Below are 115,343 nucleotides of genomic sequence, written 5' to 3'. Positions count from 1 at the left end.
AGCCTGGTGCCGGCGCTCCCCCGGGCCGCGTTCAGCTGGGGCTGGGTCAGGAAGAAGGCACCGGTCAGATCGGCGTCCGTGAGGTCGGTGTCGCGCAGGTCGGCGCCGATCAGGTCCGCGCCGCGCAGATCGGCGCCGGTCAGATCGGCGGCGATGAGGTAGGCGCCGCGCAGGTCGGCGCCGCGCAGGTCGGCGCCCTTGAGACGGGCACCCATGAGGTCGGCGCCGCGACGGTCCTTGGGACGGCCCTTCTTTCCGCGGCCGGCTCCCGCGCGCACGAGTTCACTGGTGCGCAGCAGCAGCACATTGACCTCCTGCCGGTGCGCGGCCACGTCCAACTCCGCGAGCCCTTCGGGGGTTTGGCGGGTGAGCCGCTCCGTCGTGCCGAGGGCGCGGCGGACGTCGTCGTGTACCGGGCGGGCGGCGGGAAGCGTCAGCGCCTCGTTCAGGTACCAGAGCAGTTCATGGAGCCGGCGTACGACCGCAAACACGTCGAACATCTGCCGGGCGTGCTCCCGTGAGCCCGACCGCCAGTCCGCACCTCCGAAGGTGACCTGGGAGACCTTCTGCCCGGCGCCGAAGCAGTCGTACACCGTGCAGCCCGTGAAGCCCTTCTGCCGCAGCCGCGTGTGGATGCCGCACCGGAAGTCGGTCTCCAGGTTCGGGCAGGGCTTCCCGGCGTCCTTGTCGATGGCGAAGTCCGCCGAGCGTGCGAAGGGCAGAGCGACACAGCACAGCCCGAAGCACGATCCGCAGTCGGCCCGCAGATCGAGGAGCCGACCCTGGACTGTTCCGCTGTCTTCTTGCATGACCCCAGCGTACTGAGCCGGGAGGGGCGGCCTGAACTGGGCCGACGCATTGGTCCCTACCATTGTCGGGGTGATCCTTGCCCGCTCCGGCATCCGCTGGAAGGAGCGATCCGAAGGTGGCACGGCGGGACGACTGTGGACCGAGCAGGGCGTCACCACGGCGGCAAAAATCGGGTGCCCCGCAGGGCTGCCGCCGCTACGGTGAACCCTGTTCAGGTGCGCAGGTTGCGGCTACTTCTCCTCTCAAGAGAGCAACGCGGGTTCGAATCCCGCCGCCGGCCCAGGCCGGTGTCGTCCAGTGGCCCAGGACGCTTACGTTGCCGCCGCCGATCCCGATCTCTGAACACCCGGTCGCGAGCCGCTCACCACGGGGGATCCAGGTGGGCGGCTTCGTCCGTCTTACCGGCCGGCTCAGCCCGCCGCACCCGAGCACGCCGTACGGCCCGACCGGCGGCCACTGTAGCCGCCGGCGGCACTGGACGATGCCTTGTGCCGTTGACTCCCGCGCTAGTGCCGCGGCAGGCAACGTTTGCGCGTCAAGGAGCGGCGTCCAGTGCGTGCTCTGGGGGTCCCCCCGGGCCGAAGGCTGGGGGAGTGCCTGCCGGAAGCCCTCGTACTGGACGTACTTGGGCTTTCGGCCAACACCCTGGTGGTGGACGGTGCGAACTGGCAGCGCAGGGGGGCGTCAGCCCGCCGGTTCTACCGGTGCGGGACCAGCTCGAGCGAGGGCCCTTCACCGGCTGAAGGTCAGACGCCCAGCTCCCCGAGGTCGAGCCGCGCGAGCCGCTCCGGGTCGGCCAGGATGTGCAGGGCGACGATCTTCCCGTCGGCGACGGTGACACCCATGACCGACATGGGCTGTCCGTCGATGGTGGCGACGACGCCCACCTCGCCGTTGACCAGCACGAGCCGCGAGGACGCCGCGAACCGCGCGAAGGTGAGCGCCTGTCGAGCGACGGCCGCCGCGCCACGGACCACCTTGGAGGCGGCCGCTCCGCCGACGAGCGGGCCGGAGTCGGCGCGCAGCACGACGTCGGGGTCGAGGACGGAGACGAGGGCCTCGAAGTCCCCGCCGCGCGAGGCCGCGAGGAACGCGTCGAGGACCTGCTTCTGCCGGGTGACGTCGCGCTCGGGCTCCGGCGCGGCTCCCTGCACCCGGCGGCGGGCCCGGCTGGCGAGCTGGCGGGTCGCGGCGGAGGAACGGCCGACGACGGGCGCGATGTCGTCGAAGGGCACCGCGAACATGTCGTGCAGCACGAACGCGAGCCGCTCGGCGGGTTCCAGAGTCTCCAGGACCACGAGGAGGGCGAGCCCGACCGAATCGGCCAGCAGCACCTCCTGCTCGGGGTCGATCCGCGCCAGGGGACTGACGACCGGGTCCGGGACGAAGGAGTCCATGGGCTCCTCACGGCGTGACGTGCGCGAGCGCAGCATGTCCAGGCACACCCGGCCGACCACGGTGGTCAGCCAGCCTCCGAGGTTCCTGACCTCGTCGGCGTCGGTGCGGCTGAGCTTCAGCCAGGCCTCCTGGACAGCGTCGTCCGCCTCGCCGAGCGAACCGAGCATCCGGTAGGCCACCGCTCTCAACTGGCCGCGGTGTGCTTCGAACCGGTCCGCGAGGAGTTCACTGTCGTGCATCGGTCCCCCATCCTCCGTCGTGCAGAACAGTGACCGATCAAAACATGCCGGTCACTTCCCCTGGAAGCGAGGCACGCGGCGGGCGCCTTTCGCCCCGTATCCCTCGCGCGATTCGTCCGAGGTCAGGGTCTAGCGGGGGCTCGGAGATCTCAGACCTCGTCGCGCGTCAACGCCAGCAACCGGTCCAGTACACGCGGCCCCCCGGCCCGTACACCGTCGTGCTCGAACTCGTCCGTCACCCAGGTGCGCAGCCCCCGGATGGCGCGCGCGGTGCGCAGGGAGTGCTCGGCGTCGACGTACATGTCGTCGTGGTAGACCGCCGCGGCGACCGGCACCTCGTTGGCGGCGAGGCGGGCGGGGTCGTACAGCGGCCGCCAGTCGGACCGGGCGGCCAGTTCCTCGGCCGTCTCGCGCAGGGGGCGCAGCGCCGGGTCGGTCTCGAACGTCCAGGGGTGCACGGACTCGCCGGTGAACAGCAGCGGTCCGTCGTCCGTGAGGGCTTTGGCCGCGTCGAACTGCGGGAACTCGGCGCGTACCCGTTCGGCGGACCAGGCGGTGGGACGGTCGCCCTGGGCGTAGCAGGCCTCGTGGACGAGCGCGTACAGGGGGTGGCCCGCGTACGAGAGGAGGCCCTGGACGTCCTCCTGGAAGGCATCGGAGAGGGCCGGACCCTGCGGGGCGCGGACGAAGGCCTCCTCCAGGAGGTAGTGCAGCCGGTGGCTGCCCTCGCTGCCGCCGAGGACGATGCCGAGCGACTGAAAGGCCTCGACGGTCAGGCGGTAGCCGCTATTGAGGACCGGCTCGTGCTGCAGGAGGTACTCCGCGATCTGGCGGGCCCGCTCGACGTCCTGCGGATAGCGCGCGTAGTGCGCGGCGACCTTGCGCTCGATGCGGGGATACGCCGCGCGGTAGACGTCGTCGGCGTGCCCGTCGAGCGAGGGCAGGCCGCCGGTGATGACGGCGGCGCGCAGCCCCTGCGGCGCGGTGGACAGGTAGTGCACCGTGCAGAAGCCGCCGAAGCTCTGGCCGAGTACGGTCCAGGGGGCGCCGCCGGTGAGCCGGGGCCGGATGGCCTCGCAGTCGCGGACGATGGAGTCGGCGCGGAAGTGCGCGAGGTAGTCGGCCTGTTCGCGCGGGCCGCCGCGCAGCGGAAGAGTCTGCCGGTTGGCGGGCGTGGAGTGGCCGGTGCCGCGCTGGTCGAGGAGCAGCACCCGGAACTCCGTCAGCGCGCGGCCGAGCCAGGCCTGCTTGCCGACGAAGCGGTTGGCGCCGAAGCCAGGGCCGCCTTGGAGGTAGACCAGCCAGGGGAGGTCCTGCTGTGCCTTGTCGCTCGCGACGACCTCGCGGGCGAAGAGCTCGATGCTCTCCCCCGCCGGGTCGTCGTGGTCGAGGGGCACGGTGAAGCGGTGGTCGGTGAGGACGACACCGGGCTGGTGGTAGCTGACGGTCAACAGGGCTCCCGAGACGAACGGATTCCAGGCTGCGTCCCAGTTGAGCACATGTTCCGCAGGCTGCGGCGCCCGGGATCAAGAAAATCTACTGAACAGCGGCTCAGCCCGCCCTGTCGACAGGAACTGAACAGCCGCTCAGCGCGCCCCGCCGGCAGGAACTGAACAGTCGCTCAGCGCGCCGACAGACTGGAGCGGCGCACCACCAGTTCCGGCTGAAGCACGACCCGCTGGTGTTCGTGCGGCGCGGGCGTGGTCTCCGTCCCGATCTCCTCCAGGAGCAGTTCGGCGGCGAGGGCGCCCATGGTCACGGCGGGCTGACGTACGGAGGTGAGCGGGACGGCCGCGGCGGCCGCGAACTCGATGTCGTCGTAGCCGACGATCGCGAGGTCGTCGGGCACGTCGACCCCCGCCGCGTACATGGCCTGCAGGACGCCGAGCGCGAGCAGGTCGTTGGCACAGAAGACGGCGGTCGGGCGCTCGGCGAGACCGAGGAGCCGGGCCCCGGCGTCGCGCCCCGCGGCCACGTCGAGACGCTCGGTGGGCAGCTCGCGCAGGCTGTCCGGGCCGAGCCCCGCCTCGGCCAGGGCGTTCAGGGCGCCCGTGCGGCGGTCCCTGACCTGGTTCAGCCCGGGCGGCCCGCTGACGTAGGCGATGGAACGGTGACCGGCGTCCACGAGGTGCCGTACGGCCAGCGCGCCGCCCGCCACGTCGTCGACCGAGACCGAACACTCGGTGGTGCCATCGGCTACCCGGTCGACCAGCACGAAGGGAATGCCGTTGCGGCGGAACGCCTCGATGTTGCGCCCGCTCGCGTCGGTGGGCGTCAGCAGCACTCCGCGCACTCGCTGCTCGGCGAAGAGCGACAGATAGTCGGCCTCCTCGCTCGAACTCTGCGCGCTGTTGCAGACCATCACGCCGAGCCCGGCGTCCCGCGCGGCGCGCTCGGCGCCGCGCGCCACGTCCACGAAGAACGGGTTGCCCATGTCGAGGACGAGCAGGCCCATGATCCGGCTGCGCCCCGCCCGCAGCTGACGCGCCGACTCGCTGCGCACGTAGCCGAGCCGGTCGATCGCGGACAGCACGCGGGCCCGAGTCCCGGAGGCGACTGTGTCGGGGCGGTTGATCACGTTCGACACCGTGCCGACGGAGACTCCGGCGGCACGGGCGACGTCCTTGATACCCACCGACTGGGCCATCAGGCGGGAACCTCCAGGGGAACGAGAAGCGGCAGGCAGGCCATCACATTACCCGCGCCAGGGGCGAAGCCGATGCTCATGCGGGCAGCCGGAAGTCGACGACATGGAGCGGCGAGGGCGTCGTACCGCTGGACTTCTCCTGGTACATGAACGAGAGAATTCCATCCTGCGAGACCCGGGTCTCATCGATCACGACCTCGCCGAAGGCGTTCAGAGCGCTGCCGTCGTACAGCAGCGTCCAGTCGGTGTACCCGGAGGACTTCGAGGCGCCGGCGATCCGGCCGAACGGCATGATCGCGTAGGCGTTGTCGTACGTGTCGAGGACCAGCTTGGTGCGCTGGCTGGAGTTCAGGGCGACCGGGATCTCGGTCTTGGTCCAGGTGCCCGAGGAGTTCTTGCGGACGTGGAAGGCGCGGCCGTTGGTCGTCCGGTCGGTGACGTAGTTGGTGGTGCACTGGCCGAAGCGGCCGGGCACGTAGCTGATGATCGCGTGCGGCAGGCCGGTGGAGTCGGTGGCCTGGCTCTCCTGGTTCATGAGGGAGTGGTCGGGGTTGAGGGAGTCGACGACGAGTCCCGCGTCGGTGACGGCGACCGTGTCCGAGCTTCCGGTGGTGCCGACCAGGGTGCCCGCGTCGTTGCGCCAGGTGCGGCCGCGGTCGGTGGAGTAGACGTAGCCCGTGTCGTGATTGGTGATGCCGCCGCTGTTGCACATCACGGCGCCGTTCTGCTCACGCCAGGTGAAGAAGGAGTGCAGTCGGCCGTTGATGTCGTAGTCGATGCCGTGCAGATACATGTTGCGGGCGGTGCTGGAGCCGTGCGAGCTGGCGTACGTCCCGGTGGAGCTGGACCACTCGCCGAGCGCGGTCCAGGACGAACCGTCGTACTCCGCCAGGGCGTTGCGACCGTTTCCGGAGATCCCGACGCGATAGCTGAGCTGGAGCCTGCCTTCCGGGGTCGAGACGAACTGCGGGTAGGTGAACTGCGTCGTGAGCGCGAGCCCGTCGAGGGTGGTCCGTACGGCGCCGAAGACCGCCGACGTCCACGCCGGGGCGTTGTCGAGCAGCCCGGCCATCGACTTCACGTAGAAGAAGCCGTCGCTGTGCGAGTCCATGTTGAGGTGCAGCCGGCCGTCGGTCCTCGATACGCCCATGGAGATCACGTTGTGCGAGTCGGAGCTCTTGAGCTGGTGGGCGAGAGTGACCGTGGACCAGCTGGACGCGCCGAGCGCCCGGCGGGCGACGACGGCGCTGCGGTCCGTGGTGTACCAGGCCGCGTACTGGTAGCCCTTGTAGGTCAACAGCCCGTTCTTCTGGAACGAGTTGTTGTTGACCAGGCCGTCGTAGGACACGAAGAACAGGGTCTGGGCGTCGAGTTGAGTGGTGCCGGTCAATGTGACGGACGGGCCGGGGTCGGCCGCCCGCGCCGTACCGGCTCCCAGACCGGGGCCGGCCACCGCGCCCAGCAGTGCCGTCGTGAGCAGTGTGCGTCGTCTCATCGTGCGGAGCTCCTGGTCAGGCGAGGTGGAAGACTTCGGTGAGGGGCTTCAGGGCCTCGTCGGGTCTGGCGCCGTCCAGTGACTCGAAGAACGGCGCCATCTCCGTCTGCCAACGGGCATTGATGTCGGTTGCCTCCATGCCGGCCTGTGCGGCCGCGAAGTCCTCGGTCTCCAAGTAGCCGACCAGCAGGCCGTCCTCGCGCAGGAACAGCGAGTAGTTGTGCCAGCCGGTGGCCGAGAGCGCTTGCAGCATCTCGGGCCACACGGCGGCGTGCCGCTCGCGGTACTCGTCGAGGCGATCCGCACGGACCTTCAGCAGAAAGCACACCCGCTGCATCAAAGACCCTCCGGGGTCTGGAAGCCGAACTGCCAGTGGTCGAACCGTCAGAAGTTGAACTGGTCGATGTTCTTCGCGTTGAAGACGGTCGGCTTGCCCAGGTTGATCACGCCGTCCTTGCCGATGGTGAAGGAGCCCATGTCACCGGCCTTGAAGGTCTCGCCCTCCTTGCCGGTGATCTGCCCGGAGGACAGCGCCACGGCGGTACGCGCGGCCAGCTCGCCGAGCTTCGCCGGGTCCCAGAGCTCGAAGCCCTCGACGGTGCCGTTCTTGACGTACTTGCGCATGTCGTTGGGGGTGCCGAGGCCGGTCAGCTTGACCTTGCCCTTGTACTTCGAGCCGGACAGATACTGGGCGGCCGCCTTGATGCCGACGGTGGTCGGGGAGATGATCCCCTTGAGGTTCGGGTGCTCCTGGAGCAGGCCCTGGGTCTGCTGGAAGGACTGCTGGGCGTCGTCGTTGCCGTATGCGACCTTGACCAGCTTGATGTTCTTGTACTTGGGGTCCTTCAGCTCGTCCTTCATGAAGTCGATCCAGGTGTTCTGGTTCGTCGCGGTCTGCGCGGCGGACAGGATCGCGATCTCCCCCTTGTAGCCGATCTGTTCGGCGAGCTTGTAGCCGATCTGTTCGGCGAGCAGTTGCACCTCGGTGCGGCCCAGGTCCTCGGCGCTGGCCTGCGAGACGAAGGCGTTGCGGCAGTCGGTCCTGGTGTCGGAGTCGTAGGTGACGACCTTGATCTTGTTCGTCATGGCCTGCTTGAGCGCGGTGCACAGGGCGCCCGGGTCCTGTGCGGATACCGCCATCGCGTCGACCTGCTGCTGGGTGAGCGTGTTGACGTAACTCACCTGGCCGGAGGTGTCGGTGGCACTGCTCGGGCCGACCTCCTTGTACTTGGACCCCAGCTCCGTCAGGGCCTTCTCGCCGCCCTTGTCGGCGGAGGTGAAGTACGGGTTGTTGACCTGCTTGGGCAGGAAGCCGACGGTCAGGCCCTTCTTGGTGGCGGCGTTGGGGTCGGCCTTGCCGGCGGCGGCGTTGGACCCGCCCGAGTCCTTGACGTCGTTCTTGGTGGTGCCGCCGCAGGCGGTGGCGGCCAGGGCGAGCGAGGTGACGGCGGCGAGCGCCGCGCAGGTACGGCGGATCGATGACTTGCGCATGACGGAAGGTCCTTTACGACGGGGAGCGGAGGGAGTTACAGGGCGGGCACGGGTGGGAGTCACGACGCCGGAGTCGAGGCGGCTCTGCGGCCCGCCCTCGTTACGGAGATCTGCCGCGCGACCCGGGGGCCGAGTACGGAGACGACGAGCAGCACGCCGGTGACGACGATCTGCGACTGCGCGGAGACGTTCAGCAGGCTCATCACGTTCTGCAGCGCGCCGAGCAGGAACACTCCCGCGATCGCGCCGCCGAGCGTGCCCTTGCCGCCGTCGAAGTCGATGCCGCCGAGCAGCACGGCCGCGACGACGGAGAGTTCGAGGCCGGTGGCGTTGTCGTAGCGGGCGCTGGCGTAGTGCAGCGCCCAGAACACGCCGGTCAGGGCGGCCATGAAGCCGGTGGCGACGAACAGGAACAGCTTCTGCCGCTTGACGCGGATGCCGGCGAATCGCGCGGCCTCCTCGTTCGCGCCGATCGCGAAGGCCGAGCGCCCGAACGCGGTGGCGTGCAGGACGACCACCGCGATGGCGAGCAGTACCAGGAAGGGCAGGAAGGCCTGCGGGAGGAAGGTGTTCCCGATGCGTCCGGCGGCGAAGTCCTGGTACTGGGTGGGGAAGTCGGTCACCGCGTCCGAGCCGAGCACGATCTGCGCGATGCCCCGGTAGGCGGCGAGCGTGCCGATGGTGACGGCGAGGGACGGCAGCCCCAGCCGGGTCACGAGCAGGCCGTTGACCAGCCCGCACACCACGCCCAGGAGCAGACACAGCGGAATGATCGTCTCGATCGACATGCCCTGGTTCCACAGGGCGCCCATCACCGAACCGGACAGTCCTGCGGTGGACGCGACCGAGAGGTCGATCTCGCCGGCCACCACGAGCAGCGTCATCGGCAGGGCGATCAGCGCGATCGGCAGCGTGTTGCCGATCAGGAACGAGAGGTTGAGGGCGTTGCCGAAGCCGTCTACGAAGCCGAAGGAGAACAGCAGCAGGACGATGAGGAGGGCGCCGACGACCGTGTCCCAGCGGACGGCGCGCGCGAGGGGCGAGTCAGCCATGGCGGGCGTTCCTCTTCTTCAGTGCGGAGGCCACGCGCAGCGCGACGACCCGGTCGACCGCGATGGCGAGGATGAGCAGGATGCCGTTGATGGCGAGCACCCAGACGGAGCTGACGCCGAGGGCGGGCAGCACGCTGTTGATGGAGGTGAGCAGCAGCGCGCCGAGCGCGGCGCCGTAGACGCTGCCGGAGCCGCCGGTGAAGACGACACCGCCGACCACGACCGCACTGACGACGGTCAGTTCGTAGCCGTTGCTCGTGCCGGAGTCGACGTTGCCGAAACGGGCGAGATACATGGCGCCCGCGAGCCCGGCGAGGCCCCCGCAGACCACGTACGCGGTCAGGATCCGCTTGCGGACGGGGATGCCGGCGAGCCGCGCGGCCTCCGGGTTGGAGCCGAGCGCGTACAGCTCGCGGCCGCTGCCGAAGTGCTTGAGGTAGTACGCGGTGACCAGCAGCACCGCCAGCGCGATCAGCGCGAGATACGGGACGGCCGAGATGCCGCCGGAGCCGAAGTCGACGAAGCTGCCCGGGAGGTCGGCCGCGGTGATCTGCCGGGAGCCGACCCAGATGGAGTCGATGCCGCGGATGATGTAGAGCGTGCCGAGGGTGACGACGAGCGCGGGTACCTGACCGAGGCTGACGAGCAGCCCGTTCACCAGTCCGCAGCCGATGCCGAGCAGCACCGCGAGGAAGACGGCGACGACGGGGTTTCCGCCGCCCTGCAGATAGATGCCGGCGGCGAAGGCGCTGATGCCGAGCGTCGAGCCGACCGACAGATCGACGTTCCGGGTGATCACGACCAGCGACTGACCCGTGGCGACCAGCACCAGGATGGTCGCGTTCAGCAGCAGGTCCTTGATGCCCTGTTCGGAAAGGAACTGGCTGTTGCCCATCTGGGTGGTGGCGATCATCACCAGGAAGACGACGAGGATGGCGAGTTCGCGCATCTTGAAGACGCGGTCCACCAGCCGGGTGCCGCTCGACTTGGGCACCTCGGCGGCGGGGGCGGGGTTGGGTGCGGTCACCGTCATGCGGCGGCCCTCTCAATGATCGTGGTGGTCATGCGACGGCCCTCCCGGTGGCTGCGGCCATCACGGTTTCCTCGGTCGCTTCGGAGCGTGGGATCTCGGCGGTGAGCCGCCCCTCGTGCATGACGAGCACGCGGTCCGCCATGCCGAGGATCTCGGGCAGATCGGAGGAGATCATCAGGACGGCCACCCCGTCGGCGGCCAACTCGCTGAGCAGCCGGTGCACCTCGGCCTTCGTACCGACGTCGATGCCGCGGGTCGGCTCGTCGACGATGAGTACCTTGGGGCCGGTGGCGAGCCACTTGGCGAGGACGACCTTCTGCTGGTTGCCGCCGGAGAGCGTGGAGACGGTGTCGGCGATCCGGGCGTACTTCACCTGGAGCTTGACCGCCCAGTCGAGGGAGCGGCTGCGTTCGGCGCCGCGGTCCATCAGGCCCGCCTTGACCGTCGTACGCAGCCCGGTCAGGCCGATGTTGCGCTCGATGGACATGTCCATCACGAGGCCCTGGGCGCGCCGGTCCTCCGGGACGAGGGCGAGCCCGGCGGCCATGGCCGTCGAGGGCGCGCCGTTGGTCAGTGTCCTGCCGTCGACTTCGACCTCACCGGCGTCCCAGCGGTCGACGCCGAAGACGGCCCGGGCGACCTCCGTGCGCCCGGCGCCCACCAGCCCGGCGAGACCGACGATCTCGCCGCGCCGGACGTCGAAGGAGACGTCCGTGAAGACGCCCTCGCGGGTCAGGCGGCGCACGCTCAGTGCGACCGAGCCCGCCTCGACCTCCTGCTTGGGGTACAGCTCGTCGAGGTCGCGGCCGACCATCCGGCGTACGAGGTCGTCCTCGGTCATGCCGTCCAGCGGTTCGCTGGCGATCCAGGCACCGTCGCGCAGCGTCGTGACCCGCTGGCAGATCCGGAAGATCTCCTCCAGGCGGTGCGAGATGAACAGCACCGCCGAGCCCTGCTCGCGCAGGGTGCGGACGACGCCGAAGAGGCGGGCCACCTCACTGCCGGTGAGGGCGGCGGTCGGCTCGTCCATGATCAGGACGCGGGCGTCGAAGGAGAGCGCCTTGGCGATCTCGACGATCTGCTGGTCGGCGATGGACAGGCCGCGCGCCGGACGGTCGGGGTCGAGTTCGACTCCGAGGCGCTTCATCAGGGCGGCGGTCGCGGCGTGGGTGGCCTTGTGGTCGATGCGGCCGAGGGCCCGCCGGGGCTGGCGGCCCATGAAGATGTTCTCGGCGATCGACAGGTCGGGGAAGAGTGTGGGCTCCTGGTAGATCACCGCGATGCCCGCGTCGCGGGCGTCGGCGGGACCGTGGAAGACGGTGGGTTCGCCGTCCAGCAGCACCTGACCGGCGTCCGGTCGGTGCACGCCGGCGAGCGTCTTGATGAGGGTCGACTTGCCCGCGCCGTTCTCTCCGGCGAGTGCGTGCACTTCGCCGGGAAACAGTTCCAGGGACACGTCCCGCAAGGCACGTACGGCGCCGAAGGACTTCGAGATGTCCTTGAGCGCCAGCACGGGGGCCGGACCCGTATCGGACGGGTGGGTCATGGGAGCTCCTCAACGACGCGGGCTGAAGGCCCCACGACGTCGTGAAAGGTTTCAACTAGGTTGCCGGGACGTTAGGCACGCAGCCCAGGTCACGTCAATGGGTACGGGTCGAAATTTTCGATAGCCAAAGGTCACAACCGAGTCACGGAGAGCGGTCTTCGCATGGGGGCTTGACAGCCCTACGGGCGGCTCATAGCTTCGGCCTGCTGAATCGTTTCAGACTGAACTCTTCAAGAAGTCCTTTTCAGAACCGAAGTCGTAGGAGCCCCGAAGTGACCGAGCTCGCCGCGGTGAAGACCGCGCTCAAGACCCAGGCCGTCGAGACGCCGTCATGGGCGTACGGGAATTCGGGGACCCGATTCAAGGTGTTCGCTCAGCCTGGAGTGCCGCGCACGCCTCAGGAGAAACTCGACGACGCCGCGCAGGTGAACGCCTACACGGGTGCCGCGCCGACCGTCGCGCTGCACATCCCCTGGGACAAGGCCGACGACTACGCGGCGCTCGCGAAGCACGCGCAGGAGCGCGGCCTGAAGCTGGGCACGATCAACTCCAACACCTTCCAGGACGACGACTACAAGCTGGGCTCCATCTGCCATCCGGACGCCGCGGTGCGCCGCAAGGCTCTTGATCACCTGTTCGAGTGTGTCGACATCATGGACGCGACGGGGTCCAAGGACCTGAAACTGTGGTTCGCGGACGGCACGAACTATCCCGGCCAGGACGACATCCGTGAGCGCCAGGACCGGCTCGCCGAGGGGCTGGCGCTCGTGTACGAGCGGCTCGGTGACGACCAGCGGATGCTCCTGGAGTACAAGTTCTTCGAGCCCGCCTTCTACACGACGGACGTCCCCGACTGGGGCACGGCGTACGCGCACTGCCTCAAGCTCGGCCCCAAGGCCCAGGTCGTCGTCGACACCGGGCACCACGCCCCCGGCACCAACATCGAGTTCATCGTCGCCACGCTGCTGCGCGAGCGGAAACTCGGGGGCTTCGACTTCAACTCCCGCTTCTACGCCGACGACGACCTGATGGTCGGCGCCGCCGACCCCTTCCAGCTGTTCCGGATCATGTACGAGGTGATCCGGGGCGGCGGCTTCACGCCGGGCGTGGCGTTCATGCTCGACCAGTGCCACAACATCGAGGCGAAGATCCCGGCGATCATTCGTTCGGTCATGAACGTCCAGGAGGCCACGGCCAAGGCTCTCCTCGTCGATCGCGCCGCGCTCGCCGAGGCCCAGCGGAGCGGGGACGTGCTGGCCGCGAACGCCGTGGTCATGGATGCCTACAACACCGACGTGCGGCCGTTGCTGGCCCAGGTGCGCTCCGAGCTCGGGCTGGACCCCGATCCGGTCGCCGCGTACCACCGGTCCGGCCACGCGGACAAGATCGCCTCCGAGCGGGTGGGTGGGCAGCAGGCGGGTTGGGGGGCGTGACTGCTGGGTCACGTCTGCCCGATGCGGCCGGTCGCGGGCTGCGGCCCTAGTGGGCCGGCCGCGCCCACGCGGCGGAGCCGCACAGGTCACGGCCCCGCACCCCTGAGGCGCGCTCCCTTGAGCCCCCTTTACACGTACACACTCTTCTAAAGGACCAGGACCATGGCACCCCATCCCGAAGCCGCCGCCCTCCTCGCCCGGTCGCACCGGCTCGGCGCCGATCCCCGCAACACCAATTACGCGGGCGGCAACGCCTCCGCGAAGGGCACCGACACCGATCCCGTGACCGGCGGTGATGTCGAGCTGATGTGGGTCAAGGGGTCGGGCGGCGACCTCGGCACGCTCACCGAGTCGGGACTGGCCGTGCTGCGGCTGGACCGGCTGCTGGCGCTGAGGGACGTCTACCCGGGCGTCGAGCGCGAGGACGAGATGGTCGCCACGTTCGACTACTGCCTGCACGGCAAGGGCGGCGCGGCGCCATCCATCGACACGGCGATGCACGGACTGGTGGACGCGCCGCACATCGACCACCTTCACCCCGACTCCGGGATCGCGCTCGCCTGCGCGGCCGACGGGGAGAAGCTGACCGCCGAGTGCTTCGGGGACAGCGTGGTGTGGGTGCCCTGGCGCCGGCCCGGTTTCCAGCTCGGTCTGGACATCGCGGCGGTCAAGGAGGCCAACCCGCAGGCGATCGGCTGCGTCCTCGGCGGGCACGGCATCACCGCGTGGGGTGCCACAGCCGAGGAGTGCGAGCGTAACTCGCTGCACATCATCCGCACCGCCGAGACCTTCCTCGCCGAGCGCGGCAAGACGGAGCCGTTCGGGCCCGTCGTCGAGGGGTACGAAGCGCTGCCCGAGACGGACCGCCGGGAGCGGGCCGCGGCGCTGGCGCCGTACATCCGGGCCATCGCCTCCCAGGACCGCCCGCAGGTCGGACACTTCACCGACTCCGATGTCGTCCTGGACTTCCTCGCCCGCGCCGAGCACCCGCGTCTCGCGGCGCTCGGCACCTCCTGCCCGGACCACTTCCTGCGGACGAAGGTCAGGCCGCTCGTGCTGGACCTGGCGCCGGCCACCGGCCTGGACGAGGCGATCACCCGGCTGAAGGAGCTGCACGCCGAGTACCGCGAGGAGTACGCCGCCTACTACCAGCGGCATGCCCTGCCCGACTCCCCCACGATGCGCGGCGCGGACCCGGCGATCGTGCTCGTGCCGGGTGTCGGCATGTTCTCCTTCGGCAAGGACAAGCAGACCGCACGCGTGGCGGGCGAGTTCTACGTCAACGCGATCAACGTGATGCGCGATGCCGAGGCCGTCTCGACGTACGCGCCGATCGAGGAGTCGGAGAAGTTCCGCATCGAGTACTGGGCTCTCGAGGAGGCCAAACTCCAGCGGATGCCGAGGCCCAAGCCGCTCGCGACGCGGGTGGCGCTGGTGACGGGCGCGGGCAGCGGCATCGGCAAGGCGATCGCCGAGCGGCTGGTGGCCGAGGGTGCGTGCGTGGTGGTCGCGGACCTCAACGCGGAGAACGCGGCCGACGTCGCCTCGGCGCTGGGCGGTCCCGACAAGGCCGTGGCCGTCACCGTCGACGTGACGTCCGAAGAGCAGATCACCGAGGCGTTCAAGGCGGCGGTACTCGCCTTCGGCGGAGTCGACCTGGTGGTCAACAACGCCGGCATCTCCATCTCCAAGCCCCTGCTCGAGACCTCCGTCCGCGACTGGGACCTCCAGCACGACATCATGGCCCGCGGTTCCTTCCTCGTCTCGCGCGAGGCGGCCCGGGTGATGATCGCCCAGGAGCTGGGCGGCGACGTCGTCTACATCGCGTCCAAGAACGCGGTCTTCGCCGGGCCGAACAACATCGCCTACTCCGCCACCAAGGCCGACCAGGCCCACCAAGTGCGCCTGTTGGCCGCCGAGTTGGGCGAGCACGGGATCCGGGTCAATGGCGTCAACCCCGACGGGGTGGTCCGCGGCTCGGGGATCTTCGCGGGCGGCTGGGGAGCGCAGCGGGCGGCGACGTACGGCATCGAGGAGGAGAAGCTGGGCGAGTTCTACGCCCAGCGGACGATCCTGAAGCGTGAAGTACTGCCGGAGCACGTCGCGAACGCGGTGTTCGCCCTGACGGGCGGGAACTTGACGCACACCACGGGGTTGCATGTCCCGGTCGACGCCGGCGTCGCCGCCGCGTTCCTTCGGTGACGCGGGTGACCGCTGTGAAGTCGTACGCCGCGGTCGACCTCGGCGCGTCCAGCGGACGCGTCATGGTCGGCCGTGTCGGTCCCGACACCCTGGAACTCACCGAGGCACACCGCTTCCCGAACCGGCCGGTCCGGACCCCCGAGGGACTGCGCTGGGACATTCTTTCCCTGTACGCCGGTGTCCTCGACGGTCTGCGGGCGGCCGGGCAGGTCGACTCGGCAGGCATCGACAGCTGGGCCGTGGACTACGGCCTGCTGGACGCGGACAGGGCGCTGCTCGGCAACCCGGTGCACTACCGCGACGCGCGTACGGAGGGCGTCGCCGAGAAGGTGTGGGCGACCGTGCCCGCCGCCGAACTGTATGCGGCGACCGGCCTCCAGTACGCACCCTTCAACACGCTGTACCAGCTGACAGCGGCCCGCTCGACGCAGCAACTCGCCTCCGCCGAACGGCTGTTGCTCATCCCCGATCTGCTGACGTACTGGCTCACGGGCGAGGAGGGCACCGAGCTCACCAACGCCTCGACCACCCAGTTGATCGACCCGCGTACCGGCGACTGGTCGTACGACATCGCAGAGCGGCTCGGCATCGACCTGAAGCTGTTCGCGCCGCTGCGCCGCCCCGGCGACCCGGCGGGGCTGCTCAGGCCGCATGTGCTGGCGGAGACCGGGCTGTCCGGCCCGGTCCCGGTGACCACGGTCGGTTCGCACGACACCGCCTCGGCGGTGGCAGCCGTGCCCGCCACCGGGGAGCGGTTCGCGTACATCTGCACCGGCACCTGGTCCTTGGCGGGCCTGGAGCTGGACGCGCCGGTGCTCACCGAGGCGAGCCGGGCGGCCAACTTCACCAATGAGCTGGGCCTCGACGGCACCGTCCGCTATCTGCGTAACATCATGGGGCTGTGGCTGCTGCAGGAGTGCGTACGCGCATGGGGGCACCCCGACCTGGGGGATCTACTGTCGGCCGCCGCCGAGGTGACGCCGCTGCGGTCCGTCGTGGACGCCGGCGACGCAGGGTTCCTGGCGCCGGGCCGGATGCCCGCCCGGATCGCCGACGCCTGCCGGAAGTCGGGGCAGCCGGTGCCCGAGTCGCCCGCCGAGGTGACGCGCTGCATTCTCGACTCCCTCGCGCTCGCCCATCACCGCGCGATCGGCTCGGCCCAGTCCCTCGCCGACCACCCGGTCGACGTCGTGCACATCGTCGGCGGCGGCGCCCGCAACGCCCTGCTGTGCCAGCTCACCGCCGACGCCTGCGGCCTGCCGGTCGTGGCGGGCCCCGCGGAGGCGGCCGCACTCGGCAATGTCCTCGTCCAGGCCCGGGCGCACGGCCTGGTGGGCGACCGTACGTCGATGCGGCGACTCCTCGCCGATACGCAGCCGTTGAAGCGATACGAGCCCCGAGGTGACACGGCGGCGTGGCGCGCCGCCGGGGACCGGCTCGCCCCTCCGTGAGCGGGGGCTCCGGAGGCGCGCCCGACTCACCCGTCCGTGAGCGGGGACCCCCCCCTGGCGCGCGCCCGCCGCGTACTCCCCCACTACGCTGAACGCGTGTGGGGTGCCCCAGCACTCATCCGATGATCGAGAACAAGGAGCTGCGATGCGTGTCGCCCTGTTCCTGACCTGTGTCAACGACACGCTGTATCCGGACACCGGCCGCGCCGTGGTGAAACTGCTGACCAGGCTGGGCGTGGACGTCGACTTCCCGAGGGCACAGACGTGTTGCGGGCAGGCGCACTACAACACCGGGTATCGCCACGAGGCCGAACCGCTCTCCCGACATTTCTCCGATGTATTCGGGGAGTACGAGGCAATCGTGACACCGTCCGGATCGTGCGGGGCCATGGTGCGGGAGCTGTATCCGCGCATGGGTGAACGGGCGCGCGCCGAGGGTCGCGGCGACACACTGGCCACGACGCTGGCTCCGGTCGTGCCGAAGACGTACGAGCTCACCGAGTTCCTGGTGGACGTGCTCGGCGTGACCGATGTGGGCGCGTACTACCCGCACACGGTGACCTACCACCCCACCTGTCACGGGCTGCGCAGCCTCGGCCTGGGCGACCGACCGCGCCGACTGCTCCAGGCCGTCAAGGGACTTGAGCTGCGCGAATTGCCCGGCGCCGACGAGTGCTGCGGCTTCGGCGGCACCTTCGCCGTCAAGAACTCCGATGTCTCCGCGGCGATGGGCGCCGACAAGGTGCGCAACGCCGAGTCGACGGGTGCCGATGTGCTGTGCGCGGCCGACAACTCCTGTCTGATGCACATCGGCGGCACGATGGGCCGCCTCAACACGGGCATGCGGCCCGTCCACATCGCGCAGATCCTGGCGAGCACGGAAGAGGAGCCCTTGGTATGAGCGGGACCTTCGTCGGGATGCCGGCCTTCCCCGAAGCCGCGCACGAAGCGGTGCACAACGCCACCCTGCGCGGCAATCTGCGTCACGCCACCCACACGATCCGCAGCAAGCGCGCCAAGGCGGTCGCGGAGGTCTCCGACTGGGCCGCGCTGCGCGAGGCGGGCAAGCAGATCAAGGACCACACCCTCCGTCATCTCGACCGCTACCTGGTCCAGTTGGAGGAGTCCGTCACCGCGGCCGGCGGCACCGTGCACTGGGCGGCCGACGCCGACGAGGCCAACCGGATCGTCGCCGACCTCGTGAAGGCGACGGGCGAGACGGAGGTCGTCAAGGTCAAGTCGATGGCGACACAGGAGATCGGTCTCAACGAGGCCCTTCTCGAGAAGGGCATCCACGCCTACGAGACCGATCTCGCCGAACTCATCGTCCAGTTGGGCAAGGACCGGCCGTCCCACATCCTCGTCCCGGCGATCCACCGCAACCGTGGCGAGATCCGGGACATCTTCGCCCGGGAGATGGGCGAGTGGGGCCGCCCGGCGCCCGAGGGTCTGACCGACACGCCCGCCGAGCTGGCCGAGGCCGCCCGGCTCCACCTGCGGGAGAAGTTCCTGCGGGCCAAGGTCGGCATCTCCGGCGCCAACTTCATGGTCGCCGAGACCGGCACCCTGGTCGTCGTCGAGTCGGAGGGCAACGGCCGGATGTGCCTGACGCTCCCGGAGACCCTGATCTCGGTCGTCGGCATCGAGAAGATCGTGCCGACCTGGCAGGACCTGGAGGTCTTCCTCCAGACCCTCCCGCGCTCCTCGACGGCCGAGCGCATGAACCCGTACACCTCGACCTGGACCGGCACCACGGACGAGGACGGACCCCGGACCTTCCACCTGGTCCTCCTCGACAACGGCCGCACCGACACGCTCGCCGACGAGGTCGGCCGCCAGGCGCTGCGCTGCATCCGCTGCTCGGCGTGTCTCAATGTCTGCCCGGTGTACGAGCGGGCGGGCGGCCACGCGTACGGCTCGGTCTACCCGGGCCCGATCGGCGCCATCCTCAGCCCCCAACTCCGGGGCACACAGAGCGAGATCGACGCCTCCCTCCCGTACGCCTCCTCGCTGTGCGGCGCCTGCTACGAGGTCTGCCCGGTCGCCATCGACATCCCGGAAGTCCTCGTCCACCTGCGGGAACGGGTTGCCCAGGGCGGTCGGACGACGCGGGACGGCAACAAGGTCGTCCTCAAGCCCGCGAAGGGACATGCCGCCGAGCGGGCGGCGATGCGCGCGGCCCGCTGGGCGTTCAGCCATCCCGGCGCGCTGCTGGCCGGCCAGCGGCTCGCGTCACGGACGCGCCGCTTCCATCCTCGGACGCTGCCGGGCCCCGGCCGGGCGTGGAGTGCGAGCCGTGATCTGCCGACGGTGCCCGCGGAGCCGTTCCGCGACTGGTGGCAGCGTACGCAGGGCGGAAAGAAGGCGGACTCGAAGTGAGCAGCAGGGATCTGATCCTGGGCCGGGTGCGGCGCGCGATCGCGGACGTACGACAGGACGACACTCCCCCAGTGCCTGAAAGGCCTGGGAGGTACCCCCAGTACGAGCAGGCCATTGACCGGAGTTATCTGCGCGAGCACGGTGCGCGGAGTGTCGCAGAGACGGTGGATCTGCTCGCCGAGAACCTGGCGGACTATCGGGCGGTCGTGCATCGCACCACCGACGACGAGCTGTCCGACTTGCTCATGCGGCTGCTCGCCGAGCGGGGCACGCGAACAGTCCTCGTCCCGCCGGATCTGCCGCCGCACTGGCTCAAGGCCGTGGATGCGACGCGCGTACACGACCGCGCCCAGAGCACCCCGGCCGAACTGGACCGCGTCGACAGCGTCGTCACCGCCTGCACCGTGGCCATCGCCGAGACCGGCACCATCGTCCTGGACGGCGGCCCCGACCAGGGTCGCCGCCGCATCACCCTCGTCCCCGACCACCACATCTGTGTCGTCCGCGTCCCCGACCAGGTGGTCCCCTCCGTGCCCCAGGCCCTGGAGCGCCTCGACCCGACCCGCCCGCTGACCTGGATCTCCGGGCCGTCGGCGACCAGTGACATCGAGCTGGACCGGGTCGAGGGGGTGCACGGTCCGCGCACCCTGGAGGTGGTGCTGGTGAGCGATCAGCCCAGGGCGGACGTCACGTCGTAGCCGCCGGACGGCAGCCGGTAGGGCGCCACCGTATGGTCGAAGCCCAGGAACTCGACACCGGGAACCCGGGCCAGCGGCGTTCTGCCCGCACGGACAGTGGCGGGGTCGGTGGTCGGGAGGCGCAGCGTCGCCTCGCTGTTCGCGGGGACCACTGCCCGGTAGGTCAGCGTCCGGTCCCGCACCGTCCACTCGCTGAGATCTCGCCGTAGGGGGAGACGTGTGAACCGGCCACCTGAGTGATCTTCCCGGCCGGGTCCGTGTGCGGCTTGAGCAGGAAGTGCTTGAACCCGGGATGGGCCGGGTCCTTCGCGATACCGGCCATGTCCTCGTACATCCACTCCATGATCGCGCCGTAGGAGTAGTGGTTGAACGAGTTCATCTCGACCGGTCCGAAACCGTCCTCCTTCGAGTACGAGTTCCAGCGCTCCCAGACGGTGGTGGCGCCAGATGCCGGTCGTCGGCCAGCAGGACGAGCCCGAAGTCGTCCAGGGTCGCGTCCGTCGTGGTGGTCAGCACCATCTGGTCCTGGCCGTTCTGCACGGCCCGCTTCGCCTGGGTGTTGCCGACGCCCTTCGGGTCGACGGCGGTGATGTCGATGCCGTACGTCTTCTTCAACCCGGGTTCGCAGTACGGCCGTTGCACACACTCGTCGCCCGCCGCGAGCCGCACCTTCAGACCCGACTTGCCGAGGTCGCTGAGCGTCTTGAGGTGATGCCGGCGCGCGTACGCCTCGGTCACGGCGAAGGCGTTCTGGTCGACGGCGCTGCCGGGGGCGAGGACGGTGAGGCCGCGAGGCGTGGCCGGCTTGCGCAGCCCGGCCATCGTCGCGTCCAGGTCGGGTGAGCCGGCGGGGGGGTGCGTCGGAGCCGTTGGTCTTGGCGTTCAGCCAGTCCGCGAAGGTGGCCGCGTACTCGGGGACGACGTCGATCCGGCCGGATTCCAGGGCCGGTTCGTACAGTTCGCGGTTGGCGACGGTGAGCAGGGACGTCTTGTAGCCGGCCTGGTTCAGCAGCAACGCGTACATCTGGGCGAGCAGGTCGCTCTCGGTGGAGCCGGCCGAGCCGATGGTCAGGTGCTTGCTGTCGCCGGGCGACGCGGTGACCGCGCCCCGGGTCTCCAGGGAGGGGCCGGTGGTGCAAGCGCTCACGAGGACCAAGGACACCAGTGCGATGCGTCGCCTCACCGCGAGCCCCTCGCCCAGTGCGGAGCCAGCCGCTCGGCGAGCTCGAAGATCCCCTCGACGATCAGCGCGAACACGGCGACCAGGACGGCACCGGCGACGACCTGCGGCGTACTCGCCAGATTGAAGCCCGCGGTGATGATCCGGCCGAGCCCTCCGCCGCCGGCGAGCGCGGCGATGGTGGCGGTCGCCACGAGCTGTACGGCGGCGATCCGCACCCCGTTCAGGACCATCGGGAGTGAAAGGGGCATTTCCACGTGAAACAACATCTGTCGCCCGGTCATCCCCATCCCGCGCGCCGCCCGCACCACATCGCGGTCGACCTCGCGCATCCCGACGTAGGCGTTGGTGAGCAGGGGCGGCACGGCGAACAGGACGAGCGCGACGACGGTCGGTCCCTCGCCCCACTTCCCGATCGGGGTGAGCAGCAGAAGCACCAGCACGGCGAAGGTGGGTACCGCCCGGCCGACATTGGAGATGTTGACCGCCAGCGCGCCGCCCTTGCCGAGGTAGCCCAGGACAAGCGCGACGGGCAGCGCGATCAGACAGCTGATGACCAGGCAGACCACGGTCAGCACGAGATGCTGGGCGAGGCGGTGCCAGATGCCGTCGTCACCCGACCAGTGCGCGGAGTCGGTGAGCCAGTCCCAGGCCTCGGTCAGGGTGTTCATCCGCGGGCCGCTCTGGTCCAGGGGGTGATGAGCCGCTGCACACCCAGCAGGAGGACGTCGGCGGCGACGGCGATGACGACGCACAGCACGGAGGCGGTGAGGACCTGGGCCTTGAAGTAGGTGTTCATACCCGCGTAGATGAGGTTGCCGAGCCCTCCGAAGCCGACGATCGCGCCGACCGTGACCAGCGACACGGCCGAGACCGTGGCGATCCGCAGCCCGGCCATGGCGGCCGGCACGGCGAGCGGCAGTTCCACGGTGAGCAACAGGCGGATGGGCCCGTATCCCATCCCACGCGCGGCCTGCCGGGTCTCCTCGGGGACGGCGCGCAGGCCCGCGAGGATGTTCCGTACCAGGAGGGTCAGCGAGTAGAGGACGAGGCCCACGACGACCAGCGCGGCCGACAGTCCGTAGAGGGGCAGGAGCAGCGAGAACATCGCCAGGGACGGGATGGTGTACAGGATCGTGGTGACGCCGAGGACGCATCCCGCGGCCCAGCCCCAGCGGCGGGCGAGTACCGCGAGCGGCACCGCGAGGACGAGCCCGCTGAGCACGGACACCGCGGTCAGCTCGAGGTGTTGGACCACCGCGTCGAGGAGGATCTGGCGGCGGGTGCTCAGATACTCACCGCAGATCCATTCGTTGCGCGCGAGGCAGTCGTCCGGGGGCGCGGTCACGCGTCCATTCCATCGGGGGCGGACAGGGGTCGGCGCGTTCTGGTGACCCGTACGGGGTGGTGCTGAGTACACCCCGGAATACGGGCTCTGTGCCCCATGTGGTCCCGCCTCTGTCTCCGTAGCTTCGTCGGCATGGCACAGGGCGTGCCGGACGGAGAGTGATGACGATGTTTCGCCGAGCGCGAGGTACGCACGAATCGGGACCCGCCCCGGAGGCTCTGCGGCTGGTCAAGGTGAGCAAGACGTTCGGGGTCGAGGAGAGTGCCGTGACCGCCCTGGACGGGGTGACGCTCAGCCTGGCGCGGGGCACGTTCACCGCGGTGATGGGGCCCTCCGGGTCCGGAAAGTCCACGCTGCTGCAGTGCGCGGCGGGACTGGACCGGCCCGACGGCGGCATCGTGATGGTGGACGGCGCGGAGATGACGGGCGGTGGCGAGGCCGAGCTGACGAAGTTCCGGCGCAGTCGGATCGGCTTCGTGTTCCAGCAGTACAACCTGCTGCCGACACTGACCGTCGCCCAGAACACGGTCCTGCCGCTCAGGCTCGCGCGTCGGCGCGTCGACCGTGCGCGAGCCGGGGAGATCCTGACGGCCGTCGGTCTCGGCGACCGGCTCGGCCATCTGCCCGACCAGCTCTCCGGAGGACAGCGTCAGCGCGTGGCGATCGCCCGAGCGCTGGTCACCGAGCCTCGGGTGATCTTCGCGGACGAGCCGACCGGCGCGCTGGACACGCGCAGTGCGCGGGATGTGCTGCGACTGCTCCAGGAGGCGGTACGGGTGCACGGCAGGACCGTGGTCATGGTGACGCACGACCCGGTCGCCGCCTCGTACGCCGACTCCGTCGTGTTCCTCGCGGACGGACGGCTGGCGGGCGAGTTGCACGGGCCGACGGTGGACGCCGTGGCCGAGCGCCTGGCGCACCTGGGCGACGACGCGTTGCTGGGGGTGTGAGTCATGTTCGCTCTCGCCCTGCGCTCGATTCGCAAGCGCCCCGGGCGCTTCGCAGCGACCCTGCTGTCCGCGTTCCTCGGCGCGGCGATCATCATGATGTTCAACTCGATGCACGATACGGCCGGGCAGCCGGGCGTCGACTCGGTGAGTGCGGAGTCGCTGTCCACCGCGGCGGGCGTCGTCGGCGGCTACGGCACCCTGCTGGTGTTCTTCGCGGTCGCCTCGACGCTGACGGTGAATGTCCGTCAACGGAGTGCGGAGATCGAGCTGTTGCGCTGCTCGGGGGCGACTCCTGCGCAGATCAAGCGCATGGTCGTCGGCGAGTCCGTGGCGGTCGCGCTGGTGGGCGCCATGTTGGCGATCGGTCCGGCGATGCTCGGCGGGCGGGCCCTGCTGGACGTCTTCCAGGACAGCGGCCAGGTGCGGCGGTCCGTGGACTACTCCTTCGGTCCCATCGCCCTCCTGTCGGGCATCGACATCACGGTGCTCGCCGCGGCGGGCGCGGCGTTCCTGGCGGTGCGACGGGCGACGCGGAGCCGTCGACCTCGGGGCGGCGCACGGAAGTTCCTCGCGTACGCGGCCCTGGCCGTGGGCGTCGCGGCCGTCTGCTCCACGTTCGCCTTCTCCGCGCGGGACGCCGCGCTGATGGCGCCTCCCGCGTACGGCGCGATCCTCCTCTCGGTGGGCTTCGCGCTGCTGTCCCCGAGGCTGCTGAAGGGGCTGCTCGACCGGCTCCCGCTGTCGGGGCCGAGCGGCTATCTGGCCGTACGGAACATGCGCGGGCGCGCCGACGAACTGTCCGGTGTCCTGATGCCGCTGATCCTGTTCACCTGCATGGCGACGGCGACGCTGTACATGCAGGCGGTGGAGAACGACGCGATCGATGCCTCGGGCGTGCCGAAGTCCATGGACGCCAAGAACCTGGAGACCCTCAACCTCGTGGTCGTCGGCATCATCGTGGTCTTCTCCTGCATCATGCTGATCAACTCCCTGTACGCGGCCACGACTTACCGCGGCCGGGAGTTCGGGCAGCAGCGGCTGGCCGGTGCGACGCCGGGCCAGGTGCTCTCCATGGTCGGCGCCGAAGGCGTGATCCTGACGGTGACCGGGGTCTTCTTCGGCACCCTGGCCGGGCTCGCGGGAATCCTCCCGTTCACCCTGGTCCGTACGGAGGCGACATGGCCGGGCCAGGGTCTTGGCATCTGGATCGCCATCGTCGCGGTGGCGGCGGCGGTGACACTCGGGACCAGCCTGATCACGGCCCGGCGCGCCCTGCGAACGCCCGCGGTGGCGGCGGTGACACTCGCCGAGTGACCGGATGCTCGATCCGGGGAGGGGCACCCGCCCGAGCGGGTGCCCCTCCGCCACGCGTTGGCACGCGCCCCGTCGAGTGGCGACGATGTACTCGAAGGACGCGGCCCGATCCCGGAGGGGACGATGAACCACGACGCCAACGAGCCGGACCGGATCGTCGAGCTGCGGGAAGAAATAGACCAGTTGAAGGAAGCCGTCACTTCGCACGCCGTCGTGGACCAGGCGATCGGCATGATGGTCGCCCTCGGGCGGGTGACACCCGATCAAGGGTGGGCCGTTCTGCGGGAGGTGTCCCAGCACACGAACATCAAGCTGCGCATCATCGCGGAGATGATCATTGTCTGGGGCCAGAAAGGAGATCTGGCGCCCGATATCCGCGCGGTCCTCGAGGACACGCTCGACAAATACGGGCCCGCCCAGATCCCGGATCCTCCGTCCACTCCGTGACCCGAAACGTGTTTGGATCGGGTCCGCCCCGGTAGTCCGAAGACAGGCGAGAACCTGGCCAACCATTCCCGGGAGGGTTCGGCAGTGAGCTCGCCGCCTGGCCGCCCGGCCCGAGGAGACTCGACCGGGCGGCCAGGTAGCCGCAGCCGTCCGTTTCGGGAATCATGCCGCATCGGCGAGCACCTGCTCACGCAGCGTGGCACAGCAGTTGCTGATCAGACGGGACACGTGCATCTGCGAGATGCCGAGCTCCTCAGCGATGAGGCTCTGCGTCATACCGCCGAAGAACCGCAGGTACAGGATGGTGCGCTCGCGCTCGGGCAGCGCGCTCAGCGCGGGCTTCACGGCCTCACGGTCGACGACCAGGTCGAAGCCGACGTCGAACTCGCCGAGAGCGTCCGCCAGGGCATATCCGTCCTCGCTGCCCGGCAGCTCGGCGTCCAGCGAGAGGGCGGCGAAGCTGTCCAGGGCTTCCAGGGCGATGCGTACGTCGTCCTCGCCGAGGTTCGCGCACTCGGCGATCTCGGCGACGGTGGGCTGTCGGCCCTGGATCGTCTGGGACAGGTCCTTCAGCGCGGCGCGCACCCGGGTGCGCAGGTCCTGAACGCGGCGCGGCACGTGCAGGATCCACATGTGGTCACGGAAGTGACGCTTGATCTCGCCCGTGATCGTCGGGATCGCGTAGCTCTCGAACGCGTTGCCCAGGGCCGGGTCGTACCGGTCGACCGCCTTGACCAGGCCGAGGGCCGCCACCTGGTTCAGGTCCTCGATGGATTCACCTCTGCCGCGGTACCGGCCCGCGATGCGCGTCGCCATGGGCAACCAGGACCGGACGATCTCGTCGCGCAGCGTCTGCCGCTCGGGTCCGTCGGGCAGATCGTGGAATCGGACGAAGGCGGCCGCGGTGTCCGGGGCGTCGTCGTGCGGATGTTGCTTCGTTCTGACCGTGGCGGGCATGGTGCTCACAACTCCCTCATGGGGTGTTGAGTGGACAGTCACCATGGGAGTGCGCGCACACAGACCGCTCGGAGACACCTGCAGTCGGCGTACCGACTCCCACGGAGGTGCCTGCTGTCCGAAGCACTGGAATTCAAATTCCCCGATTCAACGCACGCAAACAAATTCGTGAATTATGTGACACCCGGCAATCGACCGGCCCTGGAGTGTGACCGATTTCCTTTTCGCGCTCGAATCAGGAAAGACACTCTCAATCGAATGGTGGCGCCGACCGCAGGGCAACCGCTCTTCGTATCACCGGGATCACGCCGTTGACCAGGCGATCCGTTCAGGTGTTCAGGTTGCGTTCAGGCCTGTCGCCGCCCTTGGCAACTCCTGCGCCAGAGGCCCCCAAGCGATGGCAAAGACCCCTGAGGCAATGCCAGTTCGTCATGTCATCGTGCGGGGTATGAGCACAGAGCACCTCACCCGTCACCGCCGCGTCACCGGCCCCTCCGCAATCGCCCTGGCGAGCAAGGTTCCGGAAGTCACCGTCTATTTCTGGGTGATCAAGGTGCTGACCACCGGCATGGGTGAGACGGCCTCCGACTTCCTGGCCCAGCGGCTCGGGCCCGTCCCCGCCGTCGGTCTCGGCGGGCTGGCCCTCGCGGCCTCACTGGCGCTCCAACTCACCGTCCGCCGCTACGTCGCCTGGATCTACTGGACGGCGATCGTCATGGTCAGCGTGTTCGGCACGATGGCCGCCGACGTCCTGCACGTGGGTCTCGGTGTCCCGTACACGATCTCGACCCCGCTCTTCATGGTCGCGCTCGCCGCCGTGTTCGCCGTCTGGTACGCGAGCGAACGAACGCTGTCCATCCACAGCATCCGCACCCGCCGCCGCGAGATCTTCTACTGGGCCACCGTGCTGGCCACCTTCGCGCTCGGCACCGCCGCCGGGGACCTCTCGGCCACGATCGGCCTCGGCTACCCGGGCTCGGCCGTCCTGTACGCCGTCGCCATCGCCGTCCCGGCCGTCCTGCACCGCTGGGGCGCTCTCAACGCGGTCGCCGCCTTCTGGTCCGCGTACGTCATCACCCGCCCGCTCGGCGCCTCGGTCGCCGACTGGATGGCGCTCGGCCACTCCCGCGGCGGCCTCGCCCTGGGGCTGGGGCCCGTCACCCTGTCCTGGACCGTCGCCATCGTCGGGTTCGTCGGCTATCCGGCCGTGTCACGCGGCGATGTCCAGGACGTCCCGCAGTAGGTGCACGCTCACTTCGGCACGGACGGTCGGTGCGGACCCGCAGGCCGGCCGGTGAGGCCATGCGACCCGATCACGGCACCCCGTGCAAGATCAAAACGGCGACCGTTTAGCATATGAGCACCGCCTAGCTCGAAAGATAAACTTGTGACTGTCAACGACGACTCGTTCACCAACTGGAAGAACCGCGAGGAGATCGCGGAGTCGATGATCCCCCTCATCGGGAAGCTGCACCGGGAACGGGACGTCACGATCCTGCTTCACAGCCGCTCCCTGGTGAACAAGTCGGTGGTCAGCATCCTCAAGACGCACCGATTCGCCCGGCAGATCGCCGGTGAGGAGCTCTCGGTCACCGAGACGCTGCCGTTCCTGCAAGCTCTCACCGCGCTCGATCTCGGCCCCTCCCAGATCGACATCGGCATGCTCGCCGCGACCTACCGGACGGACGACCGCGGCCTCTCGGTCGAGGAGTTCACCGCCGGGGCCGTCGCCGGAGCCACCGGGGCCAACAAGATCGAGTGCCGGGAGCCCCGCGACGTCGTTCTCTACGGGTTCGGCCGCATCGGTCGTCTCGTCGCCCGCCTGCTCATCGAGAAGTCCGGCTCCGGCAACGGCCTGCGGCTGCGCGCCATCGTCGTCCGCCAGGGCGGCGAGCAGGACATCGTCAAGCGCGCCTCACTGCTGCGCCGCGACTCGATCCACGGCCAGTTCCAGGGCACGATCACCGTCGACGAGGCGAACAGCACGATCATCGCCAACGGCAACGAGATCAAGGTGATCTACGCGGGCGACCCGTCGGAGGTCGACTACACGGCGTACGACATCAAGAACGCCATCCTCATCGACAACACCGGCAAGTGGCGCGACCGCGAGGGCCTGTCCCAGCACCTGCGTCCCGGCATCGACAAGGTCGTCCTGACCGCGCCGGGCAAGGGCGACGTCCCGAACATCGTGCACGGCGTCAACCACGACACGATCAAGCCGGACGAGCAGATCCTCTCCTGCGCCTCCTGCACCACGAACGCGATCGTCCCGCCGCTGAAGGCGATGGCGGACGAGTACGGCGTCCTGCGTGGCCACGTGGAGACCGTCCACTCGTTCACCAACGACCAGAACCTGCTGGACAATTACCACAAGGCCGACCGCCGCGGCCGCTCGGCGCCGCTCAACATGGTCATCACCGAGACCGGTGCCGCCTCCGCCGTCGCCAAGGCGCTGCCGGACCTCAAGGCACCGATCACCGGCAGCTCGATCCGCGTCCCGGTGCCGGACGTCTCGATCGCGATCCTCAGCCTGCGGCTCGGGCGCGAGACCACCCGCGAGGAGGTCCTGGACTACCTCCGCGACGTGTCGCTGACCTCGCCGCTCAAGCGCCAGATCGACTTCACCACCGCCCCCGACGCGGTCTCCAGCGACTTCATCGGCTCGCGCCACGCCTCGATCGTCGACGCCGGCGCCACCAAGGTCGACGGCGACAACGCGATTCTGTACCTGTGGTACGACAACGAGTTCGGCTACTCCTGCCAGGTCATCCGCGTCGTCCAGCACGTCTCCGGGGTGGAGTACCCGACGTACCCGAGCCCGGCGGTCTGAACCGGCGGTCTGAACCCGGTACACCGACCGGTCCCGTGTCCGGTCGGGCGGGGCGGGCGAGGCGGGCGATGAGAGGGCGACCGATCCCGATCGGCATCCGGTTGCCCTCCCTCCGGACGCCCTCCCCGTCGGCCAACGGCTGTCGCCCCGAACGGCGGGCGCGGATGCGGTGGTTGACCCCAGGCGCATGATCATGGCTGGCCACGGCATCCGTCATGCTGCCACAGCGTCCGTCATACGGTCCGTGCCCTCCGCGAGGCACACGGCGAGGAAGCCGGTCGCTCGTCCTGCCGCCGATTCGAAAGCCGGGCGGGCACGCTCTCATGGTGCGGCAAGGGGACACGCCATTGCGCACGATTTCGAACACTGGCCCGTGGGAAGCCGGTTGAAGGGGCGTCAGCTCGTCGGCACGACGCGCAAACAACCGAACGCGCCCCCTCCCCCACCCAGTTCGATCCTCTCGACGTCGCGCGAAACGCGGACGACGCCGAGATCCCACGGACCGAGGGCGTCCAGGCCGGCCCGTGCGGGCCGGCCTGGACGTCGTGATCAGACGAGGTCGAACCGGTCCAGGTTCATGACCTTGTCCCACGCAGCGACGAAGTCCTTCACGAACTTCTCCTTCGCGTCGTCGCTCGCGTAGACCTCCGCGAGTGCGCGCAGCTCGGAGTTCGAGCCGAAGACGAGGTCGGCACGAGTGCCGGTCCACTTGACTTCGCCGGTGGCGTCGTCGCGGCCCTCGAAAGTGTTCTGGTCCTCCGAGGTCGCCTTCCACGTCGTGCCCAGGTCGAGCAAATTGACGAAGAAGTCGTTCGTCAGCTTGCCCGGAGTGCCGGTGAGGACACCGAGCGACGTCTGCTGGTGGTTGGCACCCAGGGCGCGCAGGCCACCGACCAGGACGGTCAGCTCGGGGGCGCTCAGACTCAGCAGGTTCGCCTTGTCGAGCAGCAGGTACTCGGCCGGGAGGCGGTTGCCCTTGCCCTGGTAGTTGCGGAAGCCGTCGGCGGTGGGCTCCAGCGCGGCGAAGGACTCCGCGTCGGTGTGCTCCTCCGTGGCGTCCACGCGGCCCGGCGCGAACGGCACCTCGACGTCGTAACCGGCGTCCTTGGCGGCCTTCTGCACGGCGGCGGCGCCACCGAGGACGATCAGGTCGGCGAGGGAGACCTTCTTGGCGCCGGAGTTGAACTCCGCCTGGATGCCCTCGAGGACACGCAGCACCTGCGCCAGCTCGTCGGGCTCGTTGACCTCCCAGCCGGCCTGCGGCTGCAGTCGGATGCGGGCGCCGTTGGCACCCCCGCGCTTGTCGCTGGTGCGGAACGTGGAGGCCGAGGCCCACGCAGTGGACACCAGCTGCGAGACGGTCAGGCCCGAGTCGAGCAGCTTGACCTTGAGGGCCGCGACGTCGGTGGCGTCGACGGGCTCACCCTCGGCCTCCGGCAGCGGGTCCTGCCACAGCAGCGTCTCCCCCGGGACCTCAGCGCCGAGGTACAGCGACTTCGGGCCCATGTCACGGTGGGTCAGCTTGTACCAGGCGCGGGCGAAGGCGTCCGCGAACTCCTCGGGGTTCTCGTAGAAGCGACGCGAGATCTGCTCGTAGACCGGGTCGAACTTCAGCGAGAGGTCCGTGGTGAGCATCGTCGGGAGCTTCTTCTTCGACGGGTCGTGCGCGTCGGGGATGATCGCCTCGGCGTTCTTCGCCACCCACTGGTGGGCACCGGCCGGGCTCGCCGACAGCTCGTACTCGTACTCGAAGAGGTTCTTGAAGAACCCGTTGCTCCACTGGGTCGGGGTGGCCGTCCAGGTGACCTCGAGGCCACTGGTGATCGCGTCGCCGCCCTTGCCGGTGCCGTAGGTGCTCTTCCAGCCGAGGCCCTGGGCCTCGATCGGGGCGGCCTCGGGGTCGGCGCCGACGTGGTCCGCCGGACCCGCGCCGTGGGTCTTGCCGAAGGTGTGACCGCCCGCGATCAGGGCGACCGTCTCCTCGTCGTTCATCGCCATGCGGCGGAAGGTCTCGCGGATGTCGCGGGCCGCGGCGATCGGGTCCGGGTTGCCGTTCGGGCCCTCCGGGTTGACGTAGATGAGGCCCATCTGGACTGCGCCGAGCGGGTTCTCCAGCTCACGGTCGCCGGTGTAGCGCTGGTCGTCGAGCCAGGTGGTCTCGGGACCCCAGTAGACGTCCTCCTCCGACTCCCAGACGTCCTCACGGCCACCGCCGAAGCCGAAGGTCTTGAAGCCCATCGACTCCAGGGCGACGTTGCCGGCGAGAATCATGAGGTCGGCCCACGACAGGCTCTTGCCGTACTTCTTCTTGACCGGCCACAGCAGACGGCGGGCCTTGTCGAGGTTGCCGTTGTCCGGCCAGCTGTTGAGCGGGGCGAAGCGCTGCTGACCGGCACCGGCGCCGCCACGGCCGTCGCTGATGCGGTAGGTGCCCGCGCTGTGCCAGGCCATGCGGATCATGAACGGGCCGTAGTGACCGAAGTCGGCCGGCCACCAGTCCTTCGAATCCGTCAGGACATCACCGATGTCCCGTTTCACGGCCGCGAGGTCGAGGCCCTTGAACGCCTCGGCGTAGTCGAACTCCTCACCGAGCGGGTTGGCCACGGCGGGATTCTTGGCAAGGATCTTCAGGTTCAGCCGCTCCGGCCACCACTGGCGGTTTCCGCCGCCCTGGGTGGGGTGCGCGGCGCGCCCGTGCGCGACGGGGCAGCCACCCGCCTCCTCCGGCTTGGGGTCTGTCACGATCGCGTCGTGGTTCTCAGTCATGGGAATCCTTCCGGACGGGGCGGATCTCGGTGCTCAGGAACTGCGGGCAGTGGAACAGTCGGGGCGCAGGCCCCCGAGTGCGTGGAGGGGCCTCACTCACGACTTGAACGGGGGTGTGGCCCGCGCGATCGCGCACCCCGGAGGCAATCGCCTCGACGCCGAGGTGGTCCCTCACGTCTCTGTCTCCTGCCGTACTGGATTCTTCTTGTCCCTTGGCTATCGCCGGAACCGATCCTACGATGGACAGAATCCAAGTCAAGAAGCGTGCCAAGCCCACATCCAATCGGAACCCGGACGTCCACCGATAAATCTTGCGTATCCAACTGAGCCCGAATAGGTGAACAGATATGAGTGACCTGCTGGAGCGACTGCGAGAGCGCGGCTGGCGGATGACCTCCCAGCGGCGTGTCGTTGCGGAGGTCCTCGACGGCGACCATGTGCATCTCACGGCCGACGAGGTGCATGCCCGTGCGGCACTGCGGCTGCCCGAGATCTCCCGGGCGACCGTCTACAACGCCCTGGGCGAGCTGGTCTCTTTCGGCGAGGTCACCGAGGTCTCCACCGACGGCCGCGCCAAGCGCTACGACCCCAACGCGCACCACCCGCACCAGCACCTGGTTTGCTCCCACTGCGGCACCATCCGCGATGTCCACCCGGCCGGCAATCCACTGGCCGACCTCCCGGCGGAGGAACGCTTCGGCTTCACGGTGTCCGAGGTCGAGGTCACCTATCGGGGCCTGTGCCCGTCCTGCGCCTAGACATCCGCAGCGGTGAGAGCCACTGACCGGCTCGACCGTGCCGCCCACCGCCACCGCAACGCCTGAGAGCAGCCGGCCAACACCGCCCTGACCCGACTCCGGGCTCCGGGCTCCGGGCTCCGGGCTCCGGGCTCCGGGCTACGGGCTACGGGCTCCGGTCGAGCGACCCTTCACCGCGCTGAAGCGCCGGCTCGTCGTCACGGGATCGGCGTACGCCTTCGGTCACGTGCACGTACTTCGCCGAGGACGCCCGCCGCAGGAAGCACTACGAGGACGGCACCGACACCGCAGAGCAGAAGAGCGCCATCGCGAGAACGCGGCCGTCCGACGCGCCGAGGGAGGTCCGGGGACGTGCCTCCAAGACCCGCGTCCACGTCCTCGGCCACCCGGCGACCCTGCCGTCCGACAGCACCGGCTGCGGCCGCGAACTTCCCCTCACCCAGGGCGACTTCACCTACCTACGGGAGAAGGAGCGGCAACTCGACACCACGCTGGTGCTCTGCCGTACATGAAGGACGACCTCGGCCTGACCCCGTTCACCGAGGGCATGGTCACCAGCTCGCTCCTCCTCGGCGCCGCATTGGGAGCGATCACCGGCGGCAGGCTGTCGGACGCGCGCGGACGCCGCCGTACGATCCTCACCCTCGCCGTGGTGTTCTTCGTCGGCGCGCTCGGCTGCACGCTCGCGCTCAACACCGCGATCATGGTCGTGGCGCGCTTCGTCCTCGGCCTCGCCGTCGGCGGCGCCTCGGTCACCGTGCCCGTCTACCTCGCGGAGATCTCGCCCGCCGAGCGGCGCGGCGCGCCGGTCGGCGGGCAACGAACTGACGATCGTCAGCGGCCAGTTGCTGGCCTTCACCTCCAACGCCGTCATCGCCCAGGTGGGCGGCGAGTCCGGCGGCGTCTGGCGCTACATGCTCGTGCTGGCCACCCGGCGTACACCTCGCAGATGGCCGCGCAGGACACGGCCGTCCACGAGATCGACGTCCTGCGGTGGCTGCTCGACGACGAGATCGTCTCCGCCCAGGTGATCACCCCGCGCGCGACCAGCAAGCGGTTCGACCACCTCAAGGACCCGCAACTGATGTACTTCGAGACCGCGAACGGGGTCCGCATCGACCTGGAGGTCTTCGTCAACCGCCAGTACGGCTACGACATCCAGTGCGAGACCGTCGGCGAGGAGGGCCTGGTCCGGCTGTCCGACCCGGCCACCGTCGGCGTCCGTACCGCCGGCCGGCACGGCACCGCCGTCCTGCAGGACTGGAAGGGTTCGTGGACGCCTTCGACACCGAGTTCCGTGAATGGATCGCCTCCGTCGGGGCCGGTGCCGAACCCACCGGGCCGTCCGCATGGGACGGCTACGCCGCCACCGTCATCGCCGACGCCACCGTGACGTCTCTCGCATCCGGCGGCGCCGTCGTCGCCGCCGACGTGAAGCCCCGCCCCGCCTTCTACGTAGGTGCCGCATGAAGATCGCCCTCGACCCGTACATGTTCCGCGCCCTGCCGATCGACGACATGGTGCGCACGGTCGCCGAACTCGGCTACCAGTACATCGAGTTGTCGCCGCGAGACGAGTTCATGCCGTTCTTCCTGCACCCGCGGGCCGACGACGAGCGCATCGCACAGCTCAAGAACGCCCTCCGCACTCGTGGAATCGCACTGTCCTCCGTCCTCCCCCTCTACAAGTGGTCCTCGCCGGACGAAACCGAGCGGCAGGCCGCCGTGCGCTACTGGAAGCGGATGATCGAGATCACGGCGGACCTCGAATGCCCGCTGATGAACTCGGAGTTCAACGGCCGGCCCGAGCGCGCCGCCGAGAGCGAGGCCGCCTTCCGGCGCTCCATGGAGGAACTGCTGCCGCTGTTCGAGCGGGAAGGCATCGCCCTCAACCTGGAGGCCCACCCGGACGACTTCTGCGAGGAGAACACGCCCGCGGTCGACCTCGTCCGCGCGATCAACAAGCCCTGGGTGAACTACCTCTACTGCGCCCCGCACTCCTTCCACCTCTCCGGTGCCTCGGAGGTCGGTGCGGACATCGCGGCGATGATGCGCTACGCCGGCGACAAGCTCCGGCACGTGCACATCGCGGACTCCTTCAACCACAAGGGATCGTCCGGCCTCCGCTACATCCTCAACCCGCCCGGCACCACCGCCCGGATCCACCAGCACCTGGACATCGACCAGGGCGAGGTCGACTGGGACGCCTTCTTCGCCGGCCTGCGCGAGCTGAACTTCGACGGCGTCGCCACCGCCTGCGTCTTCGCCTGGGAGGAACGGGCCCGGGAGTCCTCGGCGTTCATGCTGAACCGCATCGCCAAAGGAACTCCCCGCGCAGTGCGAGTACTGGCCGGCGGGTCTGCGGTGACCTCCATCCGACCCGCCGGCATGCAGCGGTCGACGTAATCCTTGCCGAGCCCTTCTGTCGGCAGGATCGACTGGGCCGGCTGGGTGCTGCGTCGCTACTTCACGACGCCGACCGCGAAGCCCTACGGCAATCGGGGCACGGTTGCGGAGCGTCGCGTACGGCCGCGGTCTGCAGGCCCACCGACATCGCTCGTCCTTCACCTCCGGATCCCGGCGCCCCACCCCATGGAGCGGGCCGCGACGAAGGAGCCCGCCGCCCTCCGGGGTGGCCGGGCTGCGGTGCGTACAGGGTCGACCGACAATGGGGTGGCGGGGTGCGTGTCCGGCCCGCCCACGACGCCTCGGCGGCGTCGGCCCGAGAGGAACGTGCTCATGCGCGCTGAGCCTTCGCCGGCCGCGTGGACCGGGGCCCTCATCGCGGTCGCCCTGGCCCTGTTCTGCATCCGGCTCGACTTCTTCGCCCTGAACCTGGCCGTCCCGGGGATCGCCGAGGAGTTCGGTGTAACCGCCTCGGCCGCCCAGTGGACGCTGTCCGCGTACATGCTCGCCATCGGCTGCTGTTTCATCGTGGGCGGCAGAGTGGGCGACGTCTTCGGACGCGGGCGCTCCCGGCTTGCCGGGACGGCGCTGTTCGCGGCCGGGTCGGCCGGCTGCACGCTCGCGCCGGAGCTGTGGCCGCTGCTGGGGGCACGGATCGTGCAGGGCATCGGTGCGGGCTTCGTTTTCCCGGTGTCGGTGTCCGTGATCACCAACGTCTTCCCGGACACGACTCGGGTGCGTGCGCTGGGGGCGGCCTTCGGGATCGCCAACGTGGGGACCGCCCTCGGACCCTTCGTCGGCGGCGGATTCACCGAAGGGCCCGGCTGGCGCTGGATCTTCTGGCTGCTTGCCCCCTTGAGTGTGCTGGCGCTGACCGTGGCGTACGTGTGCGTCCCCGACTCCCGAGGCCCCTCGGCTCCCCGCCAGATCGATCTGGCGGGCTGTCTGACCCTCGTGTGCACCTCGGCGGCGCTCACCCTGGCCGTGGAGCGGGGCAGCGCCTGGGGCTGGGACCATGCCCGCACGCTCACTCTGCCGGCCATCGCGGTGGTGGCGGGCGGGCTGTTCGTGCTGCGGGAGCGCAAGGCCCGGCATCCGCTCATCGATGCCCGGCTCTTCCGCAACATCCCCTATGTCCTGGTGACGGGCACGGGCTCCGTCACCAACATGGGCTACGCCGTCACCGTCTTCGTCTCGACGCTGTATCTGCAGCAGGTGCGGGGGGTGTCACCGCTTCAGGCGGGTGTGGTGTTCCTGGCGCCCGCCGTGCTCGTGGCCCTGAGCGGGCCGCTCGGCGCCAGGCTGTCCGCGCACCTGCGGCCGACGGTGGTGATGGCACTCGCCGGGACCATCGCCGGTACGGGCATGATCATGCTCAGTCACGCGGCGGCCTCGTGGCTGTACGTTGTGGTGTTCGCCTGGTGCGGGCTCGGCCTGGGGCTGGGCTGGACCTTTGCCGGCGTCGCCACACAACAGGTGGTGGCACCCGAACGGGCCGGCGAGGCGTCGGGCGTCCTGCTGACGTTCTTGGTCACGGTGGGCGGCGTCGCGCTGGCGGCGGCCGCGGTCGCGATCACGGCGATGACGCCGGAACGAACGCCGGAGGCGACGTACGACGCGATCCTGCGCTCGGGCGGGGCAGTGATCCTGGCGGCTTCCGTCGTCGTCACGGCCGTACGACACCGGCTCGTGGTCCTGGGCCAGGTCCCGCCGCTCGGCTCGCGCGCGACTCACGACGGGGGCCCACCGTGAAGGGCGGGGCCGAGCGGGCCGAGATCCTGCACCGCTCGGTGCGGGTGACACTGGCGGCGTCCGCGGGGTTCTACACCTTCCTGTACGGGCTTGGCGAGCCCGTGCTGGCGCTGTACGCGCTGTTCTCGCCCATCGCTCTGGGGCTCCTGTCCTCGCTCCCGGGATCCGGGCGGCAACGGGCCGCGATGATGCTGAAGGTGCTGCCGGTGGGCCTGGTGCTGGTGGCACTGGGGACCGTGCTGGCGGTGCAGACCTGGGCGGCAGTGCTCGGGATGCTCGTCGTCGGCTTCCTCCTGGCCTTCGCGGCCATCGCGGGGCCTCGGCCGGCCGGGGCGGCGCCGGGACTCCAGCTCTTCTACATCCTGGCCTGCTTCCCGCCCTACGCACCGCAGACCCTGGGGGCGCGGCTGGCCGGGCTCACCGTGGGCGTGGTGCTGCTGGCGCTGTGCGAGCTGTTTCTCCTGCCGCAGCCCGCGGGCGAGACGTACCGATGGAGCCTCGCACAGGCCGTGGCGACCGCGGGCGACACCCTCGCCGGCCGCACCAGCCTCTCGCCCGAGGCCCTGCGCGCCGCGGGCGCGCAGCTACGGCTGTCCAAGATCCCACCCGCGGAACGCCCCGCGGGCCCTGGCCGTGCGACCCGCGGTCTCTCCCAGGCGGGTTCCGGGGCCCGCCGGCTGCTCGAGCAACTGGCCCATCTGACCGAGACGGAGCAACTGCGCGACCTCCTCCGCAACGGCGGCCGGGCCGACATACGGGACGGCTGCCGGGCGGACATAAGGGGTGGCGCCGCTACCGACCCGGCATCCCAGTGGCTGCTGCCGCAGGTGACGTCCCTGTGCGACGACAGTGCCGCGGCCCTGCGGGCGGGACGAGCCGCCACGGGCCCGCAGCACATGGATGAGGCGATCGGCGCCTTCCAGGAAATGCGCGTGCGGGAGGCGGCGGAGCCGGCCGGCGAGGTACCGGCGTCGGTGACAGTGCTGCGCCGGCAAGCCGCGCTGCTGGCCGTCGCCGAATCGGTGCGCATCCTGGAGATCTCCGTACGGGTCGGCCTCGATGGGCGACGCACCCCGCCGATCGAGCCACGCGAACTGTTCTGGTACACGGAGGCGAGCACGTCCCAGCTGTGGCTGCGCCGGATCGTCGGCAACATGACGCTCCACTCGGTGCAGTTCCACAACGCCGTCCGGATCGCACTGGCCCTCGGCGCGGCACGGCTGGTCGCCGGTTCGCTCGACCTCACCCACGGGTTCTGGGTGTTGCTGGCGGTGCTCACGCTGTGCAGGACCACCGTCGGGGAGACCTGGGCGGCCATTCGCGAGGCGGTGGCCGGCAATCTCGTGGGCGCCGTCGCGGCGGGCGCCCTGCTCATCGGCGTAGGACAGCACACCGACGCCTACGCCGCGATCCTCGCACCGGGCATGCTGGTTGCCTTCGCGCTCGGGCCGCTGCTCGGCATCGCCTGGGCGCAGGGGCTGTTCACGCTCGTGGTGGCCACCGCGTTCGCCCAGATCGCGCCGGCCACCTGGCGGCTGGCCGAGGCGCGGATCGTGGATGTGGTGACCGGCAGCGCCATCGGTCTGCTGTGCGCGATGCTCGCCTGGCCTACCGGTGCCCGCCGGGAGGTGCGCAGAACCATGGCGGGGCTGCTGCGCGAGTGCGGGCCGCTGATAAAGGGCACCGCCGCAGTGCTGACGGCGGTGCCACCGGGCTCGGCACCTGCCCCGCCGACGTTCCCCGCTCTGCACCGGCTGCGCCTGGCCGAGTCCGCCTATGACCAGTTCCGCAGTGAACCGGCCGCCGGCGCAGCCGTGAGCGCCGACTGGCACGGCCTGCTCATCGCGGTCCACCACGTCCTGCTCGGGGCCCAGTGGCTGCCCCGCTTCGACATGCCCGCGAGTGCCCCGCCTCCGGACGCCGCGGAACGTGCCCGGGCCGATGCCCGGGCGGTGGCCGGAACCACCGATCGGCTGGCCGCCCTGTGCACCGGGGAGCGGCCGCCGCCGGACGGAACGCGGCCAGAACCCTCGCGGCCGCCGACACCGCCGCTGCCGGCGCTGATCGACCTCGAGATGTGGCTGATGAGCCTGACCGCCCAGCTCTCCCGCATCGAGGCCGGCCTGCCCGGCGCGCGCGATCGCGCGGCAACCGGGGCGACGGGCGGCGGCACCGCCCGCTCTGTGACCGGTCCCGGCGGGCACTAGGTGTTCTGCCCACGGAGGTTGGTGACAGGGTTCACGGCTGATTGATCTTGAAATGGGTGAGGGCCTTCTGGCCTGGTGTGGATTGCGACATCTGCACCGGCGACCAGAAAGGCCCTCGTGCCTCACCGTAATGCACCCCTGACCGAGACCGGACGGCTGCGTCTGGCCCGTTGTGTGGTCGAGGACGACTGGCCCCTGCGCAGGGCCGCCGAACGCTTCCAGGTCTCCGTGACCACGGCCAAGCGGTGGGCCAACCACCCGCCAGCCGCGTCCCCGACCTCACGGGTCAGTACAACTAGGGCGCGCACCGTGTCCCGCGGAAGCCTTCGTGCCGGGCTGCGACCCCCGTCCCCACTCCGGGGGTGGGCGTGGTGGCTGCCGCTGATCGCCGTGGCCGTCGACCTGCTCGCCGAAGTGATCGTCAGGGGCCGCGAACCGGTGAGCTTCATGCTCATCGCCGTACCGCCGCTCGCGGCCGCGACGCGCGGCCCGCGGGGCACCGCGCTGTCGGCCGTGGTGTGCCTGGGCCTGCAGATGTGGATGGCCGCCCGCCGTCCCGGCCACTTCGACGAGCAGCACCATGCTGCCGTCTACGCCGCCACCCTCCTCATCGGTATCGCCAGCGTCGCGCTGGCCTGGCAGCGGGAGCGGACCCGGCAACACCTGATCCGGGCCAACTCGGTCGCGGAAGCCATGCAGCGGACCCTGCTGCGGCCCGTGCCGTGCAGGCTCGGCCCCGTCCATGCCGCCGGGTTCTACGAGGCGGGGGAGGGCGGAACGCTCGTCGGCGGGGATCTGCACCGCCACCCGGCGGCTGGAGGAACTGGAGCGCACGCAGGTCGCCGAACCGCCGCGCCCGCTGCGTTTCGCGGCCGGTGACCTGGCCGCGCGGGCGGAGGAGAGCCCGTGGCCCCTGGTGTCCCTGCGGGACGTACGCGTGCCGGGCCGGCTCGCGCTGGACGGCCTGGAGGTGTCGGCCACCGATCGGCTGCTGGTCACGGGCGGCAACGGGACGGGTAAGTCGACGCTGCTCGCCGGGCGTCTTCCAGCCGAGGGCGACGTGCACCGGCGGCGCAGGCTGACGGTGGGGTTGCTCACTCAGGACACCGTGTTCGAGGGATACGACCGCACGGTCCGGGACACCTATGAGCTGTCGCTGGGCCCGGAGCGGACCGAGAGGGTGCCGCCGAGCTGGGGGACCTGGACAAACCGGTCGGACAGCTGTCCGTGGGGCAGCGTCGGCGGCTGGCGCCGGCACTACTGGTGGCCCACCCGCCGAGGCTCCTCCTGCTCGATGAACCCACCAACCACCTCTCCCCGCGGCTGTGCGACGAACTGGAGCCCGCACTGGGTGCGGGCCCCGGCGCGATCGTCGTGGCCAGCCACGATCGCCGGCTGCGCCGACGGTGGCAGGGCCGCGAACTTCGTCTGGAACCGGGACACGGCCGACGAGAGGAGGCGGCGCCGGCCCGCTGCGGGTCCTGACCCCTGCTCGTACACGGTCCTGACCTGCGCGGACCGCGCGGGGTGCCGTACGATCTCGACCGCGCTGCCGCGGGGCACCGCCTGAAACGGTGACGCTTCTTGCGCCCCACAAGAGTCACCTGTCAAGATGGTGATGTGAATCTTGACCATGTATTCGTATGCGCGCACCCGGCCCTCGACTTCGCGGCCACTCTACGGGCCCGGCGCTCGACCCGGTTCGAGATGTTCGTGACGCCGGAGCGGCTGAATGCCTGGTACCTGGAGTCCGGGCTGGTGGACACAATCACTCCAGGCGAGGAGGACGACGTCCGGGAAGCGACGACCGTACGCGAGGCCATCTACCGGCTCGTCACCGACCGCCGGCTCGGTGACGAGCTCGACCGTGAGGCGCTCGCCGTGCTCAACGCCACCGCGCGCAAGACCCCCGTGACACCGCAGCTCACCCTGACGGGCCGACACACCGAGGCGACGCCCGAGCAGGCGCTGGCGACCGTCGCCCGGCAGGCCGTCGAACTGCTCAGCGGCCCGGACGTCCCCCTGATGAAGGAGTGCGGCAACCCCGAGTGCACCCGAGTCTACATCGACCGCTCCCGGGGCATGCGGCGCCAGTGGTGCGGCATGGAGTCCTGCGGCAACAAGATCAAGGCCGCCGCCTACCGCGCACGCAAGAAGGCCGCGCCGGCCGTGACCACGCGCTGACCTCACACTCTCCTCGCAGGCAGGCCGTGGTCGACGCCGACCACCTCTGAGATCCGCACCCGCCGCCGCCCCGGCGCCCCCTGTCGGTCACGCCCAGGAGGGGTCCTCCCCGGCCGCGCTGGTGTTCAGGCCTCGCTTCGCCTGGGCAGGCGCCAGTTCGGGCGCGGGAAATGGCAGGTGTAGCCGTCCGGGTAGCGCTGGAGGTAGTCCTGGTGCTCCGGCTCGGCCTCCCAGAACGGGCCGGCCGGCACCACCTCGGTCACCACCGGTCCCGGCCACAGCCCGGACGCCTCGACGTCGGCGATGGTGTCCTGTGCGATACGGCGCTGCTCGTCGTCGAGGTAGAAGATGGCGGAGCGGTAGCTGAGGCCGATGTCGTTGCCCTGCCGGTTCCTCGTGGTCGGGTCGTGGATCTGGAAGAAGCACTCCAGGATCGTGCGGTAGTCGGTGACCGCGGGATCGAAGGTGATCTCGATCGACTCCGCGTGTTTTCCGTGGTCGCGATAGGTGGCATCGGGCTTGTCGTCGTCGCCGCTGTAGCCCACCCGGGTGCGCACCACCCCGGGCAGCGCCCGGATCAGGTCCTCCATACCCCAGAAGCAGCCACCCGCCAGCAGCGCCTTCTCCTCGGTGTCGCTCATGGCACCTCACCTTCCTGTTCGCGTCTGCGCGCGCAAGCTCCAGGCTCGCACGTCGGCCGGAAACCCCGCACCGTTCGCCACCACCTTGACAGGTGACGTTCCGCATGAGCGTCGGCACGGCATGGCGCTCGAAGAGCCGGTCGGACTCCTCCGCTCCGACGGTGTTCGCGAAGGCGTGGTGGAACTGCTCCGGAGACAGGGACACCAACTGTTCGGCGTCCTCGGCCCCGCCATGGGTCCATAACCGGGCCGGGGAGGCGGGCAGCGGGATGTCGTTGATCGGGGCGGGTGCGATGGCCAACGCGGCCCGGCCCATGTTGGCGCCGATGAGATGCTGCGCAATGAGGCCCCCGACCGAGTGGCCGACGATCACCGGCGCGACATCAAACGAACGTACGATCTCTGTGTAGTGGTCCGTCAGCACGTCCAGGCCGATGCCCGCGAGCGTCTCGGAGGACTCGAGCATCCCCCAGGCCGCTGCCGCCTCCCCCGGCCATCCGGGCGTGAAGGCGAGGAACCCCAGGCTGGCGAAGCGCTCCGCCCACGACTCCCAGGAAAGCGCGTTCAGCCATGCGCCATGGATGAAGACGACGGGAGTGTGGTTCACGGCTGGCTCCTCCGAGCATGACGATCACCCGGCACTGGCACGCGGGCGACAGTTTCAGGATCGTTCAGGCGCAGGCCAGGGGCGGCAGTCGAATGACTTGATGTCGACGGCCTCCGGCGCCCTCAGAGCCCGAGCGTCCCGATCCACCGTCGAAGTGGGGTGATGTTGGACGGTCAAGTTACCCGTGTACGACGCTCCCGCGGGGACGAGAGTAGGTCGGGCCGGATTCCGCCACAGAGAAGGACCCGTCCGGCACGGGCGGCAACCAACCAGGTGCACAGGCCCGCCGCTGGTCGCCGCCACGGCCGTCCTGAGCTGATCCTCGACATCGAGCGCGTGCTGGACGTCTCCGCCCGGCAGACCCTCAGGGCGAAGTTCCGTTTCGCCCCGGAGGTTCCCTTGATCGTGTGCGTGGAGTTCGTCATCGAGGACGGCCCGCGTGTCCTGTGGCGGATCGGCCGCGGCCTGCTTCAGCAGAGGCGGTACTCGGTGAGTGGCCTCGGTGACGTCCGGCTGTGGCCGTCACACGCGGAGGACCGGGCCACGCAGCGCAAGCACCGTCCTCCCGCACCGGCCCGCCCGACTCGACCCCGCGCCGGGTCGGCGCTCTCCGGTCGCCACCGAGCCGTCAAAGGCCGACGCCGGCGCCAGGGCTGCGAAAAGAGCCTGCCCACCGTACCTGACGACACGTCAATAAGGTCGGCACAGGTCAGCAAAAGCTCTGCCACAGCCGCTCGCAGGCAGCCACACCGTGGAATCGCCGACTGCACAGACCCGATCCGACAACCTGCCCAGCCGCCTTCAGGCGAACGGTCGAAGAGCAGGAGGCGCCACCTGGCCGCCACCCGCCCAGGAGACACCGAAGCTCAGGCATACTCGCAGGTCAACGCACCCTTCCGCGCGGCTTCAGTGGCACCGGCGGGAGTTCGGGAGCGGGCAGCGGCGCACCGTCGTAGCCCACCACCTCGCCGAACCGCGAGCCGGTCATCCAGTCCGAACGGGCCTGCTCGATGTCCTCCTGGGTGCGGCCGATGAAGTTCCACCACATGATCAGCTCCTCCTCGAAGGGCTCGCCGCCCAGGAGCACGAGGGCCGCGTCCGACTCGGCGCGCAGGGGGAGTTCGGTGCGGCCGCAGCCGAGGTAGAGCATCGAGCCGGGAAGCACCGGTACGCCGTCGACATGGGCCTCGCCGGACATGGACAGGACGGCGTACTCGAAGTCCGGCTCCAGCGGCAGTCGTACGTCACTGCCGCTCGCCAGGGCCAGGTCGGCGCCGACGATCGGGGTGTACGTCGTACCGGGCGAGGTGGTGCCGTCGACGGTGCCCAGAATGAGCGTGCCCTTGAGGCCGGGAGCCGTGACGACGGGCAGTTCGGCGTGGTGCTCGAAGTGCGGGTCGGTGTGGCGGTGGCCGTCCGGGAGGGCGACCCACAGCTGCGCGCCATGCAGGAAGCGGGCGTGCGACTTGGGGCTCTCCTCGGAGTGGCTGATGGCCGGGCCCGAGGTCATGAGGCCCAGCTCGCGCGGACGGATCGCCTGGAGGCTGCCCGTGGAGTCGCGGTGCAGCACCTCGCCCTCGTGCAGCCAGCTGACGGTCTGCAGGCCCATGTGCGGGTGCGGCGGGACCTGCATCCCGGGCTCGTCGGCGATGTCGTCGGGCCCGTAGTGATCGACGAAGCACCAGGCGCCGACCATGCGACGGCCCAGGTTGGGCAGCAGACGGCGGACTTCGGTGGACTCGCCGAGCTTGACCCGGCGGGGGCTGAGGAGTTCGCGCACCGGCTCGGCCACCACGAACCCGCGGCCACCGCAGAGGGCGGGGACCGCCTCGCGATCAAGATTGCTCATGGCGCCAAACCTAACCCTGTCGGGGACCTTCCGTCAGGCCATCGACCCGCCCATTGAGGGGCACTTGACTCAGAACCGTCGCGGTCCTACGACCTCGGTCCCGGACGCCTACGCCGTTGGGCGGACCAGCCTTCGAAATAGTAGCCATGGATATAGTAGCCATGTACTGTTTCTTGCATGAGTTCGGTGACCTCGGTATCCGAGAACGCGACGCCCGGCTTCCTCGTCTGGCGCCTGTCGATGAAATGGCGCGTGGCCGTGGACCGCGCCCTCGCCCCGCTGGGCCTGACGCACGCGCAGTACTCGCTGGTGGCGTCGCTGTACGGCATGCACAGGGACGGTCACCGCCCCAGCCAGCGCCGGCTGGCCGACCACACCGGACTCGAAGCGCTCTACGTGTCGAAGCTGGCCCGCGCCCTGGAGGCGGCCGACATCGTCGACCGCGCCCAGGATCCCGCGGACCCCCGGGCGGTCCAGTTGGCCCTCACGGCGGAGGGGCGCGAGATCGCCCGCCGTGCGATCCGGGTGGTCCAGGGCCTCCTGGACCAGCTTCTCGAGCCCCTCGGCGGGCTCGACGGCGAGCGCACCAAGGCGTTCAGTCACGAACTGGCCACCTTGCTCGACGTACCACTCGATCCACCGTCAGAGAAGACGCATTCCACGAGCGAGCACTCCGAGAAGGAGCAGTCATGACCACCACCACTCCCCTCGTCAACGGCCAGGTCATAGGCCTGGCCCACTATGCGAGCCGTGCCGCCCTGGAGGCCGTGCTGGCCCGCACCGGGACCACCTTCAACCAGTCGGTGGCCCTCAGGGCCGTCTCGGACAACGGCGGGACGGTCGAGCGCGACTGGCTCGTCGGCCGGCTGACCGGTGCGCTGAAGATCGAGGAGGCGACGGCCCGGGAGACCGTCGACGAGATGACGGCCCTGGAGCAGTTGGCGGAGCCGACGCCCGGGCAGGTGTCGCTCACGGACAGCGGCCGCGAGCTGTTCGAGGCGATCCGCGCCGGCGGCAACGAGATCGCGGCACGGCTGTACGCGGGCATTCCCGCCGAGGATCTGGCGACCGCGGGTCGGGTGCTGACCCTCATCACGGAGCGGGCCGACGCGGAGCCGGCCGGGGCATAGCCGACCCGAGGTCGTGGAATATTCAACCAACGCATCCGGTTGTGGCCCGTCGAAGGAGGTCAGCAGTGGAAACGACGTACTACGACCACGGAACGGCCGCGGAGCGCTGGGAGCGGGCGCGGATGTTCTTCGACGCCAAGGACTACGCCGCCGCGGCGCGGATTCTGGGCGGGCTGGTCGAGGAGGTGCCGGAGCAGGTCGGACCCCGGCTGCTGCTGGCGCGCTCCTACTACCACTCGGCTCAACTGCGCCGCGCCGAGGCGGAGTTGCGCGTGCTCTTGGAGCTCGACCCGGTCGAGCACTACGCCCGGTTGATGCTGGGGCGCACGCTGCAGCGCCAGGGGCGGCACGACGAGGCGGAGTCGCACATCCGCATCGCCTCGGCGCTCGCGGGCGACTTCGCGCAGGTGTGATCCCACCGTTCGTCGCGCACGTGTGATCCCACCGTCCTCCGCGCAGGTGTGATTCCACCCTTGAGGACCCCTTCGGGGGTGGGCCGGTCACTTCGGTGACCGGCCCTTCGCGGGTGCCTTCGTCGACGGCAGTCAGCAGCCGGGTGGCCGTCCGCGGGTCCAGATGCAGTTCGGCGAGGCGCGCGATGGGCCAGGCGCTGAGCGGCTGGACCAGTGGCAGGAAGACGAGGGCTCCCATGAGACGTCAGTCTTCCGTACCGCCTGCCGTCCCGTCGGCCCCACCCGGCACGCGACCCTCACCGGTCGCTTCGCCCGCGTCCGTTCCTCCGTCGTACGCGCCGCTTCGAGCAGCGCACGCAACACCTGTTCGTCGCCCGGCGGCAGCGCGGTGACGAAGCCGGCGAGGACGGCCTCGCGGTCGCGTTCGCCGTCGAGCAGCCGCCGCATCTTGAGCGCGGCCAGGCCCGCGACGTCGGCGGTGGGCGTCCAGATGAAGGAACGTCCCTGCCGTTCGGGGGCCACCGCGTCCTTCGCGAGCAGCCGGGTCAGGATGGTGACGACGGTGGTGTACGCGGGGTCGCCGCCCAGGCGCTCCTGCACCCAGGCGGCGGTCACCGGGGCGTCCGCCTCGCGCAGTGCCCCGAGTACCTGGACCTCCAACTCGCCCTGCCCGCGGCGCCGGCAGCGGCGGTGCGACTCCTCGCGGTCGCGGTGCGCCATGTCCGTCTCCCTCCGGCGTTCGCGTGTCTGATCACGCTGCTCGGCCGCCGTGGGTGCGCTTCCCCTTCCGGTACGCGATCTCGCCGAGGAGCACGTCCACGGCGATGAACACCGCCAGCGGGATGCCGAGCAGCGGGACGAAGTAGCAGAGGACCGCGACGGCCGCCATCGCCGGGACGAGGATCTGCGGCGGGACCTGCTGCCAGGCGCCGCGCGGGATGGGCCGCCCGAACGCGGAGGCGCGGCCCCGCTGCCACCACATGCGGTAGCCCCACACGATGAGCAGGATCAGCGAGAGAGCGAGGGCCATCAGGGCAATCTGGTTGACCAGGCCGAAGAGGGTGCCGGTGTGGGCGTCGATGCCCCAGCGGGTCAGCTTGGCGAGCAGCGGGTAGTCGGCGAAGCGGAGTTCGTCGGTGACCTTGCCGGTCGCCGGGTCCACGGCCACCGAGTCCTGCTTCTTGGGCCAGCTGCGCTGGATCTGCTTGGCGACGTACGCGGAGTCGGCGTCGGCGGGCGGGACGATCTCGACGGGGTCGCCGAGGCCCTTGGCGCGGGCGGCCGCGAGGATCTTGTCGATGTCGCGGGCGATGTCCGGTGCCTCGGCCTCAGCGGTTCCCGCGCCGGTGTGGCCCGCGTGCTCACCGCCCGTCGCCGCCGACACCGAGGGTGTCGCCTGGCCGAGCGAGGTCCTGAGGGTGTCGATGTTCGCGCCGGCATACGTCGACCACGTCAGACCGGTCGCCGAGAGGAAGACGAACCCCGCGGCCGCCCAGACGCCGACCGTGCCGTGCAGTCCCAGGGTGCGGCGGCGTCCGCTGGTGCCGCGCACCTTGCGCTGGGAGCGCCGGCGGCCGCACCACAGCACGAGGCCGCCGCCCGCGATCACCCACAGCCAGCTCGCGGCGAGTTCGCTGTAGAGCCGGCCGTTCTCGCCCAGCTGCAGATTGGCGTGGAGCCCGTCGATCCAGGTGCGCAGCGGCAGCGCGCCGGTGGAGCCGTACTGTTCGAGGGCTCCGCGCACCTTCCCGGTGTACGGGTCGACGAAGACCGCGAGGGTGTGGTCGGCGCCGACGCCGGGGACGCCGGAGAGCAGCACGCGCGTGGTCGCGTCGGCCTCCGGTGCAGGGCGTACGGCCGAGACCGTGCCCTCGGGGTGGGCCTTGCGGGCGGCGGCCACCTGCCGGGACAGCGTCAGTTCGTGGTCGCCGACGGGGACGGTCAGCTCATGGGAGTACACGATCTTCTCGGCCTGGAACGAGGCGGCGTACAGGAAGCCGGTCGCGGCGGCGACCAGCAGGAACGGGGCGACGAGCAGTCCGGCGTAGAAGTGCAGGCGCAGGACCAGGGGGCGCAGCGGAGACCAGGCTCTTCGGGACAGTGCGGGGGTGACGGACTGCGGGGACTCGTCCGTCGTGGTCGAGGGAGCGGTGGACATGCGGCGGGTTCTCCGGTCGGGCAGGGGACGGAAACGGGCCGTGGGCCAAGGAGTTGGGCTCCTTTCGCCGGTGGCGGTCCAGTAGTCGGGGCACCGCGGCGCCCAGTTCCCGGGCAGATACGTGGTGTGCGTCACATGCGGGAAGATGCGAGACTCGCCTGGCTCCGCCTCGCTCAGCGCGGTACGTGTTGGCATCCTGGCGCGATGGCATCCGAACGTGACCCCAGCCCCTCACGCCCCCTGAGCGACCGGGTCGAGGAACTCCTCGCCCGCGAAGGCCCGTTGCCGATCGTCGCCGCCGGTGACCCGGTGCTGCGCCGACCGGCCGAGCCCTTCGACGGCCAGCTGGACCCGGGGCTGCTGACCCGCTTCGTCGCCGCCCTGCGCGCGACGATGCACGCGGCACCGGGCGTCGGCCTCGCGGCGCCGCAGGTCGGCGTACCGCTGCGGCTCGCCGTCATCGAGGACCCGGCTCCGGTCTCCGAGGAGGTACGGCTGACACGCGGGCGGGTGCCGCAGCCGTTCCGGGTGCTGGTCAATCCGTCGTACGAGGGTGTCGGCGCGGGTCGGTCCGCGTTCTTCGAGGGCTGCCTGAGCGTTCCGGGCTGGCAGGCGGTGGTGGCCCGGCACTCCGAGGTGCGGCTGAGGGCGCTGGACGAGCACGGCCTCGCGGTCGACGAGGTGTTCACCGGCTGGCCCGCGCGCATCGTCCAGCACGAGACGGACCACCTGGACGGCATGCTCTACCTCGACCGCGCGGAGTTGCGCTCACTGTCCTCGAACCAGGCGATGGCCGAGCACTGGAACCAGCCGACGCCTCAGCGGGCGGCCGAGGCACTGGGGTTCGAGCTGCCCGGATGAACCGGCGGACGCCGAAGCCCGGGCATGAGGTGAAGTCCGACGGAGGCCGAGGGCGCGCACGGGCGGAAAAATCCGTCGCGCCCGAGCGAGCCCCTCGCTAGCCTGCCCCCATGTCTACGCCCCGCATCTCTTAGTTCAAGGACCCGCTTCCACGCCATCCGTGTGTCCTTTTGCTGATTGATTCCCCGGAGCGTATTCCCATGATCACCGTTCGCGGTGTCGACGTGCGCGTGGGCGCCCGTCTGCTGCTGTCCGGCATCTCCTTCCACGTCTCCCCCGGCGACCGCATCGGCCTGGTCGGCCGCAACGGCGCCGGCAAGACCACCCTCCTGAACACTCTGGCGGGGCGGACGCGCCCCGCCGCCGGCTCCGTCTCCCGTACGGGGGCGCTCGGTTATCTGCCCCAGGACCCCCGCGCGGCCGACCCGACCGTCACGGTCACCGACCGGATCCTGTCGGCGCGGGGCCTGGACGAGGCCGTACGCGCGCTGCGTGCCGCCGAGGCCTCGATGGCCGACGGATCCGAACGGGCGATGAACGCCTATGTGCGTGCGGAGGCCGAGTTCCAGTCGCGTGGCGGGTACGCGGCCGAGGCGGAGGCATCCCGGGTCGCCGCGGGCCTCGGGCTGCCGACACGGGTCATGCAGCAGCCGGTCGGCGCCCTGTCCGGTGGTCAGCGCCGCCGTGTCGAGCTGGCCCGCATCCTGTTCGCGGACCACGGCATCCTGCTGCTGGACGAGCCGACGAACCATCTGGACGCCGACTCGATCGCCTGGCTGCGCGGCTTCTTGACGAACCATCAGGCGGGACTCGTGCTCATCAGTCACGACACCGCGCTGTTGGCCGACGTCGTCAACCGTGTCTTCCACCTCGACCCGCGGCGGGCCACGCTCGACGTCCACAACACGGGCTGGCAGGCCTACCTCGCTCAGCGGGATGCCGACGAGCGCCGCCACTCCCGGGAGCGGGCCCATGCCGAGCGCAAGGCGGCGGCGCTGCACGCCCGGGCGGACAAGATGCGCGCCCATGTGTCGACGGCCGTGGCGGCCAAGAACATGGTGCGCCGCGCCGAGCGCATGCTCGCCGAGCTCGAACCGGTCCGGCAGACGGAGAAGGTGGCCAGAATCCGGCTGCCCGAGCCCGCCCCCTGCGGACGCATGCCGCTCGGCGCGGTGAGCCTGACCAAGTCGTACGGGGATCTCCGCGTCCTGAGCGGAGTGGACCTGGCCGTCGACCGGGGCAGCCGGCTGGTGATCCTCGGCCTGAACGGCTCGGGCAAGACCACGCTGCTGCGGCTTTTGGCCGGCCATCACGCCCCGGACAGCGGGCGTGTGGTGCACGGTCATGGGCTGCGCCTCGGCTACTTCGCGCAGGAGCACGACACGCTGGACCCCGCCGACACCGTCCGCGGCCAACTGTCGGCGGCGGCGCCGCATCTCACCGACGGCGAGGTGCGGCGGGTGCTCGGCTCGTTCCTGTTCACCGGCGACGACGCCGACAAGCGCGTCGGCGTCCTGTCCGGGGGTGAGAAGTCTCGCCTCGCCCTGGCGGGTCTGGTGCACTCGGGCGCGAACGTGCTGCTCCTCGACGAGCCCACCAACAACCTCGACCCGGTCTCCCGGGCCGAGGTGCTGGCCGCGGTGGGCACCTACCCGGGCGCGATCGTCATGGTCACCCACGACGAGGGCGCCATCGAGGCCCTGCGTCCGGACCGAGTGCTGCTCCTCCCGGATGCCGACGAGGATCTGTGGAACGAGGGGTATCTGGAGCTGGTGTCGCCGGCGTGACGCCGAGGGTGCCGCCGGGACCGGCGGCACCCGGCGGGTCGGCTATGCGTCCCGGTACGCCTCCAGCAGCCGCAGCCACACCTCGCTCACCGTCGGGTAGGACGGGACGGCGTGCCACAGGCGGCTGATCGGCACCTCGCCCGCGACCGCGATGGACGCCGAGTGGATCAGCTCGCCCACGCCGGGGCCGACGAGGGTGAGGCCGAGAATGATCTCGCGGTCGATGTCGACGACCATGCGGGCCTTGCCGCGGTAGCCGTGCGCGTACAGGCCCGCGCCCGCCACCGAGGACATGTCCACGTCCACGGCCCGGACACGGTGGCCGGCCTGCTGCGCCTCGGCGAGCGAGAGGCCCACGGCCGCGGCCTCCGGGTCGGTGAAGACGACCTGCGGGACGGCCGCGTGGTCGGCGGTCGCGGCGTGCGCGCCCCAGGGATCGGTCTCCAGGAGGGGTACTCCCGCGGCGCGGGTGGCGATGGCGGCGCCCGCGATCCTGGCCTGGTACTTGCCCTGGTGGGTGAGGAGCGCGCGGTGGTTGACGTCGCCGACCGCGTACAGCCACTCGCTGCCGATGACCCGGAGGCTGTCGTCGACGTCGAGCCACGAACCCGGCTCGAGGCCGATCGTGTCGAGGCCGATGTCGTCGGTGTGCGGCACGCGGCCGGTGGCGAAGAGGATCTCGTCGGCCTCGATTCGGTCGCCTGTGTTCGTCAGGGCCACCACGGTCGAGCCCTCGCGGGTCACCGCCGTCACCGAGGTGCCGGTGCGGACATCCGCGCCCGCCTCCTTCAGGCCCTCGGCGACCAGTTCCCCGGCGAAGGGTTCCATGCGAGGCAGCAGCCCCTTGCCGCGGACGAGGACCGTGACCTGGGAGCCGAAGGCCTGCCAGGCCGTGGCCATCTCGGTGGCGACCACACCACCACCCACCACGATCAGCCGCCCGGGCGCGGCGGGCGCGCTGGTGGCCTCGCGGCTGGTCCAGGGCTTGACCTGAGCGAGCCCCGGCAGGCCGGGGAGCTGGGCGCGGGTGCCGGTGCACACGACGACGGCATGCCGGGCGGTCAGCCGGTGCCGCTCGCCGTCCGGTCCCTCGACGGTCACCGTGCGGGGCCCGGCGAGCCGCCCGTGTCCGCGGTACAGGACGGCTCCGATGCCGTCCAGCCAGCCGACCTGGCCGTCGTCCTTCCAGTGGGAGGTGTAGTAGTCGCGGTGGGCGAGCACCGCGGGGACGTCGAGAGGGCCCTGCACGGCCTGGCTGAGGCCGGGCACGCGGCGGGCGTCGGCGCGGGCGATGACCGGGCGCAGCAGGGCCTTGCTGGGCATACAGGCCCAGTACGAGCACTCGCCGCCGACCAGCTCGCTCTCCACGACCGCGGTGGAGAGGCCGGCCGCGCGGGCGCGGTCGGCCACGTTCTCCCCCACGGGCCCGGCACCGAGCACCACGACGTCGTAGGCGATGGATTCCGTTTCCGTCATGGGGCCAGTCTGGTTGCTGGTGTGCGCCGTGGCCACACGGGTACGTGCGCGGAATACGCCCCCGGTAGGCGGCGTTGTGCAGACCGGCATGACCCGGACCCGAGGAAGAGGGAAACACACATGAGCAGCACCGTGGAGCTCACCAAGGAGAACTTCGACCAGACGGTCACGGACAACGAGTTCGTCCTGATCGACTTCTGGGCATCTTGGTGCGGGCCGTGCCGTCAGTTCGCCCCCGTCTATGAGAAGGCGGCGACGGCCAACCCCGACCTGGTGTTCGCCAAGGTCGACACGGAGGCTCAGCCGGAGCTGGCCGCGGCCTTCGACATCCAGTCGATCCCGACGCTGATGATCGTCCGCGACCAGGTCGCCGTCTTCGCCCAGCCCGGAGCGCTGCCCGAGGCCGCCCTGCACGACGTCATCGGGCAGGCCCGGAAGCTGGACATGGACGAGGTCCGCAAGTCGATCGCGGAGCAGCAGGCTCAGCAGACCGGCGAGTAGGACCCGCTCCGCGGATCAGAACGGGTACGCCGCCACATCCCCGCGCACCGTCGTCCAGCGCACGTCGGTGAAGGCCTCCAGGTTGGCCTCACCGCCGAAGCGGGCGCCGGTGCCGGAGGAGGCGATCCCGCCGAAGGGCGCGACGGCCTCGTCGTTGACGGTCTGGTCGTTGATGTGCGCGATGCCGGTGGGGATGCGCTCGGCGAGGTCGAGGCCGCGGGCGGTGTCCCGGGTCACGATGCCCAGCGAGAGGCCGTAGGGTCCCGCCGCGGCGAGGGCCGCGGCCTCGTCGAGGGCGCTGAACGAACGGACCGGCGCGACCGGCCCGAAGACCTCCTCCGTGTACGCGGGAGTCGTGTCGTCGACGCCCGCGATGACCGTCGGGCGGTAGAAGAGCTTCTCGTGCGTGCCGCCCGCGGCCAACTTGGCCCCGTGTGCCGTGCTGGACTCCACCAGCCCATGGATCTTGGTGAGTTGGGCGCTGTCGATGATCGGCCCGAGGTGCACCTGCTCGCGGTACGGGTCTCCGACGGCGAGGGAGTCGGCCTTGGCGGCGAGCCTCTCGACGTACTCCTCGTAGAGGGAGGCGTGCACGAGGTGGCGCCCCGTCGTCATGCAGATCTGCCCCTGGTGGAAGAAGGAGCCCCAGGCCGCCGTGGAGATCACCGCGTCGAGGTCGGCGTCCTCCAGGACGATCAGGGCGGAGTTTCCGCCCAACTCCAGGTGTGCGCGCTTGAGATGACGGCCCGCCGCCTCGCCGACCGCCCGGCCGGCGGCAGTCGATCCGGTGAAGGAGATCACCGGCACCAGCGGGTCGGCGACGAGTGCCTGGCCGGCCTCGGGGCCGCCGGGCAGGATGTGCAGCAGCCCCTCGGGAAGACCCGCCTCGGCGAAGACGGCGGCGAGCGCGAGGCCGCCGCACACCGCGGTGCGCGGGTCCGGCTTCAGCACGACGCCGTTGCCGAGGGCAAGCGCCGGGGCCACCGAGCGGATCGAGAGAATCAGCGGGGCGTTGAAGGGGGCGATCACGCCGACGACGCCCACCGGGACGCGCCGTGTGTACGACAGGCGCGGCGCCTCGGACGGCAGGACCTGGCCTGTCGGACGTGAGGCGAGCGCGGCCGCCTCGTAGCACTCCTGGGCGGCGACATGCAGTTCGAAGTCGGCCTTGCCCGGGATGGAGCCGGACTCGCGCACGATCCAGTCGCGCAGTTCGTCGGCGTGCGCGGCGAAGAGGTCCCCCGCCTTGCGCAGGACGGCGGCGCGGACGAAGTGCGGGGCCCTGGCCCACTCGGCCTGGGCGGCGCGGGCGTCCCGCGCGGCCGTCGCGACGTCCTCGGCCGCGGCGAGCGTGACGGCGCCGAGCGACTCGCCGGTGGCGGGCTCGGTGACGACGTACTCGCCACCCGAGAGGGTGCGGGACTGCCAGGTCTTGGGGTCGAGCAGCGGCATGACGGCTCTCCGATCGATCACTGATCACCAGCGGGACTCGGCACGGTCATGGGCTTCGGCGAGCTCACACACTCGTCGAGTTCACAACGCGAGCGGAAGTCCTGTGTAGTTCGCGGCAAGCTCGGCTGCCGCGTGACGGGATGCCGTGATCCGGCGCAGCCGTGCGAGCTGCATCCGGCGGTCGAAGACATCCCCATCTGGTTGAGCGTGCAACATCCTAGTCATGTCGTACGAGAAACGCGTGGCCTGCCACACCCGCTCCAGACACAACTCCGAGTACTGGTCCAGAAGTTGCGTCGATCCCGTGCGATGGAACTCGGCGAAGCAGCGGGCCAGGACCCGTACGTCGGACACGGCGAGGTTGAGGCCCTTGGCGCCCGTCGGCGGCACTATGTGCGCGGCGTCCCCGGCCAGGAACAGCCTGCCGTGACACATCGGCTCGTGGACGCAACTGCGCATCGGTGTCACGGACTTGGACGTGATCGGGCCGCGCTCCAGCCGCCAGTCGCCGTCGATCGCGAAGCGCGCGCGGAGTTCGTCCCAGATGCGCTCGTCGGGCCAGTCCTCGACGTCGGTGCCGTTCGGGACCTGCAGGTACAGCCGGGAGACCGACGGTGAGCGCATGCTGTGCAGCGCGAAGCCGCCCGAGCCGCGGGCGTAGATCAACTCCTCGCAGGAGGGCGGCACATCGGCCAGGATTCCGAGCCATGAGTAGGGGTAGTCGTGGGCGTACGTGCGGCTCACTTCGGCCGGGAAGGCGCTCTGCGCGATGCCGTGGGAGCCGTCGCAGCCGACCACGTAGTCGCAGCTCAGCGTCTGCTCGCGGCCCTCGTGCACAAATCGCACGACGGGTGCCTCGCTCTCCGGCTTCTCGACGGCGAGCGCCTCGGCCCCGAACAACAGCGGCGGCCCCTCGGCGAGCTGGAGGGCGATCAGGTCCTTCACGATCTCCGTCTGTGCGTAGACCGTGACGGTGCGGCCGCCGGTGAGCACGGGGAAGTCGATGCGGTGGCGCTCGCGCTCGAAGCGCAGCTCGATGCCGTGGTGGATCAGGCCCTCTGCGTCCAGGCGCTCGGCGGCGCCGCACTCGCGCAGCGCGTTCACCGTGCCCTGCTCCAGCATTCCGGCGCGCTGGCGCTGCTCGACGTAGGCCTGGGCCCTGCTCTCCAGGACGACGCAGTCGATTCCCGTCCGATGCAGCAGCCGGGCCAGCAGCAGCCCGGCCGGGCCGCCGCCGACGATGCCGACCGTGGTCCGCATGACGCGCCTCCCGCTTCCGGTCCGGCCGGGGACCAGTTACAGCCTCTCTCAGCTCGAGTCGCGATGCACGATCCGCGCGCCCAGCACCTCGTGCGTCTCGGGCGTCGCGCCGGGTTCCCGTACCGCGCGGTCGACCAGCTCGGCCAGGTCACGTCCGGACGGCAGCTCGATGTGGACGGTGCTCAGCCGGGGCCGCAGCAGCCGGCCGAGCATCAGGTCGTCCGCGCCGATGACGGCCGTCTCGTCCGGGATGCCGATGCCCTCGTCCTGCAGGGCGCACATCAGCAGCATCGCGTACTCGTCGTTGTACGCGAACACGGCGTCGAGGCCGAGGGAGCGCCAGCGGGCCGCGAGACGGGCGGCGGCCACCTCCTCGTAGGCCAGCGGCAGCTCGGTCACGGACGCGTCCGTGCCGTGCAGGGCGCGGCGTACGCCTTCGAGACGGGGCTGGGAGAAGATCTCCAGGCCCGCTTCCTCCGGTACCACGACACCGATGCGGCGGCGGCCGCGGGCCACCAGGTGGGCGCCCGCGCAGTGGCCGACCCGGTCGTGGTCCATGAGCAGCGCGTGCGCACCCTCGACGCACTCGGGGCCCAGCGTGACGACGGCCCGGGCACCGGAGCGCTTGAGGACGGCCACGCCCTGCGGGCCGAGCCCGCTGCCGGGCACCAGGACGGCGACCGGGCGCAGCTCCGCCCAGACGCGGGCCGCCTCGTCGCCGTGCAGGCCGACGCTGCCGTACTGCACGACGGTGTAGTCCAGACGGCTGAGGGCCCACTGGAGCTCGTTGAAGAACTGGCTGTACAGAGGGCCCACGGGCACGGACGGCGCCGGCATCAGGACCATGCGGCTGTGCCCGGCGCGCAGGCTGCGGGCGGCGGCGTGCGGGACGTACCCGAGCTCCTTGGCGGCCTCGTGGACGCGGCGGCGGGTGGGTTCGCTGATCCGGACGGCGCTGGTGTTGTTCAGGACGTACGAGACGGTCGCGCGCGAGACGCCCGCGAGGCGGGCCACATCGGCACTCGTCGGCACGGGTCGTTGTGCGGGCGACGGCGGGGCGGGCTGCTTCGGTATCTGCACCATGACGTATCGCATCCTTGCAGAAGCACGGCGCGCCGCTTTGCGCCGGGGGACCTTCGGGGCCCCAGGACGGCGGAACTCCCGCTTCCACAAGGGAACTTACGCTTCCCGTACCGCAGGGGCCTCCCGGAGGTTACCGTTCGGTAGACGACGTGCTTCGGAGGTGTCCCGGATGGCTCCCGACCGTGCCACAGGCCTGGCGGAGTGTGCTCGCGCCCTCGCCGACGGTGAGGTGACCGCGCGCGAGGTGGTCGAGCGGGCGCTGGCCCGGATCGAGGCGACTCAGCCCACCGTGAACGCCTTCCGGGTGGTGCGCGCCGAGGCGGCGCTCGCCGAGGCCGACGCGGCGGACAAGGAACTGGCGGCCGGGGTGCGACGGCCGCTGCTCGGGGTCCCGGTGGCGGTGAAGGACGACATGGACGTGGCGGGCGAGCCGACCGCGTTCGGCTGCCGGGGCGACTTCCCGCCCCGGGCCGAGGACGGGGAGGCCGTACGCCGACTGAGGGCCGCCGGAGCCGTCGTCATCGGCAAGACCAACACCTGTGAGCTCGGCCAGTGGCCCTTCACCGAGGGGCCCGCCTTCGGCGCCACCCGCAATCCCTGGCACCACGACCACACCCCGGGCGGGTCGTCCGGGGGCTCCGCGGCGGCGGTCGCGGCAGGGCTCGTCCCGGCGGCGCTGGGTTCGGACGGCGCGGGCTCGGTGCGCATTCCGGCCTCCTGGACGCACCTGATCGGGATCAAGCCCCAGCGCGGCCGGATCTCGACCTGGCCGCACCCGGAGTCCTTCCAGGGCATCACGGTCAACGGAACGCTCGCCCGCACGGTCGCCGACGCGGCCCTGCTGCTGGACGCGGCGAGCGGCAACCACGACGGCGATCTGCACCGCCCGGCCGCGCTGCGCGTGTCCGACGCGGTGGGCCGCGACCCGGGCCGGCTGCGGATCGCGCTGTCGCTGAAACCGCCGTTCACCGCCCTGCCCGCCCGGCTCGACCCCGCCGTACGGGCGAAAGTCCTCGCGCTCGCGGAGCGGCTCGCGGCGCTCGGGCACGAGGTGGAGGAGGCGGAGCCGCGGTACGGGCAGATCGGGCTCACCTTCATCCCGCGCGCGACCGTCGGCCTCGCCGAGCGGGTGCGTGACGTGCCGTTCCCGGATCTTCTCGACCGGCGCACCCGCGACGCCGCCCGCCTCGGCCGACTGCTCGGCGGCGCGCCCCTGCGGGCGGCCCGCCGGGCGGAGGCCACGCTGCACCGCCGGATCGGCGCGCTCTTCGACACCTACGACGTGCTGCTGGCGCCGACGACCGCCGCTCCCCCGCCGCGGATCGGCTCGATGGTGAACCTCGGCGGCCTCGGCACCGACCGGGCCATGATCGCCGCATGCCCGTACGCCTGGCCGTGGAACATCCTGGGGTGGCCCGGTGTGAACGTCCCCGCGGGCTTCGTGGATGTGGATGGGGTCACCTCCCTGGTCGAGCGAGGCCCGGACCATGGGGGAGGGCTGCCCGTCGGCGCCCAACTGCTCGGACCGGCGAACAGCGAGCAGCTTCTGGTGTCGCTGGCGGCCCAGTTGGAGGCGGACCTGCGCTGGCACGAACAGTGGCCGCCGCACCAGGCTCCGGCGAACTCTCCGGCGGCATGAGCGAGTTCCAGCCCTGCGACGGGCAACAGCGTGCGTCCTGCCCGCATCCTCAGTAGCGGACGGCGCTCTGCAGCAACGGTGGATACACGGGCATCCCGCTGAAGGTGCGGGGCGTGGTCATCTTCAAGGTGGGCGACGACTTCGTGTCGATCGCCAACGCAGGGCGTCGTTTCCTCGACCAGCAGAAGATGATGTCGGAGCGGGTGCACAACGTGTTCGCCGGTCATCTGCGGTCCATCGTCGGCGGGTTGACCGTCGAGGACATGATCCGCGACCGCGAGAAGCTGACCGGCCAGACCCGGGCCGCGTGCGGTACGGAGATGGAGAAGCTCGGTCTGATCGTCGACTCGCTGCAGATCCACGAGATCGAGGACCCGACCGGGTACATCAAGAACCTCGCGATGCCGCACGCAGCCGCCGTCCAGCGGGACGCGCGCATCGCACAGGCCGAGGCGAATCGTCTCGCCACCGAGGCCGAGCAGCAGGCCGCGGCCCGGATGTCGGAGGCCACCCGGGACAGCGAGATCCTGCAGGCCGGTTACCAGGCCGAGCGTGACAAGGCGGCCGCCAAGGCCCAGCAGGCCGGACCGCTCGCCTTCGCCGCCGCCCAGCAGGACGTCGTCGTACAGGAGACGCGCGTCGCCGAACTCGAGGCGCACCGCCGTGAGCAGCAGCTCCAGGCGGACGTCCGCAAGCCCGCGGACGCGAAGGCTTACGAGATCCGCGCGCGGGCCGAGGCCGAGCGCGATGCCCGGATCTCGGCCGCGCAGGCCAACGCACGGGAGACCGAGCTCGCGGCCGCGGCCGAGGCGACCAGGGTCACGACAGCCGCCAACGCCGAGGCCGAGGCGACCAAGGCCCGGGGTGCGGCCGCCGCGACGGCGACCCGCGCCACGGGTGAGGCCGAGGCCGCCGCCGCTCAGGCCAAGGGTCTGGCGGAGGCCGAGGCGACGCGTGCGCAGGGTCTGGCGAAGGCCGAGGCGACGCGTGCGCAGGGTCTGGCGGAGGCCGAGGCGACGCGTGCGCAGGGTCTGGCGGAGGCCGAGGCGACGCGTGCGCAGGGTCTGGCGGAGGCCGAGGCCATCAAGGCGCGGGCAGCCGCCCTCGCCGAGAACCAGGAGGCCGTGGTCGCCCAGCAACTCGCCGAGAACTGGCCGGAGATCGTCCAGGCGGGCGCGAGCGCGTTCGGCAACGTGGAGCACATGGTCCTGCTCAACGGCGCCGACGGCATGTCGGACATGTTCGCCAAGGCGCTCACCATGGGCGGCACGGGCCTCGGCCTGGCACGCCAGTTGCTCGCGTCGATGAACCAGAGCGGAGCGGCGGGCAACGGCACACAGGCCGGGCTCAACGGATTCGTGCCGCCGCGTACGGAGAAGGTGCCGGTGGAGACGGACGAGGTGTGAACAGCTGAGGCGTGACGCCTCGGGCGTACGGGAGTTGATCTCCGTACGCCCGAAGTCGCGTGTGTACGGCCCTGGTCGGCGAGCCGTCGGACACAGGCTCTAACGTGGCCCCCGTGACTGCCTTTACCGATGAAGACGTGCCCGGCCGCTACGGGCCCACCGCGACCACCGAGGCCGAGCCCCGCGAGGTGGGCCGGGTGCGGACCGAGTACTCCCCCGCGCATGACGGCGACCCCGATCCTGGTGAGATCGTCTGGACGTGGGTGCCCTTCGAAGAGAACGACGGGCGGGGCAAGGACCGTCCGGTGCTCGTCGTCGCCCGGGAGGCCGCCGGAACCTTCCTCGCCGTGCAGCTCTCCAGCAAGCGGCACGACGGCGACCGGGAGTGGGTGCCGATCGGCTCCGGTCCGTGGGACCGGTCCGGGCGCGACTCGTGGGTGGACGTGGATCGCGTGCTGCGACTGCACGAGGAGGGGATGCGGCGGGAGGCGTGTGCGCTGGATCGGATGCGGTTCAATCTGGTCGTGCACCGGTTGCGGGAGCGGTACGGGTGGAAGTGAGGGCCGCGTTTCCAGGACTGTGAAGACACCGCGAGTCCTTGGGGTCGGTCGCGTCCACGCGGCGGAGCCGCACCCGTCATCCGACGGAACGGTCAGCCGAGGACGAGCGGGAGTTTCGCGGCCGAGTCACCCAGTTCGGCCTTCTCCGCCTCGGCCGCGGATCCCGCGGTCCGGGTCGGCACCCGCGGCGAGGTGCTCACCGCGGGCGACTACCTCTTGGCGTACGTCCTGGAATGGACGGCTGACGACGCCGTCGCGGGGGTGTTCTCGATGTCGTTCTCGGCTCCGCACCTGTTCGGCCCGCGCCGCGACGTATTCGAGGCAGACCTGCGGCGGCCGGCCGCCACCAGGTCGCGATCCATCCAGTGGAAGGACTGGCCGAAGGTCGCGACGGTGAACGTGCCGAGATCTGCCGGCAGTTCCTCGGCCCGGGCCTGGACCCACTGCGCCTTCCCGGTGACAGCGCGCTCGGCGGCCCCACGCCGGGCTTCGGCGATCATCTCGCCGTCCGGGTCCACCCCGACGATCTCGCTGAACAAGTGCGCCAGGCTCAGGGCAAGGATGCCGGGTCCGCATCCCACGTCGATGAGGCGTCCTCGCCCGTCGAGCTTCAGAACATCTGCGAGCGCGTCCGCCAACCCGGGGGCGTATGGGAGCCTCCCGCGCCGGTAGTACGCGGCCGTGCCCGAGAACAACGTGTCGTCCCACTCCCAGTCGGTGGCCACGTCACCCGCCCTCCTCACAGAGATCGTGTGCCGATCCGGCGGCCCGATGATTCCACGGCTTGACCAGGGTCGAGGCACTCGGTCGCTCAGCCGCAGCCCGTGAAATCGCTCAGCCACAGCCCGAAAAGGTGTGCGTCAACAGGCCCTTGCCACAGATGTGAACGCTTGATCGAACGCCGTGCGGGTTGTCCCACCCGGCGTGCGGTCCAGGATCCCGAACACCACGTGCTCGAAGTACCCCTCGAAGCGGCCCTCGACCAGCAGGTTCTTGAACGCCTCGGCAACCTGCGCCGGGTCGTTCCGAAAGACCCCGCAACCCCACGCGCCGAGCACCAGCCGCCGGTAGCCATGGGCAGCGGCGGTCTCCAGGACCCGCTCCGCGCGACCCGCGAGGGCCCGAGGCAGTTCGGGCGCGCGCTCCGGGGCTGTGCGCAGGACCACGCCCGCGTTGGGTGCCGCGGCGGTCAGGAATCCGGCCGTGTACGGCTCGTCGAGGAGTCGGCCGCGGTCGTCGCGGAAGACGGGCACGGCGGGTGAGTGGATGACACGGTCCGTGTAGAACGGGTCGCGGTGGGCTCGGTGGTGGTCATAGAAGTCCCGGGCCCACAGGAGGCACGTGTAGAGCGCGGAGGCCCGGCACAGGGCCTCTTCCTGGGCCTGCGCGCCCTTCAGATAGCCACCGCCTGGATTGCGTGCCGAGGAGAAGTTCAGGACGGCGAAGGGGCCGCTCTCCACAGCGAGCCTTCGAGCGGCCTCCAGACTGCTCTCGCCGGTCACCTCGAACACGGTGTCGACCGGCGTGACCGACGGTGTCCCCACCGGCTCCGGTCCGTGCATCCGCGTTCCGGCCCGTGCGGCCTCGACCGCCGCGGCGACCGGCACCTCACGCCCGTCGGACGCGCGGTACGCCCCCGCCGTGACGACTTCCTCCGTCTGCTGCGCGATCGCGCGCAGGCGCGCACTCATGGCGTGACCCCCGTACACGCCATGAGCGCGCCCCGTGCGATCTCCCCCGCCGTGCTCATGAACGCATCGTGAGCGATGCTGGTCGTGCGGCGCAACAGAGTTTCGCGGCTCCGCAAACAGTGTTTCCCGGTCCCGGCAGCGACGATCTGCACTCTTGTGCGAACCGCCGCGAGGGTCTTGGGTGGGACGAGCAATTGCCGGTTCGGCCCACAAGACGCCGGGCCGGCGACATGGTGGAATCTCAGGAGGATCCCGACATGTCCGATTCGGTGAGTGACTGTACGGAGCGCCGCTCCGCCGTCACCGAGGCCGAGGTGGAGGCGCTGGTCCGTGGCATTTGCTTCAAGACCGGTCCACCCCGCCACCTCGGTGTCGAAGTGGAATGGCTCGTTCACGAGCTGCGGCTGCCGCAGCTCCCGGTACCACCCCAACGACTCGAAGCGGCATATGCCGCACTGCGGGCCCTGCCTCTGCGTTCGGCGCTCACCGTCGAACCCGGCGGCCAGCTGGAGCTCAGTTCCGCTCCGGCCGCCTCCCTGATGGAGTGCATCGGGTCCGTCTCGGCCGACCTCGACGCCGTACGCGCGACGCTGCGTGAGGCGGGTCTCGGCCTCAGTGGTTACGGCCACGATCCCTGGAACCCCCCGAGCCGGTTCCTCCATGAGCCGCGCTACGACGCCATGGAGCGGTGCCTCGACCGTGCGGGACCCGAAGGCCGCGCCATGATGTGCAGCTCGGCCTCCGTCCAGGTGTGCCTGGACGCCGGGTACGAGGAGCCGGGCCCGCTCGGGCACGGGCGCCGCTGGTGGCTGGCGCACCAGCTGGGCGCGGTCCTGGTGGCCGCGTTCGCGCACTCTCCCCTCGCCCACGGGCGGCACACCGGCTGGCGCTCCACGCGGCAGTCGCTGTGGGCGGCGATGGACCCCGGGCGGTCCAGCGCGCCTCCCTTGGGCGGCGAGCCGCGCGCCGCCTGGGCCCGTCGCGTGCTGGACGCGCCGGTGATGTGCGTACGGGCGCCGGACGGCCCCTGGGGCGTACCGGAGGGCATGACGTTCCGGGAGTGGACCCGGTCCGACGCGCCACCGGACCGGGCGGACCTCGACTATCACCTGACGACCCTGTTCCCGCCGGTGCGTCCGCGCGGCCATCTCGAACTCCGCATGATCGACGCGCAGCCGGGCGACGACGGGTGGATCGTTCCGCTCGCCGTCACCGCGGCTCTCTTCGACGACGCGGAGGCCGCCGAGACCGCCTACCGGACCGTCAAGCCCCTCGCCGAGCGGGCGGACTCGCAGCCGGCCCCGTGCAACCCGCTGTGGCAGGACGCCGCGCGGAACGGCCTGGCCGACCCGGAGCTGCGCGAAGCCGCCGTCACCCTTTTCGCGACGGCGGCCGAGGCTCTGCCCCGACTCGGTGCCACCACCGAAGTCCTGGACGCCGTGGCGGAGTTCACCGACCGCTATGTGACCCGGGGCCGCTGCCCCGCCGACGATCTGCTCGGCCAACTGCACGGTCAACCCCTCGGCCAATCCCACGGTCGATCTCACGGCCGGTCGCACGGTCAGTTCCACGGGAAGGACATCCGCACATGACCGCCCCCGAAACCCTCCCCGCATCACTCACGGACCCGGAGTCGCTCAGGGAACGCGCGCTGGAGGCGCTCACGACGGCCCGCGACCGCACCGCGCTTCTCACGTCCTGTGTGGAGGAGCCCGAACTGACCGCACAGCACTCGCCGCTGATGTCCCCGCTGGTGTGGGATCTCGCGCACATCGGCAACCAGGAGGAGCTGTGGCTGCTGCGCGCGGTCGCGGGGCGTGCGGCGATGCGTCCCGAGATCGACGGGTTGTACGACGCGTTCGAACATTCGCGCGCCGAGCGGCCCTCGCTGCCGCTGCTGCCGCCCACCGAGGCCCGCCGGTACGCGGCCGAGGTGCGCGGCCGGGCGCTGGACGTCCTGGAGAGCACCGCGTTCCAGGGCACGCGGCTGACCGAGGCGGGCTTCGCCTTCGGGATGATCGCGCAGCACGAGCAGCAGCACGACGAGACGATGTTGATCACGCATCAGCTCCGCAAGGGACCGGCCGCCCTGACGGCACCGGATCCCGCGCCGGCGCCGCTGTTCACCGGTCCCGCCGAAGTCCTGGTGCCCGGTGGCCCGTTCGTGATGGGCACGTCCACCGAGCCGTGGGCGCTGGACAACGAGCGGCCCGCGCATCGGCGTATGGTCCCGTCGTTCTTCATCGACACCACGCCGGTCACGAACGCCGCGTACCAGGCCTTCATCGAGGAGGGCGGCTACGGCGACCGGCGCTGGTGGACCGCGGAGGGCTGGGACCACATCCGCGCCCACGACATCGAGGCGCCGCTGTTCTGGCGCCGTGAGGGCGGACAGTGGCTGCGGCGCCGCTTCGGTGTCACCGAGGTCGTCCCACCCGACGAGCCGGTGCTCCACGTGTGCTGGTACGAGGCGGACGCGTACGCGCGCTGGGCGGGGCGGCGGCTGCCCACCGAGGCCGAGTGGGAGAAGGCGGCCCGCCACGACCCGGCGTCCGACCGTTCCACCCGCTATCCCTGGGGCGACGCCGACCCCACCCCCGAGCACGCCAACCTCGGCCAGCGCCATCTGCGTCCTGCCCCGGCCGGCAGCTGCCCGGCGGGCGCCTCACCTTTGGGCGTACGCCAGTTGATCGGCGACGTGTGGGAGTGGACGTCGAGCGATCTGGAGCCCTATCCGGGCTTCGTGGCCTTCCCCTACCGGGAGTACTCGGAGGTCTTCTTCGGACCGGAGTACAAGGTGTTGCGCGGCGGTTCGTTCGCGGTGGACCCGGTGGCCTGCCGCGGCACGTTCCGCAACTGGGACTATCCGATCCGGCGGCAGATCTTCTCCGGCTTCCGTACGGCGCGGGACGCCGGGACCGGGAGTTCCTGATGTGCCGTCATCTGGCGTTCCTGGGACCTGAGGAGCCGCTCGGCGCGCTCCTCGTGGAACCACCGCACAGCCTGTACCGGCAGTCGTGGGCACCACGGCGGCAGCGTCACGGGACGGTCAACGCCGATGGTTTCGGCGTGGGTTGGTACGCCGAGGGTGACCCCGAGCCCGCCCGGTACCGCCGTACCGGGCCCATCTGGGGCGACCAGTCCTTCGCCGACCTGGCGCGTGTCGTCAAGGCGTCCGCCCTGCTCGCGGCGGTGCGGGACGCGACCGTGGCGGGCGCGGACGGGGAGGCCGCGACGGCGCCGTTCGCCGCAGGCCCCTGGCTGTTCAGCCACAACGGCGCCGTGCTCGGGTGGCCCGGCTCCCTCGCCCCGCTCGCCGCGACCCTGCCCGCGGTGGAGCTGCTGTCACTGGAGGCCCGCTGCGACTCGGCGCTCGTATGGGCGCTGGTCCTGCACCGGCTGCGCGCCGGCGACGACGAGAGCCAGGCACTGGCCGACACGGTCCTGGAGGTCGCTGAGGCGGCCCCCGGGTCCCGGCTCAACCTGCTGCTCACCAACGGCGACACGATCACCGCTACCGCCTGGGGCGACACCCTCTGGTATCTCACCGAACCCGGACGCCGCACCGTCGTGGCCTCCGAGCCCTACGACGACGATCCGAACTGGCGGGAGGTCCCCGACCACACACTCCTCACGGCGAGCCGCACCGAGGTGCTGCTCACCCCGCTCAAGGACATGAGCGACGACATGGCATCCGCACCATCGAAGGAGCCCCGTACGTGAGTCCGTTCCTTCTCACCCGCACCCTGCCCGAGGACGCCACGGACGCCGCGCTGCGCGCGGACGTCCTGCACGGCCTCACCCGCACGCCGAAGACGCTTCCGCCGAAGTGGTTCTACGACGCCTACGGCAGCGAGCTCTTCGAGAAAATCACCGAACTGCCCGAGTACTACCCCACACGCGCCGAGCGCGAGATCCTGATCGCCCGCGCCGACGAGATCGCCCGGGCGACCGGCGCGCGCACCCTCGTCGAGCTGGGTTCGGGCTCGTCGGAGAAGACTCGGTATCTGCTGACAGCACTGCCCGAGCTGCACACGTACGTACCCGTCGACGTCAGCGAGAGCGCCCTCACACAGGCCGGGCAGGCGCTGATCGCCGAGCATCCGGACCTCAATGTGCACGCGCTGATCGCCGACTTCACCGGTGGTCTCACGCTTCCCGGCACGCCCGGGCCGCGGCTCGTGGCCTTCCTCGGCGGCACGATCGGCAATCTGCTGCCCGCCGAGCGCGCCACGTTCCTGGCGTCCGTACGGGCCCTGCTGTCACCCGGCGACGCGCTGCTGCTGGGCACGGACCTCGTCAAGGACGAGTCGGTCCTCGTCGCCGCGTACGACGACGCGGCCGGGGTGACCGCCGCGTTCAACAAGAACGTGCTGACCGTCGTCAACCGCGAGCTCGGCGCCGACTTCGACCCCGACGCGTTCGACCATGTCGCTCTCTGGGACGCCGAGCAGGAGTGGATCGAGATGCGCCTGCGGTCGCAGGCCGCGCAGACCGTGAAGATCCCCGGCCTCGACCTCGCCGTCGACTTCGCGGACGGCGAGGAACTGCGCACCGAGATCTCGGCGAAGTTCCGCAAGGAGGGCGTGCGCGGTGAACTGGCCGCCGCGGGCTTCGAGTTGACCCATTGGTGGACGGACGAGGAGGGCCGCTTCGCGCTGTCGCTGAGCACGGCCGGGTAGTCCCGGTGAACCCTGTGAACTGTGACTACGGACGACAGTTGTCACCTACCGAGGCTGTTGTCACCGTGATCATCTCTCAGTGTCAGAGACCGCCCGGGTGGTGAACCTGGTCGGCATCGGGCGCCGACAGGCGGATACCGCCGACGCCCGATGCCGACGCCCGGCGTCGGCCTGTGGTCGAGCCGCAGTTGGCGCGGCGGGCCCGCGAGCACGTGGCTGCCCGACGGCCGCGGGTGCCGGTGAGCCGGTCGGAGCAGCAGGCCGTGGTGGAGCGGTTCCTGGCCGCGCTGCGCACCGGCCAGTTGCAAGAACTGCTGGACGTCATGGCACCGGGCGTGGTCCTGATCGCCGACGGCGGCGGGCTTGCGGCCGCCGCTCCGGCTCCGGTCCACGGGGCCGAACTCGTGGCGAACCTGCTCGCTCGTCCGGACCGGGTGGTGTCGGCCGTGTGGCTCAACGGCGAGCCAGCGGGCCGGATCGAGATGGATGGCCGACTGGCCGCGGTGAGCCTCGTGGTGGAGGCGGTGAGCCTCGTGGTGGAGAACGGGAAAGTCACCCGGATCCAGGCGATGGCGAACCCGCGGAAACTGACGCGGCTGGATGAACCGGCCGAACTCGCCAGGTAGGCCCGCTGCTGCTCTGACGTCGTGTGTGTTCCGGGCGGTTCGAACCGCCCGGAACACACACGACCGCACCGGGGGTGACCCCCGTTCTTTCCTGATCTCCAGGCAGAGGGCACCGGTATCCGAAGCCGTCGTGCGGGCCCGCTCGCTCACATGGCGCTGTTGCGGAGTGTGCGGGGGGCGTAACCCCGGGCGCTCCCGAGGTGTGACGAACCGGAAATTCGATCTTCCTACGGTGCTGAGCCATGGGGCCGCCCGTCACCGGCGGGACGAGCCCGGCTCGGGACGGTACGCGCGGCGCGGGGTGGAGTTTCGGTGGCATCTGACTCGAAGGACGGCAGCGTCCGCACGGTCTGTTCCTACTGCGGGGTCGGTTGCGGGATCATGCTCGACATTGCGCGGAACCCCGCCGACGGCCGCCGCCGCGTGGCAAAGGCATCGGGCGACAAGGCGCACCCCACCAACTTCGGCCGCCTGTGCACCAAGGGGGCGACGAGCGCGGACATGATGGCCGCGCCCGGGCGTATGGCGAAGGCACTGGTGCGCACCGAGCGAGACGCCCAGCCGGCCGAGACCGATGTGGACAAGGCCATCACGGCGGTCGCCGACCGCCTGCGGAGGATCCTGGACGAGCACGGACCCGACGCGCTGTCCTTCTACGTGTCCGGGCAGATGTCCCTGGAGGCGCAGTACCTGGCGAACAAACTGGCCAAGGGCTTCGTGCGCACCAACCAGATCGAGTCGAACTCCCGGCTGTGCATGGCTTCCGCGGGCTCCGGCTACAAGCTGTCGCTGGGCGCGGACGGCCCGCCCGGCTCCTACCAGGACTTCGACCATGCGGACGCGTTCTTCGTCATCGGCGCCAACATGGCCGACTGCCACCCGATCCTCTTCCTGCGCATGATGGACCGGGTGAAGGCCGGAGCGAAGCTGATCGTCGTCGACCCCCGCCGCAATGCCACGGCCGACAAGGCCGATCTCTTCCTGCAGATCAGGCCCGGTACCGACCTGGCCCTGCTGAACGGGCTGCTGCACCTGCTGGTCGCGAACGGCCACACCGACGAGGAGTTCATCGCCGAGTTCACCGAGGGCTGGGATGAGATGCCCGCCTTCCTCGCCGACTACCCGCCCGAGAAGGTCGCGGAGATCACCGGCATCCCCGAAAGCGACATCCGCCGGGCCGCGCAGTGGATCGGCGAGGCCGGCGAGTGGATGAGCTGCTGGACCATGGGCCTGAACCAGTCCACCCACGGCACCTGGAACACCAACACCCTGGTCAACCTGCACCTCGCCACCGGCGCCATCTGCCGCCCGGGATCCGGCCCCTTCTCGCTGACCGGCCAGCCCAACGCCATGGGCGGCCGCGAGATGGGCTACATGGGCCCCGGCCTGCCCGGCCAGCGTTCCGTGCTGGTCGACGCCGAGCGCGCCTTCATCGAGAACCTGTGGAGTATCCCCGAGGGCTCCCTGCGGACCGAGGTCGGGCGCGGGACGGTCGAGATGTTCGAGCAGATGGCCGCCGGTGACATCAAGGCCTGCTGGATCATCTGCACCAACCCGGTCGCCTCGGTCGCCAACCGCAAGACCGTCATCGCCGGTCTGGAAGCCACCGAACTCGTCATCACGCAGGACGTCTTCGCCGAGACCGAGACCAATGCGTACGCCGATGTTGTGCTGCCCGCGACGCTGTGGGCGGAGTCCGACGGCATCATGATCAACTCCGAGCGGAACCTCACGCTCGTGCCGGGCGTCGTCGACCCGCCCGGACAAGCGCTGCCCGACTGGCAACTGATCGCCCGTGTGGCCTGCCAGATGGGCTTCGCCGAAGCGTTCACCTACACCTGTGCCGAAGAGGTGTTCGAGGAGCTCAAGCAGGCGTGGAACCCCAAGACCGGCTGGGACCTGCGCGGCGTGACGTATGAGCGGCTGCGCACCACACCGGTCCAGTGGCCGGCGCCGGCCGCCGACGGTCCGGACCGCAACCCGATCCGCTACGTCAACGACGGTGTCAGCCAGGCTCTCCTGGAACGCGAGGACGGTACCCGCCCCCGCCTGGCCTTCCCGACCGCGAGCGGCCGCGCGCGGTTCTTCGCCCGCCCGCACCTGCCACCGGCCGAACTCCCCGACGACGACTACCCGTTCGTCCTCAACACCGGCCGTCTGCAGCACCAGTGGCACACGATGACCAAGACCGGAAAGGTCGCCAAGCTCGTCAAACTCAACCCCGGCCCGTTCGTGGAGGTCCATCCCGAAGACGCCGACGCGCTCGGGATAGCGGAGGGCGACCACCTGGAGGTCGCCTCCCGCCGCGGGCGCGCCGTACTGCCCGCGGTGGTCACCGACCGGGTCCGGCCGGGCACCTGCTTCGCCCCTTTCCACTGGAACGACCTGTTCGGCGAGTACCTCAGCATCAACGCCGTCACGAGCGATGCCATCGACCCGATCTCCTTCCAGCCCGAGTTCAAGGTCTGCGCGGTCACCCTCGCCAAGACGGCGGCCCCCGTACCGGCGGCACGCCCGAGCATCCACCCCGAGGCCGCAGCGGACGCCACCGCACACCAGCACCAGCACCAGCACCACGGAGCGCCGGTGGACCCTGGCCCAGTCCCGGCCGCCGCAGCGGCAGCCCCGCCGGACTCCCCCATCCACGCGCTCGCCACGCTGTTCGACATCACCGACCTCGCTCCCGCGGCACTGGCCGAGCCGGAGCGCCAGTACCTCTCCGGCTATCTCTCGGGTCTCGCCCTCGCCCCGCCCGACGGGCGCGTCCCCGTCCTGCCGCCGGGCGCACCCTTCGATCCGGACCACGCCCTGTGGGTCGATGGCGTCCTCGCCGGCATGTTCTCCCGCACCGCCGCACCCGTCACCGCCGCACCCGCCCTCGTGCCCGCTCAGAAGGGCTCCCCGGCAGCCGACACGGCGGTACCGACCCGCCGCCTGATCATCCTGTGGGCCTCACAGACCGGCACCGCCGAGGAGTTCGCCGCAGGCGCCGCCACTCACCTCACCCGGGCAGGCCGCACCCCCGAACTGCTGCCCATGGCCGACGCTTCCACGGCACACCTCGGCACCGGCACCGATGTACTCCTCGTCACCAGCACCTTCGGCGACGGTGACGCCCCCGACAACGGCGCCGACTTCTGGCAGACGCTCTCCGACCCGGAAACCGGACGGCTGGAGGGAATCCGCTACGCGGTCCTCGCGTTCGGCGACTCCCACTACGACGACTTCTGCGGCCACGGTCGCCGACTCGACGAACGGCTCGAAGCCCTCGGGGCCATCCGGCTCGTCCCTCGCGTCGACTGCGAGCCCGACTACGAAGAGGCCGCCGAGGAGTGGCTCGGCCAGGTCGTCACCGCCCTGGCCACACCAGACGACCGGCAACCCGGGGCCGGGGGCGCAGCCGGGACAACCGCCCCCACTCCCACCGCACCCGCCGTCACCACCCCCGTGGCGGCCACACCAGCCGTCGCCTCGCCCGCGCCGGCTCCCGCACCGCCCGGCTACACCAAGGCATCACCGTTCGCCACGCTGCTCATCGGCAACAGACTGCTGAGCCTGCCCGGCTCCCAGAAGGAGGTCCGGCAGTTCGCCTTCGACACCCGCGACGGCGAACTCGACTACGACGCCGGGGACGCCCTCGGCGTATGGCCGGCCAACGGCGCAGGTCTCGTCGCCGAATGGCTCGCCCTCACCGGACTCGATCCCGAAGAGCCCGTCGACCTCGGCGACGGCGCACCCATCCTCCTCGAAGAAGCCCTGCGCACCCGCCTGGACATCGCCCGCATCAGCACCGACCTGCTCAAGTTCATGGCGGACCGCACCGGAAGCCACGAGCTGAAGCGACTGTTGCGGCCGGACAACAAGGACGCGCTCGCGAAGTGGAGCTGGGGCCGCCAGGCCGCCGACGTCGTCGCCACGTTCCCCGTCCGCGCTTCAGCAGCGGAGTGGACGGGGACTCTCAAGCGTCTCCAGCCCCGTCTGTACTCCATCTCCTCCAGCCCGCTGGCGCACTCGAGCGAGGTCCGCCTCACGGTCTCCGTCGTCCGCTACACCAACGACCTCGGCCGGGACCGCAAAGGCGTGTGCTCCACCTACCTCGCCGACTGCGCGGACGACGGCCCCGTGCAGGTCTTCGTGCAGCGCTCACCCGACTTCCGCCCGCCCGCCGACCCCGCCACCCCCATGATCATGGTCGGTCCCGGAACCGGCGTGGCGCCCTTCCTCGGCTTCCTCGAAGACCGCCAGGCCCGCGGCCACACCGGCCGCAACTGGCTCTTCTTCGGCGAACAGCGTCAGGCCACCGACTTCTACCACCGCCAGGACCTGGAGGCGTACCAGGCGTCCGGCCACCTCGACCGCCTCGACCTCGCCTTCTCCCGCGACCAGCGCAACAAGATCTACGTCCAGGACCGGATGCGCGAACACGGCGCCCGCCTGTGGCAGTGGCTCCAGGACGGCGCCCACTTCTACGTCTGCGGCGACGCGACGCGCATGGCCAAAGACGTCGACCAGGCGCTCAAGGACGTCGCCACGACTTACGGCGGCATGGACTCCGACGAAGCCACCACCTACGTCAGGCGCTTGTCCGCGGACAAGCGCTACGTCCGCGACGTCTACTGACACCCATCATTCGCCCTCCTCCGCCAGCGCCCGCGTGATGCGGTCGGAGGCTCGCCGGGCCTCCGTCGTCGGGTCGGAGCCATTGAGGACCTTCGTCATGTACGCCTTGATCGGGTTGTCCGCCTCGACGGCGGCCCACTGGGGCGAGGAAGGGGTCGCCCGGCCCTGCGCGGCACCCGCCGCCATGGCCGCGACTCCCTCGTCCCCCGCCACCGCGCCGGCGAGGGTGGTCTTGTTGGGCACGTAGCTCATCGTCCGGGCCAGCTCGGTCTGCCACTTGGCGCCGGCGAGGGCCGCGACGACGGCCGTGGCACCCAGCCGATCGTCCGTGTTCTCGGGCACCACGAGGTCGGAGCCGCCGGTGAAGACCGCGCCGGGCTCGGCGGCCGTCCTGCCGGGCACGGGGAAGAAGCCCAACTTCCCCTTGAGGGCGGGGTTCGCCCGCTCGATGGCCTGAGCGAGCCCGGGCACGGCCACGAGCTGGGCTACTCGCCCTTTGGCGAACACCCCGGCCTGCGACGGGTGTTCCTCGTCGGCGTTCACGGGTCCCTCGCCGAGTGCCTGCAGCCGCCGGTAGAAGTCCATGCCCCGCAGCGCGGCCGGCGTCTGCAGGGTGCCCTCCCAGGTCCCGGCGGAGGCCTTCTTCGCGAGGTCGCCGCCCTCGTCCCAGATGAATCCGGCGAGCGTGTACCAGTCCTGGCCCGCGAGATAAATCCCTTGGTTCCCGGAGGAGTTGAGCTGTTCGGCGTCTGTGAGCCACTGGTCGCGGGTCTTCGGGGGGTGCTTGATACCGGCCCGCGCGAACAGGTCCTTGCGGTAGATGACGACGCGGTTGGCCGCGTACCAGGGGATGCCGAACTGACGGGTGTTGAAGCGGCCGGGCTCGGCGAGGCCCGGCAGCCAGTCGTTCATGCCCCAGTCGCGCATCGACTCGAGGGTCAGGTCGCTCAGTCCGCCACCGTCCACGTACTGAGCGACCTGGGTGTTGCCGACCTCGATGACGTCGGGCGCTCCCTTGTCCTCCCGTTTGAGCGCAGCCTGGACCTTCTCGCCGATCCCGGTCCATTCCTGGATGCGGATGTCGAGCCGCAGGTCGCCGTGCGTCCGCTCGAAGTCCTCGGTGAACCGCTTCAGGAATTCCTTGGACGCGCTGTCCTTCATCAGCCACACCGTCACGGTCCGCCGCTCCGTGCCCCCTTCCGGCAGGGCACCGCAGGCGGTGAGCAGGGAGGCGGCGACACATACGAGGGCGAGGAGGCGATGTCTCACGATAGGTCCAGTTCTGCCTTGCGGACAGGGGTCAAGGGCCCGACGTGGGGGACGAGCTCAGCGCTCGCACGGGTGTTCTGGATTTTGGTATGGACCAATCAACCCCGTCAAGGGCTCAGCTTCCGGGCACGGTGTCCTCGAAGGCGGTCCCGACGCTGCGGTACGCGGTGACCTTGGCGGCCACCTGGGCGGGACCGAGAACTTGGTCCTTGACGTGCAGCACATAATCGACCTGTTCGTCGTAGGCACGGGGCGTCGTGCCGGCCTGCCCGGCCAGGTCGATGAGCCATTGGTTGAAGTTGATCGACATGGGGCGCTCCGGCAGGTACGCGGCGTCGTGCGTGCCGAAGAGCTGTCCGTCGATGTAGTACTTGATGCTGCTGCCGTCGATCGTCAGGACCAGGTCGTGCCGGCCGCTGTAGCTCCGGCGGCCCTCGGTGTGCTGGTTGACGGCCTGCCACGGGTCAGGGTTGTAGGTCTCCCAGGACGTGGTGTAGAGGATGTTCGACGGCTCGCCCCAGCCGCCGTTGGGCAGATACTCGAAGTCGTACTCGGAGTAGTCGTCGGCCATCGGCGCGGTGAGGTCGTTGATGGTGAAGAACGTCTGGGAACTCTCCGACGCGCCCCATGAACCAGCCATGGAGCTGCTCGGGCCCCGCGAGCCCCTCCCTCCCGTGCTCGCCTACGCGCGCCAGGATGCGCCGCCCATTCGGTGGTGGGGCACTCGTCGCCGCCGACGTGGATGTACGGCGAGGGGAAGGTGTCCATGACCGGTGTCAATGACCTCGCCGAGGACGGTGCGGCAGAAGTCCAGGGCCTGGTCGTGGACGCCGAGCACCTGCTCGGACACACCCCACTCGGTCCACACGCCGAGCCGGCGGTCCGGGTCGTTGCCGAGTTCGGGGCAGGCGGCGAGGGCGGCCCGGACATGGCCGGGCATGTCGATCTCGGGGACGACGGCGCCCCCCCGCGCGGCCGCGCGGGCGACGAGACCGCTCAGCTCGGACCGCGTGTAGCTGCCGCCGTGCGGAAGTCCGTCCCCGCGGGTCTGCGCACGCCGGGCGCCGATCTCGGTGAGCTTGGGGCAGGCGGCGACGGGCATGCGCCAGCCCTGGTCGTCGGTGAGGTGCAGATGCAGGGTGTTCAGCTTGTGCAGCGCCGGCAGGTCGATGAATCGCCTTATATATGAGGCGGGTTGGTAGTGCCGGGCCACGTCGAGCATCGTCCCGCGCCACGCGTGGCGCGGGACGTCGGTGATCCGTACGCAGGGGAGGGTCCAGGCGACACCGCGTACGGGGCCGGCGGCGAGGGCGTCCGGCGGCAGCAGTTGGCGCAGGGTCTGGACTCCGCGCAGCAGGCCGGTGGGGTCGGCCGCGTGCAGGAGTACGGCGTCGGGGGTGACGGTCAGCACGTACCCCTCCGGGCCGAGGGCGGTGAGCGTCGCATCGAGAGCGAAGGCGACCTGTCCGTCAGCGGTCGCGGGCAGGGGCAGCCCGGTGGCGGGGGCGTGGAGTTCGCGCAACAGTACGGCGGCCGCCTCGGCGCCGCGTGCCACCGTGAGGCCGGTGCGCTCGTCGAGAGTGAACTTCCCCGGCAGCACCACGAGTTGGCTGGGCACGGGAAGCAGCGGTACGTCGACTGCGGGCATGACCGAGGTGCCTTTCGCGACCGGATCAACCTTACCAATTGGTCAACTGACCTCTTGCGCGACATGAAGGTGGCATAGACCAATAGGACCGTCAAGGGTCCCTGCGGTAAAGGGATTTGAAGCCCCACTCGGAGACATGACTCGTCAACTGGTCAACCAGCCAGCTACCATGGGCTTGACGAGCTGAAGGCGAGCACCGGGGAGCGGGCGACCCATGGACGGCGTACTGAAACGGGAGCGGGTCCGCGACTTCCTGCTCGGACTCGTCGAGGACCGCGGGCCCGGAGCGGCCATTCCCTCCGAGCGCACTCTCTGCGTCCAACTCGGCGTATCACGGCCCACGTTGAGGGCCGCCGTCGACGAACTCGTCGCCACCGGGCTGCTGGTGCGCGAACACGGGCGGGGCATGTTCGTGGCACCCGCGAAGATCACTCAGGAGATCGTTCCGGACCGGCAGACGGCGAGCGTGCCCCTGGCCACCGGCAGCTGGTCGAGCCGTGTGCTGGAGCTGGCGACCATCCGCGCGGGCGCCAGGATCGGCCGGAAGCTGCGGATGTCACCGGCCGCGGAGCTGGTCTACATCGCGCGGCTGCGGCTGGTCGACGGTTCCCCCATGGCGATCGAGCATCTGCACATCCCGGCCGCGCTGGTGCCCTCGCTCACCCCGGCCGAGCTGGAGGCCGGGGACCTCTACGCCCAGCTGCGGGAACACCACCAGGTCCATGTCCACGAGGCGACCCAGTCGATCGAGCCGACGGTCGTCAGCGAGGCGGAGGCCAAGGTGCTGGGCGTCCCGGTCCTCTCCCCCGCGCTGCTGATCGAACGCCTGACCACGGACACCTCCGACCGGCCGGTGGAGTACGTCCACTCCCTCTACCGGGGCGACCGCTACCGCATCGTCTCGCGGCTGTCGCTGGGCGCGCACCACGGCCGTACGGCCCGGGGCACGCCCGAGGACTTCACCCAGGGCATCCCCGACATCTCGCGGACCGCCGCACTGTGGGGCACCGTGGAATGACGCGTGGCACACCCGCCACGGCGGAGAGGAGCACCCGCATGTCCGAGAACACGTACCGGGTCACCGAGATCGTCGGCACCTCCCACGAAGGCGTCGACCAGGCGATTCGCAACGGCATCACCCGCGCCTCGCAGACTCTGCGCAACCTGGACTGGTTCGAGGTCACGCAGGTCAGGGGACAGATCGAGAACGGGCAGATCGAGCACTACCAGGTCGGCCTGAAGGTCGGCTTCCGGCTCGACGAGGGCGACTGACCCTCCCCTGGGGCCCCTGCCCGGCCCCTTCAGAGCCTCGCGCACCCCTCAGGTGCGGCCCTCCCGCTCCTGCGCGTCCTTGAGCGCCTCGGACGTGGCAGCCCAGCGCGCCCGTACGACCCTGAAGCCCGCCCGCTCCGCGTCCTCGCAGACGAGCTCGTCGTCGTCGACGAGGACGCGGATGTCACGGTCGCGGGCCAGTCGGCGGAGGATCTCCAGCTTGGTGTGGCGGGCCGGCCTGCGGTCGTCGTTGCGCCGCATCCAGATGCGCCCGTCGGGCAGCCCCTGTGCGGCCAGCCAGTCGACGGTGTCCCGGCGGCACCGCTCGGGGCGGCCGGTGAGGTAGACCACCTCGCACTCCTGCGCGCTCTTCCGCGCCAGCGCGATGCCCTCGGCCAGCGGTGGGTCCTGCGACGCGGCCGCGAAGAACGCGTCCCAGTCCCGCGGTTTCCGCTCCAGGAACCGCTGTCGGTGCGCGGTGTCCGCGAGTGTGCCGTCCACGTCGAACACGGCGAGTGGTCTGCTGCTCTTCTCCTTCACGCGGACCACCCTAGACAGGGGCGAGAACACCCCGTGCGCCGCGGCAGGCGATCCCTCACGTGAACACGTCCAACTTCCGCCTCGTCAGGCTCTGTTCACATCACCCAGCAAGCCCTTACCGTAATGCCTCGCACAGCATGTCGTACAACATTCGGCATTTCGAACAAAAGCAGGGTGGTGGGGGGACACCACCACCCTGGCTTCGGGCATGCGGAGGTCTTCGTGAACCCCTCTCTCGACAGACGTCGCTTCCCCGCCGTCACCGGCGTGGCGGAAGTCGCCGCGCCGGCTGCGTGACCGATCCAAGGAGAGCCGCACATGATCACACCAGGCATACCGTCACGCCCCGCGCGGCCATCCCGCCGGAGCCTGCTCCGCGCGATGGTCGCGCTGCCCGCCACCGCTCTCGTCCTCGGCGAGCGGCCCGGACTGCTCGGCACCGCCACGGCGGCGGCGCCGGCCCGGGGCTATGCCACCCGCTACACCATCGTGCCGTTCCTCAACAGCAACGACGGCACCGTCAACGTCTATGAGTCGGACGACGCCACGGACTTCCGGCTGCTGAAGGCCTCCGCGTACACGCCGCCCAGCAACCGGATCCGCGACGCCAGCGTGTTCAAGCACACCGACGGCTACTACTACATCACCTACACCACGCATACCTGGCAGGACGTCAGCACCACCATCGGCTTCGCGCGCAGCTCCGACCGGGTCAACTGGAGCTTCCTGTACGACTACACGGTCCCGATCGGCAGCCTCTCCCGCGCGTGGGCGCCCGAGTGGTTCGTGGACAGCGACGGCAGCGTGAACATCATCGTGTCCTGCTCGGTCACCAGCGACGAGTGGATCTTCACGCCGTATCTGCTCAAGGCCACCAACTCCGCACTCACCGCATGGAGTTCACCGGTGGCCCTGTCCGGCATCGGCGCCAACCACATCGACACGTTCATCGTGAAGACCGGGTCGACGTACCACGCGTTCACGAAGAACGAGACGACGAAGTACATCGAGTACGCGACCGCCTCCAGCCTCACCGGCTCGTACGCCATCCAGCGGACCGGCGACTGGGCGGGCTGGGGCGGCACCCGTGAGGGCCCGGCCCTGATCCAGCTCGACAACGGCGGTTGGCGGATCTTCTTCGACGGCTACGGCGACGGCAGTTACTACTACAGCGACAGCTACGACACCTTCGCCACCTGGAGCGCCCCGAAGAAGCTTCCGGGCATCTCCGGCACCGCACGCCACTTCACCGTGATCAAGGAGACGGTCTCCGCAGGCGCCAGTCTGCCGACCGGCGTCACCCGCTCCTTCCAGTCGGGCAACTACACCACCCGCTACTGGCAGGAGCAGTCCTCGCTGCTCAACCTGCCCGTGGTGAGCGGCTCCAGCAGCAGCGCGGAGAAGCAGGCCGCCACCTTCACCGTCGTGGCGGGTCTCGCCGACGCCAACGGCTACTCCTTCCGCGACGCGGCCGGCAACTACCTGAGGCACTACGACTTCCGTGCCCGCTTCGACGCCAACGACGGGACGTCGACGTTCGCCAAGGACGCCACCTACATGGCCCGGACCGGCACGGCGAGCGGCTCGGTCCGCCTGGAGTCGTACAACTACCCGGGTTACTACCTGCGCCACTACAACTATCAGCTCCGCGTGGACCCCGCGGACGGCACCGACCTCTTCCGCCAGGACGGCTCCTTCGTCCCCGTCACGGCCTGGGCATGACCGCCATCCGCCGGAGAGAAGGAGATCAGATGAGCGACCGATCCGGCCCGCTGCAGCCGTCCCGCCGGGGCGTGTTGGGGGCGATGGCCGCCCTCACCGCCGGTTTGACCCTCGGTGCCCCGTCCGCCCGTGCCGCGACGGGAACCTCGTACGTGATGGGCTACTTCACGGAGTCCCCGAGCGGCAACGGCTCCGACTACGGCCTCCATCTGGCCGTCAGCACGGACTCACTCCAGTGGACCCCGCTGAACCAGAACAACCCCGTCGTGACCCCGACCGGGGGCACCGGCGGACTGCGCGATCCGTTCATCCTGCGCAAGCAGGATGGCACGTTCGTGGTGCTCGCCACCGACCTCAAGGGCACCGACTGGAGCCTGCAGAGCCAGTACGTCCATGTATGGGACTCCACCGACCTGCGCACCTTCACCAACTATCACCGGCTGAAGCTGCACGACATGGCCACGCACAGCTGGGCGCCCGAGGCGTTCTGGGACGCGGGCCGCGGCCAGTACGGGATCATCTACTCGGCCGTCAACTCCAGCGGCCACAACGTGATCATGGTCAACTACACCACCGACTTCGTCACGGCGTCGGCTGCGCAGGTCTTCTTCGACCCCGGATACGACGTCATCGACGGCGACCTGGCCGTGGGCGTCAGCGGTGTGAACTACCTGTACTTCAAGAAGGACCAGTCACTGGTGGGCGCCAGGTCCACGTCGCTGAACCCCGGCAGCTTCACCGTGTTCAGCACGCCGGTCTCGCACGGCGGCACCGAGGCGCCGATCCTCGTGAAGTCCCAGACATCGAGCACCTGGTACCTGTGGGGCGACACCTACACCCCCAACGGTGTCTTCTACGCCTGGCAGAGCACCGATCTCGCCGCCGGCACGTGGACGGCGGTCGATCAACGCCTCTATACGCAGCCCCTCAACTCCAAGCACGGCACCATTCAGCCGATCACGACGACCGAGTACAGCAACCTCGTCGCGAAGTGGGGCGCTCCGGCCTGGAACCGGCTCAAGTCCTACAACTATCCGGCGCGTTACGTCCGCCACTCCAACTACGTCGGCAGGATCGACGAGTACCCCTTCGACCCGTACACCGACTCCCAGTGGAAGCTCGTGCCGGGTCTCGCCGACAGCGCGGGCGTGTCCTTCCAGTCGGTCAACTACCCGACCCGCTATCTGCGGCACTACAACTACCAGCTGCAACTGGACGTCACCGACAGCACGACGACGTTCGCGCAGGACGCCACGTTCTACCGGACGGCGGGCCTGGCCGACACCTCATGGTCGTCTTTCCGCTCCTACAACAACCCGGACCGCTACATCCGGCACGCAGACTACGTCCTGCGCATCGATCCCCTCTCCACCAGCACCGACAAGGCCGACGCCACGTTCTCGGTCGGCTACTGACCGTTCCTAGTCAGTGAGCAGGAGTGAGTGTTGCACCCATACCTGGTCACTGCGGACATCCCGAACGGTTTTGGATGTCCTGGTCGCCCAGCCACCTCCCGCAACCCACTCAACCCGATCACCCTCCCCTCCAGGGTCGAACAAGCCCGTCACCCCACCCAACGGCCACCACCAGGAAAGGTCACCCATTCGACACAAGAACTCCCGTTCCCCGGCGCCAGGTCCTCCACAGGAGACAGCCGGACACTCATCACACACGCCAGAACACACTCATGCGCTGTCATGCGGCAGCGGCTCACACCCCCTTGACGCCTCCAGGAGACACCCCCCATGTCACCTCTCCGCAGAGTTCTCGCCTGTCTGGCAGCGGCAACGGCCGCTCTCGGCGGGCTCACGGTGACCGCTCCCGCCGCGGCCGCCGCCGACTCGGGATCGTTCAGCGTGCTCAGCTACAACGTCGCCGGACTGCCGGAGTCGCTGTCCAGCGCCTCGACGCCGCGGGACACCAGCACCACCGAGATCGGCCGGCGCATCGCCCCGTACGACATCGTCAACGTCCAGGAGGACTTCAACTACCACGCGTACCTGTACTCCACCGACACTCATCCCTACCGCACCGCGACCAGCGGCGGCGCGGGCATAGGCAGCGGCCTCAACACCGTCTCCACCTACGCCTGGGACGGCGACGATTTCGAACGCGTGGGCTGGAACGACTGCCAGGTGGACTCGGGCGACTGTCTGACCCCCAAGGGCTTCAGCTTCATGCGCGAGCGCCTGGCCGAAGGCGTGTACGTGGACTTCTACAACCTCCACACCAACGCCGGCACCAACGACGGCGACCTCGCGGCGCGCGCCGCCAACCTCGCCCAGCTGACCTCGTTCATCGGCACCCACTCGGCCGGCAACGCCGTGGTGGTGATGGGTGACACCAACACCCGTTACACCCGCTCCGGCGACACCATCGCCGAATTCGCCTCCGCCAACGGCCTCACCGACGCCTGGGTCAAGCTCATCCGCGGTGGCACCCCGCCCGCCAAGGGCAGCGACGCGCTGGTGTGCGACCAGACCGGCGCCACCGTGCCGAACACCTGCGAGGTCGTCGACAAGGTCCTCTACCGCGGCAGCAAGCTGGTGACGCTGAACGCGACCTCGTACAACAACGAGCACGCCAAGTTCCTGACCTCCGACGGGCTCATGCTCTCCGACCACGACCCGATCACCGTCGGCTTCACCTGGTCGCGCAACGCCGCCTTCCAGCTCGGCGACCAGTTCGGCGGTCCGCACGGGGACTACTTCAACGACATCGACAGTGTGCCGCCCGGCGCCCGGGCCACCACCGTCTCGCTTCGCAGCGGCTCGCGCGTCGACCAGATGGGGCTGACGCTGAGCAACGGCACAACGCCGACGCACGGGGGCACGGGTGGCACCGCCTCGTCCCTCGCCCTCGGCAGCGGTGAGTACATCACCTCGGTGCAGCTGTGCCAGGGCGCGAAGGACAGCCACACCCGGATCTTCTACGCGAAGTTCAGCACGAACCTGGGCCGCGGTCTGGCGGGCGGCACGACGACGTCGGACTGCGTGACCCGCACCGCGCCGTCCGGCTGGCAGATCGCCGGCTTCCACGGCCGCGCGGGCGACGAGGTGGACAAGATCGGCTTCATCTACACCCAGCGCTGACCCGACCGTCCCGGACAGCAGTGCCCCGCCGTGTCTTCGGACTCGGCGGGGCACGGGCTCACGTGACCGACTCGCTTACGAGGAGAGCCACTCGGTGGCGTTCAGGGCGAGCGCCGCGTTGGTGGCGCCGGTGTCGTTCCAGCCGTCGTACAGCGTGTATCCGGACTTGCCGGTGCCGTCGTCGATCGGCGAACTGTCGCCCCAGAAGGCGACCTTGCCGCTGCCGAAGGTGCTGGTCGCGAAGAACGCGCCGGTGTTGCCGGAGTAGCCGGTCCGGTAGAGCAGGCCCTTGACGGCCGCGTTGTCGGCGGGCTTGAGGGTGGCCGTCGCTGCCACACGAAGAAGGAAAGTTGACGGCTCATCAGTCAGGACGCATCTGTGAGCCATGGCCTGACCTGCTTGCGTGCCTCGTGCAGGCGGGACTTGAGCGTGCCGAGCGGGATGCCCACCCGCTCGGCCACCTCCGCGTACTCCAACTGGCAGATGTCCCGGTAGACCAACGGCGCCACCAGATGCGGGTGTTCCCGCTCCAGGCGCTCCAGCGCCTCCAGGAGGTCGACCCGTGAACCGGCGATGACGCTCGTGGTGCGCGGATCGACATGCTGCGACGCGTCGATGACGACCGGCTGCTCGGCCGCGCGCCGCTTCAGCTCGCGGTACTTCTGGCGGGCGCAGTTCGCGACCACCGTGTACAGCCAGGTGCTGAAGCGGCTGCGGCCCTCGAACGTGGTGATCTTCCGGGACACCTGGAGGAGGACGTCCTGGGCCGCCTCCTCGGCGTCCTCGCGACAGGGCAGGAAGCGCCCGCAGCGCCGTACGACCTCGGGCTGGACCTTCTGGAGCAACGCGTCCAGCGCCGCCCCGTCACCGGCGGCCGCGCGCAGAGCGAGCTCCTCGGTCTCCGCCGCGTCCCGCACTGGGTGCTCCCCTCGGTGTCGACCTGAGGCCAGGCATGATAGTCGCATGCACTTCCTGGAGCGGATCGGCCGCTACCGTCTGGACCGGCGCCTGGGCGCCGGCGGCTTCGGCGTGGTCTGGCTCGCCCACGACGACGTGCTCGAGGCCGCCGTCGCGGTGAAGGTGCTGTCCGAGAACTGGGTCGACCACCTGGACATCCGGGAGCGCTTCCTCTCCGAGGCACGGCTGCTGCGCCGCGCCGACTCCAACCGCGTCGTCCAGGTGTACGACATCGGTGAACTGCCGGACGGCAGGCCGTACTTCGTCATGGAGTACGCCGACGGGGGCACCCTCGCCGACCGGGTCGAGACCGGACCGCTGCCCGTGGCCGAGGCCCTGCGGCTGACGGCCCTCGCGGCCCGGGGAGCTGCCGCGCTGCACGAGGCCGGCATCGTGCACCGGGACATCAAGCCGTCCAACGTGCTGCTGCGCACCTCGCCCGCCGGAAGCGACCGGGTGCTCCTCGCGGACCTCGGCCTGGCCAAGAGCCTGGCCCAGGCGTCCGGGCTCACCATGGCGGCGGGTTCCGCGGGCTACACGCCTCCCGAGCAGGCCGAGCCCGGGTCCGGGATCGACGCGCGGGCCGACGTGTACAGCCTGGGCGCCCTCGGCTACCACCTGGTCACCGGCTCCGTCCCCGGCCCGCCCGGCAAGGTCGTACGGCCCGACCGGCTCCGTAAGGACCTGCCCCCCCGACGTCCAGCGGGCGTTGCTGCGCGCCATGGAACCCGACCGGGAGCGGCGCTGGCCCACGGCGGCCGGTCTCGCCGCGGAGCTGGAGCGACTGGCCGAACCCGGCGCGGCCCCTCGGCCCCCTCGACCTCGTCGGCACCGACGGCGGGCGCTGATCACGGTGCTGGCCGCCGCCGTCGTGGCCGGCGCCGTGGGCATCACCGCCGCGATCGTGACGCGCGGGCCGGCCGCGAAGACCGTCCGGGTCGAGGACAGCACCGGCCGGGTCACCGCCGAAGTACCCGCTGCGTGGGGCCACCAGCTCCGCGACTCCGGATGGAATCCGCACACCCTGGGCCTGAAGGACACGAAGGAACCCGGTCTGGCGGTCGCGGACGACCTCGCGAAGTGGCAGGACCTCGGCTCACGCGTCAACGGAGCCTTCATCGGCCTGAGCGAGCAAGGCGACATCACGGCCGAGGTCCGCGCGATCGCGCACACCGGATGCCATTACGACGGCAGCCGCACCTACGACGGCACGCACTGGCACGGTCTGATACGGACCTGGAACGGCTGCCCCGGCAGCGACGGCACCCTCACGGAGGCGGGGCTCACTCCGGCGGGCGGCGCCGGGCAGCCTCAGGTGTACGTACAGATCCGCCAGGACGGCGGCAGTGACGCGACCGACCGCGTTCTCGGTTCGGTACGAGTGGGAGCCTGACGGAACTCGCCCGCCGATTGCGTGAACTTTTCTCCGTCCCGGTGCATCGGAGAGTGATGACGGGGCACAACGCGCCGTGCGCACGTGTCAGGACGCGTGCGGTGATTCTCAAGGAGTGGTGACATGGCGACCTTCCGGCGCGGCGCGGCGGACACGGAACGGCTCGACGCGGTTCCCGCACCCCGCACTTCGACTTCCGCCCGGCGGGCGGCGCTGCTCGCGGGCGTCGCGCTGCTGGGCCTGCTCACCGCCTGCGGTACCGACACCCCGCACAGTACGCCGCAGAAGCTGCCCGGCACCGCGGAGCCGGCCTCCGGTGAGCGGACCACGGACGCCGGTGCGAGCCCCACGGCCGACACGACCGGCAGTCCCGCCACGACCGGATCCGCCACGACCTCGGGTTCGGCTTCCGCGTCGTCCGGGAGCGGCTCGACCGGCACCCGCTGCCACACCTCCGAACTGCGCGCGTCGGTCGGCAACAACGACCCGGGCGCGGGGCAGGAGAACTTCCCCGTGGTCCTGACCAACAGCTCCGGACGCACCTGCACTCTGCGCGGCTACCCGGGCGCGGCCTTCATCGACGCGTCCGGCAAGCAGCTGGGCCCCGATCCGCAGCGCTCCTCGAGCACGCCGACCACGGTCACGCTGGCGCCCGGGCAGAGCGCGTGGGCAGGGCTCACGTTCTCCAACCCGGAGATCAGCGGGGCCCGTACGGCGACGCCCGCCTCGCTCCTCGTGACACCGCCCGACGAGAAGGACTCGCTCAAGGTGAAGTGGACCCAGGGCAAGGTGCCGGTGTCCGGCAATGCCTCGTCGGTGTCCTTGACCGTCGTCCGCGCGGGCACCGGCACCTGACCTCATCGCGCTCCCCGCACCCCGGCCCCGCCATCTGTCCCGCAGGTCGGCGGGGCCCTCTCGCGCGTGCGCGGCGACGGCCGCGCAGCTCGTGGAGTGGCTGGAGGCTCAGGACCCGGCGGTCCTGCGGAAGCTGCGCACACTCACCCCCGGACAGTCGCCCCTCGGAGGCTGGGCGGAATTCCTGGGCGCGGCTGCTTCGCCGTCGGGCACCGCCCGGTCCTGACGGCTCACCGGCGGCCGCCTTGCCCTCCCCCGTATCCGGGGCCGTAACCGCCGTACCCATCCCCATAGCCATAGCCATAGCCGGAGCCGGAGCCGGAGCCGTACTGCCGTATCCCGGGCAGTGGTAATACGGGTAGTAGCAGTAGTCGTACGTCGGAGAAGTGGACGACGGGGTCGGCCCCGGTGTCGACGGCGTCGCCGAAGGCTTGTGGGTGGTGGGCGACGACGGTGCCCTGGAAGCCTTGGCAGGGGCCGGAGTCGCGGGAGCCGCCGATGCACGGGTGGAGTCCCAATTGACCACCTCCATCTGGAGCGAGGGCGAGGAGGTGTCGAGGGTCCAGCGCTGGACCGTCTCGTCCTTGCGCAGTTTGAGGACGAGTGCCGCCCCGCGCTGGGCGGCGGCGGGTGCGAGAGTCAGGTCCTGGTTCCACCGCGGCACCAGTGCGCCCTGGAGGGTGAAGTCGTAGCGCACGTTCTGGGTGCCCGGCTGCGACTCACCCGAGCAGGGGGCCAGTTGGACCGAGTAGCCCAGGTGGGAGTCGAGGCAGAGGTCGGGGTCGGCCACGTCGCGCAGCAGCCCGTCCGCTTCGTACGACCACTGCTGGGCCGACTTCGAGGCGCACGAGGTGAGTTCGGTCTCCGCGCCCTTCGCCGGCTTCTTGCCGACGATGCCGATGCACAGCCCGGTCGCGGCGTTGCGCAGCCTGCCCCGCACGGTGCTGTTCGACGGGCCGCCGGACCCGATCCAGGACGGATTCGCGCCGGGGACCGTGCCCGAGCCGGAACTCGGCGCTTGCGAGGAGCCGGTGCCGTCGGCCGTGCCGCCCTCCCCGTCGGAGTTCGAACCGGCCGCCCACAGCACCAGCGGGATCCGGCGGATCAGTGACCGCTGATCGCCCGAGGCATGTACGGCTGCTCCAGCTCCTCGATCTCCTTGTCCGTCAGCTCCAGTTCGAGGGACGCGACCGCGTCCTCGACGTGGTGCGGCTTGGTGGCGCCGACGATGGGCGCGCTCACGGTGCTCTGGTGCAGCAGCCACGCGAGGGCGACCTGCGCGCGGGTCACCTGGCGCTCGGCGGCGATGCGGGCGACGGCGTCGACGATCTCGCGGTCGCCATCCTGGTAGAGGTTCTTGCCGAACTCGTCCGTCGCGCTGCGCGCCGTGACCGTGTCCCAGTCACGGGTGAGGCGGCCGCGGGCGAGCGGGCTCCAGGGCAGTACACCGACACCCTGGTCCGCGCAGAGCGGCAGCATCTCGCGCTCCTCCTCGCGGTAGAGGAGGTTGTAGTGGTTCTGCATCGAGACGAACCGTGTCCAGCCGTTCAGCCGGGCCGTGTACTGCGCCTTGGAGAACTGCCAGGCGTACATCGAACTCGCCCCGATGTAACGGGCCTTGCCCGCCTTCACCACGTCGTGCAGGGCCTCCATCGTCTCCTCGACGGGAGTCGCGGGGTCGAAGCGGTGGATCTGGTAGAGGTCGACGTAGTCGGTGCCCAGTCGGCGCAGGCTGTTGTCGATCTCCGTCATGACCGCCTTGCGGGACAGGCCACGCCCGTTGGGGCCGTCGTGCATCGCGCCGTTCAGTTTGGTGGCGATGACGATCTCGTCGCGGCGCGCATGGCCGGCGAGCACCCGGCCCACGATCTCCTCGCTGGTGCCGTCGGAGTACACGTTCGCCGTGTCGAAAAAGTTGATCCCGGCCTCCAGCGCCTGGCGGATCAACGGCCGCGACGCCTCTTCGTCGAGGGTCCACTCGTGGACGCCTCGGTCGGGAAGGCCGAAACTCATGCAGCCCAGGCAGATCCGGGAGACGTCCAGGCCCGTCGAACCGAGCTTCACGTACTGCATGCTCTCTCCTGCTCTCGCTGGCGGTGGGGTCGAGCACTCCGACGAGTTGATCCTGCCCGCCACGGGCGGCACGAAGCCCTACTCCACGGGGCCTTGCACGTCGTCGTACACGTGCGCGGCCGTGATCAGGCCGTCGCCGCCCCGCGTGTAGACGGCAAGTCCCGCCTGCGGCGGCAGGTCGGCGTCGCCCCAGCGGTCGCAGATGTACTCGAACGCGCTCCGGGTGCCGTCGTCCGTGACCGTGCACAGCTTGAGCGGGATGCCGCCACCCGCGGAGAAGAAGCCCTTGTAGAAGTCGGACAGCACCGAGGTGCCGACGTGTCGGTAGGAGTCGCCGGACGGCTCACGGAAATAGCCGTCGGCCGCGAAGGCAGTGACGACGCCGGCCACGTCGCCCTCGCCGAGGGCCGCCTTGTAGGCGCCCACCACGTCCGCGGCATGCGCGTCCGGGTCGTACGGCAGCAGCGGGGAGCGCACGACGTGATGGCCGAGCAGCGGCCACCGGGAGTGGTAGATCCGTACGGGCAGCGCGGACGCCGGTTCCACGGCGACGCCGACGGGAAGCCCGACGCGCGTGCCGTCCGAACCGTTCAGGTGCGCCACCCATTCGCCCACGGCCCGATTCTCGGTGACCGTGATGGCGACCGGCTCGATGTCCACCCGGTGCTCCGCGCGCCATTTCTCCTGCTCGGCGAGCCAGGCGTCGAGCACGACCACGCCACTGATACGGCCCGCTTCCGGGTCGTCGAGTGCGACAGGGACGGTGGCCGCGATCGGGTCGCGCAGGCCTGCGGCGAGGTCGGCTGCGCCGAGTCGGTCGACGAGGTCGGCGATCTGCGGGATCCAGACCATGAGGGCTCCAGAGAAGTGTGCGGCGGTCCTCTTCGCATCGTGTGCCCGGACGCAGCGGGGCGCGACCCCAGCGGCGCAGCACCCGGAGGAACCCGGGACGTCGGCGTGCTGCGCAAGGCCCGGAGGCATGGCCCCGGGAGCCTTCCGCCAGGCCATGGTGAACGGCAACACCGACCCGGACTCCAGCAGGATCAACGAGGCGGCCGAGGAACCTCTGCGCGCGGTAACGGCGACGCGGGACCCGTCCGAGCCGAGCCCACAGTTCACCCTCAGTCATGGCACAGCGCTCCCCCAACGAGCTACGACACGGTTGTCGCATCCCTGGCACTTCTGGGATCCGAGAGGACCTGATCCGCGTGCTGATCGTCGATGACGAACCCGGGCTCGTCGAGGTGCTGTCCGTGGCCGTCGCCGAGGCGGGCTGGCGGCCCTACCCGGCCGCCGACGGCGAGAGCGCGCTGCGCGTCGCACGCGGCTGCGCCCCGCACGCCGTCGTCCTCGACGGGATGCTGCCCGGCCTGGACGGCGTGCAGGTGCTGCGGCGACTGCGGTACGAGGACCCGAAGCTGCCTGTCCTCATGCTCACCGCCCGGGACGCGCTGGAGCACCGCATCGAGGGACTGTCGGCAGGCGCGGACGACTACGTGACCAAGCCGTTTTCCCTGGAGGAGGTCATACTGCGACTGCGCGGACTGCTGCGACGCGGTGCCGCTCTCAACCGCATGATCGACCACGTCGAGACCTCGCTCGCCGAACGCCAGCACACCGAGGAACGCATGCGCCGCTTCCTCGCGGACGCCGGCCACGAACTGCGGACGCCGCTCTCGTCGATCACCGCGTACGCGGAGCTGATGCATCGCGGCACCGAGAAGATCGAGCCCACCCTCGCCTGGGGCCGTGTCTCCGCCGAGTCGGTGCGCATGACCGGCCTGGCCGAGGATCTGCTGCTGCTCGCCCGGCTCGACGAGGGGCGCCCCTTGCGATCCGCCGAGGTGGACCTCACCTCCCTGGTCGCCGAGGCGGTGTGGGACGCGCGAGCCACCGGGGAGACCCACGACTGGCAGCTGACGCTGCGCCTCGACGCACCGGCGCTGGTCACGGGCGACGAGGCACGACTGCACCAGGTGGTGTCCAACCTGCTGACCAACGCGCGCGTGCACACACCCGCCGGCACCACGGTCACCGCCTCCGTCGAGGCCACGCACGAACACCGCGTCATCCGCGTACGGGACGACGGCCCCGGCATCCCGCCGGAACTCCTCCCCGCGGTCTTCGAACGTTTCACCAGAGCCGACGCCTCCCGCTCCCGTGGCCCCGGCAAGGAGGCCGGCACCGGTCTGGGGCTGGCCATCGCCACCGCGATCACGTCGGCGCACGGCGGCCGCCTCAGCGTCGTGAGCGAGCCCGGGCGCACGGAGTTCAGCGTCGAACTGCCTCCGCGTACGGAGTTCGGCACCGGAATGCCCCCGCCGACTCCGCCGACGCGCACGCCACGGTGCCCGGCCAGAGGTCGGCCGACGGCGCCCCGGAACTCTAAGCGATCTCACAGACGCGCAGGTCACGTGCGCTCCACACGGTTTTCCGCCGCTGATTCCGCTGTCCTCGGAGACCCGATTCAGTTTCGCATCAGCTTGCTGCGCCAGAGTCGTCCCCGCGCGGCCGTCCGAAACGGACGTGCCCATGACGAGAGGAGCCAGCGACGATGACCGAGCTCGACACCGGGGACGCCGCAGCAGCGGAGCCGCAGTCGCAGACCGGCCGCCGGGCCCACGCGAGCCGCAGCAACTTCATGCGCAAGGTCTTCTTCGCCAGCGGCGCCACGGCGGTCGCGACCACGGGCGGCGCGGGCGCTTGGGCCGCACTCGCCGACGACTCCACCGGCACCGCCGACGCCTCGGCGTCCGCCTCCCCCAGCGGCGCCCCCAGCGGTGGCCCGGGCGGCAGCACCGGCGGCCCCGGCAATCAGTCGATCACCGAGGACTTCTTCGGTCCGACCACCGACGGCAAGCGGATCGACGACCTCTATTCAGTCCATTCCACCGGTGTCGCGACCGCGCCGGTGATCGCCGCCGCCCGCGCCTTCCTGGCCGGCCTCACCGACACCCAGAAGACCGCGACACAGTTCACTGTCCACTCCACCGAGTGGCGGCTGTGGAGCAACGTCGACTCGTACGCGCGTCAGGGTGTCACCCTCGCTGACATGACGGCCGATCAGAAGTCCCTGGGCACCGCTCTGTTGAAGTCGGCGCTGAGCGCGGACGGCCTGGAGACCACCGAGAAGATCCGCAAGATCAACCAGGCCGCCGGCGAGGCGATCAACAACACCAACGCCTTCAACGAGGACGCCTACTACTGGACGCTGATGGGCACCCCGTCGGCCACCGAGCCCTGGGGCTTCCAATTCGACGGCCACCACCTGGTCATCAACTACTTCGTGCTCGGCGACCAAGTCGTGATGAGCCCCTGCTTCTGGGGCTCCGAGCCGACCTCGAAGGAGATCGACGGCCAGACCGTCACGGTCTGCCACGAGGAGGTCGTGGCCGGCCTCGCCTTCATCAACTCCCTCACGGAGGCGCAGCAGAAAGTCGCCATCGCGTCCTCGACCAAGTCCAACGAGTCGATGAAGGCGGGTGCCTTCTCCGACAACACGGTGCAGGAGTACACGGGCATCCGCGGCAGCGTCCTGACCGGCGCCCAGGAGGTGCTGGTCACGACCAGTACGTACGACCGGGACGCCCTCCTGGACTCCTTCCGGGGACTCGCCCGGGTCGCGGGACTGACCACGACCTAGAATCGTGGGGTTTGCCCCGAGCCCACCGATGTCCAGGCCCCCGGCCCCCACAGGAGTCCCCCGATGCCCAGCCCCCACGACTCGTACGTCCGCGTCCGGGGCGCCCGTGAGCACAACCTCCAGGGCGTGGACGTCGACATCCCGCGTGACGTCCTCGCGGTCTTCACCGGCGTCTCCGGCTCCGGAAAGTCGTCGCTGGCCTTCGGGACGATCTACGCGGAGGCCCAGCGGCGCTACTTCGAGTCGGTCGCCCCGTACGCGCGGCGGCTGATCCACCAGGTAGGGGTGCCGAAGGTCGGGGAGATCACCGGGCTGCCGCCCGCGGTCTCGCTTCAGCAGCGCCGCTCGGCACCCACTTCGCGCTCGTCCGTCGGTACGGTCACCAATCTCTCCAACTCGCTGCGCATGCTGTTCTCGCGGGCGGGCGACTATCCGGAGGGCGCCGAGCGGCTGGACTCCGACGCGTTCTCGCCCAATACGGCGGCGGGAGCCTGCCCCGAGTGCCATGGGCTCGGTCAGGTGCACCGTACGACCGAGGAGTCGCTGGTCCCGGATCCGTCACTGTCGATCCGTGAGGGGGCAATCGCCGCGTGGCCGGGCGCCTGGCAAGGCAAGAACCTGCGGGACATCCTCGACACGCTCGGGTACGACGTGGACCGGCCCTGGCGCGAGCTGCCCGCCGAGGAGCGCGAGTGGATCCTCTTCACGGACGAGCAGCCGGTGGTCACCGTCCATCCGGTGCGGGACGCCGAGCGGATCCAACGCCCTTACCAGGGTACGTACATGAGCGCACAGCGCTATGTCATGAAGACCTTCTCCGACACGAAGAGCGCGACGCTCAGGGCCAAGGCCGAGCGTTTTCTCACCAGCGCTCCGTGTCCGGTGTGCGGCGGCAGCCGGCTGCGGCCCGAGGCGCTGGCGGTGACGTTCGCGGGACGGAACATCGCCGAGCTGGCCGCGTTGCCCTTGGCGGAGCTGGCCCGCATGCCGCACGGGAGCACCGAGGCCGCCAGGATCCTCACCGAGGATCTCAGATCCCGTATCGCGCCCGTCGTCGAGCTCGGCCTCGGCTATCTCGGCCTGGACCGGGCGACTCCCACCCTCTCCGCGGGCGAACTCCAGCGACTGCGTCTGGCAACGCAGTTGCGCTCCGGGCTCTTCGGTGTCGTGTACGTCCTGGACGAGCCGTCCGCCGGACTGCACCCGGCGGACACCGAGGCCCTGCTCACGGTCCTGGAGCGGTTGAAGTCGGCGGGGAACTCGGTGTTCGTCGTGGAGCATCATCTCGATGTCGTGCGCGGCGCCGACTGGCTCGTCGACGTCGGGCCGCTCGCCGGGGAGCACGGCGGGCGGGTGCTGCACAGCGGTCCGGTGGCGGAGCTCGCCGCGGTCGAGGAGTCGGCCACGGCGCGCTTCCTCTTCGACCGCTCCCCCGCTCCGGTACGCGAAGTCCGGTCGCCGCACGGCCAGTTGAAGATCGGGCCGGTCACCCGGCACAACCTGCGCGGGGTCACCGCCGAGTTCCCCCTCGGTGTGTTCACCGCGGTGACCGGGGTCTCCGGCTCCGGCAAATCCACGCTGATCGGCGAGGTGACGGAGGACCTGGCGGGTGTCGGACGGCTGGTCTCCGTCGACCAGAAGCCCATCGGCCGTACCCCGCGCTCGAACCTGGCGACGTACACCGGGCTCTTCGACGTCGTGCGCAAGGTCTTCGCCGCGACGGACGAGGCGCGGCGGCGGGGCTACGGCGTCGGGCGGTTCTCCTTCAACGTCGCCGGCGGCCGCTGCGAGACCTGTCAGGGCGAGGGATTCGTCAGCGTGGAGTTGCTGTTCCTGCCCAGCACCTACGCGCCGTGCCCCGACTGCGCAGGGGCGCGCTACAACCCCGAGACACTCGAAGTGACGTACCGGGGACGCAACATCGCGCAGGTTCTGGATCTGACGGTGGAGGGGGCGGCGCGCTTCTTCGCCCGGACGGACACCCCGGCCGTCGCGCGCAGCCTCAGCACCCTCCTCGACGTGGGCCTCGACTATCTGCGACTCGGCCAGCCGGCCACGGAATTGTCGGGCGGCGAGGCCCAACGCATCAAGCTGGCCAGCGAGTTGCAGCGGGTGCGCCGCGGGCACACCTTCTATCTGCTCGACGAGCCGACGACGGGGCTGCACCCGGCCGACGTCGAGGTGCTGATGCGCCAGCTGCACGGTCTGGTCGACGCGGGCCACACTGTCGTGGTCGTCGAGCACGACATGACGGTCGTCGCGGGCGCCGACTGGGTGATCGACCTGGGACCGGGCGGGGGCGACGCGGGCGGGCGGATCGTGGCCGCGGGGCCGCCGGGGCAGGTGGCGAGTGCGGCTGGAAGCCAGACGGCTCCCTACCTCGCCCGCGTTCTTCGTCAAGGCCAATAGGTCTTCCTGAGCACCGACTTGGCGAGCTTGCCCGTGGGCGTGCGCGGCAGCTCGTCCGTGAAGTCCACAGTGCGTGGTGCCTTGTAGTGGGCGATGCGTTGCCTCGTGAAGTCGAGCAGTTCGCGCTCCAGTTCGGGACCGGGCGAGGTGCCCGGCGCGGGCTGCACCACCGCTTTGACGGACTCCCCCATCTCCGCGTCCGGAACCCCGATCACCGCCACGTCGGCAACCTTCGGGTGCAGGGTCAGACAGTCCTCTATCTCCTGCGGATAGATGTTCACCCCGCCCGAGATGATGGTGAAGGCTCTGCGGTCGGTGAGAAAGAGGTAGCCGTCCTCGTCGAGATGGCCGATGTCACCGGTCGTGGTCCAGCCGGGGTGTTCGGGGTGTTGCGCCTCGCGGGTGCGGGCGTCGTCGTTGTGGTAACGGAAGGGTAGTTCGGCGCGCTCGAAATAGACGGTTCCCGTCTCGCCCACGGGCAGCGCCTTGCCGTCCTCGCCGCAGATCCGCGGCTCGCCCAGGAGTCCGCCGCGACCCACGGACCCGGGTTTGCGCAGCCATTCTTCGGGCCCGATGAAGGTGATCCCATTGGCCTCCGTCGCCGCGTAGTACTCGTACAGGACCGGCCCCCACCACTGCATCATCCGCCGCTTGACCTCGACGGGGCACGGCGCGGCCGCGTGGATGGCGACCTTCAACGATGCCACGTCGTACGACCGCCGTACTTCGGGAGGCAGTTTCAGCATCCGTACGAACATGGTGGGCACCCACTGGCTGTGCGTCACCCGGTGCCGTTCGACGGCCGCCAGCGCGCCCTCCGCGTCGAAGGAATCCATGAGGACGACGGTCCCGCCCGTCGCGGTGATCACGAAGCAGAAGCGCAGCGGCGCGGCGTGATAGAGGGGCGCCGGGCAGAGGTAGACGGTGTCCTGGTCGAAGCCGTACATGGGCTGGAAGAGGAGCTGAAAAGTGCTCGGCACCTCGCGGACGTCTCCGTCGGGAAGTGCCGGCTCGATCCCCTTGGGGCGGCCTGTGGTCCCGGAGGAGTAGAGCATGTCGGCGCCGCGCGGCTGGTGCGCCGACGGTTCGGGAGAGGCGGCGGCGAGGGCGGCCTCGTAGGAGCTGTCGAGCCACAGCGTTGACTTCGGTAGCAACTCAGTTGCTGCCGAGGCCAGTTCACCGAGTCGCTCCGACACGATCAGCGCGGAGGCACCGCAGTCGCGCACGATGTACGCGGCCTCGTCGGCGGTCAGATGGTGGTTGACCGCGGTGAGGTAGAGGCCCGAGCGCAGCGCGGCCCAGTAGACCTCCAGGACGCGCGGATCATTGGGGCAGAGAAGGGCGAGGTGGTCGCCCCTTCGCAAGCCCGCTGAGCGGAGATGGTCGGCGAGCCGCAGGGAGCGCTCTTCGAGCTGTCCGTAGGTGAGGGTCCAGCCGCCGTCCGCGGTGACGACGGCCGGCCTGGCGGGGTCGTACGCTCCGGGGTACATGCGGGGGACGGTACCCCGAGGCGGTGACGGAGCGTCAGAGGTGTGCGGTGACTTCCGAGTTGGTGCAGATCCGATGGGACACGGACGTTTCGGCGGCCAGCGCGAGGCCGCGCCGGTCGGGTGCGCTGCCCGGTGCGAGCACCGGCTGCACCCGCACCTCCGCCACGAGCCCGCGTGCCGACACCACCCGCCAGACCGAGGCAAGCAGTGAGTCGCTCCCGACGAACGCGGGGGCCGTGCTCACCGCTCCCCCGTCGAGCCGGTAGTGCAGGCTCACCGGCTGGACGGGGACGCCCGCGTCGAGCGCGGCCTGGAACGCGGCCCGCCGGAAGTACCCTTGGGCCCGGCCGCACCACGTGCTCCCCTCGGGGAAGACGACCACCGCGGCGCCGCCGCGCAGGGTGTCCGCGATCCGCGCGACCGTGTCCGGCAGCGCGCGCAGCCGGTCGCGTTCGATGAACAGAGCACCGCTGTGTGCGGTCAGCGCGCCCGCCACGGGCCACTGCCGGATCTCGGCCTTGGCGAGCATCCGGCCGGGCCGGACGGCGGCGAGCAGCGGGATGTCCAGCCAGGAGATGTGGTTGGCGACCAGCAGCAGTCCGCCGGTGGACGGGGCGGTGCCGGTGATCCGCACCCGTACTCCGGCGGCCCGCACGAGCGCCCGGCACCAGGCCCTGATGAGCCGGTCGCGCGCCGCGGCGGAGATCCGCCCGATGAACGCGGACAGCACGATCCCGACGACGAGCAGGAACAGGGCCCCTGCCAGCCGCAGCACCGCGCGCGGCACGTCGGTGACCGAGCCCGCGGACTCGACGCACGCCCGCGGAGAGCATGGGGCGCTGGGCAGCCAGGCGCTCGGCGCGGCGGCGTCCGCGGGCGTGCCGACGGGCCCGGGCCCGACCACTGCCTGCGAGTCGGCGCGACGGCCCGGCAGCCGCTTCCCTACGACGCGGAACTCCCTGGTGCTCGCACCAGGGCCGGCGAGCGCCGCGGCGCCACGGCGGGGCCGAAGTATCACTCCGATGCGGGGCGCGCTCATCAGGCCGGAACGAGCGAGAGGAAGTGCCGCAGGTAGCGCGGGTTGACCCGACGCATCGACAGCAGCACGTACAGGTCGGCGACCCCGAAGTCAGGGTCGTGCGCGGGCTCGGCGCAGACCCAGGCCCCGAGGCGGAGATAGCCGCGCAGCAGCGGGGGGAGCTCGGTACGCGCGGGCCGGGCGACACCCTCCGAGGACCAGGGCAGCAGCGGCCGTACACGGTACTCCTCAGGCGCCAGGTGCTTGGCCTGGACGCGGTCCCAGGTGCCCGCGGCGAGCGCGCCGCCGTCGGCCAGCGGAATCGAGCAGCAGCCCGCGAGCCACTCGTGGCCGCCGTCGACCATGTACCGCGCAATCCCGGCCCAGATGAGCCCGATGACCGCGCCGTCGCGGTGGTCGGGGTGCACGCAGGAACGGCCCACCTCGACCAGCCCGTCGCGGATTCCGGCCAGTGGGCCGAGGTCGAACTCACTCTCCGAGTACAGCCGTCCGGCGACCGCGGCCCGCTCGGGCGGCAGCAGCCGATAAGTGCCGACGACCTGGCCGGTCACCGTGTCGCGGACGAGCAGGTGGTCGCAGTAGGCGTCGAAGGCGTCGATGTCGAGACCTGGCTGCGGGGTGGACAGGAGGGCGCCCATCTCCCCGGCGAAGACGTCGTGGCGCAGCCGTTGTGCGGCCCTGACATCGGCCTCGTCGCGGGCGAGGGTGACGGTGTAGCGGGTGGGTGCCGTCGACTGCGGGGGGCTGTCGAGGGTGGAAACGCCGGTCATGGCACTCTCCTGGTCACGGGCCGGTTCGGCGGAGCGGCGGCAGACCGTGTCGGTGCGGTCTGTGCGCTCCTGTTCTTCCGATGCCGGTTGGCGTGCACGTGACCGTGGCCAGGAGGCTGGATGTGGGGATGTTGAATGCCCGGGGGCGCCGTGAATATGAGACGGGACCGGGGCTGAGCACCACCCCCGGTCCCGTCCGTCCGCACCTTGACGGCGAACGACGTACGGCTAGCGCCGGCCCGCTTTGCGGGTCGCCCGCAGCCACTCCTTGTTCATGCTGGTGATGGAGAACAGCGGGATGCCCTTCGGGCAGGCGGTCGCGCACTCCCCGGTGAGCGTGCACCCACCGAACCCCTCCTCGTCCATCTGCGCCACCATGTCGAGCACCCGGGTCTCCCGCTCGGGCGCGCCCTGCGGCAGCACGTTCAGATGGTTGACTTTCGCCGAGGTGAACAGCATCGCCGCGCCGTTCGGGCAGGCCGCCACGCAGGCGCCGCAGCCGATGCACTCGGCGTGCTCGAAGGCGAAGTCCGCGTCGGGCTTCGGCACCGGCGTCGCGTGGGCCTCGGGCGCCGCGCCGGTCGGGGCGGTGATGTAGCCGCCGGCCTGGATGATCCGGTCGAAGGCCGACCGATCCACCACCAGGTCCTTCACGACCGGGAAGGCCGACGCCCGCCACGGCTCGATGTCGATCGTGTCGCCGTCCTGGAAGGACCGCATGTGCAGCTGGCAGGTGGTGGTGCGCTCGGGCCCGTGCGCGTCGCCGTTGATGACGAGGGAGCACGCACCGCAGATGCCCTCGCGGCAGTCGTGGTCGAAGGCGACCGGGTCCTCGCCCTTGAGGATGAGCTCCTCGTTGAGGGTGTCGAGCATCTCCAGGAAGGACATGTCGGCCGAGATGTCGTCCACCTCGTATGTGGACATCGCTCCGTCGGCGTCGGCGTTCTTCTGTCGCCAGACGCGCAGGGTGAGCTTCATGCGTAGCTCCGCTGAGTGGGGTGGACGTACTCGAAGAGAAGGTCTTCCTTGTGCAGGACGGGTGCGTCACCGGTGGCGGTGAACTCCCAGGCGGCCGCGTACGAGAACTCCTCGTCCTTGCGGGCGGCCTCGCCGTCCGGCGTCTGGGACTCCTCACGGAAGTGCCCGCCGCACGACTCGGACCGGTGCAGCGCGTCGAGGCACATGAGCTCGGCGAGCTCCAGATAGTCGACGATGCGGTTGGCCTTCTCCAGGGACTGGTTGAACTCCTCGCCCGTGCCCGGGACTTTGAGGCGCCGCCAGAACTCCTCGCGGATCTGCGGGATGCGCTCGAGTGCCTTGCGGAGCCCGGTCTCGGTGCGGGCCATGCCGCAGAACTCCCACATGAGTTCGCCGACTTCGCGGTGGAAGGAGTCGGGCGTGCGGTCGCCGTCGACGGCGAGGAGCAGCCGCAGCCGGTCCTCGGTCTCGGCCAGCACCTCCTGGACGGCGGGGTGTGCGTCGGTCACCTCGCCGTGGTGCGGGTTGCGGGCGAGGTAGTCGTTGATCGTCGACGGCAGTACGAAGTAGCCGTCGGCCAGGCCCTGCATCAGGGCCGAGGCACCGAGCCGGTTCGCGCCGTGGTCCGAGAAGTTCGCCTCGCCGACCGCGAACAGGCCCGGGATGGTGGTCTGGAGGTCGTAGTCGACCCACAGTCCGCCCATCGTGTAGTGCACGGCGGGGTAGATCCGCATCGGGACCGAGTACGGGTCCTCGGCGGTGATCCGCGCGTACATGTCGAAGAGGTTGCCGTACTTCTCCTCGACCTTCGCCCTGCCCATCCGGCGGATCGCGTCGGCGAAGTCCAGGTAGACGCCCTGGCCGCCCGGGCCCACGCCCCTGCCCTCGTCGCAGACGTTCTTGGCGGCGCGGGAGGCGATGTCGCGGGGCACGAGGTTGCCGAAGGACGGGTAGATGCGCTCCAGGTAGTAGTCGCGCTCGTCCTCGGGGATCTCGTTCGGCGGGCGGGTGTCGCCCTGGGCCTTCGGGACCCAGATGCGGCCGTCGTTGCGCAGTGACTCGCTCATCAGCGTGAGTTTGGACTGGTGGTCGCCGGTGCGCGGGATGCAGGTGGGGTGGATCTGGGTGAAGCAGGGGTTGGCGAAGTAGGCGCCGCGCCGGTGCGCCCGCCAGATCGCGGTGGCGTTGGAGTTCATGGCGTTCGTCGAGAGGTAGAAGACGTTGCCGTAACCGCCGCTGGCGAGGACCACCGCGTCCGCGTAGTACGTATCGATCTTCCCGGTGATCAGATCGCGGGCCACGATCCCGCGCGCCCGCCCGTCGACCACGATCAGGTCGAGCATCTCGGTCCGGGGGTGCATCTCGATGTTGCCCGCGGCGATCTGCCGGGACAGCGCCTGGTAGGCGCCGAGCAGAAGCTGCTGACCCGTCTGACCTCGGGCATAGAACGTCCGTGACACCTGGACGCCGCCGAAGGAGCGGGTGTCGAGCAGACCGCCGTACTCGCGGGCGAAGGGCACGCCCTGCGCGACGCACTGGTCGATGATCTCCACCGAGATCTGCGCCAGCCGGTGAACGTTCGACTCGCGCGCCCTGAAGTCGCCGCCCTTGACGGTGTCGTAGAAGAGCCGGTGGATGGAGTCGCCGTCGTTGCGGTAGTTCTTCGCCGCGTTGATGCCGCCCTGAGCGGCGATCGAGTGGGCGCGGCGGGGCGAGTCCTGGTAGCAGAACTGGACGACGTGGTAGCCCTGTTCGGCGAGCGTGGCGCCGGCCGAGCCGCCCGCCAGGCCGGTGCCCACGACGATCACCGTGTGCTTGCGCCGGTTGGCGGGATTGACCAGCTTGGCCTCGAAGCGGCGGGTGTCCCAGCGCTCGTTGACCGGGCCGGCCGGGGCCTTGTCGTCGACGACCGGGTCCCCGGTCGCGTACTCGGTGTATGCGCTCATGTCAGCTCACCACTCCAGTCATGACACCGACGGGTACGCAGATGAAGCCCGCCGTCAGCACCAGCGCCAAGACGTTGGCGACGGTCTTGAGGGCGCGGTCGCGAGTGCGGCGGCCGGCGCCCAGGGTCTGTGCCGCGCTCCAGAAGCCGTGTCGGATGTGCAGGCCGAGCGCGAGCATCGCGACGATGTAGATGACGTTGCCGTACCAGGTGGAGAAGGTGTCCACGACGTTCTGGTACGGGTGGCCCTCCTGGAAGCCGCCGGAGTGCACGGTGCCGGTCGTCAGGTCGAGGATGTGCCAGACAATGAACAGGCCGAGGATGATGCCGCCCCAGCGCATGGTGCGCGTGGCGTAGCTCGCCCGCGGCTTCTTGTGGACGTACTTGCTGGGGCGCGCCTTGATGTCGCGGCGGCTGAGCTGGTACGCGGAGACGGCGTGCGCGACGACGGCGACGACCAGCACCACGCGGATGAGCCACAGCGTCCACTCGTAGTGCATGAAGGGTTCGCCGACGGTGCGCAGCCAGTGCGCGTAGTGGTTGAACTCGCCCGCCCCGAAGTAGATCTTCAGATTGCCGATCATGTGAGCGACCAGGTACAGCACCATGATCAGTCCGCTGACGGCCATCACGGTCTTCTTGCCGACGGAGCTGTCCCACACGGTGCGTGCCATGGACGGCCGTCGGTCCGTCCGCGTTGCCAGAGCCATGTCACGGAACGCTAGGGCCTCAAGGGCCGATCGGTCCAAGACATGGTCCGGCTCGATTCCATAGGCATGGGCTATCGTGGCTGGTGTGCAGTTCCAACAGCTCCAGTACTTCGTGGCGGTTGCCGAGACCCGGCACTTCACCCGGGCCGCCGATCTGGTCCATGTGGCCCAGCCGTCCCTGTCCCAGCAGATCAAGGCACTGGAGCGGGAGTTGGGGGCGGATCTGTTCCTGCGGGCGCGCGGGAACATCACGCTGACGGACGCGGGCGAGGCGCTGCTGCCGCTGGCCCGGCGCATCCTGGCCGACGCGGACACGGCGCGGCACGAAGTGCAGGAACTGGCCCAGCTGCGCAGCGGCCGGGTCCGTCTGGGCGCGACCCCGAGCGTGTGCACCGGTCTGCTCCCGGACGTGCTGCGCGCCTTTCACGACCGCTATCCGGGTATCCGGCTGCTGATCGAGGAGGGCGGTTCGCACGATCTCGTACGAGAACTCGCACGCGGCGCCCTCGATCTCGCCCTGGTCGTCCTGCCCCTGCCCACGCCGTCCCCCGCGCTGACCACGGTGGAGCTGCTGCGCGAGGACCTGGTGGTGGTGTCGTCGCCGGACGCGGCCGCGCCGGGACGCGGCCGCACGGTACGGATCGCCGACCTGGAGGGCGAGCGTCTGGTCATGTTCCGGCACGGCTACGACCTGCGAGAACTGACCGTGGCCGCGTGCCGGGCCGAGGGTTTCGAACCCGACTTCGCCGTCGAGGGCGGCGAGATGGACGCCGTGCTGGGCTTCGTCCGGGCGGGGCTCGGCGTGGCCGTCGTACCCCGTATGGTCGCGACCCGGTCCGGGCGGGGGCTGCGGGTGACACCGCTGGCCCGGCCCGGGCTGCACCGGACGATCGCGCTGGCGCATCGCAGCGATGTGGCTCCGCCACGGGCGGCCCGGGAGCTGCAGCGGAGGCTGCTGGAGCGCTGACCGCCTGCTCGGCCGGGTCGTCACCGGGTCGGGATGAATCCTCCGTCGATGACCAGGTCGCTGCCGGTGATGTTGCGGGCGCGGTCGCCGGCGAGGAAGAGGACGAGTTCGGCGACCTCCTGCGGCCGGGAGAAGCGGCCGGTGACCGTGGCGCCGGCGGCCCGTGCCACCACCTCGTCGGGGGTGATCCCTGCGGCGGCCGAGACGGTCGCGGCCACTCCGTCGCCGCCCAGCCACAGCTCCGTCTCGACCGGGCCCGGACTGACGGTGTTGACGCGGATCCCCTGGGGGCCCACCTCCTTCGACAGCGCCTTGGAGAAGGCGACCAGGGCGGCCTTGCCCGCGCTGTAATCGATCACCAGGGGGTCGGGCAGGGTGGCGTTGACCGAGGCGACCGTCACCACCGAGCCCCGGCCGGCCTGCAGCATCAGCGGCAGGGCGGCTCGGGTGACCCGTACGGCGGTCAGCAGGTTCAGGTCGACGGTGCGGGCCCAGTCCTCGTCGGTGACCGAGAGGAAGCCGCCGGTGCGGGCCGGGGCCGAGCCGACATTGTTGACCAGGACGTCGATCCGGCCGTCCGCCGCCGCCACGAGCTGTTCGGAGGCGTCGGGTTCGGTGAGGTCGACGGGCACCCAGGTGACGGTGCCCTGCTTGATCAGCGCGTCCAGGCCCGGCGAGGTGGTGCGTGATCCGGCGACCGCCGTCGCCCCCGCCCCGGCCAGTGCCTCCGCGACGGCGAGTCCGATGCCCTTGCTGGCGCCGGTCACGACCGCGGTCCTGCCCTGAAGTTCCGTGCTCATTCGTCTCGACTCCTTCGCTGCGGCACCCGGCCACCGGGCGCCGATTGGATGTATGTCCCGTCAGGCGCGTGTTGCCTCGCGGCCGTGGATGTCCTGGTCGGCCGACCACGGGAGGGCGTACTCGGCGACGGTCCGCCGGCCGTGGTCCACGACCAGCGCGTGGCCGCGGTCCGGGAACTGCTTGAGGTCGGTGACCGTCGGCGAATCGCCGTAGCGCTTGTACGCCGAGCGTGTCACCACGTCGGGGACGGTGTGGTCGGCCTGGCCGGAGATCATCAGCAGCGGGCCGCGGTCCGCGTTGCCCGTGGCCACGGCTGCCGGGGAGCGACGGGCGAAGTCGGCGAGCGCGGCCTGGAACAGCGGCCGACCCGGCGAGGGAATCGTCGGCCGCTCATGCAGCTCGCCGGACTCGGCGGGCGTCAGCGCGTTGCCGAATCCGTAGCGGAACTCCTCCCGGCCGACGATCCGCTGTTCGTCCGCCATCCGTCCGCTCATCCCCCGCGCGCCGCCCCGGTGCTCCGGCGCACTCCGACGCTGACAGGAGCCCGGACAGCGCAGCGGGGTGGCCTCCTTCCCAGGAGGCCACGCCGTGCGTCGAGCCTCAGCCGGTCGCGTCCACCAGCGCCAGCTCGTGCAGCCGCTCGGGCGGGCCCGGGCGGGCGTAGTACCAGCCTTGGGCCGTGTCGCAGCCCAGTATCCGCAACTGCTCGGCCTGGGCGCCCGTTTCCACGCCCTCGACGGTGACCGCGAGGTCGAGGCTGTGGGCGAGGGAGACGATGCCCTCGACGATCTTCAGGTCGACCGGGTCCGCGGGGAACTGCTGCATGCCCCGGGTGAAGGAACGGTCCAGCTTGAGGATGCTGACCGGCAGGCGGCGCAGGTTGGCGAGGTTGGAGTAGCCCGTGCCGAAGTCGTCGAGGGCGATGTCGACGCCCATGTCGGCGAGGCGCCGCAGCGGCTTGAGGAGGTCGTCGTCGGCGCCGATCAGCGCGGACTCGGTGACCTCCAGGCACAGCGTGTCGGCGTCGAGCCCCTCACGCTCCAGGATGTCGACCGTGTCCTGGACCAGGCCGGGATGGGTCAGCTGGCAGGGCGACAGGTTGACGTTGATCCGCAGCGGGCCGGCGGTGGCGTGTCGTTCCTGCCACGCTCGGGCCTGTCGCACGGACTGCTCCAGGACCCAGCGGCCGAGCGGAACGATCAGCCCGGTGTGCTCGGCGAGCGGGATGAAGCGGTCGGGGCCGAGGACGCCGTGCTGCGGGTGCAGCCAGCGCACCAGCGCCTCGGCGCCGCGCACACTGCCGTCACCGAGGTGCACCAGCGGCTGGTACTCGATGAAGAACTCGCCCCGGTCCAGGGCAGCGGGCAGCGCGGTGGTGAGCCCGTGCCGGGTGATGGCACGGGCGTCGGCCTCGGGATCGGCGAGCTCGAAGCGGTTGCCGCCCGCGGACTTGGCCCGGTACATCGTGATGTCGGCGCTGCGCAGCACCTCGGCGGGGCCGCGCTCACCGGCCGGTCCCTCGACGATGCCGATGCTGCCCCGCACGGTCAGTTCGCGGCCGTCGATACGGACCGGGGTGATGAGGGCGTTCATGATGCGGTCGGCGAGCGCGTCGACCTCGCGCTCGGTGTCGGGGCCCGTCGTGAGCGCCACGAACTCGTCGCCGCCGAGCCGGGCGACCATCTCGCCGGGGGCGGTCGCGCAGGACTGCAGCCGGTCGGCGACCTCGACGAGCAGTCGGTCTCCCGCGGCGTGCCCGAGGCTGTCGTTGATGGTCTTGAAGCCGTCGAGGTCGAGGTAGCACAGGCCGAAGCGCTGGCCCTCACCCGCGGACAGCGCCTTCTCCAGGCGCTCGAAGAACAGGGTCCGGTTGGGCAGTCCGGTGAGCGCGTCGTGCGTGGCCTCGTAGCGCAGCCGCAGATTGAGCAGCCGCCGCTCGGTGGTGTCCTCCATCAGCGCGAGCTGGTACTGGGGTGCACCATCCGCGTCCCGCAGCAGTGAGACCGTCAGATTGGTCCACAGGGCGGTTCCGTCGGGACGGTAGAAGGCCTTTTCGACGTGGTAGTGCTCGCGCTCGCCGCGTACCAGCTCCTCGTACAGGCGCCACACTTGAGGAGCGTCCTCGGGGTGCGTCCACTCGGGGACCTTGCGGCCGCGCATCGACTGCTCGGAGCCGCCGAACATACGCAGCAGGGCTCCGTTGACCTGCAGTATGTTGCCTTCGAGGTCGGCGATGCCGATCCCTATGGCCGCCCCCTCGAACACCGCGCGGAAGCGGGCCTCGCTGGCGTGCAGTGCCTCGGCCACCGCGCTGCGCGCGTTCAACGCCGCCTGGGAGATGGCCTCTTGCTCGGCAAGCGTCCGCTCGCGCAGCGCCTGGGCGAATCCGGCGGCCATGGCGTGCTGCAGCCGCGCCGACCGGGTCCGCAACGCCTCCTGGGGACCGTCCTCACCGCAGTAGAGCACCAGATACGCGTCCACGCAGTCGAGGGCGCGGCTGAGCGCCTCCGGGTCGGTGCAGTGCGCGGCGATGAGCGCGGCGCCGACCGCCTGGCCCTCGGCCGCGTCGAAGGTCCTGGCCCGCAGCGCGTCGCTCAACCGCTGGGCGAGCGGTACCAGTTGTTGCTCGAACTCGGGCCGGGTCAGCGACGTCGAGGTGACCGGGAAGACGGCCCGGCTCCAGATCGTCGCGAACCGGCGCAGTCTGTCCTCCGGGCCGTCCGGCTCGGCGGTCACGCCGTGCGCCCCACGCCGGCGAACCCGGAGAAGGAATAGGGATCCTCGTCCTCGAGTGCCGTGTCGGGCTGCCAGTTCGGCATCGGCACCAGCCCGGGTTCCACCATGTCGTACCCCTCGAAGAACCGCGCGATCTCCTCGCGCGAGCGCATGATCAGCGGGTTGCGGATGTTCTTGTAGACGTCCACCGCGCCCTCGGCCCGCTCCGGCGGGAGCGGAATTCCCTCGTAGGAGGCATGCGTGACGACGAGCAGGCTGCCCGGCGCGAGCGCGTCGCGCAGTTCCGCCACCGCTCCGTACGGGTCGTCCGCGTCCTCCACGAAGTGAAGTATGGCAACGAGAAGGAGGGCAATCGGCCGGTTCAGGTCGATCAGACGCTGAACCTGAGGGCTCGCCAGGATCTCCTGGGGCTTGAGGAGATCGGCGGCCACGACGTCCGCGTACTCGTTGCCGCGCAGGACGGCCTGACTGTGCGCGACGGCCACCGGGTCGTGGTCGACGTACACGACGTGCGCGCCGGGCCTGGCCGCCTGGGCGACCACGTGGACGTTTCCGAAGGTCGGGATGCCTGAACCGATGTCCAGGAACTGGGAGATGCCCTCGTCGGCCGCGAAGCGCACGGCGCGGCGCATGAACGCTCGGTTCGCCTGCATGATCTTGGGAAGTCCCGGCATGAACTCCATCGCCTTGCGTGCCGCTTCCCGGTCGACCTCGAAGTTGTGCGAACCGCCCAGGTAGTAGTCATACATACGGGACACGCTCGGCACCGAGATGTCAATGTTCCGGGGGGCCCAGGCGGGACGCTCCATCTATCTCTCCAAGGCGTAGTCGACGGCGTAGGCGATCCGGTGTTCGAGCTGAGGCTACTGATCGCCCGGCAAAGGAGCGAGCCAAAACGGAAATTGACCGTCCGTTCCCGGTCACTGCCTCCGGCAAGTGCCGAATTGACGCTCCGCGAACGCCACCCGAACACGCCGCTCACCGTCCCTGCGAAATCGCTCCGAAGCATTCCAAAAAGCTCCGGGGAGTTACGAAGAGTGGCCACGGTAACCGCAGAGTCGCCAAGATCATTCACGGCTCAACAGTCACGGAACGGCAAGATCTTTTACTGTCCGGCAGTCCTGGCCGCCGAGGCCTTTCGCGTCCGGGCACGTCAAACGGTCCGCCCCCTCCGTGCGGTGCGGAGGGGGCGGACCCAAGGTCGCGCGCGTTGTTCCGTTCGTCCGGCACACTTGCCTGTCTGCGTCCCCTCCCTTCCGCGTTCCGTTGCTGTCTGGCGAGGCGAATCAACCCTGGGGAGGTGATCCTCTACTCCGACGCGCCGACCGGCTTTCCGTCGGGCGAAACGGCGTACCACGTGCCGCCCACGCCCTGACCGTTGGTGTCCCCGGGAGCCGTGTCACCGGAGAAGGTGTAGATGGGCCAGCAGTTGACCGTCATCTGCTTGACGCCGTCCGGGCGGGTGAAGCCCATGAGGCCCTTCTTCTTGACGCCCTTGGTGTCATCCGCGGAGACCGGCGCGACCGCGGGCCACTTCTCCAGGCAGGCGCCGGTGCAGGCCGACTTCGAGACGGGCCAGGCCTGGTCCTTCATGAAGCGGTAGACGGTCATGCCGTTCTTGTCGACGACGATGTCGCCGAGCTTCGGATCCTTGCGGACCGACAGGCCGGGCAGGTCGGCCAGCGTCGCCTTCTTGCCATTGGGGGCCGAGGCGAACCAAGTGCCGCCCACACCCTGGCCGTTGGCGTCCCCGGCCTTGGTGTCCTTCGCGTACCGGTACATCGGCCAGCCGGCAATGGTCAGCTGCTTCGTGCCGTCCGACCGGGTGACCTCGCCAAGAAGCGTCTTGTCCACTCCGGTGGCGGCCTCGGCGCCCTCGGCGGGCACCGGCGGCCAGGCCTTCGCACAGTCGCCGTCACAGCTCGACTTGGGCGGTTCGGCCGTGTCCTTGTCGAACCGGTAGAGGGTGAATCCGGCACTGTCGGTCAGCACCTTGCCGAGCTTCGCACTTTCGGTAACAGCGAGCTGACCCGCGGATTCCGCCTGGGCCGCGGCGCTCTGCTGGGTCCCGGAATCAGCACCGTAGCCATTGCCGGGGCTCGTGCTCGATCCGTAATCACCGGCGGCCGCGGTGGCTCCCACGTTCTGGCTCCCCGTCGACTGGGTGCCCTGTTCCTGACCGCACGCCGTCGTGAGCGCCAGCACGGCCGCAGCTGTCGCCACGAGTGAGGCGCTCCGCCAGGAGGTCTTCATTGGTAACTCCCGCTGTTCGCGTTGGTGTTGCAGCGCCCTGCTGCGCCGCGCATGGCCCTAGGTACGGGCGGGAGTGGCGGGAGTGTTCAATCGGCTCACAAATTTCTTTCCGAACCCTGTGACACGAACCGGGAGGTTCGTGCATGTGTGCGCACCCACAGGCGCATCCCCAGCGGTCCGTCAAACCGCCGGAAGGCGCACGTCCCCAATTCGGGGGCAATCCCCTGGCACTCCGGCATACGCAGGCGCTGCGCGGCCCATGATCTTCGTCGTGCAAGGACCAAAACGGACCCTATCCGCCCTCGCCATACGGGTGTTGGCGCTGCTCGCACTCACCTGGATTCTGGTCGGCGCGCCGAGCGGTACGGCCACGGCCGACGCGTGCGCGTACGCCTCCACCGACCCGGACGGCGGCGGGACCACGGCGGTGGCCGTCGCGGGCAGCGGCGCGGTGGCGGTCGCCGGGGACACCACCTGGTGCCCCACACCACCACCGCCCTGTCCGACGCCCACGCCCACACCGACCCCTACGCCGACACCCACCCCGAAGCCGAAGCCGACGCCGCCCCCCTCACCCACGCACGCGCCGAATCCCGAACGGCCGCCTTCCCCGCCCCCTCCGGCGCCGCGGCCCGTGGCGCCACGGCCCACCCCCACGCCGACACCGACGCCGAGGGCCCACCCCGAGCACCCGAAGAAGCGTCCCGAGCCGTCGCCGACCCCGGTGAGTTATCCGGCGTACCGCACCCCGCCGCACAAGCACCCGTCCCGCGGCGGCCCGTCGCTGGTCTCGTTCACCCTGCTCATCACCGCGCCCGCGGTGCTTGCCGTCGCGGCGCTGCGCCCGCGCTGACCCATGGAGGCATCTTTGTCGGATTGGCTTGTTCTCGCCCTCGCGATGGCGGCGGCGTGTGCAGTCGTCCTCATCGTGGCCCTCGTACGTCATCGCAGGGCCCCGGAGGACGAGGATCCGTCCGAGACCCCGGACGTGATCGAGTACATGACCATGATGATCGGCGTGGTGTACGCCATCGTTCTGGGCCTGGCCATCGCGGGCGTCTGGGAAGCCCGCAGCGGCGCCCAGGACCATGTGCAGGCGGAGGCCCAGGCCCTGCACGAGATCTCGGAGCGGGTCCGCGTGTACCCACCCGACGTACGCGACCGCATCCGCGGCGACGTCAACGCGTATGTCGGCCACGTCGTCACGAAGGAATGGAAGACCATGGCGGAGGACGGCCATGTCACCGCCCAGGGCGGCCGGCTCTTCGACCGCATCCGCCAGGACGTCACGGACTACCAGCCGAAGACGGACTTCGAAGCGCAGGCGTACCAGCCGCTTCTCGACCAGGTGACGGCGGCGGACACCGCGCGCGGCGCCCGCGCCGACTCGGCGGGGGCGACCATGCCGGGCGTGGTGTGGTTCGGGCTGATCACCGGCGCCGTGGTCACCGTCGGGATGGTCTTCGCGCTGCAGATCCGGCGCACCACCCGCGAGCTGATTCTCGCGGGGCTGTTCTCCGCCCTGATCGCCTTCCTGCTCTTCCTGATCTGGGACTTCGACGCGCCCTACAGCCGGGGGATCACCGCCTCGGCGGAACCGTTCACCGCGCTGTTCCCGCACCTCCCCGGGTGACGGACCCTTGTCGGACACCCGGCGGCCGGGGGACGGGCGCCACGCCGCACCCGTCCCCCGATTGCACGCACAGCATCCCCTGTACGGCCCACAGAATTGCCCCATTCGCGCGACTGCGATCGCGCCCGCGCGCGCCCTTTCCTAGCGTGTCGATCAACGAGGCGCATGTCCGACGCACAGCGGAACAGGTCCGCGGCAAGGCTCCTCGGTTACCCGGAGGCTCACCATGCACGCGATACGCGTCGCTTCGGCCGCACTGCTGAGCGTGACCGCCCTGACCTTCTTGGCACCCGTCGCCGTCGCCGATGACGGGGACGACCACAACGTCACCCCGTTCGGTTTCGGCGTCCAGCCGTCGACCATCTCCGCGGGCGGCAGGGTCGGGCTGCTGCTGAACAACGACGGGGGGTGCAAGGGCGGCGCCACGGTCTCCTCGGGCGTCTTCGACACCGTCACCATCCGGCCGGGTCAGTCCTCGGCCACGGCCACGGTCGACCGGGACGCAAAACCGGGTGCCGTGCACGAGGTGACCTTCACGTGCGACGGAGTGAGCGGTCACACGGAGCTCACCATCGGCGCCGGACGTCAAGGCGACGACCCGACGCCTGACGCGGTCCCCGTGGAACGGGGTGTCAGGGCCGGTGTCGGCGGCAGCGCCGGCGGCTTCGACCTCAAGGAGATCGGCCTGGGAACCGCGCTCATCACAGGCTCCGTCGGTGCGGCCTGGTACATGGCGCGCCGCCGCGGCACGGCCGACGATTCCTGACGGAGCGACAGGCCCCTTCGCCCCGGGCCTTTTCGAGAGGGTCCAGGGCGAAGGGTTGGTTGTCCCGCGCGGTCTCCGTCGGGGAAGGGCCGGTCCGCCGAAGGGGGCGGTCAGATCCTCTTCTCGGACCTGCGGCGCAACCAGAACACGCCGCCGCCGATGATGGCCGCGGCCACCAGACCGCCGCCGATCGCCATGTCGGTGGGCGTGGCGCCCGTGGAACTGCTGCCGCCGAGACCGGCGCGGGAGCCGCCGATTGGAGGGTGGGGGTCGCCGGGCAGAGTGCCGATGACGCCGATGACAGTGAAGGCGTTGGGGCGGTCCAGGCCGCCCACCCCCACGCAGTTGACCGTGATCGGGTACGAACCGGGGCTCGTGTTACGTTCGATGATCGCCGTTCCGGTCGCCGTGTTGTTGTTGCCCCCGATCCGCGAGAGGGTCGCGCGCCGGAACACGGTCGACGTCATCGTGCCACCGTTGCGGCACCCGTCGACCGATACCGTGAGCCGGCCGCCGGCGGCGATGACGTTGGGTGTGGCGACGATGTTCCTCGAACCCCCGTTGCCCGGCCCGAAGCCGTTGTTGTTGAACCCGTTGTTGTTGCCCTGACCGCCCCCGTGGTTGTTGCCCTGCCCGTAGCCGTTGTTGTTGAACCCGTGGTTATTGCCCTGGCCGAACCCGTTGTTGCCCCCGATTCCGATGTTGCCCGGCCCGATCCCGATGTTGCCCGGCCCGATCCCGATGTTGCCCCCGATTCCGATGTTGCCCGGCCCGATCCCGATGTTGCCCGGCCCGATCCCGTTGTTGCCCCCGACAATGACGTCGCTCTGACCGCCCCCGCCGCCCATACCGTCCGCGACGGCCGCGGGGGCGGCGGGCCCGAGGACGGCGGCCACAGTGGCCGCTGCCGCCAGGGCACGTGAATTTCGCATGTGATCCTCCGCGGAAGACGCCCCGGGAACCGTCCCCGGTCGATCGGCGAGAAAGCGCCTCCCAGACAGACCCTCAGATGCCATGCACAGGGCCGCATTTCGAGAATGGTCCGTCCTGGTGAGAGGACACGCCGAGAGAATTCCACACAATCGGATATTGCCGCAGGTCACGGACCGTCAGAAAATTCCTGGCCTGTGGCGACTCGGATGGCTCACGCGGAGGTACACCGCCACCCGTTCGCCCTCGTCCCGTCGCCTGTCGGGCATGCTGCACTTAGCGTTCTCATATGCGCGAGTGACGCGGCGACGGCCGCGTCGAGAGGGGATTGTGAATGTTTGCGTCCGTGCTGGCCGAAGAGGAGGCGCCGCAGAAGAAGCGAGCCCCGTGGGGTGTGATAGCGCTTGTTCTGCTGACCGGCCTCGCACTCATTCGGAATGGGTCCGGTGAGTTCGACGTGGGCCCCCCGCAACCTGCCTCGGCGGCGGCAGCGGACAGCCGCACCCCCGGCGGCACCTTTTCGCACGCGCCGGTCGCGTTGCCGTACTCCGGAGTGGACCGGGTCAGGATCCCGGGGATCCAGGTCGATGCCCCGGTCATGCCGGTGGGCCTGGACATCGACGGCTGGGTCGCCGCGCCGCCCCCGGACAACCCGAATCTCGCGGGCTGGTTCACCGGCGCGGTCTCGCCCGGCGAAAAGGGCACGGCCGTGATCGTGGGCCATGTGGACAACATGCAGGGCCCGGCCGTCTTCTACGGACTCGGAGCACTGAAGAAAGGAAGCCGGATCGACGTCCTGCGCAAGGACGGGAAGACCGCCTCGTTCGAGGTCTACGGCATCGAGGTCTTCGCGAAGAACAACTTCCCCGGCGATCGCGTCTACGGCAGCAAGGGCGCTCCCGAATTGCGGGTCCTCACCTGCGGGGGCGGTTTCTCCAAGCAGCACGGCTATGACGGAAACGTCGTCGTATTCGCCCGCCTGGCCGAGGTTCGCTGAGCGTTCCCCGACCGGGCAGGCGAAAGCCCGTGGGCGGAACTTTCGAAGTTCCGCCCACGGACCTACGTGAATTTCCGGCGCGGCACGGTGATGTGATACCCGGAATCCAGCAGGTGCGGCAGATAGCTGCGCAGCGCCCGGACGCTCTGCGAGCGGTCGCCGCCCGCGTCGTGCGAGAGGATCACGACACCCGGCGCGGCACCGCTCTCGACCCGGTGAACGATGGTCCGGGTGCCCGGCGTCGTCCAGTCGAGCGAATCGACCGTCCAGGCCAGCGGTTCCATACCCAGTTCGGCGCCGATCTGGAAGGTCGCCCGGTTCCAGGCCCCGTACGGCGCGCGGAACCAGACGGGCGGCTCGCCGTACGCGTCGTCGATGACCTCGCAGGTGCGCTCGATCTCGGAATGGATCGCGGAGCGCGAGAGCTGGGTCAGCAGTGGGTGGGTCCAGGTGTGGTTGCCGACGATGTGTCCGTCGTCGGCCATCTCGCCGAGGAGGTCCTTGTTGTCGACGGCCATCTCCCCGCACACGAAGAACATGGCGCGCACGTCGTACTTGCGCAGAGTGCGCAGGATGCCCGGGGTGTAGCGCGGGTCGGGGCCGTCGTCGAAGGTCAGCACCATGGTGCGGCCGCCCCCCGACATGCGCAGAAACGGCTCGTGCCGGACCACGGTCCGCACAGGAGTGCGGCGCGGGGGTCCGTATCCGGCCATCGGCTCGAGGCGGTAGGCAGAGGGCTTGAGGGCGCGGCGCGCCTGCGAGCCCGAGACCGGAGGGAGTCTCCTTACCGGCTCGGCGGCCGGATCCGCGGTCAGGACGCGGGCCGTGCCCGCCGCCCCGGCCGCGCCCAGGACGGCGGCGCCGGCGATCAACGCCCGGCGCCGGGTGATCAGCTGATACTTTTTCATGACTTATCAGTCACCCGGCGGAAGTACGGTGCAACCGAGCAACACCGGTGCGCGCTCACGAAAGCACCCGCTCGGACCAGCTCAGCGGCCGCGCACCAGGGGGAACGGCAACGTCTCACGGATCGTCAGACCGGTGAGGAACATGACCAGCCGGTCGACGCCGATACCGAGGCCTCCGGTGGGCGGCATCGCGTACTCCAGGGCGTCGAGGAAGTCCTCGTCGAGCTCCATCGCCTCGGGGTCTCCTCCGGCGGCGAGCAGCGACTGCGCGGTCAGCCGTCGGCGCTGCTCGACGGGATCGGTCAACTCCGAGTAAGCGGTGCCCAGTTCGGTGCCGAAGGCGACCAGGTCCCAGCGCTCGGCGAGCCGCGGGTCGGTGCGGTGCTGCCGGGTCAGCGGGGAGACGTCGGTCGGGAAGTCCTTGTAGAACGTGGGCAGCCCGGTCTTCTCCTCGACCAGTCGTTCGTACATTTCCAGTACGACATCGCCGCGACCGTCGTCCGCCGTGTACGGCACACCTGCGCGGTCGCACAGCCGCAGCAACGACTCCAGCGGGGTGTCGGCGTCCACCTCCTCCCCCAGAGCCGCCGAGATCGCCTCGTGCACCGTCTTGACGGACCAGGAACCGGAGATGTCGTACTCGGTGCCGTCCCTGCGCGCGATCGGCGCTCCGAAGGCGGCGGTCGCGGCGCCCTGGATCAGTTCGCGGGTGAGGTCGAGCATCACGTCGTAGTCGGCGAACGCCTGGTAGGCCTCCAGCATCGTGAACTCGGGGTTGTGCTTGTAGGAGACGCCCTCGTTGCGGAAGGTGCGGCCCATTTCGAAGACCTTCTCCAGGCCGCCGACGCACAGCCGCTTGAGGTAGAGCTCGGGTGCGATGCGCAGATAGAGGTTCAGGTCGTAGGCGTTGATATGGGTCGTGAAGGGCCGGGCGTTGGCGCCGCCGTGGATCTGCTGGAGCATCGGGGTCTCGACCTCCAGATAGCCGCGGTCCAGGAGGCCCTGGCGCAGCGCCTGTACGGCGGTGGAGCGGGCACGTACGACCTGGCGGGCGTCGGGGCTGGACACCAGGTCGAGATAGCGGCGGCGCACCTTCGCCTCGGGGTCGGCGAGGCCCCGGCGTTTGTCGGGCAGCGGGCGCAGGCACTTGCCGGTGAGCTGCCAGGAGGTGACGAAGACGGTGCGCTCGCCCTTGTCGCTGACGCCAGCGACACCGTCGGCGGTGATGTGGTCCCCGATGTCGACGTCCCTGCGGAACCGGTCGAGCGCGGCCCCCGACTGCTCGCGGGTGAGGGCGAATTGGAGGTCACCGGACCAGTCGCGCAGCACGGCGAAGAGGATGCCACCGAAGTCGCGTACGAGGATGACGCGCCCGGCGACGGTCACGTGAGCGCCCTCGCGGACCTCGGCGAGGGCGTGGGTGCGCGGGGGGATGCCCACCGGGTAGGGATCGGTGCCCTGGGCGCGGAGCCGGTCGAGTTTGCGGTGCCGGATGCGGACCTGTTCGGGCAGACCGGCGGTCGGATCGGCGGCCCCGGTCTCGTCCCCTCGGTCGAGGCCGAGGGCCGACAGCGACGGCAGGCGCTCGCTCCCGGCGGGCTTGGGGCCGCTCTTCGCGTGCCCCTTGCCCCAGAGCTTGCGCAGCGAGGGCACGGAGACGAAGCCCTCGGCGATCCCGGACGCGAGGCCGATGCGGGCGAGGGAGCCGGTCTCGCCGTAACAGATGAAGCGCGGGTACCACTCGGGGTGGTACTTGGCGTTGGACCGGTACAGCGCCTCCAGCTGCCACCACCGGGAGAAGAACAGCAGCAGCCGGCGCCAGAGCCTGAGCACCGGCCCGGCACCGATGCGGGCACCCTCCTCGAAGACCGAGCGGAACACCGCGAAGTTGAGCGAGATGCGCCGCACGCCGAACTTCCCGGCGCCCGCGCACAGCTCCGCGACCATGAACTCCATGACCCCGTTGGGGGCGCTGCGGTCACGGCGCATGAGGTCCAGCGAGATGCCGTCGCGGCCCCAGGGCACGAAGGAGAGCAGCGCGAGCAGTTTGCCGTCGCCTCCCATCGCCTCGACGAGGAGGCAGTCGCCGTCCGCGGGGTCACCGAGCCGGTCGAGGGCCATCGAGAAGCCGCGCTCGGTCTCGGTGTCGCGCCAGGCGTCCGCCCGGTCGACGATCTCCTCCATCTCCTCGTCGCTGAGAGTGGAGTGGCGGCGTACGCGGCAGGTCGCGCCGGTGCGTCTCACGCGGTTGACGGCCTGGCGTGTGACGCGCATGTCGCGGCCGTCCAGGTCGAAGTCCGCGACGTACAGGATCGCCTCGTCGCCGAGCTGGAGCGCGCCGAGCCCGGCGCGCGCGAACGCCTTCGCGCCGTCCTCGGAGGCCCCCATCGCAGCCGGTGCCCATGCGTAGTGGCGGGCCACGTCCAGCCAGGCGGCAATGGCGTGCGTCCAGGCCTTGCTGTCGCCGACCGGGTCGCCGCTGGCCAGGCAGACACCGGCCTCGACACGGTAGGTGACGGCGGCCTTGCCGCTGGGCGAGAAGACGACGGCCTTGTCGCGGCGGGTGGCGAAGTAGCCGAGGGAGTCCTCGGCGCCGTACGCCTGGAGCAGGGCGCGGATGCGCGGCTCCTCGTCGCCGTGCAGGGCCGACTCCATGCGCTGGGAGCGGAAGAGCGTGGTCGCGGCGCTGAGCAGAGCGAGGGCGCCGAACAGGCCGAGGACGAAGGACAGGGCGCGCGGCGGGCGCCCGCCGAAGGAGCGCCCGGAGACCAGGCCGCCGCAGACCCGGTTGGTCGCCCACAGCAGTCGCTGGCCCTCCGGCAGCGTGCCGGGGAACAGTGCGACCAGCCCCCAGCCGACCAGGATCGCCACGCCCAGCCCGGCCAGGAGCACGGCCAGGGCCCGCCACACCGCGCCGCGCCGGTGGGCCGCGTAGAACTCCTTGCGGGCCACGATCAGCAGCACCAGCGCGAGCGCGCAGACGACGAGGGAGGGGATCGACTCGGCGTACAGCCCCAGCGCCACGCCCAGGACGTCGCCGAGTACGAGGAGACCGAGGTAGACGACGACCAGCCACCAGGCGACCTTCTTGCGGGCGGCGGTCGCGCCGGCGAGCAGGAAGAGGAACACGGCGTACGCGAGGTTGGCGCTGACCGGGACGGTCAGCAGGTCCAGGAAGCGCACGACGGGGCGCAGCAGCAGCCGCAGGGGCTCGATGAAGGCCAGCAGGACGCAGAGCGCTCCGAGCGCGCCGAAGAACGCCGCGAAGCCCTCGGGCACCCTGCTGAGGAAGCCGCTCCGGGACGGCCGTATCGGGCCTGTGGCGTCCTTCGGTGCACGGGCCTCCACGGTGGCACTCATGGTCTCGACTGTAGGAAGCGCGGCGCGTGCCCGCCCGTCGAGCGAGGTCCCGTCTCCCCCAGCGGGGCGGGACCTGCGGTTTCCGATAGCCTCACAGCCGTGACGGAACAGCAGCACTCGCATCGGTTCGAGCGGGGCACGGACGGTCCCAAGGTCATCGTCGCCGGGGTGGACGGCTCCGACTCCTCACTGCGCGCCGCGGCATATGCCGGTGGCCTGGCCCGGCGGCAGCACGCGCTGCTCGCCGTCGTGTACGTCCAGCCCGTGATGGCGGCGGGGGCGGCGCTCGGGGTTCCGGTCGCCGAGACGACCGACGAGATCGCCGAGGACCTCGTCGCGCAGATCCGGGACGCGGCCGAGCGGGTCAAGGGGATATTCGAGGTGCGCTGGGAGTTCCACACCTTCCGCGGCGACCCCTACAACGGCCTGGTGAAGGCCGCGGACGAGCTCAAGGCGGACGCCGTGGTGGTCGGCGCCTCCGAGCAGGCGGGACACCGGATCATCGGGTCGGTGGCCATCCGGCTGGTGAAGGCCGGGCGCTGGCCGGTCACGGTCGTGCCGTAGATCTCTTCGGGCCCTCCGCAGACGTCTTTGCGCCCTCCGCGGCTCGCGTGGCATCTTTCGTCGCGGCCGCCGCCGGGCCATCATGATCCGCCGTCAGCCGATTGCCGTCTGCGAAGAGGTGAGGCTCATGGCCGGGCTCCGAATGGGTGAAGGGATTCTCCGCCGCAAACCCATCGAACACATCGAGGACACCGAAATCGGGGTGG

At 70.3% G+C, this 115,343-nt stretch carries 87 protein-coding genes, 1 tRNA gene and 21 pseudogenes (2 of these 109 running past the window's edge); 56 read left to right on the top strand and 53 right to left on the bottom strand.

All coding sequences use genetic code 11. The features are described 5' to 3' along the window. On the bottom strand, nt 1–809 hold the 5' portion of the coding sequence (locus OG390_RS46400; protein WP_406176489.1) for a pentapeptide repeat-containing protein. 46 nt of this gene lie to the left of the window's left edge; 809 of the gene's 855 nt are visible here — the first part of the coding sequence; it begins with the start codon at nt 807–809; the stop codon falls past the left edge of the window. Nucleotides 810–993: 184 nt separating this feature from the next. On the opposite strand from OG390_RS46400, the gene OG390_RS46395 reads away from it, so the two are divergent. Beyond that, nucleotides 994–1,092 (top strand) — tRNA-Glu (locus OG390_RS46395). A gap of 464 nt (nt 1,093–1,556) precedes the next feature. Here OG390_RS46395 and sigJ read toward each other — a convergent pair. The 9 genes from sigJ to OG390_RS46350 form a co-directional block, all read right to left on the bottom strand. Beyond that, the gene (sigJ, locus tag OG390_RS46390) at nt 1,557–2,447 is read right to left on the bottom strand and encodes an RNA polymerase sigma factor SigJ (protein ID WP_406176488.1); all 891 of its coding nucleotides are present in this window, start codon (nt 2,445–2,447) and stop codon (nt 1,557–1,559) included. A 149-nt stretch (nt 2,448–2,596) separates the two neighbouring features. Next, nucleotides 2,597–3,898, bottom strand: a complete 1,302-nt coding sequence (locus OG390_RS46385) for an alpha/beta fold hydrolase (RefSeq protein WP_406176486.1) — start codon at nt 3,896–3,898, stop codon at nt 2,597–2,599. Nucleotides 3,899–4,068: 170 nt separating this feature from the next. Further along, nucleotides 4,069–5,094, bottom strand: a complete 1,026-nt coding sequence (locus tag OG390_RS46380; RefSeq protein ID WP_406176484.1) for a LacI family DNA-binding transcriptional regulator — start codon at nt 5,092–5,094, stop codon at nt 4,069–4,071. A gap of 76 nt (nt 5,095–5,170) precedes the next feature. After that, on the bottom strand, nt 5,171–6,589 hold the full coding sequence (locus tag OG390_RS46375) for a BNR repeat-containing protein (protein ID WP_406176483.1): 1,419 nt from the start codon (nt 6,587–6,589) through the stop codon (nt 5,171–5,173). Between the two features lie 16 nt (nt 6,590–6,605). Beyond that, on the bottom strand, nt 6,606–6,926 hold the full coding sequence (locus tag OG390_RS46370; RefSeq protein WP_406176481.1) for an L-rhamnose mutarotase: 321 nt from the start codon (nt 6,924–6,926) through the stop codon (nt 6,606–6,608). A 47-nt stretch (nt 6,927–6,973) separates the two neighbouring features. Further along, nucleotides 6,974–8,080 carry a rhamnose ABC transporter substrate-binding protein gene (gene rhaS, locus OG390_RS46365; RefSeq protein WP_406176480.1) on the bottom strand — a complete coding sequence of 369 codons (1,107 nt, stop codon included), beginning with the start codon at nt 8,078–8,080 and terminating at the stop codon, nt 6,974–6,976. Nucleotides 8,081–8,139: 59 nt separating this feature from the next. Further along, entirely contained in the window at nt 8,140–9,132 is a 993-nt protein-coding gene (locus OG390_RS46360) for an ABC transporter permease (protein WP_406176478.1), read from the bottom strand. Continuing rightward, entirely contained in the window at nt 9,125–10,165 is a 1,041-nt protein-coding gene (locus OG390_RS46355) for an ABC transporter permease (RefSeq protein ID WP_406176476.1), read from the bottom strand. Before OG390_RS46355 ends, OG390_RS46360 begins: the two co-directional genes overlap by 8 nt. A 28-nt stretch (nt 10,166–10,193) precedes the next feature. Beyond that, nucleotides 10,194–11,711 carry a sugar ABC transporter ATP-binding protein gene (locus OG390_RS46350; protein ID WP_406176474.1) on the bottom strand — a complete coding sequence of 506 codons (1,518 nt, stop codon included), beginning with the start codon at nt 11,709–11,711 and terminating at the stop codon, nt 10,194–10,196. Between the two features lie 272 nt (nt 11,712–11,983). On the opposite strand from OG390_RS46350, the gene rhaI reads away from it, so the two are divergent. The 6 genes from rhaI to OG390_RS46320 all read left to right on the top strand — a co-directional run bounded on the left by rhaI (nt 11,984) and on the right by OG390_RS46320 (nt 19,874). Further along, nucleotides 11,984–13,144 (top strand): L-rhamnose isomerase, encoded by a 1,161-nt coding sequence (rhaI, locus tag OG390_RS46345; RefSeq protein ID WP_406176472.1) that lies wholly within the window; start codon nt 11,984–11,986, stop codon nt 13,142–13,144. 162 nt (nt 13,145–13,306) lie between these two features. Then, nucleotides 13,307–15,346, top strand: coding sequence for a bifunctional aldolase/short-chain dehydrogenase (locus OG390_RS46340; protein ID WP_406176471.1), 2,040 nt, complete (start codon nt 13,307–13,309; stop codon nt 15,344–15,346). Between the two features lie 14 nt (nt 15,347–15,360). Continuing rightward, nucleotides 15,361–16,797, top strand: a complete 1,437-nt coding sequence (locus tag OG390_RS46335; protein ID WP_406178268.1) for a rhamnulokinase family protein — start codon at nt 15,361–15,363, stop codon at nt 16,795–16,797. Nucleotides 16,798–16,942: 145 nt separating this feature from the next. Beyond that, complete coding sequence (locus tag OG390_RS46330; protein WP_406176470.1) at nt 16,943–17,698, top strand: (Fe-S)-binding protein; 756 nt, start codon at nt 16,943–16,945, stop codon at nt 17,696–17,698. Continuing rightward, nucleotides 17,695–19,176 (top strand): LutB/LldF family L-lactate oxidation iron-sulfur protein, encoded by a 1,482-nt coding sequence (locus tag OG390_RS46325; protein ID WP_406176468.1) that lies wholly within the window; start codon nt 17,695–17,697, stop codon nt 19,174–19,176. Before OG390_RS46330 ends, OG390_RS46325 begins: the two co-directional genes overlap by 4 nt. Then, the gene (locus tag OG390_RS46320; protein ID WP_406176466.1) at nt 19,173–19,874 is read left to right on the top strand and encodes a lactate utilization protein C; all 702 of its coding nucleotides are present in this window, start codon (nt 19,173–19,175) and stop codon (nt 19,872–19,874) included. Before OG390_RS46325 ends, OG390_RS46320 begins: the two co-directional genes overlap by 4 nt. Here OG390_RS46320 and OG390_RS46315 read toward each other — a convergent pair. The 4 genes and pseudogenes from OG390_RS46315 to OG390_RS46300 all read right to left on the bottom strand — a co-directional run. Continuing rightward, nucleotides 19,847–20,322: pseudogene (locus OG390_RS46315) on the bottom strand (alpha-L-rhamnosidase C-terminal domain-containing protein); the annotation flags it as partial. The gene OG390_RS46320 and the pseudogene OG390_RS46315 overlap by 28 nt on opposite strands. Further along, a pseudogene (locus OG390_RS46310) lies at nt 20,319–21,057 on the bottom strand (glycine betaine ABC transporter substrate-binding protein); the annotation flags it as partial. The pseudogenes OG390_RS46315 and OG390_RS46310, both read right to left, overlap by 4 nt. Then, entirely contained in the window at nt 21,054–21,725 is a 672-nt protein-coding gene (locus OG390_RS46305) for an ABC transporter permease (RefSeq protein WP_406176464.1), read from the bottom strand. The gene OG390_RS46305 and the pseudogene OG390_RS46310, both read right to left, overlap by 4 nt. Next, a complete protein-coding gene (locus OG390_RS46300) occupies nt 21,722–22,402 on the bottom strand; it encodes an ABC transporter permease (RefSeq protein ID WP_406176462.1) in 681 nt (226 codons plus the stop codon). The genes OG390_RS46305 and OG390_RS46300 overlap by 4 nt, the downstream gene beginning before the upstream one ends. Before the next feature lie 167 nt (nt 22,403–22,569). Here OG390_RS46300 and OG390_RS46295 point away from each other — a divergent pair, with 167 nt between their 5' ends. From OG390_RS46295 to OG390_RS46285, 3 genes are all read left to right on the top strand, one after another. Beyond that, complete coding sequence (locus tag OG390_RS46295; RefSeq protein WP_406178266.1) at nt 22,570–23,352, top strand: ABC transporter ATP-binding protein; 783 nt, start codon at nt 22,570–22,572, stop codon at nt 23,350–23,352. Between the two features lie 3 nt (nt 23,353–23,355). Continuing rightward, entirely contained in the window at nt 23,356–24,666 is a 1,311-nt protein-coding gene (locus tag OG390_RS46290; protein ID WP_406176460.1) for an FtsX-like permease family protein, read from the top strand. A gap of 123 nt (nt 24,667–24,789) precedes the next feature. Beyond that, a complete protein-coding gene (locus OG390_RS46285; RefSeq protein WP_406176458.1) occupies nt 24,790–25,113 on the top strand; it encodes an ANTAR domain-containing protein in 324 nt (107 codons plus the stop codon). Between the two features lie 162 nt (nt 25,114–25,275). Here OG390_RS46285 and OG390_RS46280 read toward each other — a convergent pair whose 3' ends face one another. Continuing rightward, the gene (locus OG390_RS46280; RefSeq protein ID WP_406176456.1) at nt 25,276–26,070 is read right to left on the bottom strand and encodes a SigB/SigF/SigG family RNA polymerase sigma factor; all 795 of its coding nucleotides are present in this window, start codon (nt 26,068–26,070) and stop codon (nt 25,276–25,278) included. A 448-nt stretch (nt 26,071–26,518) separates the two neighbouring features. Here OG390_RS46280 and OG390_RS46275 point away from each other — a divergent pair, with 448 nt between their 5' ends. Both OG390_RS46275 and OG390_RS46270 read left to right on the top strand, forming a co-directional pair. Next, complete coding sequence (locus tag OG390_RS46275) at nt 26,519–27,313, top strand: hypothetical protein (RefSeq protein ID WP_406176455.1); 795 nt, start codon at nt 26,519–26,521, stop codon at nt 27,311–27,313. Nucleotides 27,314–27,457: 144 nt separating this feature from the next. Further along, nucleotides 27,458–28,903, top strand: coding sequence for a glyceraldehyde-3-phosphate dehydrogenase (locus OG390_RS46270; protein ID WP_406176453.1), 1,446 nt, complete (start codon nt 27,458–27,460; stop codon nt 28,901–28,903). Between the two features lie 549 nt (nt 28,904–29,452). Here the strand turns inward: OG390_RS46270 and katG are convergent. Both katG and OG390_RS46260 read right to left on the bottom strand, forming a co-directional pair. Next, on the bottom strand, nt 29,453–31,669 hold the full coding sequence (katG, locus tag OG390_RS46265) for a catalase/peroxidase HPI (RefSeq protein WP_406176451.1): 2,217 nt from the start codon (nt 31,667–31,669) through the stop codon (nt 29,453–29,455). Between the two features lie 88 nt (nt 31,670–31,757). Beyond that, nucleotides 31,758–31,838, bottom strand: a pseudogene (locus tag OG390_RS46260) (transcriptional repressor); the annotation flags it as partial. Nucleotides 31,839–32,016: 178 nt separating this feature from the next. On the opposite strand from OG390_RS46260, the gene OG390_RS46255 reads away from it, so the two are divergent. The 9 genes and pseudogenes from OG390_RS46255 to OG390_RS46215 all read left to right on the top strand — a co-directional run bounded on the left by OG390_RS46255 (nt 32,017) and on the right by OG390_RS46215 (nt 40,975). Further along, nucleotides 32,017–32,427: a Fur family transcriptional regulator gene (locus OG390_RS46255; RefSeq protein ID WP_406176449.1), complete on the top strand. Its 411-nt coding sequence runs from the start codon at nt 32,017–32,019 to the stop codon at nt 32,425–32,427. Nucleotides 32,428–32,842: 415 nt separating this feature from the next. Further along, nucleotides 32,843–33,359: pseudogene (locus tag OG390_RS46250) on the top strand (MFS transporter); the annotation flags it as partial. A gap of 2 nt (nt 33,360–33,361) precedes the next feature. Next, nucleotides 33,362–33,897 (top strand): annotated as a pseudogene (locus OG390_RS46245) (Gfo/Idh/MocA family oxidoreductase); the annotation flags it as partial. Continuing rightward, a complete protein-coding gene (locus tag OG390_RS46240; protein ID WP_406176447.1) occupies nt 33,894–34,832 on the top strand; it encodes a sugar phosphate isomerase/epimerase family protein in 939 nt (312 codons plus the stop codon). The pseudogene OG390_RS46245 and the gene OG390_RS46240, both read left to right, overlap by 4 nt. A gap of 333 nt (nt 34,833–35,165) precedes the next feature. Then, nucleotides 35,166–36,584: an MFS transporter gene (locus OG390_RS46235; RefSeq protein WP_406176445.1), complete on the top strand. Its 1,419-nt coding sequence runs from the start codon at nt 35,166–35,168 to the stop codon at nt 36,582–36,584. After that, the gene (locus OG390_RS46230) at nt 36,581–38,791 is read left to right on the top strand and encodes an FUSC family protein (protein ID WP_406176444.1); all 2,211 of its coding nucleotides are present in this window, start codon (nt 36,581–36,583) and stop codon (nt 38,789–38,791) included. Before OG390_RS46235 ends, OG390_RS46230 begins: the two co-directional genes overlap by 4 nt. Nucleotides 38,792–38,908: 117 nt before the next feature. Then, a pseudogene (locus OG390_RS46225) lies at nt 38,909–39,046 on the top strand (IS481 family transposase); the annotation flags it as partial. Between the two features lie 505 nt (nt 39,047–39,551). Continuing rightward, a pseudogene (locus OG390_RS46220) lies at nt 39,552–40,276 on the top strand (ATP-binding cassette domain-containing protein); the annotation flags it as partial. A 135-nt stretch (nt 40,277–40,411) separates the two neighbouring features. Continuing rightward, entirely contained in the window at nt 40,412–40,975 is a 564-nt protein-coding gene (locus OG390_RS46215) for a CGNR zinc finger domain-containing protein (protein ID WP_406176442.1), read from the top strand. Nucleotides 40,976–41,100: 125 nt separating this feature from the next. Here OG390_RS46215 and msrA read toward each other — a convergent pair whose 3' ends face one another. Further along, nucleotides 41,101–41,616 carry a peptide-methionine (S)-S-oxide reductase MsrA gene (gene msrA / locus OG390_RS46210; RefSeq protein WP_406176440.1) on the bottom strand — a complete coding sequence of 172 codons (516 nt, stop codon included), beginning with the start codon at nt 41,614–41,616 and terminating at the stop codon, nt 41,101–41,103. 136 nt (nt 41,617–41,752) lie between these two features. Then, nucleotides 41,753–42,223, bottom strand: a pseudogene (locus OG390_RS46205) (esterase/lipase family protein); the annotation flags it as partial. Between the two features lie 162 nt (nt 42,224–42,385). Here OG390_RS46205 and OG390_RS46200 point away from each other — a divergent pair. Continuing rightward, a pseudogene (locus OG390_RS46200) lies at nt 42,386–42,751 on the top strand (SsgA family sporulation/cell division regulator); the annotation flags it as partial. Nucleotides 42,752–43,106: 355 nt separating this feature from the next. Here OG390_RS46200 and OG390_RS46195 read toward each other — a convergent pair. Beyond that, the gene (locus OG390_RS46195) at nt 43,107–44,072 is read right to left on the bottom strand and encodes a pirin family protein (protein WP_406176438.1); all 966 of its coding nucleotides are present in this window, start codon (nt 44,070–44,072) and stop codon (nt 43,107–43,109) included. A 177-nt stretch (nt 44,073–44,249) separates the two neighbouring features. Here OG390_RS46195 and OG390_RS46190 point away from each other — a divergent pair, with 177 nt between their 5' ends. From OG390_RS46190 to OG390_RS46180, 3 genes are all read left to right on the top strand, one after another. Further along, nucleotides 44,250–44,765 carry a MarR family winged helix-turn-helix transcriptional regulator gene (locus OG390_RS46190; protein ID WP_406176437.1) on the top strand — a complete coding sequence of 172 codons (516 nt, stop codon included), beginning with the start codon at nt 44,250–44,252 and terminating at the stop codon, nt 44,763–44,765. Continuing rightward, on the top strand, nt 44,762–45,202 hold the full coding sequence (locus OG390_RS46185; RefSeq protein ID WP_406176435.1) for a MarR family winged helix-turn-helix transcriptional regulator: 441 nt from the start codon (nt 44,762–44,764) through the stop codon (nt 45,200–45,202). Before OG390_RS46190 ends, OG390_RS46185 begins: the two co-directional genes overlap by 4 nt. Nucleotides 45,203–45,267: 65 nt before the next feature. Further along, entirely contained in the window at nt 45,268–45,615 is a 348-nt protein-coding gene (locus OG390_RS46180; protein WP_406176434.1) for a tetratricopeptide repeat protein, read from the top strand. 124 nt (nt 45,616–45,739) lie between these two features. Here OG390_RS46180 and OG390_RS46175 read toward each other — a convergent pair. From OG390_RS46175 to OG390_RS46165, 3 genes and pseudogenes are all read right to left on the bottom strand, one after another. Then, a pseudogene (locus tag OG390_RS46175) lies at nt 45,740–45,853 on the bottom strand (M56 family peptidase); the annotation flags it as partial. A gap of 86 nt (nt 45,854–45,939) precedes the next feature. Next, nucleotides 45,940–46,335 (bottom strand): annotated as a pseudogene (locus OG390_RS46170) (BlaI/MecI/CopY family transcriptional regulator); the annotation flags it as partial. Between the two features lie 31 nt (nt 46,336–46,366). Continuing rightward, complete coding sequence (locus OG390_RS46165) at nt 46,367–47,773, bottom strand: PepSY-associated TM helix domain-containing protein (RefSeq protein ID WP_406176432.1); 1,407 nt, start codon at nt 47,771–47,773, stop codon at nt 46,367–46,369. 204 nt (nt 47,774–47,977) lie between these two features. Between OG390_RS46165 and OG390_RS46160 the strand changes: the two genes are divergently transcribed. Together OG390_RS46160 and OG390_RS46155 are read left to right on the top strand one after the other, a co-directional pair. Next, complete coding sequence (locus OG390_RS46160) at nt 47,978–48,634, top strand: peptide deformylase (RefSeq protein ID WP_406176430.1); 657 nt, start codon at nt 47,978–47,980, stop codon at nt 48,632–48,634. 200 nt (nt 48,635–48,834) lie between these two features. Further along, complete coding sequence (locus OG390_RS46155; RefSeq protein ID WP_406176428.1) at nt 48,835–50,421, top strand: ABC-F family ATP-binding cassette domain-containing protein; 1,587 nt, start codon at nt 48,835–48,837, stop codon at nt 50,419–50,421. 42 nt (nt 50,422–50,463) lie between these two features. Here the strand turns inward: OG390_RS46155 and OG390_RS46150 are convergent, their stop codons facing one another. Next, entirely contained in the window at nt 50,464–51,897 is a 1,434-nt protein-coding gene (locus tag OG390_RS46150) for a dihydrolipoyl dehydrogenase family protein (protein WP_406176426.1), read from the bottom strand. A gap of 120 nt (nt 51,898–52,017) precedes the next feature. Between OG390_RS46150 and trxA the strand changes: the two genes are divergently transcribed. Then, the gene (trxA, locus tag OG390_RS46145) at nt 52,018–52,398 is read left to right on the top strand and encodes a thioredoxin (protein WP_406176425.1); all 381 of its coding nucleotides are present in this window, start codon (nt 52,018–52,020) and stop codon (nt 52,396–52,398) included. 15 nt (nt 52,399–52,413) lie between these two features. Here the strand turns inward: trxA and OG390_RS46140 are convergent, their stop codons facing one another. From OG390_RS46140 to OG390_RS46130, 3 genes are all read right to left on the bottom strand, one after another. Then, a complete protein-coding gene (locus tag OG390_RS46140; RefSeq protein WP_406176424.1) occupies nt 52,414–53,850 on the bottom strand; it encodes an aldehyde dehydrogenase family protein in 1,437 nt (478 codons plus the stop codon). Between the two features lie 81 nt (nt 53,851–53,931). Continuing rightward, on the bottom strand, nt 53,932–55,110 hold the full coding sequence (locus OG390_RS46135; protein WP_406176423.1) for a 4-hydroxybenzoate 3-monooxygenase: 1,179 nt from the start codon (nt 55,108–55,110) through the stop codon (nt 53,932–53,934). A gap of 48 nt (nt 55,111–55,158) precedes the next feature. After that, the gene (locus OG390_RS46130) at nt 55,159–56,193 is read right to left on the bottom strand and encodes a LacI family DNA-binding transcriptional regulator (RefSeq protein ID WP_406176422.1); all 1,035 of its coding nucleotides are present in this window, start codon (nt 56,191–56,193) and stop codon (nt 55,159–55,161) included. Between the two features lie 160 nt (nt 56,194–56,353). Between OG390_RS46130 and OG390_RS46125 the strand changes: the two genes are divergently transcribed. The 4 genes and pseudogenes from OG390_RS46125 to OG390_RS46110 all read left to right on the top strand — a co-directional run. Then, nucleotides 56,354–57,832, top strand: coding sequence for an amidase (locus OG390_RS46125; protein ID WP_406176420.1), 1,479 nt, complete (start codon nt 56,354–56,356; stop codon nt 57,830–57,832). An 89-nt stretch (nt 57,833–57,921) separates the two neighbouring features. Further along, a pseudogene (locus OG390_RS46120) lies at nt 57,922–59,238 on the top strand (SPFH domain-containing protein); the annotation flags it as partial. A gap of 113 nt (nt 59,239–59,351) precedes the next feature. After that, nucleotides 59,352–59,798, top strand: a complete 447-nt coding sequence (locus tag OG390_RS46115; RefSeq protein ID WP_406176418.1) for a type II toxin-antitoxin system PemK/MazF family toxin — start codon at nt 59,352–59,354, stop codon at nt 59,796–59,798. A 228-nt stretch (nt 59,799–60,026) separates the two neighbouring features. Further along, a pseudogene (locus OG390_RS46110) lies at nt 60,027–60,134 on the top strand (SAM-dependent methyltransferase); the annotation flags it as partial. 2 nt (nt 60,135–60,136) lie between these two features. On the opposite strand, the pseudogene OG390_RS46105 reads toward OG390_RS46110, so the two are convergent. Beyond that, nucleotides 60,137–60,523 (bottom strand): annotated as a pseudogene (locus OG390_RS46105) (class I SAM-dependent methyltransferase); the annotation flags it as partial. 135 nt (nt 60,524–60,658) lie between these two features. Beyond that, nucleotides 60,659–61,489, bottom strand: a complete 831-nt coding sequence (locus OG390_RS46100) for a TIGR02452 family protein (protein ID WP_406176416.1) — start codon at nt 61,487–61,489, stop codon at nt 60,659–60,661. A 257-nt stretch (nt 61,490–61,746) separates the two neighbouring features. Between OG390_RS46100 and egtA the strand changes: the two genes are divergently transcribed. The 6 genes and pseudogenes from egtA (at nt 61,747) to OG390_RS46070 (ending at nt 71,417) form a co-directional block, all read left to right on the top strand. Continuing rightward, entirely contained in the window at nt 61,747–63,081 is a 1,335-nt protein-coding gene (egtA, locus tag OG390_RS46095; RefSeq protein ID WP_406176415.1) for an ergothioneine biosynthesis glutamate--cysteine ligase EgtA, read from the top strand. Beyond that, entirely contained in the window at nt 63,078–64,421 is a 1,344-nt protein-coding gene (egtB, locus tag OG390_RS46090; protein WP_406176413.1) for an ergothioneine biosynthesis protein EgtB, read from the top strand. The genes egtA and egtB overlap by 4 nt, the downstream gene beginning before the upstream one ends. Beyond that, nucleotides 64,421–65,212, top strand: coding sequence for an ergothioneine biosynthesis protein EgtC (egtC, locus tag OG390_RS46085; RefSeq protein ID WP_406176412.1), 792 nt, complete (start codon nt 64,421–64,423; stop codon nt 65,210–65,212). The genes egtB and egtC overlap by 1 nt, the downstream gene beginning before the upstream one ends. After that, nucleotides 65,209–66,171: an L-histidine N(alpha)-methyltransferase gene (gene egtD, locus OG390_RS46080; RefSeq protein WP_406176410.1), complete on the top strand. Its 963-nt coding sequence runs from the start codon at nt 65,209–65,211 to the stop codon at nt 66,169–66,171. Before egtC ends, egtD begins: the two co-directional genes overlap by 4 nt. 185 nt (nt 66,172–66,356) lie before the next feature. Next, nucleotides 66,357–66,797 (top strand): annotated as a pseudogene (locus OG390_RS46075) (RNA polymerase subunit sigma-24); the annotation flags it as partial. Between the two features lie 312 nt (nt 66,798–67,109). Then, nucleotides 67,110–71,417, top strand: coding sequence for a molybdopterin-dependent oxidoreductase (locus OG390_RS46070; protein ID WP_406176408.1), 4,308 nt, complete (start codon nt 67,110–67,112; stop codon nt 71,415–71,417). 6 nt (nt 71,418–71,423) lie between these two features. Here OG390_RS46070 and OG390_RS46065 read toward each other — a convergent pair whose 3' ends face one another. The 3 genes and pseudogenes from OG390_RS46065 to OG390_RS46055 form a co-directional block, all read right to left on the bottom strand. Then, nucleotides 71,424–72,686: an extracellular solute-binding protein gene (locus OG390_RS46065; RefSeq protein WP_406176406.1), complete on the bottom strand. Its 1,263-nt coding sequence runs from the start codon at nt 72,684–72,686 to the stop codon at nt 71,424–71,426. Between the two features lie 115 nt (nt 72,687–72,801). Continuing rightward, nucleotides 72,802–73,293 (bottom strand): annotated as a pseudogene (locus tag OG390_RS46060) (glycoside hydrolase family 16 protein); the annotation flags it as partial. 1 nt (nt 73,294) lies between these two features. Next, nucleotides 73,295–74,334 (bottom strand): annotated as a pseudogene (locus tag OG390_RS46055) (beta-N-acetylhexosaminidase); the annotation flags it as partial. Nucleotides 74,335–74,548: 214 nt separating this feature from the next. Between OG390_RS46055 and OG390_RS46050 the strand changes: the two are divergent. Then, nucleotides 74,549–75,352: a GntR family transcriptional regulator gene (locus OG390_RS46050; protein WP_406176404.1), complete on the top strand. Its 804-nt coding sequence runs from the start codon at nt 74,549–74,551 to the stop codon at nt 75,350–75,352. Nucleotides 75,353–75,390: 38 nt separating this feature from the next. Then, on the top strand, nt 75,391–75,606 hold the full coding sequence (locus OG390_RS46045) for a dodecin (RefSeq protein WP_399093204.1): 216 nt from the start codon (nt 75,391–75,393) through the stop codon (nt 75,604–75,606). A 48-nt stretch (nt 75,607–75,654) separates the two neighbouring features. Here the strand turns inward: OG390_RS46045 and OG390_RS46040 are convergent, their stop codons facing one another. Then, the gene (locus tag OG390_RS46040; RefSeq protein WP_406176403.1) at nt 75,655–76,146 is read right to left on the bottom strand and encodes an HAD family acid phosphatase; all 492 of its coding nucleotides are present in this window, start codon (nt 76,144–76,146) and stop codon (nt 75,655–75,657) included. A gap of 318 nt (nt 76,147–76,464) precedes the next feature. Between OG390_RS46040 and OG390_RS46035 the strand changes: the two genes are divergently transcribed. The 3 genes from OG390_RS46035 (at nt 76,465) to OG390_RS46025 (ending at nt 80,960) form a co-directional block, all read left to right on the top strand. Next, nucleotides 76,465–77,868, top strand: a complete 1,404-nt coding sequence (locus OG390_RS46035; protein WP_406176402.1) for a glycoside hydrolase family 43 protein — start codon at nt 76,465–76,467, stop codon at nt 77,866–77,868. 29 nt (nt 77,869–77,897) lie between these two features. Further along, nucleotides 77,898–79,283 (top strand): glycoside hydrolase family 43 protein, encoded by a 1,386-nt coding sequence (locus OG390_RS46030; protein WP_406176400.1) that lies wholly within the window; start codon nt 77,898–77,900, stop codon nt 79,281–79,283. A gap of 330 nt (nt 79,284–79,613) precedes the next feature. Beyond that, the gene (locus tag OG390_RS46025; RefSeq protein ID WP_406176399.1) at nt 79,614–80,960 is read left to right on the top strand and encodes a jacalin-like lectin; all 1,347 of its coding nucleotides are present in this window, start codon (nt 79,614–79,616) and stop codon (nt 80,958–80,960) included. Nucleotides 80,961–81,041: 81 nt separating this feature from the next. Here OG390_RS46025 and OG390_RS46020 read toward each other — a convergent pair. Together OG390_RS46020 and OG390_RS46015 are read right to left on the bottom strand one after the other, a co-directional pair. Next, nucleotides 81,042–81,290: pseudogene (locus OG390_RS46020) on the bottom strand (hydrolase); the annotation flags it as partial. Between the two features lie 35 nt (nt 81,291–81,325). Further along, nucleotides 81,326–81,877, bottom strand: coding sequence for an RNA polymerase sigma factor (locus OG390_RS46015; RefSeq protein ID WP_406176398.1), 552 nt, complete (start codon nt 81,875–81,877; stop codon nt 81,326–81,328). Nucleotides 81,878–81,923: 46 nt separating this feature from the next. Between OG390_RS46015 and OG390_RS46010 the strand changes: the two are divergent. Beyond that, a pseudogene (locus OG390_RS46010) lies at nt 81,924–83,310 on the top strand (serine/threonine-protein kinase). 123 nt (nt 83,311–83,433) lie between these two features. Further along, entirely contained in the window at nt 83,434–84,165 is a 732-nt protein-coding gene (locus tag OG390_RS46005; RefSeq protein WP_406176396.1) for a DUF4232 domain-containing protein, read from the top strand. Nucleotides 84,166–84,395: 230 nt separating this feature from the next. Here OG390_RS46005 and OG390_RS46000 read toward each other — a convergent pair whose 3' ends face one another. Both OG390_RS46000 and OG390_RS45995 read right to left on the bottom strand, forming a co-directional pair. Beyond that, nucleotides 84,396–84,683: a hypothetical protein gene (locus OG390_RS46000; RefSeq protein ID WP_406178405.1), complete on the bottom strand. Its 288-nt coding sequence runs from the start codon at nt 84,681–84,683 to the stop codon at nt 84,396–84,398. Between the two features lie 104 nt (nt 84,684–84,787). Then, nucleotides 84,788–85,105 (bottom strand): annotated as a pseudogene (locus OG390_RS45995) (RICIN domain-containing protein); the annotation flags it as partial. Here OG390_RS45995 and OG390_RS45990 point away from each other — a divergent pair. Beyond that, entirely contained in the window at nt 85,017–85,283 is a 267-nt protein-coding gene (locus tag OG390_RS45990; RefSeq protein WP_406178403.1) for a hypothetical protein, read from the top strand. The pseudogene OG390_RS45995 and the gene OG390_RS45990 sit on opposite strands and share 89 nt — an antisense overlap. Here OG390_RS45990 and OG390_RS45985 read toward each other — a convergent pair. Then, nucleotides 85,270–86,238, bottom strand: a complete 969-nt coding sequence (locus tag OG390_RS45985; RefSeq protein ID WP_406176395.1) for an aldo/keto reductase — start codon at nt 86,236–86,238, stop codon at nt 85,270–85,272. The genes OG390_RS45990 and OG390_RS45985 overlap by 14 nt on opposite strands. Before the next feature lie 78 nt (nt 86,239–86,316). Next, entirely contained in the window at nt 86,317–87,090 is a 774-nt protein-coding gene (locus OG390_RS45980) for a hypothetical protein (RefSeq protein ID WP_406176394.1), read from the bottom strand. Nucleotides 87,091–87,446: 356 nt separating this feature from the next. Between OG390_RS45980 and OG390_RS45975 the strand changes: the two genes are divergently transcribed. The 3 genes from OG390_RS45975 (at nt 87,447) to OG390_RS45965 (ending at nt 92,290) form a co-directional block, all read left to right on the top strand. Further along, complete coding sequence (locus tag OG390_RS45975; protein WP_406176393.1) at nt 87,447–88,796, top strand: ATP-binding protein; 1,350 nt, start codon at nt 87,447–87,449, stop codon at nt 88,794–88,796. Next, nucleotides 88,793–89,881 carry a DUF3500 domain-containing protein gene (locus tag OG390_RS45970; protein ID WP_406176392.1) on the top strand — a complete coding sequence of 363 codons (1,089 nt, stop codon included), beginning with the start codon at nt 88,793–88,795 and terminating at the stop codon, nt 89,879–89,881. Before OG390_RS45975 ends, OG390_RS45970 begins: the two co-directional genes overlap by 4 nt. 63 nt (nt 89,882–89,944) lie before the next feature. Continuing rightward, nucleotides 89,945–92,290 (top strand): ATP-binding cassette domain-containing protein, encoded by a 2,346-nt coding sequence (locus OG390_RS45965; protein ID WP_406176390.1) that lies wholly within the window; start codon nt 89,945–89,947, stop codon nt 92,288–92,290. Here the strand turns inward: OG390_RS45965 and OG390_RS45960 are convergent. From OG390_RS45960 to OG390_RS45935, 6 genes are all read right to left on the bottom strand, one after another. Next, nucleotides 92,278–93,780 (bottom strand): acyl-CoA synthetase, encoded by a 1,503-nt coding sequence (locus OG390_RS45960; RefSeq protein WP_406176389.1) that lies wholly within the window; start codon nt 93,778–93,780, stop codon nt 92,278–92,280. The genes OG390_RS45965 and OG390_RS45960 overlap by 13 nt on opposite strands. Nucleotides 93,781–93,814: 34 nt before the next feature. After that, entirely contained in the window at nt 93,815–94,819 is a 1,005-nt protein-coding gene (locus OG390_RS45955) for a lysophospholipid acyltransferase family protein (protein ID WP_406176387.1), read from the bottom strand. After that, a complete protein-coding gene (locus tag OG390_RS45950) occupies nt 94,819–95,589 on the bottom strand; it encodes a GNAT family N-acetyltransferase (protein ID WP_406176385.1) in 771 nt (256 codons plus the stop codon). The genes OG390_RS45955 and OG390_RS45950 overlap by 1 nt, the downstream gene beginning before the upstream one ends. Nucleotides 95,590–95,817: 228 nt before the next feature. Next, a complete protein-coding gene (locus OG390_RS45945; protein WP_406176383.1) occupies nt 95,818–96,567 on the bottom strand; it encodes a succinate dehydrogenase/fumarate reductase iron-sulfur subunit in 750 nt (249 codons plus the stop codon). Beyond that, nucleotides 96,564–98,513, bottom strand: a complete 1,950-nt coding sequence (locus OG390_RS45940; RefSeq protein ID WP_406176381.1) for a fumarate reductase/succinate dehydrogenase flavoprotein subunit — start codon at nt 98,511–98,513, stop codon at nt 96,564–96,566. Before OG390_RS45940 ends, OG390_RS45945 begins: the two co-directional genes overlap by 4 nt. A gap of 1 nt (nt 98,514) precedes the next feature. Beyond that, nucleotides 98,515–99,186, bottom strand: a complete 672-nt coding sequence (locus tag OG390_RS45935; protein WP_399093908.1) for a succinate dehydrogenase — start codon at nt 99,184–99,186, stop codon at nt 98,515–98,517. 121 nt (nt 99,187–99,307) lie between these two features. On the opposite strand from OG390_RS45935, the gene OG390_RS45930 reads away from it, so the two are divergent. Beyond that, nucleotides 99,308–100,189 (top strand): LysR family transcriptional regulator, encoded by an 882-nt coding sequence (locus OG390_RS45930; protein ID WP_406176379.1) that lies wholly within the window; start codon nt 99,308–99,310, stop codon nt 100,187–100,189. 20 nt (nt 100,190–100,209) lie between these two features. Here the strand turns inward: OG390_RS45930 and OG390_RS45925 are convergent, their stop codons facing one another. The 5 genes from OG390_RS45925 to OG390_RS45905 form a co-directional block, all read right to left on the bottom strand. After that, on the bottom strand, nt 100,210–100,989 hold the full coding sequence (locus OG390_RS45925; RefSeq protein ID WP_406176377.1) for an oxidoreductase: 780 nt from the start codon (nt 100,987–100,989) through the stop codon (nt 100,210–100,212). Between the two features lie 60 nt (nt 100,990–101,049). Continuing rightward, nucleotides 101,050–101,472: a hypothetical protein gene (locus OG390_RS45920; RefSeq protein WP_406176375.1), complete on the bottom strand. Its 423-nt coding sequence runs from the start codon at nt 101,470–101,472 to the stop codon at nt 101,050–101,052. A 118-nt stretch (nt 101,473–101,590) separates the two neighbouring features. Continuing rightward, nucleotides 101,591–103,726 carry a putative bifunctional diguanylate cyclase/phosphodiesterase gene (locus tag OG390_RS45915; RefSeq protein ID WP_399093917.1) on the bottom strand — a complete coding sequence of 712 codons (2,136 nt, stop codon included), beginning with the start codon at nt 103,724–103,726 and terminating at the stop codon, nt 101,591–101,593. Continuing rightward, nucleotides 103,723–104,535: an SAM-dependent methyltransferase gene (locus OG390_RS45910; protein ID WP_406176372.1), complete on the bottom strand. Its 813-nt coding sequence runs from the start codon at nt 104,533–104,535 to the stop codon at nt 103,723–103,725. The genes OG390_RS45915 and OG390_RS45910 overlap by 4 nt, the downstream gene beginning before the upstream one ends. A 499-nt stretch (nt 104,536–105,034) precedes the next feature. Next, on the bottom strand, nt 105,035–105,979 hold the full coding sequence (locus OG390_RS45905) for an SCO0930 family lipoprotein (protein ID WP_406176371.1): 945 nt from the start codon (nt 105,977–105,979) through the stop codon (nt 105,035–105,037). A 259-nt stretch (nt 105,980–106,238) separates the two neighbouring features. Between OG390_RS45905 and OG390_RS45900 the strand changes: the two genes are divergently transcribed. The 3 genes from OG390_RS45900 to OG390_RS45890 all read left to right on the top strand — a co-directional run bounded on the left by OG390_RS45900 (nt 106,239) and on the right by OG390_RS45890 (nt 108,378). Continuing rightward, nucleotides 106,239–106,832: a hypothetical protein gene (locus OG390_RS45900; protein ID WP_406176370.1), complete on the top strand. Its 594-nt coding sequence runs from the start codon at nt 106,239–106,241 to the stop codon at nt 106,830–106,832. Nucleotides 106,833–106,847: 15 nt separating this feature from the next. Next, nucleotides 106,848–107,612: a hypothetical protein gene (locus tag OG390_RS45895; RefSeq protein WP_406176368.1), complete on the top strand. Its 765-nt coding sequence runs from the start codon at nt 106,848–106,850 to the stop codon at nt 107,610–107,612. Nucleotides 107,613–107,838: 226 nt separating this feature from the next. Beyond that, nucleotides 107,839–108,378, top strand: a complete 540-nt coding sequence (locus tag OG390_RS45890; RefSeq protein ID WP_406176366.1) for a hypothetical protein — start codon at nt 107,839–107,841, stop codon at nt 108,376–108,378. Between the two features lie 110 nt (nt 108,379–108,488). Here OG390_RS45890 and OG390_RS45885 read toward each other — a convergent pair. After that, nucleotides 108,489–108,926, bottom strand: a pseudogene (locus OG390_RS45885) (hypothetical protein); the annotation flags it as partial. 716 nt (nt 108,927–109,642) lie between these two features. Between OG390_RS45885 and OG390_RS45880 the strand changes: the two are divergent. Further along, complete coding sequence (locus tag OG390_RS45880; RefSeq protein ID WP_399079307.1) at nt 109,643–110,305, top strand: class F sortase; 663 nt, start codon at nt 109,643–109,645, stop codon at nt 110,303–110,305. A gap of 62 nt (nt 110,306–110,367) precedes the next feature. On the opposite strand, the gene OG390_RS45875 is transcribed toward OG390_RS45880, so the two are convergent. Both OG390_RS45875 and lysX read right to left on the bottom strand, forming a co-directional pair. After that, nucleotides 110,368–111,213 carry a polysaccharide deacetylase family protein gene (locus OG390_RS45875; RefSeq protein WP_406176364.1) on the bottom strand — a complete coding sequence of 282 codons (846 nt, stop codon included), beginning with the start codon at nt 111,211–111,213 and terminating at the stop codon, nt 110,368–110,370. Between the two features lie 81 nt (nt 111,214–111,294). Beyond that, nucleotides 111,295–114,573, bottom strand: a complete 3,279-nt coding sequence (gene lysX, locus OG390_RS45870; RefSeq protein ID WP_406176362.1) for a bifunctional lysylphosphatidylglycerol synthetase/lysine--tRNA ligase LysX — start codon at nt 114,571–114,573, stop codon at nt 111,295–111,297. 99 nt (nt 114,574–114,672) lie between these two features. On the opposite strand from lysX, the gene OG390_RS45865 reads away from it, so the two are divergent. Beyond that, nucleotides 114,673–115,137 carry a universal stress protein gene (locus OG390_RS45865; RefSeq protein ID WP_406176360.1) on the top strand — a complete coding sequence of 155 codons (465 nt, stop codon included), beginning with the start codon at nt 114,673–114,675 and terminating at the stop codon, nt 115,135–115,137. A gap of 127 nt (nt 115,138–115,264) precedes the next feature. After that, nucleotides 115,265–115,343 carry the beginning of an amino acid permease gene (locus OG390_RS45860; RefSeq protein ID WP_406176358.1) on the top strand. It continues 1,352 nt past the right edge of the window, so 79 of the gene's 1,431 nt are visible here — the first part of the coding sequence; the start codon lies at nt 115,265–115,267; the stop codon falls past the right edge of the window.

Source organism: Streptomyces sp. NBC_00996 (genome assembly GCF_045162675.1).
Lineage (GTDB): Bacteria > Actinomycetota > Actinomycetes > Streptomycetales > Streptomycetaceae > Streptomyces.
Note: the sequence above shows the minus strand (reverse complement) of the source record. Positions and strands in the feature narration are given on the sequence as shown.

Excerpts from the sequence above, each read along its gene's own strand:
- OG390_RS46285 (WP_406176458.1), top strand. The coding sequence starts at position 24,790 with ATGAACCACGACGCCAACGAGCCGGACCGGATCGTCGAGCTGCGGGAA.
- OG390_RS45935 (WP_399093908.1), bottom strand. The coding sequence starts at position 99,186 with ATGGCACGCACCGTGTGGGACAGCTCCGTCGGCAAGAAGACCGTGATG.
- egtA (WP_406176415.1), top strand. The coding sequence starts at position 61,747 with ATGTCCGATTCGGTGAGTGACTGTACGGAGCGCCGCTCCGCCGTCACC.
- OG390_RS45950 (WP_406176385.1), bottom strand. The coding sequence starts at position 95,589 with ATGACCGGCGTTTCCACCCTCGACAGCCCCCCGCAGTCGACGGCACCC.
- OG390_RS46290 (WP_406176460.1), top strand. The coding sequence starts at position 23,356 with ATGTTCGCTCTCGCCCTGCGCTCGATTCGCAAGCGCCCCGGGCGCTTC.
- OG390_RS45925 (WP_406176377.1), bottom strand. The coding sequence starts at position 100,989 with ATGAGCACGGAACTTCAGGGCAGGACCGCGGTCGTGACCGGCGCCAGC.
- OG390_RS45965 (WP_406176390.1), top strand. The coding sequence starts at position 89,945 with ATGCCCAGCCCCCACGACTCGTACGTCCGCGTCCGGGGCGCCCGTGAG.
- OG390_RS46195 (WP_406176438.1), bottom strand. The coding sequence starts at position 44,072 with ATGAGCAATCTTGATCGCGAGGCGGTCCCCGCCCTCTGCGGTGGCCGC.
- OG390_RS46340 (WP_406176471.1), top strand. The coding sequence starts at position 13,307 with ATGGCACCCCATCCCGAAGCCGCCGCCCTCCTCGCCCGGTCGCACCGG.
- OG390_RS46305 (WP_406176464.1), bottom strand. The coding sequence starts at position 21,725 with ATGAACACCCTGACCGAGGCCTGGGACTGGCTCACCGACTCCGCGCAC.
- OG390_RS46240 (WP_406176447.1), top strand. The coding sequence starts at position 33,894 with ATGAAGATCGCCCTCGACCCGTACATGTTCCGCGCCCTGCCGATCGAC.
- egtB (WP_406176413.1), top strand. The coding sequence starts at position 63,078 with ATGACCGCCCCCGAAACCCTCCCCGCATCACTCACGGACCCGGAGTCG.
- OG390_RS46100 (WP_406176416.1), bottom strand. The coding sequence starts at position 61,489 with ATGAGTGCGCGCCTGCGCGCGATCGCGCAGCAGACGGAGGAAGTCGTC.
- OG390_RS46050 (WP_406176404.1), top strand. The coding sequence starts at position 74,549 with ATGGACGGCGTACTGAAACGGGAGCGGGTCCGCGACTTCCTGCTCGGA.
- OG390_RS46005 (WP_406176396.1), top strand. The coding sequence starts at position 83,434 with ATGGCGACCTTCCGGCGCGGCGCGGCGGACACGGAACGGCTCGACGCG.
- OG390_RS45890 (WP_406176366.1), top strand. The coding sequence starts at position 107,839 with ATGCACGCGATACGCGTCGCTTCGGCCGCACTGCTGAGCGTGACCGCC.
- OG390_RS46045 (WP_399093204.1), top strand. The coding sequence starts at position 75,391 with ATGTCCGAGAACACGTACCGGGTCACCGAGATCGTCGGCACCTCCCAC.
- OG390_RS45920 (WP_406176375.1), bottom strand. The coding sequence starts at position 101,472 with ATGGCGGACGAACAGCGGATCGTCGGCCGGGAGGAGTTCCGCTACGGA.
- msrA (WP_406176440.1), bottom strand. The coding sequence starts at position 41,616 with ATGAGCGACACCGAGGAGAAGGCGCTGCTGGCGGGTGGCTGCTTCTGG.
- OG390_RS46025 (WP_406176399.1), top strand. The coding sequence starts at position 79,614 with ATGTCACCTCTCCGCAGAGTTCTCGCCTGTCTGGCAGCGGCAACGGCC.
- OG390_RS46280 (WP_406176456.1), bottom strand. The coding sequence starts at position 26,070 with ATGCCCGCCACGGTCAGAACGAAGCAACATCCGCACGACGACGCCCCG.
- rhaS (WP_406176480.1), bottom strand. The coding sequence starts at position 8,080 with ATGCGCAAGTCATCGATCCGCCGTACCTGCGCGGCGCTCGCCGCCGTC.
- OG390_RS45960 (WP_406176389.1), bottom strand. The coding sequence starts at position 93,780 with ATGTACCCCGGAGCGTACGACCCCGCCAGGCCGGCCGTCGTCACCGCG.
- OG390_RS46275 (WP_406176455.1), top strand. The coding sequence starts at position 26,519 with ATGAGCACAGAGCACCTCACCCGTCACCGCCGCGTCACCGGCCCCTCC.
- OG390_RS45980 (WP_406176394.1), bottom strand. The coding sequence starts at position 87,090 with ATGGTCTGGATCCCGCAGATCGCCGACCTCGTCGACCGACTCGGCGCA.
- lysX (WP_406176362.1), bottom strand. The coding sequence starts at position 114,573 with ATGAGTGCCACCGTGGAGGCCCGTGCACCGAAGGACGCCACAGGCCCG.
- OG390_RS46155 (WP_406176428.1), top strand. The coding sequence starts at position 48,835 with ATGATCACCGTTCGCGGTGTCGACGTGCGCGTGGGCGCCCGTCTGCTG.
- OG390_RS46235 (WP_406176445.1), top strand. The coding sequence starts at position 35,166 with ATGCGCGCTGAGCCTTCGCCGGCCGCGTGGACCGGGGCCCTCATCGCG.
- OG390_RS46330 (WP_406176470.1), top strand. The coding sequence starts at position 16,943 with ATGCGTGTCGCCCTGTTCCTGACCTGTGTCAACGACACGCTGTATCCG.
- OG390_RS45945 (WP_406176383.1), bottom strand. The coding sequence starts at position 96,567 with ATGAAGCTCACCCTGCGCGTCTGGCGACAGAAGAACGCCGACGCCGAC.
- OG390_RS46165 (WP_406176432.1), bottom strand. The coding sequence starts at position 47,773 with ATGTCCACCGCTCCCTCGACCACGACGGACGAGTCCCCGCAGTCCGTC.
- OG390_RS46135 (WP_406176423.1), bottom strand. The coding sequence starts at position 55,110 with ATGCGGACCACGGTCGGCATCGTCGGCGGCGGCCCGGCCGGGCTGCTG.
- OG390_RS46030 (WP_406176400.1), top strand. The coding sequence starts at position 77,898 with ATGAGCGACCGATCCGGCCCGCTGCAGCCGTCCCGCCGGGGCGTGTTG.
- OG390_RS45970 (WP_406176392.1), top strand. The coding sequence starts at position 88,793 with ATGACCGAGCTCGACACCGGGGACGCCGCAGCAGCGGAGCCGCAGTCG.
- OG390_RS45900 (WP_406176370.1), top strand. The coding sequence starts at position 106,239 with ATGATCTTCGTCGTGCAAGGACCAAAACGGACCCTATCCGCCCTCGCC.
- OG390_RS46190 (WP_406176437.1), top strand. The coding sequence starts at position 44,250 with ATGAGTTCGGTGACCTCGGTATCCGAGAACGCGACGCCCGGCTTCCTC.
- OG390_RS46140 (WP_406176424.1), bottom strand. The coding sequence starts at position 53,850 with ATGCCGCTGCTCGACCCCAAGACCTGGCAGTCCCGCACCCTCTCGGGT.
- OG390_RS45910 (WP_406176372.1), bottom strand. The coding sequence starts at position 104,535 with ATGGAGCGTCCCGCCTGGGCCCCCCGGAACATTGACATCTCGGTGCCG.
- OG390_RS45955 (WP_406176387.1), bottom strand. The coding sequence starts at position 94,819 with ATGAGCGCGCCCCGCATCGGAGTGATACTTCGGCCCCGCCGTGGCGCC.
- OG390_RS46130 (WP_406176422.1), bottom strand. The coding sequence starts at position 56,193 with ATGGTGCAGATACCGAAGCAGCCCGCCCCGCCGTCGCCCGCACAACGA.
- OG390_RS45905 (WP_406176371.1), bottom strand. The coding sequence starts at position 105,979 with ATGAAGACCTCCTGGCGGAGCGCCTCACTCGTGGCGACAGCTGCGGCC.
- katG (WP_406176451.1), bottom strand. The coding sequence starts at position 31,669 with ATGACTGAGAACCACGACGCGATCGTGACAGACCCCAAGCCGGAGGAG.
- OG390_RS46325 (WP_406176468.1), top strand. The coding sequence starts at position 17,695 with ATGAGCGGGACCTTCGTCGGGATGCCGGCCTTCCCCGAAGCCGCGCAC.
- OG390_RS46370 (WP_406176481.1), bottom strand. The coding sequence starts at position 6,926 with ATGCAGCGGGTGTGCTTTCTGCTGAAGGTCCGTGCGGATCGCCTCGAC.
- OG390_RS45875 (WP_406176364.1), bottom strand. The coding sequence starts at position 111,213 with ATGAAAAAGTATCAGCTGATCACCCGGCGCCGGGCGTTGATCGCCGGC.
- sigJ (WP_406176488.1), bottom strand. The coding sequence starts at position 2,447 with ATGCACGACAGTGAACTCCTCGCGGACCGGTTCGAAGCACACCGCGGC.
- OG390_RS46360 (WP_406176478.1), bottom strand. The coding sequence starts at position 9,132 with ATGGCTGACTCGCCCCTCGCGCGCGCCGTCCGCTGGGACACGGTCGTC.
- OG390_RS45985 (WP_406176395.1), bottom strand. The coding sequence starts at position 86,238 with ATGCAGTACGTGAAGCTCGGTTCGACGGGCCTGGACGTCTCCCGGATC.
- trxA (WP_406176425.1), top strand. The coding sequence starts at position 52,018 with ATGAGCAGCACCGTGGAGCTCACCAAGGAGAACTTCGACCAGACGGTC.
- OG390_RS46295 (WP_406178266.1), top strand. The coding sequence starts at position 22,570 with ATGTTTCGCCGAGCGCGAGGTACGCACGAATCGGGACCCGCCCCGGAG.
- OG390_RS46035 (WP_406176402.1), top strand. The coding sequence starts at position 76,465 with ATGATCACACCAGGCATACCGTCACGCCCCGCGCGGCCATCCCGCCGG.
- OG390_RS45940 (WP_406176381.1), bottom strand. The coding sequence starts at position 98,513 with ATGAGCGCATACACCGAGTACGCGACCGGGGACCCGGTCGTCGACGAC.
- OG390_RS46355 (WP_406176476.1), bottom strand. The coding sequence starts at position 10,165 with ATGACGGTGACCGCACCCAACCCCGCCCCCGCCGCCGAGGTGCCCAAG.
- OG390_RS46350 (WP_406176474.1), bottom strand. The coding sequence starts at position 11,711 with ATGACCCACCCGTCCGATACGGGTCCGGCCCCCGTGCTGGCGCTCAAG.
- OG390_RS46255 (WP_406176449.1), top strand. The coding sequence starts at position 32,017 with ATGAGTGACCTGCTGGAGCGACTGCGAGAGCGCGGCTGGCGGATGACC.
- OG390_RS46380 (WP_406176484.1), bottom strand. The coding sequence starts at position 5,094 with ATGGCCCAGTCGGTGGGTATCAAGGACGTCGCCCGTGCCGCCGGAGTC.
- OG390_RS46375 (WP_406176483.1), bottom strand. The coding sequence starts at position 6,589 with ATGAGACGACGCACACTGCTCACGACGGCACTGCTGGGCGCGGTGGCC.
- OG390_RS45880 (WP_399079307.1), top strand. The coding sequence starts at position 109,643 with ATGTTTGCGTCCGTGCTGGCCGAAGAGGAGGCGCCGCAGAAGAAGCGA.
- OG390_RS46150 (WP_406176426.1), bottom strand. The coding sequence starts at position 51,897 with ATGACGGAAACGGAATCCATCGCCTACGACGTCGTGGTGCTCGGTGCC.
- OG390_RS46185 (WP_406176435.1), top strand. The coding sequence starts at position 44,762 with ATGACCACCACCACTCCCCTCGTCAACGGCCAGGTCATAGGCCTGGCC.
- OG390_RS46160 (WP_406176430.1), top strand. The coding sequence starts at position 47,978 with ATGGCATCCGAACGTGACCCCAGCCCCTCACGCCCCCTGAGCGACCGG.
- egtC (WP_406176412.1), top strand. The coding sequence starts at position 64,421 with ATGTGCCGTCATCTGGCGTTCCTGGGACCTGAGGAGCCGCTCGGCGCG.